This window comes from Rufibacter sp. XAAS-G3-1 (assembly GCF_013623775.1).
GTDB lineage: Bacteria > Bacteroidota > Bacteroidia > Cytophagales > Hymenobacteraceae > Nibribacter.
In genome coordinates this window covers 57672-173014 of sequence record NZ_JABFAM010000004.1, presented here as the reverse complement: position 1 = coordinate 173014, position 115343 = coordinate 57672, and the positions used below count along the sequence as shown (strand labels likewise).

Sequence of the window (115343 nt, the reverse complement as noted above, 5' to 3'; positions counted from 1 at the left end):
CACGTAGGTGGTACTGCCTCTAACATTGCGGTAGATGCGGCCATCAGAGCCAAATTCAACGGGGTGATTGAGTTCGAAGATGTTCGGACAATTGAAACCGCGAACGCAGAAGGCGAGCCGGTGAGAGTAGTGATGGGCCGTTCAGGTGAAGTGAAGGTAGTAGAACCTACTACCGGGAAACTACTCATCAGCAACCACGTGCCCTATGGTTCTTTCTTGTTAGTAAACGAAGGAGACACCGTAGCCAAAGGCGATGAGTTGTGTAACTGGGATCCATATAACGCGGTTATTCTTTCTGAGTTTGACGGTACCATTGAGTACGAATCCATTGTGGAAGGCATCACCTTCCGTGAGGAGTCAGATGAGCAGACTGGCCACCGTGAGAAAGTGATCATTGAAACGAAAGATAAGACGAAGAACCCTGCCATTATAATCAACCCAGTCAATGGTGAGCCTAAAACCTACAACATTCCGGTAGGGGCTCACTTAGCCGTGGAAGATGGACAAAGAATCAAAGCAGGTCAGATTATCTCTAAGATCCCACGTGCCATTGGGAAGACCCGTGACATCACGGGTGGTCTGCCACGCGTTACAGAGCTCTTTGAGGCCCGTAACCCGTCTAACCCGGCGGTAGTGAGTGAGATTGATGGTGTAGTGACGTACGGAGGCATAAAACGCGGTAACCGTGAGATCTACATTGAGTCTAAAGACGGTGTGAAGAAGAAGTACATGGTGCCTCTTTCCAAGCACATCCTGGTTCAGGACAATGACTTTGTGCGTGCCGGTGTTCCGCTTTCAGACGGTGCCATCACGCCAAACGACATCCTGAACATCCAAGGCCCTGGTGCCGTGCAGGAATACCTGGTGAACGAGATTCAGGAAGTATACCGTCTGCAGGGTGTGAAGATCAATGACAAACACATTGAAGTAGTGGTTCGGCAGATGATGCAGAAAGTGAACGTGATTGATCCGGGTGATACCAGCTTCCTGGAGAACCAGACGGTGGACAAAGTGACGTTCATGGAAGAGAACGACATGATCATTGACATGAAAGTAGTGGAAGATGCAGGTGATTCAACGGCCATGAAACCAGGTATGATTGTGACGGCGCGTCGTCTGCGCGATGAAAACTCCAGCTTGAAGCGTCGTGACCTTCGTTTGGTAACCGTGCGTGACGCACAGCCAGCGGTGTCAAGACCAACCTTGCAGGGTATTACGCAGGCTTCTTTGGGTACGCAAAGCTTTATCTCGGCAGCTTCCTTCCAGGAGACTACCAAGGTATTGAGCGAAGCCGCCATCAAAGGAAAAGCCGACGAATTACTGGGCTTGAAAGAGAACGTAATCGTGGGTCACTTAATCCCGGCAGGTACCGGCTTGCGCGAGTACTCGAAAATCATTGTAGGCTCCAAAGAAGAGTACGAAGCTCTTACCAGCAGCAGACAATCAGGAGTGAAAGCAGCAAAGCAGGGCGAACTGCAAGAGAAATAAGATGGCCGCCGCAGAACAACCAGGACAGATCAACATTGAGTTGACGGAGGAAATTGCCGAGGGTGAGTACGCAAATCTTGCCATGATCGCACATTCCCACAGTGAATTCGTGATTGATTTCATCAGATTGATGCCCGGGATTCCGAAGGCGAAAGTAAAGTCAAGAGTGGTGATTACTCCAGAGCATGCCAAGCGTTTTTTGGCTGCTTTGGAGGAAAACATCCTAAAGTATGAGCAAAGTTTTGGGGCCATCAAGCAGACGCCGGAAGCCCCAAGCTTTCCGCTCAATTTTGGGGGAACAATTGGCGAAGCCTAAGCCATTAATAATTAATGAATTAAAACTTTGAATTTGCAAAGGAGATTTTATACCTTTGCAAACCATTTTTTGAAGAGAGAAATCAGTTTAAAAAGTTAGTAAATGCCTACTATACAACAATTAGTAAGAAAGGGAAGAGAAGCGCTAACATCAAAGTCTAAGTCTCCAGCTCTTGACTCATGCCCACAAAGACGTGGCGTGTGCACACGCGTTTACACAACCACACCTAAGAAGCCAAACTCAGCAATGAGAAAAGTGGCGCGTGTGCGTTTGACAAACGGTAAAGAAGTCAATGCCTACATCCCAGGTGAAGGCCACAACCTCCAGGAGCACTCTATTGTGCTCATCAGAGGTGGTCGTGTAAAAGACTTGCCAGGGGTAAGATACCACATCATCCGTGGTGCGTTGGATACTGCCGGTGTAAACGGTCGTCTACAGTCCCGTTCTAAATACGGAGCAAAACGTCCTAAACCAGGTCAGCCAGCAGCTGCTGCAGGAAAAGGCGGTAAGAAAAAATAATTGAGTTAAGACAATGAGAAAAGCGAAACCAAAGAAGAGAATTCTTCTTCCTGATCCAAAATACAAAGAAACTCTGGTTACCCGTTTTGTAAACTACCTGATGGTAGACGGGAAAAAGAGTGTGGCATACAAGATTTTTTACGATGCTTGCGATTTAGTGGAGAAAAGAACTAAAGAGAGCGGGTTAGATACCTGGAAAAAAGCATTGAACAACATCATGCCAGGTGTAGAGGTGAAAAGCCGCCGTGTAGGTGGTGCTACTTTCCAGGTACCAACTGAGGTGCGTCCGGATAGAAAGATTTCTCTTGGTATCAAATGGATGATCTCTTACGCTCGCAAGAGAGGTGAGAAGACCATGATGGATAAATTGGCTGGTGAGATTATCGCCGCCGCCAAAGGAGAAGGTGCTGCTGTGAAGAAAAAAGATGATACTCACAGAATGGCGGAAGCCAACAAAGCATTCTCACATTTCAGATTCTAAGAATGGCCAGAGATTTAAAGTACACAAGAAATATTGGGATTGCCGCGCACATTGATGCCGGTAAGACTACTACTACAGAGCGTATTCTCTACTATACTGGAAAGTCACACAAGTTAGGGGAGGTGCATGATGGTGCCGCCACCACAGACTGGATGGAACAGGAGCAGGAAAGAGGGATCACCATTACTTCTGCTGCCGTTACCGTAGACTGGAAATATAGAGGTGAAGATTACCACATCAACATTATTGATACCCCAGGTCACGTTGACTTTACCGTAGAGGTAAACCGTTCCCTGCGGGTGTTGGATGGTCTGGTGTTCTTGTTTAGCGCGGTTGATGGTGTAGAGCCACAGTCTGAAACTAACTGGAGACTTGCCGATAACTACAAAGTAGCCCGTATTGGCTTCGTGAACAAAATGGACCGTTCAGGCGCTGATTTTCTTGCGGTTTGCAAGCAGGTGAAAGAAATGCTGGGCAGCAACGCCGTTGCGCTTCAGTTACCAATTGGTGCGGAAGATGACTTCAAAGGGGTGGTTGACCTGGTAAACTTCAGAGGTATTGAGTGGAATGAGCATGACAAAGGGATGACCTTTAGAGAAGTGCCCATTCCAGAAGATATGATGGAGGAAGCAACAGAGTACCGTGAGAAGTTATTGGAAGCTGTTGCTGATTATGATGAGTCTCTGATGGAGAAATACTTCGATGATCCTGAAACCATCACCGAAGAAGAAATCATGACGGCGTTGCGCAAAGCAACCATTGATTTAGCCATCGTGCCAATGCTTTGCGGTTCTTCTTTCAAAAACAAAGGAGTGCAAACCATGCTGGATTATGTAATGGCCCTTTGCCCATCACCCATGGACAAAGAAAGCATTATAGGAACCAACCCAGACACGGGCGAAGAAATCTCCCGCAAGCCTAGTGAGTCTGAGCCATTTGCAGGCCTGGCCTTCAAAATTGCCACTGACCCTTATGTAGGCCGTCTTTGCTTTGTGCGGGCTTACTCTGGTGTGCTGGAGTCTGGCTCATACGTGTACAATACCCGTTCAAATAACAAAGAGCGTATCTCCCGTATCTTCCAGATGCACGCCAACAAGCAGAACCAAATCGAAAGATTGTCTGCCGGTGACATTGGTGCGGTAGTAGGCTTCAAAGATATCAAGACCGGTGACACGCTTTGTGACCAAAACGCGAAAATCGTCTTGGAATCTATGGATTTCCCAGAACCGGTTATTGGATATGCCATTGAGCCTAAAACTCAGGCTGACTCTGATAAAATGGGTATGGCTATTGCCAAACTGATTGAAGAAGATCCAACGCTTCAGGTGAACACTGATGAGGAAACTGGTCAGACCATCTTGAGAGGAATGGGCGAGCTTCACCTGGAGATCATCATTGACCGGATGAAGCGCGAGTTCAAGGTAGAATTGAACCAGGGCGCTCCTCAGGTAGCTTACAAAGAAACCATCACCAAAGCTGTGGAGCACCGCGAGGTGTACAAGAAGCAGTCTGGTGGACGTGGTAAGTTCGCTGACATCGTGTTCAACATGGGGCCACGTGAAGATGGTAAGCAAGGCCTTGAGTTTGAGAATGGCATTGTAGGTGGTGTGATTCCAAGAGAATTCATTCCGGCTATCCAGAAAGGCTTCGAAGAAGCCATGAAAAATGGTATCCTGGCCGGGTTCCCGGTAGACTCCATGAAAGTGCGTTTATTCCACGGTTCTTTCCACGATGTTGACTCTGACGCTCTATCCTTTGAATTAGCCGCCCGTGCAGGCTTCAAAGAGGCAGGTAAACAGTGTGGGCCCAAACTTCTTGAACCCATCATGGCAGTAGACGTAGTGACTCCAGATGAGTACACAGGTCCGGTAACTGGTGACTTGAACAGAAGAAGAGGTCTCATGAAAGGGATGGATACCAAGGGTACTTCAACGGTAGTAAAAGCAGATGTACCTTTGTCTGAACTGTTTGGTTATGTAACTGACTTACGTACCATCACCTCAGGACGCGCCACTGCTTCACTTACCTTCTCTCATTATGAGCAAGTGCCGCAGAACATGGCAGATGGCATCATCGCAAAAATTAAAGGAACAGCGAAATAGTTGAAATAGAATGAATCAAAAGATCAGAATCAAACTGAAATCTTACGATCACAATCTGGTTGATAAATCATCAGAGAAAATCGTGAAAGCGGTAAAAGCGACTGGTGCGATCGTAAGTGGTCCCATTCCTTTGCCAACCGAAAAAGATATCTTCACTGTTTTACGTTCACCGCACGTGAACAAAAAAGCAAGAGAGCAATTCCAACTTTGCACCTATAAAAGATTGGTAGATATCTATTCTACTTCATCTAAAACGGTAGATGCCTTGATGAAACTTGAATTACCAAGTGGCGTTGATGTTGAAATCAAAGTTTGATAAAACAGCTTACTCAGAAAAGGGAGAGGGAAACCTCTCCCTTTTTTTATGCAGAAAGAAGGCGGTTGTTTTTGATGTTTTTTTTGCAAAAACGCACGTGAAACCGGCGGATCATGATTTTACAGAAAGAACCTGTTTAGAGTTTTTTAGCAGGTCTTTTTTGTTCCAAACATCAGCAATTCCCCTGGGCATAGCCCACAGATGCCTCCCGTTTAAGGGCTGTTTTCTGTAAAACAGGCTCTAAACAGAAATCTCCTTAAGAAGGCGAACCCATGCAAACGCTTTCGCTAGCCATGGTTCTGAGACTCTAAACAGCCTCAAAGTATAAAAGAGAAGATCTCTTTTAGAGCACGGGGCCTGTTTAGGATTTTTCATCAATGGCTTTCAGCGCAATTCCTCTGACGCCTGCGTTCACCTGAGTTGTCGTTTTTGGGCTACTTTTATAAAAACAGGCCCAGAACTCTAAGCGGTTCTTCCAGGTTTGAAATTCGTTTTTGCCGCGTATAAGCTGAATTCCAAAAAGGTTTTTAAGGCTAATTTTAGGAAAAGAGACCGAAAACAGAAAATAGAAGGGAATTATTTGTGATGATTGAAAGTTAACCACCTGCCCGTGAGTGAGCTGCTGGAGGATACAAGCATGAAAATCCATTAGTATCTGAAAACAAATAATTTAGGAGTGCTTGTAAAATAAAAATTAAATATGGAACTTTGCACTCCCGAAAAGAGCCCTAGGGCTTATAATATTAATTGTTTAAATAAAAAAGTAGAATGCCTGGAATTATCGGTAAAAAAATCGGAATGACAAGCCTCTTCACTCCTGAAGGGAAGAGCGTGGCCTGTACTTTGATTCAAGCAGGACCATGCGTAGTAACTCAGGTTAAGACGCAGGAAACAGACGGCTATACCGCCGTTCAGCTTGGGTACGGAGAGAAGAAGGTTAAAAGAACAACCAAAGCGCTTGCGGGTCACTTCGCTAAAGCCAACACCACTGCCAAGAAGAAATTGGTTGAGTTCAGATTAGATGACACCGCCTCTTATGCCTTAGGTGACGAAGTGAATGTGACATCTTTTGAAGAAGGTGAATTTGTTGATGTAGTAGGTACCTCAAAAGGGAAAGGTTTCCAAGGCGTTGTGAAGCGCTATAACTTTGCCGGTGTTGGTGGGCAGACGCACGGTCAGCACAACAGAGCAAGACACCCCGGTTCCATTGGAGCCTGCTCATGGCCATCAAGGGTATTCAAAGGAATGCGCATGGCTGGTAGAATGGGCGGTGACCGCGTGAAGGTTCAAAACCTGCGCATCCTGCGCGTTATGCCAGAGCAGAATTTACTTGTAGTTAGCGGTTCTATCCCAGGCGCTAAAAATTCATTTATTGTAGTTGAGAAATAAGATGGAGCTATCAGTTTTCAATAGTAAAGGGGAAGATACCGGAAGGAAAGTAACCCTTCCAGAGTCGGTGTTCGGCGTTGAGCCAAATGAGCACGCGATGTATCTTGATGTAAAGCAATACCTGGCAAACCAACGCCAAGGTACCCACAAATCAAAAGAGCGTGCCGAGGTAGCTGGTTCAACCAAAAAGATCAAACGTCAAAAAGGTACTGGTGGAGCGAGAGCTGGCTCTTTGAAATCACCAGTATTCGTAGGCGGAGGTCGCGTGTTTGGGCCAAGACCAAGAAACTATAGCTTTAAATTGAACAAGAAACTGAAGTCTTTAGCAAGATTATCAGCTCTTTCTCAATTAGTAAAAGATGAGCGTCTGGTGTTAGTAGATACCATTGCCATAGATACTCCAAAAACAAAGAGCTTCGCTGCCATCCTGCAAGGGTTAAAGGTAGGCACCAGAAAGACATTGATCGTAACGAAAGAGGTTGATACCAATGTGGTTCTGTCCAGCAGAAACCTGCCAAAGGTAAAAGTGTCTACTCCCGGTGCTTTGACAACGTATGATTTGTTGAACGCAGACAAAGTAGTTTGTTTAGAGGAATCTCTTTCTGTTTTTGAAGAAATTTACACATCGAAATAATGAGTATCCTGAAAAGACCATTATTAACCGAGAAGCTGACTGCTTTGAACGAAGTAGGTAAATATGCTTTCGAGGTTGATAGAAAAGCGAATAAGATTGAGATCAAGAAAGCGATCCAATCACGTTACGGTGTAACGGTAGAGAAAATCTCTACTATGAGAACCCAAGGAAAATTGAAGTCTCGCAACACCAAGTCTGGTGTGGTAACCGGACGTACAGTATCCTCTAAGAAGGCGATTGTTACTTTGAAAGCAGGGGAAGTAATCGATTTCTATAGCGGAATATAAGCAACTAATAGAATGGCATTAAGAAAACTAAGACCGACAACACCAGGTCAAAGATTTAGAGTAGCGCCTGCCTTCACTGAAATCACGAAGAGCGAGCCTGAGAAATCTTTGTTGGCATCCAAGAAAAAATCTGGTGGACGCAACGATTCAGGAAGAATGACCATGCGCTATACCGGTGGTGGTCACAAACAAAAATTCCGTATCATCGACTTCAAGAGAACGAAGTACGGGGTTCCTGCAACGGTGAAAGCAATTGAGTACGATCCAAACAGAACAGCACGCATTGCCTTGTTGTTCTACGCAGATGGTGAAAAAGCTTACATCATTGCTCCTGCAGGCTTGGCTGTAGATTCTACTGTAGTATCAGGCCCTGGTGTGGCCCCAGAAGTAGGGAACGCGTTGCCGTTAACTGATATTCCACTAGGTACAATCGTTCACAACATTGAATTAGCTCCTGGCCAAGGTGCAGTTCTGGCAAGAAGTGCAGGTTCTTATGCGCAGCTGGTAGCCCGTGAAGGCCGTTACGCTACGTTGAAATTACCTTCCGGCGAAATGAGAATGGTACTGGTAAACTGTATGGCTACCGTAGGTACTGTTTCTAACGCAGACCACATGAACGTGAAGCTTGGTAAAGCCGGACGTAGCAGATGGATGGGTATTAGACCAAGAGTAAGAGGTGTTGCCATGAACCCAGTAGATCACCCAATGGGTGGTGGTGAAGGTAAATCTTCTGGTGGTCACCCAAGATCACGCAAAGGTCTGTACGCAAAAGGTAAGAAGACCAGAAACAAAAATAAATTCTCTGAGAACCTGATTGTTAATAGAAGGAAGAAATAAGTAATGGCAAGATCATTAAAAAAAGGGCCTTATATTGACTACAGGCTCGATAGAAAAGTGCAGACGATGGATGAGTCTGGGAAAAAGGCAGTAATCAAAACCTGGTCACGCCGTTCCATGATCTCTCCAGATTTCGTAGGTCATACGTTTGCTGTACACAACGGGAATAAGTTTATTCCGGTGTATGTAACAGAAAACATGGTAGGTCACAAATTAGGCGAATTCGCTCCTACCCGAAACTTCAGAGGCCATATTGCTAAGAAAGATAAAGGTAAAAGATAATGGAAGCGGTTGCGAAATTAAATAATGTGCCAAGCTCACCGCGTAAGATGAGGCTGGTAGCGAACTTGATCCGCGGTAAAAGAGTTACCCAGGCGTTAGGTTTACTGAAATTTACTCCAAATGCTGGCGCTCCAAAACTGGAGAAACTTCTTTTATCTGCTTTATCTAACTGGCAAGCAGCAAATGAAGATGCCCGCATTGAAGATGCTAATCTATATATTAAAGAGATTAGAGTAGATGAAGGAAAGATGCTGAAGCGCTTGCGTCCTGCTCCTCAGGGCCGTGGCCACAGAATCAGAAAGAGATCTAACCACGTAACACTTGTGATTGATTCTAAAGTGGAAGTGGAGACAGTTGAAACATCTACCTCTAACGAAGCCAAATAGTTAAAATGGGACAAAAAGTTAATCCAGTAGGCCTAAGACTAGGTATTGTTAAAGGCTGGGACTCTAATTGGTTCGGAGGAAAGGATTTCGCTGATAAACTGATCGAAGACGAGAAGATCCGTAAATACATCCTTGCCCGTATTCCAAAAGGAGGTATTTCCAAAATCATCATCGAAAGAACACTTAAAAGGATCACCATCACCATTAACACTGCCCGTCCAGGCGTGGTTATTGGAAAAGGTGGTGCTGAGGTTGATAAGATCAAAGAAGAGCTGAAGAAAATCACCAACAAAGATGTTCAGATTAACATCTTCGAAATTAAACGTCCAGAACTGGACGCTAAATTGGTGGGTGAATCAGTGGCGCAACAATTGCAAGCGCGTATCTCTTTCAGAAGAGCTATGAAACAAGCAATTGCTTCTGCTTTGAGAGTTGGTGCTGAAGGTATCAAAATTCAAGTATCAGGTCGTTTAGGCGGTGCTGAGATGGCTCGTACAGAGCACTACAAAGAAGGACGTACTCCTTTGCATACTTTGAGAGCTGATATTGATTATGCTTTATCAGAAGCTCAGACCGTGTACGGTAAACTGGGTATCAAAGTGTGGATCTTCAAGGGAGAAGTATTCGGTAAGCGTGACTTATCTCCTAATGCAGGTCAACAAAGTGGTGGTCAATCTGCAGGCCCTCGCAACGAAAGAGGCGAGAGAGGTGGCAATGACCGCGGCGACCGTAGAGACAACAACCGCAACAAGCGTCCTGGTGATTCCAACCAAAAGCGCGGCGGGGGTGGACCTAACAAGCGCAAGTAGTTGTTCAACTTTTAGGAATTTAAGAAATGTTACAGCCGAAAAGAACTAAATATAGAAAGATGCAAAAAGGACGGGTAACCGGCCTGGCGCACAGAGGGAGCACCATTTCCTTTGGATCTTTCGCCATCAAATCATTAGAAGCCTCTTGGATCACCGCTCGCCAGATTGAGGCAGCTCGTATCGCGATGACGCGCGCTATGAAACGGGAAGGCCAAGTATGGATTCGTATTTTCCCTGACAAACCTATCACTAAAAAGCCTGCAGAGGTTCGGATGGGTAAGGGTAAAGGATCTCCAGAGTACTGGGTAGCCGTAGTGAAACCAGGTACCATCATGTTTGAATCTGATGGCGTGACGCTAGAAGTAGCTCAAGAGTCTTTACGACTGGCTGCTCAAAAGCTTCCAGTGAGAACTAAGTTTGTAGTACGTAGAGATTACGTTGAGAAATAGTCATGAAACAGTCAGAAATCAAAGCTCTTTCACTTAATGAAGTGAAAGAGCAACTTTCAACCGAGAGAAACAACTTAGTGAACTTGAAGTTTGCTCACGCTATCTCTCCGCTTGAGAATCCATCCAGAATTAAGATTACAAGAAAAACCATCGCCAGACTAGAAACGCAACTGCGCTCTCTAGAGCTCAATGGCTAAAATAGAAAACCATGGAGACGAGAAATCTAAGAAAAGAAAAAACTGGACGCGTGGTTAGTAACAAGATGGAGAAATCCATTACTGTTATTGTGGAAAGCAAAGTAAAACACCCTATTTACGGGAAGTTTGTTACCAAGTCCAAGAAGTTCATGGCACATGATGAGAACAACGAGTGCGGTATAGGTGATACTGTGCGCATCATGGAAACCAGACCTTTGAGCAAGAACAAGTGCTGGCGCTTAATTGAAATCGTAGAAAGAGCTAAATAAGATGATACAACAAGAATCAAGACTTACTGTTGCTGATAACAGCGGAGCAAAAGAGGTTCTGTGCATCCGGGTACTGGGTGGAACAGGAAAAAAATACGCCTCTGTTGGTGATAAAATTGTTGTTACCGTAAAATCTGCTCTTTCCTCAGGAAACGTAAAAAAGGGAACTGTTCACAAAGCTGTGATTGTTCGCACCAAGAAAGAGGTACGTCGTAAAGATGGATCTTATATTCGTTTTGATGATAACGCCGCGGTGTTATTGAACAACAACGATGAGCCACGTGGTACGCGTATCTTTGGGCCAGTTGCCCGTGAGTTGCGCGAAAGACAGTTTATGAAAATTGTTTCTTTGGCTCCTGAAGTAATATAAACACGAGAAGAGAAAACAAGATGTCAAAGCATAAACTTCATGTGAAGAAAGGCGACACTGTGAAAGTGATCGCTGGTGATGATAAAGGGAAAACTGGTACTGTAACTTCTGTGCTCACAGACAAGCAAAAGGTTGTGGTTGAAGGTTTGAACCTGGTATCTAAACACCAAAAGCCAAGCGCTAATAATCCTAACGGTGGTATCGTTAAGTTGGAAGCTCCCATTCATGCAAGCAATGTGATGTTGGTAGAACCTGCTACAAATGTTGCCACAAGAACTGGTAAGAAGCTGAACGACGATGGTAAGCTTCAACGTTATTCCAAAAAAACTGGAAACTTAATCTAACATGGCAGCTAGACTAAAAGATAAATATTCAAAGGAGATTGTGCCTGCATTGAAAGAGAAATTTCAATACAAGAGCATAATGCAAGTGCCTAAGATTACCAAAATCAGCATTAACAGAGGTATTGGTAATGCCGTGGCAGATAAGAAGCTAGTTGACATTGGAGTTGATGAACTTACTATCATTGCAGGTCAGAAAGCAGTACAAACCAAAGCTAAAAACTCTATCTCTAACTTCAAGTTGAGAGAAGGAATGCCCATTGGTGCCCGCGTGACCTTGCGTGGGGAGAAGATGTACGAGTTCCTGGATCGTTTGGTAACAATTGCACTTCCAAGGGTACGTGACTTTAAAGGTATCAGCGATAAAGGTTTTGACGGACGTGGTAACTATACCTTAGGGGTAAAAGAGCAAATCATCTTCCCTGAGATCAGCATTGACAAGATTAAGTCTATTGCTGGTATGGACATCACTTTTGTCACCACTGCTTCTACAGACGAAGAAAGCCTTGAGTTATTGAAAGGTTTTGGTTTACCATTCGCAAATTTAAAGAAATAAGAAAATGGCTAAAGAATCAGCGAAAGCAAGAGAGCTTAAGAGACAAAAGTTAGTTGCCAAGTTTGCAACTAAAAGAGCTCAGTTAAAAGCTGCTGGCGATTACGAAGCTCTAGATAAGTTGCCAAAAGATGCTTCTCCAGTTCGGTTGCACAACAGATGCAAATTAACCGGGCGTCCAAGAGGCTATATGAGAAAGTTTGGCATCTCTCGCGTTACATTCAGAGAGATGGCTTCTGCCGGCAAGATTCCTGGGGTAACGAAGGCTAGTTGGTAATTATTACTCCTATCATTATTATAGTTAGGAAAACATTAGTATCTTTGCGGCTCCTTAAAAAGAGCGGAATCTAAAATTATAGTCTAATGCATTCAGATCCGATAGCAGATTATTTAACTAGACTACGGAATGCCATCAAGGCAAATCACCGGGTAGTTGAAATTCCGGCTAGCAATATCAAAAAGGAATTAACCAAGGTTCTATACGAGAAAGGTTATATCCAGAGTTACAAGTTCGATGATAGTTCAGTTCAGGGTTCCATCAAGATTGCCTTGAAGTATGATCCAGCAACCAAGCAGTCTGCTATCGTGAAGCTTGAGAGAGTCAGTAAGCCGGGACTCCGTAAATATGTGCATCTTGATGAGATGCCACGTGTGTTGAATGGATATGGCGTAGCCATCCTGTCAACCTCCAAAGGTGTCATCACAGACAAAGAGGCCAAAGGCCTTAATGTAGGTGGTGAAGTATTGTGTTACGTGTATTAAGTAAGAAGATATGTCGCGGATAGGAAAACTGCCAATCACGCTCCCACAAGGTGTAGAGGTGTTGGTTAACCAGGATAACCTGGTTACAGTGAAAGGGCCTAAAGGATCTCTTTCTTCACAAGTTGATACGGACATAACTGTTGCTATAGAGGATGGGGTACTTACCGTAACTCGTCCAACAGAGCAAAAAAGACACAAAGCACTACATGGTTTGTATCGTTCTATCATCAACAACATGATTGTTGGGGTTAGCACAGGGTATAAGCTTTCTTTGGAATTGGTAGGGGTTGGTTTCAAAGCCACTACCGTAGGCCAGAATTTAGAGCTTGCGTTAGGTTATTCACACAACATTTACGTGGGTTTACCTCCTGAGATTTCTGCAGTAGCAGTAACCGAGAAAGGTAAAGCTCCTCTAATTACCTTAGAGGGTATCGATAAGCAGTTAATTGGTCAGGTAGCTGCCAAAATCCGGTCATTACGGAAAGTTGAGCCTTACAAAGGCAAAGGTATTCGTTTCGTGGGTGAGGTTGTTAGAAGAAAAGCTGGTAAAACTGCTTCTAAATAAGAAAGAAAATGGCATTCGATAAAGCAAAAAGAAGACTGAGAATTCGTCGCAGCATCCGTAACAAGGTGTCTGGTACAGCTCAGCGTCCCCGTCTGTCTGTCTTCAGAAGCAATAAGTTTATTTATGCGCAGCTGATTGATGATGTGAATGGTGTTACATTAGCAAGTTCTTCCTCTTCTGTAAGTGAAGGCGGAGTCACTGGAACCAAGAGTGAATCATCTTCTTCGGTAGGACGTGACATTGCAGCTAAAGCTTTGGAACAAGGTATTACCGAAGTTGTATTCGACAGAGGTGGTTATCTGTACCATGGTCGTGTTAAATCATTAGCAGAAGGGGCTCGCGAAGCGGGTCTAAAATTCTAAGAACATGTCTAAATTAAATATCAGAAGCGTAAAAGCTAGTGAAATAGAGCTGAAAGAACGCGTTGTAGCTATCAACCGTGTTGCTAAGGTGGTGAAAGGTGGTAGAAGATTCAGTTTTTCTGCCATTGTAGTAGTGGGTGATGGTAACGGGGTGGTTGGATACGGCTTAGGTAAAGCAAACGAGGTAACCGATGCTATTGCAAAGGGTATTGATGATGCTAAGAAGAACCTAGTGCGTGTTCCTTTATTCAAGCACACTGTTCCTCATTCTATGGAAGGTAAATTCTCTGGTGGGTTTGTATTGATCAAGCCTGCTGCAGCTGGTACCGGTGTTATCGCTGGTGGTGCGATGCGTGCTGTATTTGACAGTGCTGGTATCAGAGATGTACTGGCTAAATCAAAAGGTTCCTCTAACCCGCACAACGTGGTGAAAGCTACTTTTGATGCTCTGTCTAAGATGCGCGATCCATTGGTTGTTGCTCAGCAACGCGGAATCAGTTTACAACGTGTATTCAACGGGTAATTATGGCAAGTGTAGAAATCACCCAGATCAAGAGTATTATTGATCGTCCTGGAAGACAAAAGCAGACCATGAAGGCGCTTGGTCTTGGAAAAATCAATAAGACTGTAACAAAAGAGTTGACTCCTCAGATTGCAGGAATGGTTAACAGTGTGCAACATTTAGTATCTATTAAAGAGGTCTAAAATGAATTTAAGTAATTTAAAACCCGCTGAAGGTTCTGTAAAGAACCGGAAGAGAATTGGTCGGGGTACCGGTTCTGGTAGAGGTGGTACTTCTACCCGTGGGCATAAAGGAGCTAAATCCCGCTCAGGTTATTCCTCTAAAGCAGGATTTGAAGGTGGCCAGATGCCTTTGGTTCGTCGTGTGCCTAAATTTGGTTTTAAGAACATTAACCGTGTAGAGTATACTGCCGTTAACCTTGATGTTCTTCAAAACTTAGCTACCAAATCAGGATCTTCTGTTATTGATTTCGCTGTGTTGCGTGAAAACGGCTTAGCTTCTAAAAATGACAATATCAAAGTTCTTGGAAGAGGAGAATTAACTACTGCCATTGAAATTCACGCGCATGCGTTTTCTCAGACTGCAGTAGAGGCAATTGAAAAAGCAGGCGGCAAGGTTGTGACTCTGTAGCAGATGAAGAAGCTGATTACTACGATTAAGAATATCTTTGCGATTGAAGATTTGCGAGTTAGAATCCTAAATACTTTAGGATTCATCGCAATTTTCAGATTAGGTTCCTATGTTGTTTTACCTGGTATTGATCCAAATCTATTAGGAGGTAATTCAGCAGGGATCTTAGGGTTATTAGATGCCTTTTTAGGTGGAGCATTCAGCAATGCTTCCATCTTTGCATTGGGTATCATGCCCTACATTTCTGCTTCCATCGTTTTACAGCTTCTAACCATTGCAGTTCCTTATTTTCAGAAATTGCAGAAAGAAGGAGAGTCTGGTCGTAAGAAGATAAACCAATACACCAGGGTGCTTACCATTGTAATCACCTTGGCGCAATCGGTTGGTTTCCTGGCAACGATCAACGCAGATGCGATTGATCCGTCTGTAGCGGGTCCTCTTTTCACGATTTCTTCTATGATTATTCTTACCGCCGGAACAATGTTCTGTATGTGGTTGGGTGAGAAAATCACAGATAAAGGTATTGGAAACGGAATCTCCATGTTAATCATGATCGGGATTGTTTCACGTCTCCCTGGTGCACTTGTTGGGGAAGCTTTGGCTTTGGGACTCGGCCGTGCCCTTATTTTCATCATTGAATTGATTGTTCTCTTCTTTGTGGTGATGAGCGTGGTCATGTTGACACAAGCCATTAGAAGAATACCAGTTCAATACGCAAAGCAAGTTGGAGGCAGTGCTTCTTTACAGGCAGGACAGAGGCAATTTATTCCGTTAAAGGTGAATGCAGCAGGTGTAATGCCTATCATCTTTGCCCAGTCTTTGATGTTTTTACCAGGCATGATTGCCTCCTTCTGGAGAAATGAAAGTGATCTCGCCAACGAGATTGGAAACGTTTTCTCTGATTATACCTCTTGGCAGTACAACTTGTCATTTGCGGTTCTGATTATCATCTTTACCTTCTTTTACACTGCCATCAGTGTGAATCCTAACCAGATTTCTGATGACTTAAAGAGAAGTGGCGGATTTGTGCCTGGAGTCAAGCCTGGTTTGGCTACATCAGAATACATAGATGAGGTTTTAACCAGAATCACGTTACCTGGTGCTATCTTTTTAGCCATCATAGCTATTCTACCATCCATTGCTATGTTGTTTGGAATTACAAGAGAATTTGCAGCCTTCTTTGGCGGTACGTCTCTTATAATTTTGGTAGGGGTAGTTTTAGATACATTGAACCAAATTGAGAGCTATTTGTTGATGCGTCATTATGATGGCATGATGAAATCTGGTAAACTCAGAGGACGTTCAAAAAACATAGCGGTTGCTTCCTAAGGAATGATCATATATAAGACCGAAGAAGAAATCGAGCTTATTACACAAAGTGCTAACATCCTCAGTCAAGTGCATGGTGAAGTTTCCAAGCATATTGCTGAGGGTGTTACTACCTTAAAATTAGATTCTGTCGCTGAAGAATTCATCAGAGACAACGGAGGTTCTCCTTCGTTCAAGGGATATAATGGATTTAAGCATAGTTTATGCATCAGCTTGAATTCTGAAGTGGTTCATGGTATACCTAGTACCTATGCTCTACAATCAGGAGATATTGTATCTATTGATTGTGGAGTTTTTTTTAAAGGTTTCCATAGTGACAGTGCCTACACGCATCCCGTGGGCGAGGTTAGCCTAGAAGTGAAAGACTTACTTCAACGCACAAAAGAGTCTTTATACAAAGGCATTGAGTACGCGGTGATAGGTGCACGTATTGGTGATATTGGTCATGCCATTCAGTCGCATGTTGAGCAATATGGATATGGTGTGGTTAGGGAACTGGTGGGACATGGCTTAGGCCGCAGTTTACATGAAAGCCCTGAAGTTCCTAATTACGGTAAACGTGGGCAGGGAATGAAACTTCAGGACGGTTTGGTTCTTGCCATTGAGCCCATGGTGAACCTTGGCTCACGTTATGTGGTTCAGGAAAACGATGGTTGGACTATCCGTACCAGAGACAAAAAGCCTTCTGCCCATTTTGAACACACAGTTGTGGTGAGAAAAGGGAAAGCAGAGATTTTAACTACTTTTGATTACATAGATAAAGCACTAAACTAATACATGGCTAAACAGTCTTCCATCGAACAAGACGGTACCATCATTGAGGCACTATCCAATGCAATGTTTCGGGTAGAATTAGAAAATGGCCATCAAGTTATTGCCCATATTTCCGGAAAGATGCGGATGCACTACATCAAAATTCTTCCCGGCGATAGAGTGAAATTGGAAATGTCTCCTTACGACCTTAGTAAAGGCAGAATAGTTTACAGATACAAATAAACAGATGAAAGTTAAAGCGTCAGTTAAAAAGCGCAGTGAAGACTGCAAAGTGATCAGACGTAAAGGCAAACTTTACGTGATCAACAAGAAGAATCCACGTTATAAACAAAGACAAGGTTAATTTTTAAAACATGGCTAGAATAGCAGGAGTTGATATTCCAGATAACAAAAGAGGCGAAATTGCCTTGACGTACATCTTCGGTATTGGCCGCAAGTTGTCACAGTCTATTTTGGTGAAGGCTGGGGTGGATCTTGACAAGAAGGTGAAGGATTGGAGTGAAGATGAAGCCGGAGAAATCCGTAGCATCATTGCTTCTGAGCACAAAGTTGAAGGTGTTCTTCGTTCTGAAGTACAATTGCACATCAAGCGATTGATGGACATTGGTTCTTATCGGGGTCTACGTCATAGAAAAGGTTTACCAGTACGGGGGCAGAGAACTAAAAACAACTCTAGAACCAGAAAAGGTAAGCGTAAGACTATTGCAAACAAGAAGAAGGCATCTAAATAATTAAACGACAATGGCTCAGAAAAGAAAAGATAAAGCCAAGAAGCGCGTGGTTGTGGTGGAGCCTGTTGGTCAGGTACACATCAAAGCTTCTTTCAACAATATTATTATCTCTGTTACCAACATCAACGGCCAGGTGATCTCCTGGGCTTCTGCTGGTAAAATGGGATTCAAAGGGTCTAAGAAAAATACTCCTTATGCTGCCCAAATGGCTGCTGCCGATTGCGGTAAAGTAGCTTACGAAGCTGGATTGAGAAAGGCTGAAGTGTTTGTAAAAGGCCCAGGTGCTGGACGTGAGTCTGCTATCCGGACTATGCAAAATGTAGGTATTGAAGTGACTTCTATCAAAGATGTGACTCCACTTCCTCACAACGGATGTCGTCCTCCAAAGCGCAGAAGAGTTTAAGGATATTATTTAGTAGTAGAAATGGCAAGATACACAGGCCCTAAGAGCAAAATCTCTAGAAGATACAACGAACCAATTTTTGGACCAAGCAAGGCCCTAGCTAAGAAAGCTTACGGTCCAGGTATGCACGGTCGTGGTCGGAGAAAAAAGCAATCTGAATATGCCATCCAGTTGATGGAGAAGCAAAAAGCGAAGTACATCTACGGTGTATTGGAGAAACAGTTTGAGAACTTGTTTGACAAAGCAGCCCGTAAAACAGGTATCACCGGTGAAAACTTACTGGCTTTGTTAGAAGCAAGATTAGACAACACTGTATACCGCTTAGGTATTGCTCCTACCAGACGTTCTGCCCGTCAATTGGTAAACCACAACCACATCCAAGTTAACGGAAACGTGGTGAACATTGCTTCTTACACCCTGCGTCCTGGTGATGTGGTAAGTGTACGGGAGAAATCAAAATCATTAGAAGCTATTACTACCAGCCTGGCTGGACGTAATGCTCGCGCTTTCACTTGGTTAGAGTGGGATGGCGGTCAAATGGCCGGTAAATACATCTCTAATCCACAGCGTGATCAGATCCCTGAGAAAATTCAGGAACAGCTGATTGTCGAGCTTTACTCTAAGTAATATCTTCTAATCTAAGTTTCAACCCTAAACCAGCAATCATGTCAATATTAGCCTTTCAAATGCCAGAGAAAGTCGTGATGGAGAAATCCGACGACTTCAATGGACAATTTGAATTTAAGCCGCTAGAGAAGGGCTATGGTGTAACCATTGGGAATGCGCTGAGAAGAATTCTTCTCTCCTCATTGGAGGGATATGCCATCTCCAGCATCAGGGTTCCTAGTGTGCTCCATGAGTTCTCTACCATTGAAGGTGTGGTTGAAGATGTCTCTGAAATTATCCTGAACCTGAAAATGGTTCGGTTCAAGAAAATTGGTGACTTGGTTGATGATAAAATCACCGTTAGCATCAGCAAGCAAGATACCTTCACTGCCGGTGACATCAATAAGTTCTCTGGTTCTTTCCAGGTGTTGAATCCTGATTTAGTGATTTGCCACTTAGATCCTGAATCTTCTTTTGAAATTGAGTTAACCATTCAAAAGGGAAGGGGCTACGTTCCAGCAGAAGAAAACCGACCCGCAGATCAGGTTTTTGGCCAAATCGCCATTGATGCTATTTTCACTCCTGTAAAGAATGTGAAATTTAGCGTGGAGAACACGCGTGTGGAGCAGAAAACTGACTACGAGCGTCTTTTACTTGAGATCACGACGGACGGTTCTATCCATCCGGAAGATGCTTTGAAAGGTGCTGCCAATATTCTGATCCAGCATTTCATGCTTTTCTCTGACAACACCATGACTTTTGAGACCGTGAAGCCTGAAGAGGAAGAAGCGGTTGACGAAGAAATGCTGCACATGAGAAAAGTTCTTAAGACACCATTGCACGATATGGATCTTTCAGTTAGGGCGTACAACTGCTTAAAGGCAGCTGACATCAGAACACTAGGGGATTTAGTGCAACTGGATCTTTCAGACATGATGAAGTTCCGTAACTTTGGTAAGAAATCATTGACTGAGTTGGAAAACTTAGTTTCTGACAAAGGCCTTACGTTCGGAATGGATATCGCCAAGTATAAATTAGAAGAGGATTAATCATCTACGGCATAATTCCCGATCCCGACAGGTTGATCGACGGTATGCACGTGCACAATCAAATCAATGAGACACGGTAAAAAGAACAACCACTTAGGAAGAACAGCCTCTCACCGCGCTGCTTTGCTTTCTAACATGGCATCATCATTAATCCTACATAAGCGTGTAACCACAACGGTTGCCAAAGCCAAAGCGCTTCGCAAGTATGTAGAGCCTTTGCTTACTAAGTCAAAAAGCGACACTACGCACTCACGCCGTACTGTATTTGCTTACTTGCAGAACAAAGAGTCTGTAAAAGAGCTTTTTGACAACGTATCTGGTAAAATCGCGAATCGTCCGGGTGGCTATACGCGTATTATCAAAACAGGTACTCGTTTAGGTGATAATGCAGAGATGTGTATCATGGAACTAGTGGACTACAATGAGGATATGCTAAGCACAACCGGTACCGGTACTGCGGCTAAGCCTAAAACGAGACGTCGTTCTTCCGGTAAGAAAAAAGAGGATGGTCAGGCAACTACTGATGCTTCTGCTTCTACCAAAGAAGAGACTCCTTCTGCTGACTCGGCTGGCACTCCAGCCGCAGAATAGTGAGAATGTAATTAATTATGAAAAGGGATACGAGATTACTCGTATCCCTTTTTTATTTTTGTCCCATATTTACTTAGAATGAAGCTTCATACAACAACTGATGCAGTATTGGTGCTGGAAGACGGCACTGTATTCCGGGGTAAAAGCCTTGGTAAAATAGGAACCACCGGCGGTGAGGTTTGCTTTAACACCGGCATGACGGGCTATCAGGAGATCTTTACTGATCCTTCCTACTATGGTCAGATTGTGATCACCACGGTATCTCACGTGGGCAACTACGGGGTACAACCAGAAGAAGTAGAATCTGGCAACATTCAGATCAAAGGGCTGGTGTGCAAAGAGTTTTCGCATCATTTCTCCAGAAAGACCGCCGAAGGTTCTTTGCAGGAGTACTTTGAGAAAGCCGGGGTAGTGGGCATCTGTGAGATTGATACCCGTGAACTGGTGCGGTACGTGCGCGACAAAGGAGTGATGAACGCCATTATCTCTTCTGAAACTACTGATATTGCGTTCTTACAGCAGCAACTGCTGGAGGTACCGTCCATGGATGGGCTGGAACTCTCTTCTAAAGTGACTACCCTGCAGCAGTATGACCTACTTGTAACCGAAACCAGGTTTAAAGTGGCGGTTCTGGATCTGGGTGTAAAACGTAACATCCTCAACAATCTCACCCTTAGAGGCTGTGAGTGCCGGGTGTTTCCGTACGGTAGCACCTTTGAGGAAATGGAAGCTTGGGGGCCAGACGGCTACTTTATTTCCAATGGCCCCGGTGACCCAGCGGTGACCTTGGAGGCAGTAAAGAGCGTAGAGCAAATTCTGGCGGTGGAGAAACCTATGTTCGGGATCTGTATGGGACATCAGATTCTGGCGCAGGCCAACGGTATTCCTACGTACAAAATGCACAACGGGCACCGGGGCTTGAACCATCCTGTAAAGAACCTGATTACGGGTAAAAGCGAGATCACTTCCCAGAACCACGGGTTTGCGGTAGATGCCGAGGCGGTGAAAAACAACCCTAACGTGGAGATTACGCACATCAACCTGAATGATAATACCGTAGAGGGTATCAGAATTAAAAACAAACCAGCTTTCTCTGTGCAATACCACCCAGAGTCTTCTCCAGGGCCACACGATTCTGAGTACTTGTTTGACCTGTTTGTGGAAATGTTAGAGAAAGAGAAGAATTCATCAATCCAAAATAGAACTATATGAGCTTAATTGAAGACATCAAAGCCCGCCAGATTTTTGACTCCCGTGGTAATCCTACCATAGAGGTAGACGTGATCACCCAAAGTGGCATTGTAGGCCGCGCGGCGGTTCCGTCCGGCGCTTCTACCGGTAAACACGAAGCTGTTGAACTGCGCGATGATGACAAGAGCATGTTCATGGGCAAAGGGGTGCTGCAAGCGGTACAGAACGTGAACACCATTATTGCCGATGAACTGGTGGGTTTCAATGTTTTCGAGCAGAGCCTGCTGGACAAGATCATGATTGAGATTGACGGTACGCCCAACAAAGCCAAGTTGGGGGCTAACGCAATCCTTGGTGTTTCTTTGGCTGCCTCCAAAGCCGCCGCCAAAGAAGCTGGTCAGTCTCTGTACCGCTACGTGGGGGGCGTGAACGCCAACACCTTGCCGGTGCCCATGATGAACATCCTGAACGGCGGCAGCCACGCCGACAACTCCATTGACTTCCAGGAGTTCATGGTAATGCCCGTGGGCGCCTCTTCTTTCTCTGAAGCGCTACGTTGGGGAACCGAGGTGTTCCACCACCTGAAGAACGTCCTGAAGAAAAAAGGCATGTCTACCAACGTAGGCGATGAAGGCGGGTTCGCGCCAAACATTGGCTCTAACCAGGAAGCCATTGAGGTGGTATTACAGGCCATTGAGGCCGCAGGCTACCGCCCGGGCGAAGACTTCATGATTGCCATGGATGCCGCCGCTTCTGAGTTCTATGATGCCTCTACCGGTCACTACCACTTCAAAAAATCTACCGGTGACAAACTGACCTCTTCTGAGATGGTCAACTTCTGGACAGACTGGTCTAAACGCTACCCTATCATCTCTATTGAAGACGGGATGGACGAAGATGACTGGACGGGTTGGAAGTCTTTGACCGATTCTATCGGGCATACCACTCAGTTGGTTGGCGATGACCTGTTCGTGACCAACGTGACCCGTTTGCAGCAGGGTATTGACCAGAAGACAGCCAACGCCATCCTCATCAAGGTAAACCAGATTGGTACGTTGACCGAAACCATTGATGCCATTAACTTAGGCCGCAGAAACGGGTATAAGAGCATCATGAGCCACCGTTCCGGTGAGACCGAAGACAACACCATTGCTGACTTAGCCGTGGCGCTGAACACCGGTCAAATCAAAACGGGTTCGGCTTCCCGTTCAGACCGAATGGCCAAGTACAACCAGTTGCTCCGTATTGAGGAAGAACTAGGCGAAGTGGCGTACTTCCCGGGCCGGAACATGTAATCTGCCGCCTGATACAGCAGAACGGAGGAGGCGTTTTAGGTTTGTTTTTGATAAAACAGGACGAAAACGGAATTTGAAAATTTGATTCGCTTCTGGTGCAGATACCTTCTGGAAACTTTGTAAATTCATGGCGGCAAGACAGCACTTGCCGCCATTTTTCGTTTTTGCCATGTTAGCACGCGTCCCCAAATTCTTCCGCAACTTTTATTTTCTGACCGGGCTGGCTTTTCTAGCCTGGATGTTCTTCTTTGATTCAAATGACTTCATCACCCAATACCAGACCAGCCGTAAGCTGACCATTCTGGAGGAGGAGCGGGACTATTACCTGGAGAAGATTGCCGAGGTGCAGAAAGACCGCAAGGAGCTGATGAGTAACCCTGAATTGCTGGAGAAGTTTGCCCGCGAAAAGTACCTCATGAAAAAACCTACCGAGGAACTTTACCTTATTGTAGAAAAGGAGGGGGAAGAATAGAAATTGATTTCTCCTGAAGTTATAAAAGCAGAACGCGCGGCCCCATTGGAGTCGCGCGTTCTGCTTAAAAGCATTTCTGTTTTGGAACTGTTCTAGCTACTATGGCCCCAAAGCAGAAGTGTGTCTCCTATGGCGCAGATTTACTTCTGCGGCTTAAGTACTTCAAAGGAAGTCACAGCAGTAAATCCGCGCCATAGAAGGCTTTTGGCTAATCTGTTTTAAGGCTGTTTTCTTTAAAACAGCCTTAAAACAGATTATTCAATCTTTTTGCCCGTCATGGCCTTCTTGATGGAGATCTGCATCACCCGTTCCGCGAAGGGACTGGTTTGTTCTTCCAGCACATCCACCGCTTTCAAGATGGTGTCTTTATCGCCGGTAGGCAACACGTCTTTCAGATGCTGCACGTTCTGGCGGGTGAGGTTAATTTCCTCCGGGGATAAATGCTCCGCGTTTTTCTGCACGAAGCGCTCTACCTGGTAAATCATCTGCTCGGCGGTGGTGCGGGCCTCAATGACCATGCGCGTGGAAACGTCTTCGCGGGCGTGGGTGATAGAATCCATCAGCATCTGTTCTACCTGGGCATCAGTTAAGCCGTACTGCGGTTTCACTTCAACCTCCTGCCGTACGCCCGAACGCAGTTCAACGGCCTCTACCTTCAAGATGCCATCGGCGTTCAGGATGAAGTTCACGTCTACTTTGGGGAAACCGGCAGGCATGGCCGGTATGCCTTTCAGGTCGAACTCAGCCAATTTGCGGTTCTCTTTCACCAGATCGCGCTCGCCCTGGTACACCGCTATTTTCATGTTCACCTGTCCGTCTACCGAAGTGGTGTATTGCCGCCCGGCTTTGGTAGGGATTTTGGAGTTGCGCGGGATAATGGAGTCCATCAGGCCGCCCATGGTTTCAATGCCCAGCGTGAGCGGCGTCACGTCCAGCAGCAGGATGTCCTTGCGGTTTCCGGCCAGCACATCGGCCTGGATGGCGGCACCCAGGGCCACTACTTCATCGGGGTTGAGGGAGTTGTTGGCGGGTTTCCCGAAGAAGTCGCTTACGGTCTGGTACACCAGCGGCACGCGGGTAGAGCCGCCCACCATAATCACCGTGTCAATCTGCTCGGGCTGAAGCCCGGCGTCTTTCAAGGCCATCTGGCAAGAGGCCATGGTACGGTCTACAATGGGCGTGATCAAGGTCTCAAACGTGTGGCGGTCTAATTTGAGCTCAACGCCGTTCAAGTCAGATTTGAATTTATCCTGGCTGCTCAGCGCCTTCTTCGCTTCCTCGGCTTTCAGCCGAAGCGCCTGGGCGGTGTTGGGTTCTTGCAAAGCCAAGTCAGCGAGTAAACGGTTTTGCCGCGTCCAAAAGCCAATGATTTCACGGTCTAAGTCATCGCCTCCCAGAAACGTGTCGCCGTTGGTAGACAGCACCTCAAAAATGCCCTGGTGAATGCGCAGGATGGAGATGTCAAACGTACCGCCGCCCAGGTCATATACGGCAATGGTTCTCTCCTCGCTCTGGTCTAAGCCAATGCCGTAGGCCAGAGAAGCCGCGGTAGGCTCGTTCACAATGCGCAATACTTCCAGGCCCGCCAGTTTACCGGCATCGCGGGTGGCTTGGCGCTGAGAGTCGTTGAAATAGGCCGGTACGGTAATCACGGCCCGGTTCACGGGCGTTTTGAGGGCGTGCTCGGCGCGGGCGCGGAGTTCTTTCAGGATCTCGGCACTCAGCTCAATGGGGGAGTAGAATTTGTCCTGCACCCGTATCTTCACCAGCCCCTCAGAGTTATCGTCAATGATCTTATAGCCGAAGGTGTCTTTGTGTTCGCCCAGGTCTTGGTACGACTTGCCCAGCAACCGCTTGACCGAGTAAATGGTATTGGCGGGGTCAGTGATCAGAAACTCCTTGGCGGCATCGCCCACCAGTACTTCTCCGCTCCCCGCAAAGTGCACCACCGAGGGGACAATGGTGCCCAGGCCCAGGTCATTGATAGGGATGGGAACATGGTCTTCGGGGTGCATATACGCCACCAGACTGTTGGTGGTGCCCAGGTCAATACCCACAATGACCTCTTCCTTCTGGATAGAGGCCGTGGTCAGATTTATCGCTATTTTAGCCATGCTGTCAGGTTTAGTGCCGCGCGTAGGGGCGCTCTTCGGCAAAAGTACGAAGAAATAGGCTGTTAAAGGTTTACGGTTTCCTGCGGGATAGGTGGCGAAAGAGTGCTTGTTCAACTGGTAAAGGAGGAGTAGAACATGCGTTTTGACGTTGTTTTAGGAAAAGAAAGCCTAAAACCCCCTTCTGATGAAGAGGCTTCCCCAACAGTTGGCTTCAAAAACGCGTTTCTGGCCTGTTTCGCTAAAAGTAGTGCAGAAACGCATGCTGGTTCTTCTGCCGGTTTTATCATCCCCAACGCTTCCAGTAAGCTAAGCTAGACTTACTGTAAGCCATTGGACAGAATACCTCTTCTCCTCTTCCTTGACTTCCTGGAAGGATCTCCGTGGCAAACGGCAAGGGCGTTCGGGCTCTTTGATCTGAGATTGTCGAGCACGCCATCAACCAAGGAAAGGTGAGGCAGATCGTCAAAGAGAAGATCAGAAACAGAAAGCCATAGGATAATAATGATTATATGACTTTATTTGATGCTGTGCGGCATTCCAGAAGAAGCACGTGTTTTGGTGAGATTTAACAAAAAAACAGGATATTCAGCATGAGTGGATTAGAGCAATTCTCCTTAAAGGATAAAGTTATAGTCATCACCGGCGCAACCGGAATCCTAGGTGCCGCCCTTACCCTGGCGGTAGCCAAAGCCGGAGCCAAGGTAGCAGTTTTAGGCAGAAACCAACAACGAGCCAGTGAGAGGGTAAAAGCAATTGAGGAAGCAGGCGGCGAGGCCATCGCCGTTTTGGCCGATGTGCTGGACGAAGCCCAAATGGAAAAGGCCAAAGAACAGATTCTGTCAACTTGGGGCACCATTGACGGATTGGTGAATGGCGCGGGCGGAAACATGCCCGGCGCTACGGTTTCGCCTGAACAGAACGTATTTGACTTTGATGTGGAGGCCACCCGGCAAGCCGTTGACTTGAATTTGTTTGGAACCGTGATCCCCACCAAAATATTTGGGCGGGTGATGGCTGAAAACGGCAAAGGAACCATTGTGAATATCTCTTCCTTGACGGCCCAACGGCCCCTGACCCGCGTGTTGGGGTATTCCATGGCCAAGAAAGCCGTAGAGTCATTCACCCAATGGATGGCGGTGGAACTAGGTTTGCGCTACGGCGGAAAGATAAGAGTGAATGCATTAGCCCCTGGGGTGTTCCTGACCGAGCAGAATAGAACTTTACTGTTGAACGAGGACGGAAGTTTAACTGACAGAGCACAGAAATTCATTTCCAACACCCCTTACCAACGTTTTGGAGAGCCAGAGGAACTCACCGGAACGTTGATCTTTCTGCTGAGCGATGCTTCCAAGTTTATTAACGGCGAAACCGTGTTAGTAGATGGCGGCTTTAACGCCTTTTCAGGGGTGTAGTGCAAAGATGCAAGACTGCAGGCTACAAAGCTTGAACATGGCTACCGCCAGTTGCTTTTAGAGCCTGTTTACATTCCATTTTTGCGCGGCAAACAACCATCAAAAAGAACCTGCGTTCGCGGTTGCGTAGCGCTGCTACGCGGCTCAAAAAACGCTTCCTAAGAACCTTTCTCTGACCATTTTCGCCCGCAAACCTCAAATGTAAACAAGTTCTTAAGTTGTTGCCTACTCCCTACCTGACGTTACGCCATTGTGCTGGAGGTTCCCAGCGGGTCTGGAGACTCGCTTCATCCTGTGTCACGAGGCTGGAGTCTCGCACCAGTAGGCTCTAAACCTGTGAGGTCTCCCAGACCTCACAGGTTTCCGCGTTTTTGGTCTATTTTCCTTAAACCAGCCCCAAAACGCATCCGCAAAACTCCCCTCTCCGCGGGAGCTAATACCAACCAGTATTTACCTGCTCCCCTTGGTTTTCTGGCGCAAGCGGACGCTTGCGCCTGGAGGTATCTAACTAGCTATAGGAGATGCTTCAGCTGGTCTGAAAAGAACAAAAGTGGTCAAGATTTAGGAGAAAGTTCCGATTTCTTATGGGGTTAGAGGAAAGTATTTTACCTTAGTGGGCTCGAGCACATAAGGGCAAGTTGCATTTGGCGATACAACGGCTGTTGGCCGCTCATTAGGGCAACCAACTCCGGATGACGACACTAGGAGAGATATTCCCTCTTCTCGCTCGGGTATAGTTCCTCGGTTCGATTATCAGAAACTCAGCCTATTATGAAATACTCTTTTGTTTTTTTTCTACTGCTTGCGGTATTGGGTTCATCCTGTGCCGTATTAAAAGAGAAGCCCACCGCAGCAGAACAGCATATTCATCCGCAGGAAGATACGGCTAAGAAGGCCGCGCAAGAACTGATCCGGAGGGTGGTGGGCAAATACGCCGGCAACTTTGAGGTGGAGTTCATCCCACAGGAGGAAGGCAAGGATGTGTTTGAGGTGGAGAGCAGGAACGGGAAGGTTGTACTGCGCGGGAACAACGGCGTGTCCATTGCCAGTGCCCTCAACCATTACCTGAAGTACTATACCCACAGCAGCATCACCTGGAACGGCAGCAACCTGAACCTTTCCAGCCCTCTACCGGTGGTTCCGCAGAAAGTACGCACCGTGAGCCCCTATAAATACCGCTACTATCTCAACTATTGCACCTTCAGCTACACCATGCCCTGGTGGGACTGGGAGCGTTGGCAGCAGGAGATTGACTGGATGGCCATGAACGGCATCAACATGCCACTGGCGCTTACCGGGCAGAACGCCATCTACCGCAGGGTGTACCAGAGCATGGGCCTCACCGACAAAGACCTGGAGAGTTTCTTCAGCGGCCCCGCCTATTTCGCGTGGTTCTGGATGGGGAACCTGGATGCCTGGGGAGGCCCCCTTCCAGTCTCCTGGATGGACAGCCACGAGGCGCTGCAGAAGCAGATTCTGGAGAGGGAAAGAGGGCTGGGCATGACGCCCATCTTGCCCGCGTTCACCGGCCACGTGCCCCCGGCGCTTAAAAATAAGTTTCCTGATGCGAAGCTGAAGAAGACCAAATGGGATGAAATGGCCGATGATGTGTATTTGATGGATCCTGATGACCCTATGTTCATGGAGATTGGGAAGAAGTTCATTGAGGAGCAGACGAAAGCCTACGGGACTGACCACCTTTATTCTTCAGATACCTTCAATGAGAACCGTCCGCCTTCCAATGACTCCACTTTCCTGAGTAATGTGAGTAAGAAAGTGTACCAGTCCATGGCCGCCGCAGACCCAGAGGCGGTCTGGATCATGCAGGGCTGGCTGTTCCATTTCTCGGCAGATTTCTGGAAACCAGCCCAAATACAAGCCATGCTCAACGCCGTGCCAGATGATAAGATGATCATTCTGGACTTGTATAGTGAGCGTCACCCCATGTGGCAGAAAACCGAAGCCTACTACGGCAAGCCCTGGATCTGGAACATGCTGCACAACTTCGGCGGCAACGTGAGCATGTACGGTCTAATGGACAGAGTAGCCACCTGGCCCTCACAAACGCTGCGAAACCCAGAAAAAGGGAAACTCACCGGAATTGGGCTTACGCCCGAAGGCATTGAAAACAACCCTGTGATGTACGAGCTCATGATGGAGAACGCCTGGCGCGATACCCCAATTGAGCTTACCTCTTGGCTCAAAGACTACACCAAACGCCGGTATGGCAAAGAAAACGCCCACGCCAACCAGGCTTGGCAAATATTGAGGCGCACCGTGTACGCTGACAGCATTACCGCAGGGGGGCCAGAATCTATTGTGACCGGCAGGCCAACATTCAACAGAAACACAAAACGCGTCATCACAAAATTTGCTTATGAACCTCTGGCGTTGGTGCCCGCCTGGGAGAGCCTTATAACCGCTTCAGATGAATTAAAGAGCAGCCAAGGCTTTCAATATGACCTGGTAGACGTTACGCGCCAGGTACTGGGTAATTACGCCACCCAACTTCAGGAGCAATTTGCGAGAGACTACAAGAACAAAGATTTGCCTGCTTTCAAAAAGCATAGCACCGAGTTCATTGCCTTGATAGGAGACATGGATAAGTTGCTGGCTACGCAGGAAGGTTTGCTGTTAGGCAGGTGGTTGCATTCGGCAAAGGATTGGGGCACCACCCCGGCAGAGAAAAAGCTCTATGAGAAGAATGCCCGCAACCTCATCACGCTCTGGGGCGACAAAAACAGCAACCTCATGGACTATGCTAACCGCCAGTGGGCCGGATTGTTGAACGGTTTCTACAAACCACGCTGGCAGCAGTATTTTGCCCATGTGGCTGGCCAAATGGAGAAAGGCCAAGATATGAACCAACGCGCCTTTGACGAGAAGATAAAAACCTGGGAGTGGCAGTGGGTCAACAGCAATGAGCCTTATCCTACAAAACCAGCGGGTAATTCTGTTACCATTGCCAAGGAGATGTTCCAAAAGTACCACAAAAAGATAAAGAACGGTTATCTGTAGCAAGGGCAGGGTTGAATGTCCTTTTGGGAGCTAAGGCAGCGGGGAGTATCAAGGGTAGAGGGATAGGCCACGTAAAGATCAAATCCCCCAGAGCAATACCTTTGCCCTGGGGAGATTTGATCTTTACGCCTCTTTCTTGTCTGAATGCTATTCCTAGCCTTAACTTACCTTATGCAATCTGCTGGTGGTTTCCGGCGAGACTGGAGACTCGCGCCAGTACTTTCTAACCGGCTGCTTCCGCGATGTCGCCAGTTCCAAAGACCTCGTAGCGTCTTTAAACCTGCGAGCGTCTGCGCCAATGCCGTTTCCGCCTTGTTTTCCGCAAAACAGCCCTAAAACGCTGGGGCGAAGGGAGGATGTCTGCCCCCGCAGAGAAAACCAACCGTAGAAATCAACGAGTGCCCGAGAAAAGGCAGTGCCGGGTCTCTACCGAAATCTGATTTACCCAGATAACTTCTCCCTGATGGGAAATCAACAGCGCCCCTGCCGTTTTTGCCCTGTTTTTCGGAAAACAGCCCCAAAACGTATCCCAGGAGCTGGGGGAGTCTCCTGCGGAAGTCAGATTACCCTGCCGCAAGTTCGCAAATGCCCTGCACACGTATCATTCTTTTAGGAGAATGGAAGGAAGGCAGAATGTACCCTCAAACCGAAGACTACATCAGATGCACTATTCCCAACCTAAGCATCTGCCATAGGTTGCTCTCTGCGTGAGATGCCACTTGTTTTCCTTGTCTTAAAAAGGACTGATTTTATAAGAGTAGCTATACTTCTGGAAAGGCAATAAGTAAGGAGGCAGAGCCAGATCACGCCAGGAATTTATCCCGGCCACGCCCATCTGTTTGTAGTCAATATTGAGCTGAGTCTCCTTACGCGGCTTTAACTCCCCAGAGTGGCGTTGGTCTTTGGCGTCACCGTCGTCTAGGTCACCGTCAAAGAAGTGGAGCGCGCTCATGCTCAGAAGTTGGTCTGACTGCACCTGAATCCCCCGGCCTGAGCCGTTCGTGATTCTGAACCACCTAATGTCGGTTTTGTTGCCCGTTTCCTGCGGTCGCACGTAGGGGTGAAACTGTTGCCCTACCGATTGATGATAAATACCCACATGAGCGCTGTAATTTCTATCCTGGTAATTTTCGTGGGGGCCGCGGCCATAGTATTCCAACGCCTCAAACCCCTGCGGTAAAACGAGCTTCATGCCAAACTTAGGCAATAATTCGGCTTTGCTGTTGGGGCTAGGCTGCAGTTCTTGTTTCACGAGCAATTCTCCGGCGGCATTCACAGAATATACCACTTGTAAGATGGCGGGCACCTCTTGCAGATGGTAGGAAGCTGATACCGTTGCCACGTCTTTTTCTACTTTGGCCAAGAAAGTAGGGGTGCCGGGGTTCTCGGTTACCTTTTTCCAGCTCTTGTGCTTCAGGTGCGCCTGGGCGCCCATGTCATTATCGGTGGGGGCGCGCCAGAAGTTGGGCCGAAGGGCGTGGCCTTCCTGCAGTAAGTCCAAGTCGCCCATTTGGTATTGTTCCAGAAATCCAGTCTTTTTGTTGAAGCGAAGGCTAACGGCAGGGGAGGTAACGCTGTAGGTGTGGGCGGTCTCTTTAACCGTCAGTTTGCCGTTTCCGGCAAGGAAAAGGGGGTTCTTGAAGCTTCCGGAAACGGCTACTTGTTCTTCTGCCACCACCTGGTTGGCGGGCAGTAAAGGCGTTGCGTTTTTCTGCACATAGGTAAGGTTCAGGAAAACCTCCCCCTCGGCCGGAATGGTCAGGGGCAAGGCTAAGGAAGTTGTTTTGTGCGCTGCCACCTCAATGGTTTCAACCTCGCCTTTCTGGATTGATTCACCATTGCTCACCAGTTCCCAGGCAAGTTTTACGTCAGATAAATCCGTGAAGAACCGCTCGTTGAAGATGTTGATGGCGTTGTTGCCTTTCCAGGAGGTGTGAATGTCTTGGTACACCTTCTTCATTTCCCAGGCGTGCGGGTTGGGCGTTTTGTTCGCGTAGAAAATACCGTTGTTCAGGAAATTATTGTCGCTGGGCACGTTCTTGGGGCCAAAGTCTCCGCCGTAGGCATAGATGGTATCTCCTTTGGGGGTAACATGCCGTAACGCCTGATCCATGAAATCCCAGATAAACCCACCCTGGAAAGCGTGGGGGTTGTTTCTGATGATGTCCCAGTAGTCTTTGAAGTTCCCCAAAGAATTGCCCATGGCGTGGGCATACTCGCACAGGATAAAGGGCCTGGAAGGATTTTTATGGTTCTTGGCGTAATTAATCATGTTTTGGGGGGTACCGTACATGGGGGCAATAATGTCTGAGTTCCACTGCGCCGCAAAGTTGCCGTTATTCAGAATGGCCTGCTCGTATTGCACCGGCCTGGTTTTGTCGCGTTCCTTCAGCCACAGGTAGCATTCATAAAAGTTGTAGCCATTGCCTGCCTCGTTGCCCAGGCTCCAGGTAATGACCGAGGTGATGTTCTTGTCCCGCTCATACATGCGCTGCACCCGCTGCAGGTGCGCGTCTTTCCAGGAAGGCACGTTGGCCAGGGTTCTGGTGATGTCATAGCCTATGCCGTGCGACTCTATATTGGCCTCGTCCACCACGTAAAGCCCGTACTCATCGCAGAGTTGGTACCAGTACTCGTCATTGGGGTAATGGGCGGTTCGCACGGCGTTGATGTTGTACTGCTTCATCAATTTGATGTCTTGCAGCATCTGCTCTTTGGAAACGGTCTGGCCCGTCACCGCGTCGGCTTCATGGCGGTTCACCCCCTTGATCAGGATGGGCTGGCCGTTGACCAGAAATTTCCCGTTCTGAATCTCCACTTTTCTAAAGCCAATCCTTTGCGGGATCACCTCCTGAATTCGGCCTTTCTTGTCCAGCAGTTTGATGGTCACGTGGTACAACGCGGGGCTTTCCGCGGACCATAACTTGGGCCTGGTCACCGGAAGGGCTATTTCCTGAGTGGCACCGGTCTTAAAATCAACTTTGCCTTCGGCGATGAGGGACGGGCCTTCGGTCACTTGCACCAGCGCGGTAAGTTTGGCGGGAGCGGGTTTGTTCAACTTGATTTTAGTATGCAGAACGGCATTCTCAAACTTGCCGTCCAGTTCTGGGGTGAGCTGGAAGTCAGCGATGTGCACGGGGTTGCGGGCCAGCAGGTAACAGTCTCGGGTGATGCCGCTCACACGCCAGTAATCCTGCCCTTCCAGATAGGTGCCGTCGCTCCAGCGCATCACCTTGAGGGCAAGCACGTTTTTGCCGGTTTTCAGGAAAGGGCCCACGTTGAACTCAGAGGGCAGTTTGCTGTCTTCGCCGTAGCCCACGTATTGGCCGTTCACCCACACCTGCACGTTAGACTTGACGGCCCCCAGGTGCAAGATGATTTCTTTGCCTTTCCAGCGCCCGTCTATCACTACTTCTTTGCGGTAAAGGCCGGTAGGGTTCACCTCCATGGGCACCACGGGCGGATTGGGCTTCATCTTGTCCTGGAACTCGTAGCCCACGTTCACATAGATGGGGTAGCCGTACCCGTTCACTTCCCAGGTTGCCGGTACTTTGATAGAGTTCCAGCTTTGGTCATTGAACGAACCCCCCTGGAAGTTCTCCGGCAACTCGGCAGGTTTCTCGGCCCACTTGAATTTCCAGTCGCCGTTGAGGCTTTGGTAGTTGCCTGATTTCTGCCAGTCGTTCTGGTGGGCCAGGGCTTCGTTCTCATAAACGTAGTAGGAAGCCCGCATGGGGAGGCGGTTTTCCTCGCTTACCTTTTCGTTCAGCCACATGGGCTGTTGGGCGCGCGACGCGGAAGAAATGCCTGCCAGAAGCAGCAAAAGTAGAAAGACTCTCATGTTAAGATTTTTTGTTCCGCAGCAAGGCTTCCAGGAAGTAATAATCAGCGTAGACCAGGGGAACGTCTATTTCTACCCCGTGCGGCATGCTGCCCACTGAATGCTTTAACAGAAAATTGTTGTTGGTGCCGGGTTTGGCTAAATAGGCTTCGCTGGAAAGGGACGTTAAAATATGCTGCGCCGCCCGGCGGTACTTGCCCCCTTTTGAACCCAAATGCTGGCTTAGTTCTACCAGGGCAGAACTCACCACGGCCGCCGCCGAGGCATCTCTGGGAATGTAGGACAGTTTGGCGGCATCATACTTCCACTTAGGCGTGAAGCCCGGCTGGTTTACGTTGAAATCCCAGTAAGGGACTTTGTCATCCGGCAGGTTTTTGTTGTCCAGGTAGTAATCGGCCATTTTCCGGGCGGCTTGCAGGTACTTGTTGTCTTTGGTTTCGCGGTACATCACGGTGAACCCGTAAATGGCCCAGCCTTGGCCCCGGGCCCAGGTAGAGTTGTCGGCGAAGCCCTGGTTGGTTTCCTGGTGCAGCACTTTGCCTGTGGCGGCGTCATAGTTGACCACGTGGTAGGAGCTGTAATCTGGCCGGAAATGGTTTTTGAGGGTGTTGTCTGCGTGCTGAAGGGCAATATTCCGGTAAACGGGGTCGCCGGTTTCCTTGGAGGCGAAAAAGAGCAGTTCCAGGTTAATCATGTTGTCAATGATGACCGGGTACTTGAACATGGTTTTGCCGTCCCAGGATAATTTCTGATCCCAGGACTTGATGCAGCCTACCGTAGGGTTGAAACGGGTAATAAGGGTTTTGGCGGACTGCAGCAGGACGTCTCTGTATTTGGGGTCACCGGTTAACCTATAGCCATTGCCATAGCTGCAATACATCATGAAGCCAATGTCATGGTGGGTATTGTTGAACTGGTTTTTTTCCAAAGATTCTGTCCAGCGCTTTGCGGCTTCCAGCCATTGGGGGTCTTTGGTGTATTCGTACAGGTACCAAAGGGAGCCCGGCCAGAACCCACCTGTCCAGTCATGGATGTCGGTGTATTTGAGGGAGCCGTTGGGGGCCGAGGTGCGGGGGTATTTGGTAAGGTCTTTTGACACCCGCAACATGTTCTGGTAATGCTGCTGGGCAGAGTCAAAGACGTGCCCAGTAGCCTTTTCTAGTTTCCCTTTGTCTTTGGAAAGGAAAGCCGTATAGAAAAAGAGGATAAAGGTTAAAATCGCGATTTTCATAAGCATTGATTAGTCTTAAATTCTATAACTTACCTTTGGAGGAAGGGAGGAGCAAGAGGAACCAATTGGGGAATAGCTACTTACATCCTGTCCTTCTGTTAGAATGCTCTAATGCATTTTCCTGACCTCACACCCTCCTGCTGGTGGTTCCCGGCGAGTCTGGAGACTCGCTTCATCCCCAGTCACGAGACTTCAGTCTCGCGCCAGTACTTTCTGTCTGCCCCCCTTCCGCGATGCCGCCTGCTCCCAAGACCTCGTAGTGTGCGCAGTTCCTACGAGTGTCTACACTAATGCCGTTTCCGGCCTGTTTCCCCTAAAACAGCCGCGAAACGCTGGGGCGAAGGGAGGATGTCTGCCCCCGCAGAAAGAGCCAACCGCAGAAAGCAATGCGTGCCCAAGACAAGGCAGTGCCTGGTCTCTACGTTTCGGTTTCTGCGTTTCTAGCCTATTTTCCGCAAAACAGCCCCCAAACGCATTAGTGGGGCTGGGGGGAGGCCTCTCTGCTTTCCTTGGCTTGTCCCCCTGGCAAGCTTAAACGTTTTTCTTCCGGCCTGGCGGGGGACAGGCCGGGGAAGCATTTTAAACGTTTTAGGCCTTTTTTCAGCAAAATAGCCTTAAAACGCGTCCTATCCAAAGGTGCCTGTGGCAGGTTTGCACGAGAACGACACACCCATTCTTCTTACTTATAGGAGAATGGGAGTAGTTCTGTTTTAGGGCTGTATTTCATGAAACAGCCCTAAAACAGAACAGGGTGTTTACTTGGTGATGGCGGCCCTGGTATCTGTGCCTGTAATCAAGAACCGGCCTTTCTGCTTGATGCTCTCAGAAGAGGAGCCTACCATTACTGCGAATTCACCGGGTTCCACTACATGCTTCATCTCTCGGTTCCACAACTTAAGGTCGTCTGGCACCAGGGTGAACGATACTTTTTTGCTTTCGCCAGGCTTTAAATGTATGCGTTCAAAGCCCCTCAGGTTCTTCTCATAAGTGGTCACTGAGCTCAGCACATCCCTGGTGTACAACTGAACCACCTCGTCGCCGGCAACACTGCCCGTGTTGGTGACCGTTAAGGAGATGGTGATGTTACCGGTAGCGGTTTGTTTGTCTGGGGTTATTTGCAGGGGAAAATACTCAAATTTGGTGTAGCTTAAGCCATGGCCAAACGGGTACAGAAGCCCTTTGGCTTTCGCCTGTTCCCCTTCGTCTGTCTGCGCGTTCGGCTTGGTAGGGAAGTTGAAGGGAAGCTGCCCTACCGACCGTGGAAAGGTTAAGGTCAGTTTTCCGCCGGGATTGTAGTCGCCAAAGAGCACATCGGCTACGGCTATCCCGCCTTTTACCCCTGGGTAACCGGCATAGATGATGCCGTCTACGTTTTTGTCAATCCAGTTAATGGTCATGGGTTGCGCTCCTATCAAAACGACTACCACCGGTTTGCCGGTTTGCTTTACGGCTTTCACCAACGCTAACTGGTGGCCCGGCAGGTCAAGGCTAATGCGGCTCTTGTTTTCCCCGGCGGTTCTGGTATTGCCGCCCAGCACCACAACCGCCAGGTCAGCGCGCGAAGCAGCGGCTACCGCCTCATCAATCAGCTTCTGCTCTTCAGGGTTAGGAGCCTCAGGTAGCAGTTCGCTTTCGGGCCATCTTTTGTCTACCAGTTCGCTTCCTTTGCTATGGATCACTTTGTCTACCCCTACTTTGCTCTGGATGCCTTCTAAAACGCTCACGCTCTTAGAAGCCAGTGGGCCGTAGTGCGTATGGGCGTAGTCCACATTGGTGGCGTTGGGGCCAATGACGGCTACTGTGCCTTTGTTTTTAGCCAAGGGAAGAACGTTGTTTTTGTTTTTAAGCAAAACAATGCTTTCCCTGGACGCCTGCAGGGCTATTGCCTGGTGGGCAGAATTATTGACTAATTTCTCGGTTGCTTTCGCATTGCTGATGTAGGGGGTGTCAAAAAGGCCTACCGAGAACTTCACCCGCAGCACGTCACCCACCCGGCTGTCAATGACTTCCATTGGAATGCGGCCTTCTTTCACCAATTGTCTCACATAGATGATAATGCTGTCTGGCCGGGCGAAGGTGGTTCTCACGTTCAGGCCGGCCATAAAAGCCTGGTAAACGGCTTCTTTGAGGTTGCCTGCCACATGGTGCTTGTTGGCCAGGTACTCCAGCGCGTCGCTGTCGCTCACTACATAGCCTTTAAACCCGAAGTCGGTTCTCAGGCGGTCAGTGAGCCAGTACTTGCTTCCCGTCACCGGTATGCCGTCATAGTCATTGTAAGAGCTCATGACGCCTTTAAGGTTGGCTTCCTCAATCACTTTTCTGAAGGGGTAGAGCAATACGTCTTCCACTTCCCTGGGTGCTATTTGAGGGTCGGTTCGGGAAAGTCCTTCGCGCGCGCCTTTGTTAGCGCTATACACGGCGAAATGTTTTGCCGTAGCGGCCACCTGGTTGTTTTCCTGCAGGCCCAGGGTCATAGCCACACCCAACCGGGCGGTCAGGTAAGGATCTTCTCCATAGACTTCCTCCAGACGGCCCCAGCGTTGGTCGCGGGCCACGTCCAGAATGGGGGCGTAGACGTTGGTGTACCCTAAGGCACGGGCTTCCTGGCCGGTAATGCGGCCCATCTGCTGCACCAGCCCCTTGTTCCAGGTCATGCCCATGTTCAGCTGGGTGGGAAAGCCGGTGGCCTCATACGCCTCAATGCCCCTAATGCCCTCATTGGTGAAATCAACCGGAATGCCCAGCCTGGTTTCCTCAATGAAGAAACGCTGGGTCGCATTCATGCCCTCTACGTGCTGCTTTATATCTGTGGAGTATTTTGACTTGTCTATGTTGCCCCACTGGATAAATCCGTTCAGGTGCTCATCAATGTTGGCAATGCCGTCTTTCCAGATCTCATTTTTCCACTGCGGGGTAGGAACTGGGTCTTTCAAGATGCGCTGCCACCCGTACAGCGTAGCCATCTGGCAAGATTTTTCCTCCAGATTCATCTGACTTAGCAAATCTTTCACCCGTGCATCAACCGCTTGGGTTGGGTCTTCGTAGATGTCCTTCTTGCCGTTTTTGTTCAGGTCAATCCACCCTTTGCGGTAGATGTTCTTCTTAGGCGGAGCGGGTTTGGGCTGGAAAGAGGAGACCAGAACCAAAACGCACAGTAAAGCCAGGGAATTTACTTTAGTCATGATGGGCTATCTTATATAAGGAGTGGTTAGTGTCAAAACTTCTCAAAGAACGAAGGAGGAGGAAAACGAGGTGCTAGAGTCCTTCACTGGTGGCGTGTCATGTTAAAGATAAGAGCATGTTTACATTTCATCTTTGTGCGGCAAACAACCCTAAAAAGAACCTGCGTTCGTCTTTCTCTTGCCCCGTAGCACTGCTACGCGGCTCAAAAAACGCTTCCGCAGAACCTTTCTCTGACTAGTTGAGCCAGCAAACCTGAAATTTAAACAAGCTCTAAGGTAACCTAAGGGTTGTGCAGAATTAAAGTAAGAAGCAATCCATTCAGCCGCGCTGACAGTTTTGGTTGGTTTTCAGTGTAAAAGCGGCCTATCTGCTTGCGTAAATGCAATTATAATAAACTTTTCATCATCATAATAGAGATAGGGTCTTAAATCTTAGTGTTCGAGCACAAATTGGTAAAAAGCGGGAGTGTTCGAGCACATTTTAGTGATTTTAGTTGCTTTCAATTGGAATAGAATCTATTTTTAGATCGGAAATATATAATTGATTGCTTGTAGGGCAGGCGCTTAGGAAGAAGTAAGTTTCAATCTCTTCTCTATGTCAGGCTTGCGGGGTATGCTATCCTGTGCTGGCCTTAAGCCGTTATAAGAGTAGGCGATTGTCTTGGCAAGGTAAAGGCATGACGGGAGCTAGCTTCGCTTGGGGCACAGAGTGTAAACGAAAGGGATGGGGCTAGAAATAGTGGGTTATGCTCTTTTGTAGGATGCCTGCAAGAGTCTGTGCTTAAAAGTGATTGAGGTGCCTTTTGGTGCCTAAGAGCTTGTTTGGCTCTTAGCTTCGTAAGCTCAACTGGCAAAAGTAAGGTTTGCGGCAATGGTTTTTGCACTTCGTAGCAGCGCTGGGAAGACATGAAAGCGCGAACGCAGGTTCTTGCTAGGGCCGTTTGCAGCGCAAAAGCCAAAGTTTAAACAAGCTTTTAGATGCGGTAATTAATTCTAGGAACTTATACAGTGATGCAGATAAAACCAACCTTATTGGTACTGGCGGCGGGCATGGCCAGTAGGTATGGGAGCCTTAAGCAAATAGACGCTTTTGGGCCCAATGGAGAAACTATCATTGACTATTCCATTTATGACGCCATACGGGCTGGGTTCGGGAAAGTAGTCTTTGTGATCCGGAAGTCTATTGAAAACGAATTCAAGGCCATTATGCTGAATAAGTTCAGCGGGCAGATTGAAGTGGACTATGTTCTGCAGGAACTGGATAAACTGCCGGCAGGGCTGCAGGCGCCTGCTGATAGGGTAAAGCCTTGGGGAACCGCGCACGCCATCTGGGTAGCCGGGGCTAAAATAAAAGAACCGTTCGCCGTCATTAACGGCGATGATTTTTATGGCTTCCGTTCGTTTAAGGCCATCTGTGATTTTCTTACCCATAACCAGGCCCAGGAGATTGGTTTGGTAGGGTACCGGTTGGCCAACACCTTGTCAGAGCATGGGGCCGTCTCCAGAGGCATCTGTGCTATTGATGCTAACGGCTATCTGCGGAGCGTAACAGAGCAAACCCACATTGCTACAACAGGCCGCGGAATTGTGGCCCAAGGCCAGGATGAGGAGGTGCGCCTTACCGGGGAAGAGGTGGTTTCCATGAATTTGATGGGGTTCCCGCCTACGGTGTTCCCGTATTTTGAGGAACATCTCACCGGCTTCATCCGGCAACAAGCTGAACAGCCAGATCCTAAAGCCGAATTCTTTTTGCCGGGAGTGGTAGATGCCCTGGTCAAAGCGGGGCGCGCTCAGGTGAAAGTGCTTTCCTCTCCTGAAAAATGGTTTGGGGTTACTTATCCGGCAGATAAGCCGTTGGCCGTCAAAACCCTGCGCAGCTTGATTGAGGCAGGTGTTTACCCAGAAAATTTGTGGAAAAAGAACTTACAGGAGGCTTAAAGACGATGATGGAAGTAGAAAAGGCCAAGGCCAGCTTAAATAAGATCCTCTCTAAGTTTGCTACCCGTGGAGAAATAGGGAACGTCACGCCTTTCGGGACTGGGCACATCCATGACACCTATCATGTGCAGAACCTGCCCCCCGGAGACCCTCATTATATACTGCAGCGCATAAACCACCATGTGTTCAAGAATATTCCCGCTCTCATGGAGAATATACAAGTGGTGACCGCGCATCTGCGCGCGAAGTTGCAGCAAGACCCGCAAGCCAATCCAGCGCAAGAAGTACTGACCTTGGTGCCCACGCAGGAACGGGAGTGGTACTACAAAGACAGCGATGGCTCCTACTGGCGGGTGTATTATTTTATACCAGATACCGTGAGCTATGACGTGGTAGAATCGCAGGCTTTGGCCTACCAGGGCGGAAAGGCTTTTGGGCGGTTTCAGGCCTTGTTGGCTGACTTGCCCGTGAGCCAGCTCCATGATACTATCCCAGATTTCCATAATGTGGTGAACCGCTTGCGGCTGTTTAGGGAAGTGCTGCAAAAAGATCCTGTAGAACGGGCGTCAGGCGTAGAGGCTGAAATTGCTTTTGTTGAAGAGCGTGCCGTGGCCATGAGCACCATTTATCACCTGGGACAGGCCGGAAAACTACCGCTGCGCATTACCCACAATGACACCAAGTTTAACAACGTATTGCTTAACAAGTCTAATAAAGCCCAGTGCGTGGTAGATTTGGACACGGTCATGCCTGGCTTTGTGGCCTATGACTTTGGCGATGCCATTCGCACGACCATTAACAAAGCGCCGGAAGACGAGGCTGATGTAGGGAAGATCCGGGTAGATATGGACTTGTTCAGAGGCTTTACGGAGGGCTTTTTAGAGGAAACCGCCCATGCCCTTACCCCCAACGAAATTGAGTCTCTGGCGCACGGCGTATTGCTGTTGCCTTTCCTGATGGGCTTGCGGTTCCTCACCGATTACCTGGACGGCGACCACTACTATAAAATCCATTTCCCTGAACATAATCTGCAGCGGGCCCGGGCTCAATTTCAGTTAGTCCGAAAGCTGGAAGAACAATTTGGGGTACTGCAAGGGATTATTCTGGAAGTAGCCCAGAAGAATGAGTTGGTGACCAGAGACAGCCGTAACTAGCCTCTTATGCAAAAGATAGCAGTGCCGTACATAGCCACCCTACATGAGGATAGTGCCATTCACCAGGTTTCTGACGCATTGAATGCCCTGGACAAAATCTCCATCAGCGTTACTCCCTGGCATGAGTTTAAAGATAAGCCCTCTGTGAAATTCGCCGTGGCCCATAACCACGATTGCCTTTTTATTAAATTCTATGTGCTGGAAAAATCAGTGAGGGCGGTATACCGCCGGGACACTGACCCGGTGTACAAAGACAGTTGCGTAGAGTTTTTCATCTCCTTTAACCAAGACAAGTCATATTACAACCTGGAATTTAATTGTTTGGGCACCTGTACCATTGGGTACGGCTCCAATAGGGAGGGGCGGGTGACTTTGCCAGAAGAAGTAACCAAAAAGATTAAGCGGTTTGCCTCCCTAAGGGTAGTGCAAACGCCAGGGAGGGAGCCCGAAGTGAAATGGGAGTTAACGCTCATTATTCCCATATCCACCTTCTGCTTTAATAGTTTTAACACCTTGAAAGAGCAATGGTGCCGGGTGAATTTCTATAAATGCGGTGATGATTTGCCTACTCCGCATTACCTAAGCTGGAGTTACATTGAGGCAGAGGAACCCAACTTTCATCTGCCAGAATTCTTCGGGGAATTGCAACTGCTGTAGAAGCGGCTTTACAACCTGGGCTGACTGTACTGAAGAGGTCTGGGCTTTCTCCACCTGGGGGCTGGCCCGTTGGTGAAATCCGCAGCAAACCTGCTAGCCTGGCTCACCGCCTGTTTTAGGCCTGTTTTTGTTAAATCTGGCCCAAAACAAAGGTGGTAATGGCGAAGGATGAAGTAGTGGCGACCGGTGTGGCAAGGCTGCAAACGGGAGAAAGCCAGTTTGATAAAAGAAAATGTATTTTTCGCATTGATATTGAATAGCGGCATGATTGGAAACATTTCGTCTTATAAGTCTGAACGACAGAGGCCAGCAGGTGTCTCAATACTGGTGCTGTTAGCCTTATGGCTGGCGGTGCATGCGCAGGGCGTGGCCCAGGTCGTAAGCGCCCCAAAAGCGAGGCAGATGCCGTCGCACCCTCGGCTTCTGTTGTTGAAGGGCGGGGAAAAGGCCATTCAAAACACCATCAAGGCAGACAAAGCCTGGAAGAAGGTGCATGAGAGCATTCTGGAAGAAAGTGCTGCAATGATTGGGAAGAAGCCGCTTCGGCGGGAATTGACGGGTATCCGGCTGCTTTCCGTCTCGCGCGAAGGCATAAAAAGGATTTTATTTCTCTCTTACGCTTACCGCCTGACCCAAGAAGAGAAATACCTGAAAAGAGCAGAAACAGAGCTTCTGGCCCTAGCCAACTTCCCGGATTGGAATCCGGGTCACTTTCTGGATGTAGCGGAGATGACCCTGGCCGTTGCCATTGGGTATGACTGGCTGCACCATCACCTTTCGCCCCAAACCAAAGCGTCTGTGAAGAACGCCCTGCTCACCAAAGGGCTGGAGCCTTCCCTAAAGCCAGGAAACAACTCTTGGTTGCAACGCAGCAGCAACTGGAACCAGGTGTGCAACGCCGGCATGGTGTTCGGGGCTTTGGCGGTATATGAAGACCAGCCAGACCTGGCTGAAAAGATTATCCAACGGGCAGTAAAATCGCTTCCTTTGGCCATGCAGAGCTATGCGCCCTCCGGGGCTTACCCAGAAGGGTACTCCTATTGGGGCTATGGCACCACCTTCAATGTGTTGCTCATAGATGCCCTGGAAAAAGCATATGGAACAGATTTCCAGCTTTCGGCTTTGCCCGGCTTCCTAAGCACCGGTGACTTTCTTCAGCACATGGTGGGCCCCACCGGCAAAAGCTTTAACTTTTCTGACGGAACAGAGAGTACCGAGTTAAGCCCGGCCATGTTTTGGCTGGCAAAACGCCAGAACAACCTGTCATTGCTGTTCACCGAGAAGCAATACCTGGAGAGTGGTGTGTCATTGACAAAGAACAGGATGCTACCCCTGGCCATGGTTTGGGGCGCCGGTGCTACCACCAGAAAAGTGCAGGAGCCCAAGGAATTCATTTGGGTGGGGCACGGTGTGATGCCCGTGGCGCTCATGCGCAGTTCCTGGACAGATAAAAACGCCATTTACGTGGGCTTTAAAGGAGGAAGCCCCTCTGCCAGCCATGCCCAGATGGATGTGGGTTCGTTTGTGATGGATGCCAACAATGAACGGTGGGCCATGGACTTGGGCATGCAGGATTATACCTCCTTGGAAGCAAAGGGAGTAGCCCTGTGGGACTATAAACAGAATGGGCAGCGGTGGAAGGTGTTGCGGCACAACAACCTTTTCCATAACACCCTTGCCGTGAACAATAGCCTACAGCAGGTGAAAGGCTTTGCCCCCATTGTCCAATACTCAGACAAGCCCTCTTTTTTAAGCGCCGTTACCAACCTGACAGAGATCTACAAAGATAGTGTCTCCTCGGCAAGCAGAGGAGTGGCCATCTTAGAGGGGAAGTATGTGGTGGTGCGGGACGAAATTGCCACCGGCCAGAAAAAAACGAAAATACGTTGGTCTATGGTGACTCCTGCGCAAGTGAAAATCCTGGCAGACGGCACGGCTGAACTTACCCAGAACGGGAAGAAGCTCACGCTAACTGCCTTCGGCCCCGCCAAGATTAACTTTAAGACATGGTCTACAGCGCCAATACAAGACTATGACGCCGCAAACCCCGGCACGGTGGTGGTTGGTTTTGAAACTGATTTGCCCCCTAGCGCCACCTCAGCCCTTACAGTGCTGCTGGTTCCTGAAAATGCTTCCATCTCAGCCGGAATAGAGCAACTTGCCCTCAAGAACTGGCCTATAAAATAAGCACGGGGCTTCTGCCAAAGCTGGTGGTATCAGATTGAATGAGTAAGTTAGGCCTGCCTTTGGAATTTTGGGCTGGCGTGGTTTGCAGAGGGGTGCAGCCTCCCGTTAAGATTGCTGCGCGAGCCCTCAAGGAAAACAGAAGAAGGCGTTTTGGGCTTGTTTTTTCATAAATAGCCTTAAAACAGACTCCGGCGGATGAGAACGCCAGTTATACTTTCAATAGCCATTATACAACATAAAACGAAAGAGCAGATGAAATTCAACCCCATGCTTCCCCTCCGGATTTTCTTTTTTATTTCCGTCTTCATCTTCCAGGCAGGTGGTGTTCTTGCGCTGCCTACGGCCAAGGTAGGGTTTGGAGAGCAAAAGACGAAAAGCAAAAAAGTCAGGTTGTTTATCATTGGGAACAGCTTCTCGCAGAACGCCTCAAAGTTCTTGCCGCAGCTGGCCAAAGAAAAAGGCCATGATCTACTCATCGGCCGGGCCGAATTGGGCGGCTGCTCCCTGCAACGGCATTGGGAGATTGTGGAAGCGTATGAGGCAAACCCCCAGGATCCCAAAGGCAGGCAGTACGCGGGCAAGTCATTGAAAATGCTGCTGTCTGAAGGCGAATGGGATGTGGTGACCATTCAGCAGAATTCCCTCAACACCACCTTTCTGGAAACCTTCCAGCCCTATGCCACCAACCTGTACAACTACATAAAAAAGCTGCAGCCAAACGCCGAGGTGATTTTACACCAAACCTGGGCCTACAGAACAGATGCCAAAGGCTTCGGGTTCGTGAACAAAACTGACCGGGCAAAAACCGAAAAAGAGATGTGGGAAAAGTCACGCGCCAATTACCACACCATAGCCCAGGAGCTGGGCGTGCGGTTGTTTCCCGTGGGCGATGCCTTCTGGCAGGTAAGTTCCAGCGGGAAATGGGCCTATAGGCCAGAAAACCTGGCCTATGACTTCGCGAAGCCTGTGAAGCCCAACTTGCCTAACCAAAAGAACTCTTTGCATGTGGGTTACCTGTGGCAAGGCAAAAACCTGAATTTCGACCCCAACCACGCCAATCAGGCGGGTGAGTATCTAGGTTCTTTGATCTGGTATTCAGTCCTGTTCAACGAATCACCTTCCTCCCTTGATTTCGTTCCCCAGGAAGTTCCTGCTGATTTTGCGAAATATTTAAGAAAGGTTGCCAAAAAGGAAGTTCAGAAAAGTAAAAATTACAGCTATAAACCGAACACAGCCGCATAGCATAGGTTGACTTGCATGTATCTCTATGCAAGAGCCTGTTCAGGGCTTTTCATTAACAAGCTTTAAAGCAGTTCCTCTGGCGCAAGCGTCCGCCTGGGCCGTCGTTTTGGGGCTACTTTTATGAAAATAGGCCAGAAACAAGGAGTTTAGGTTTATTTGTACACTGCCGCAAGGCTCGCTTGTGCCTCGTTTTTAGGCTGCTTTTATGAAAACAGGCCTAAAATCTAGCTGTTTGGGAGTTCTACTCCCGAACCTGTCTGCTGCGGAGTTCTACTCCGCCGGGAACCACAGGCAGGTGTTGCAGGAGAAGGGGAGTAGAACTCCCCGGCAGCCAGCTTCCGGAGTGGAACTCCGAAAGAGCGGTTGAAGCGTTTTGGGGCCATTTTGCGGAAAACGACCCCAAAACGCTTCAGCGAAAGCATTTCTTGTTTTTCCCTACAGGGTGAGCCTGGGAGGGGTGGGTTTACGCATGTAGCAGGATAGTTCGTCTAAAACGCATAAATCAGGTGATTCTTGCCAATTTCGCTTTCCAGTCAAAAATTCAACTCAACTCTTAGCAAAGTCCCTGTTGTTGCTTGAAAGCTTATATTCCTGCCCCTGCAAACATAAAAATAAGTGAATTGAGTGCTCGAGCACAAAAGTTTTAAGAATTTGTGTTTTCGAGCACACATTTTTTTGTTTTTATAAAATCTAAAATTTACCTTTAAATCAAATCCGGAAAATATAATATTTTATTCCAATAGACCCTGGTTTTACTAGTTTTTCACTAAGTCCTATTTTCTTCAAAGAGAACAGCAAAGATTGTAAATGTACCAGTGAGCATGCCTGAAAACTCCCCTTTGTAAGTTGGTCATTGATACATGCTTTAGTTGGTGACAAGCTGGTAAAGCCCTTAAAAGATAGGCTGGCAACAGGGCGGTGAAATTTTGGAGATTGTGTAAGGTTCAGAAAAGGAATGCTGCCCCAAACCAAGCCTTTGGTCATGTGAAAGTGAGGCAAAGAGAATCATTTAAGAAATACCCTTCGGGTATTCATGCGGTGAATACAACCAAACCAATAATAAGTTTCTGTATGAAGTATACATCTACAAACTATGACAACGCCCATGGTTGCCGGGGCACCTCATTCACCGGTCTGTCCTGCCGGGTGAAGCTACTTGAGTTTTCACTCAGGTGCATGGGCTTAGTACTACTAACCATTTGCTTGTCCTCATCTGATGCCCTGGCGCAACATGTGCTAAGGGGAACGGTATTAGATGAGCGAAATTCCCCTTTGCCGGGTGCCACGGTCATCCTGAAGGGGACTACCAATGGTTCCTCCACTGACGTGGATGGTAAATTCGTGCTGGAAGTGCCCACCCCGCAGACGGTACTGGTGATCAGTTACCTGGGGTACGAGCCTATGGAGGTAGCCGCCGGAACGGAACGCGACAGAACTTTCTCTTTGAAGCCTGACAAGGCAGCCAACATTGATGAGGTGGTAGTGGTTGGTTTCGGTACGCAGAAGAAAGAAAGCATGGTGTCATCAGTGGCGACCGTTACAGGCGAGCAGCTGCGCATGCCCAACCGAAACCTTACCAATAACCTGGCAGGACAAATAGCTGGGGTTATTGCGGTTTCGCGTAACGGGGAACCGGGCTATGATAACGCCGAGTTTTACATTAGGGGCTTGTCTACCTTTAGCGGGAGCAACGGTGCCTTGATTTTGGTTGACGGCGTTCCCAGGAACATAAGTGACATAGAGCCAGATGAGATTGAAACCCTTACCATTCTGAAAGACGCCTCTGCCACGGCCATCTATGGTGCAGAGGGTGCCAACGGCGTAGTCCTGATTACCTCCAAGCGAGGAAAGGTGCAGAAAACCAGAGTCACCTACCGTGGTGAAACAAGTATCCAGACCCCAACGCGTGTTCCCCAATACGCAAACTCTTATGATTACCTGCGGCTTTACAACGAGGCGCTGGTAAATGAGGGCGGCAGCCCAGCGTATAGCGAAGACATCCTGGAGAAATACAGATCTGGGGAAGATCCGGATCTCTACCCCAACAGCAACTGGTGGGACATTGTCATGCGTGACCATACCTGGAACACCAGGCATACCTTAAACTTTAGGGGAGGCAGTGAGCGTTTCCGTTTCTTCACTTCAGGGGCCTATTTCCAGGAGTCTGGTTATTACCAGGTAAACCCCGAGTTCAGCAAAGACGCCGGGCTGAAGCGTTATAATCTAAGAAGCAACGTTGATATTGACGTAACTAAATCAACGCTTTTGAGGGTTGACTTGGCCGGGCAGTATGTCATGACCTCTTATCCAGGGTTTAGTTCCGGTAACATCTTTGAGAGGATTTCCAGAATACCCCCGCACCTTTTCCCGGCCCGGTACTCTACCGGTGAGTTAGGCCAGCACCCCCAGTGGAACGGAAACAAAACCAGCCCTTATGTTGCGGTGGTTGAGTCTGGCTATGCCAAGGAATGGCGCAGTATGATTCAAAGCAGAATAGATTTAGAACAAAAGCTTGATTTCCTGACCAGTGGGTTGAAAATAAGGGGGGCTGTGTCTTATGATTCAGACGCACAGTTTAGAAGCACTAGGTACAGAACTCCAGATACTTTCAATGCCACCGGCAGAGACAAAGATGGAAACCTGATTCTTACCCCAATTCAAAGGGGAACAAAATTTGGGGAGCCTGGCGAAAGCAACACCGGTACCAGAAGAATCTATTTAGAGTCTGCCTTGGATTACAAAAGACAGTTTGGCCGTCATGATGTGAACGGGTTGTTGCTTTATTACCAAAAAGACAGACAAGAGCATAATCAGGCATTAGCCTTCAAGGTGCAAGGTTTTACGGGTAGGGCTATCTATGCCTATGACAACCGGTATTCAATTGAGGCGAGCTTTGGGTCTACGGGAAGTGAGAACTTTGCAGCCGGATATCGCTTCGGGTTCTTCCCCGCAGTTGGGGTAGCCTGGAATGTAGCCAATGAGGCTTTCTTCCCAGAGGCGCTGAAAGCAACCGTTCAGATGCTTAAAATCCGTGGATCCATAGGCCGCACCGGTAATGACGATGTGTTTGGGGGTGATGCGAACAGATTTCCGTACCGTCCTACCTTCGGAGACGGTGGCGCCTACAGTTTTGGAATAGGAAGCACCGGGGCCTTGAACAGCATTGTTGGGTTGAATGAAGGCCGGTTTGCTTCTCCTTTCCTTTCTTGGGAAATAGAAATGAAGCGGAACGTAGGGATAGATGTAAGCCTCTGGAACGGAAGGGTGAACCTGGTGGCCGATTACTTCAATAATCACAGAACAGACATTCTCTTAACTCGGCAGACTATTTCGGGCGTGGCCGGTTTCAGACAATCACCTTGGCTGAATTATGGGGAGGTGACCAACAAGGGTTTTGACGGCAGTATTGATCTGCGGCATGACATAGGGAATTGGTCTTTCTCTGGAAGAGGAACCTTCACCTTTGCCCGCAACAAGCAGATTGAGATGGATGAAGTGCCCAAGGCGCACGATTGGATGAATAGAACCGGTACCCGGCTAGGCGCTGTGGAAGGAATGCTCATTGCAGAACGCCTATTTGAAGAAAACGACTTTGACGTGACTACGGGTTCTAACGGTAATAAGCAATATGCTTTAAAGGAGGGTGTTGCGCAGCAACGGTTTATAGCGCAGGTAATGCCTGGCGACATAAAGTATGTTGACTTAAACAATGATGGCATCATTGATGATTTTGACAGAACCAATGACTGGTTTCATCCTTACCTGCCAGAAATAGTGTATGGCTTTGGGGCTACCGTGGGGTATAAAGGTTTCTACGGGAGCGTATTTTTCCAAGGGGTAGATAATGTTACCGTAAACCTTAATAATGCCTCCAATATGTTCATGCCTTTCCACTGGGGTCTAACGGAAAGCAACGTGCGGCAAGAGATTGTTGAATCCAGGTGGACAGCAGAGAACCCGTCACAGGATGTCTTCTTCCCCCGCCTGCATTATGCCAACATGGGGAACACCAACACCCAAAGCTCTTGGTGGCTGAGAGACGGCGCCTTCCTAAGGCTGAAGAACGTTGAAGTTGGCTATAATTTTGAAGACAACCTTCTGAAACTGGGTAAGATGCAAGCAGCCAGGGTTTACATCATGGGCCAGAACGTGGCGGTTTGGGATAAGGTGAAGATCTATGACCCAGAAATGGGAAGTAGTGGCGGCGGTACCAGGTATCCATTGCCAAGAATGTGGACGGCTGGTTTAGAGGTTACATTTTAATTGAAGTCACAATGAAAAAGATATTCACAATTATTGGCTTATTAACGTCCTTCTTGTATCTGAGTTCCTGCGAAGACTATCTTGATGTGGCAGATGAATTAGCGGAAGAACGCACCATGGAAAGTATCTTTTCCAATCCGGAAGAGGTTAGAAGATTCCATAGAAGCATCTACAATGCTATTCCAAACTCAGGAAACATGTGGTTTAACACCGCTAACGGACAAGACAATCCCTGGACCTGGATGGCAGATGAAATTGAATTTAGAAATGTGGCGGAATTTAACACCGTTCCTTATAACTCAGCCCATGCTAATTTCTCCAGGTGGGGGTTTTACCGGGAAATAAGGCAGGCGAACATGTTCCTTGAAAATGCAAGGGTAATCCCCCAGACGGGTACTTTGGTGTCTTTCCTTGATGAGGCAGAACTGAATGACCTTAAAGCCCAAGCCAGGTTTTTAAGGGCCTACTATCACTACCTGCTGTTTGAACTGTATGGGCCTATTCCCATCATGACTACTTTAGCTAATCCAGTTGATCCTAACATAGACTTCCCTAGAAACTCTGTAGATGAGGTAGTTAATTTTATCTATAATGAATTAACCGCTGTGGCGAATGAGTTAAAGGATCCTAACCTGTCTGACCAGACCCGCCTGGCCGTTCCAACCAAAGGCACCGCCTTGGCGGTGCGGGCAAAGTTAATGGTGTATGCCGCCAGCCCGCTTTTTAACGGGGGGTACACAGAGGCCTTGGCCCTTAGAAACCCAGATGGCAAGCAGTTGTTCCCGGCCCGGGATCAAAACAAATGGAACAAGGCCTTAATGGCCACGCAGGAGTTCATTGACTATGCTGAGCAAGGGCATTACAGACTGTACAAGGCCTACACCAACAATGTGTATGACCCACACAAGAGCGTTTATGAGGTGTTCCAGAAATACAATGAAGAAGTCATCTTTGCCCGCTCAGACGTAGGGGATGCCTGGGGCAACGTCTCCAACTCTGCCAAAGTAGGGATTGATGCCCGCTCGCTTCCCAGAGGCACTCTGGGCGGTACTTCTGGTACTGGTGTCATTGGTTTGGTGCAGGAGTATGTAGATGATTACTTTATGATGGATGGTTTGCCCATTGAGGAGTCTCCGTTATACAGAGAAGACGGTTTATCTACCGCCACTGAAGACCTTACAAAGCAAAACGGGGCGGGCATTTCCCGTATGTACATAAACCGTGAGCCCAGGTTCTACAACAGTGTGTTTTACAATGGCCGTAAATGGCACGTAGGCAATCAGCAAATCTGGTTCTATAAAGGCGGTAATAGTGACAAAGGCGAAAACATTGATATCCGGACGGGTTATATCAATTACAAACGCCTGAACCGGCAAGTCTATAATTCTGGCACTAGCCCCAGATCTGTTTACAGACCGGCTATTCTCTTCCGCTTAGCGGAGTTCTACCTGCTCTATGCAGAGGCCCTGAACGAAGTGAATCCCGCAGATCCCCGCGTTCTAGAGTATGTGGACAGAGTGAGAGAAAGAGGCGGCATCCCGAAGCTGGCGACCATAAAACCGCAGATGGCTGGAAACCAGGCCCTGCAACGGGAAGCCATCAGAAAGGAGAGCCGGGTTGAACTAGCCACAGAAGGGCAACGCTACTTTGATGCCAGAAGATGGATGATTGCCGAGAATAAGCCAGGCGAGGGCGGGCAAGGTGGCCTCTTCCACGGCATGAATCTAGACGCTGGCAGTGCCGGGTTCCATGTGCGCACCCCCTTGGAGAACCGGGCCTTTGAAAAGAGAATGTACTTGTACCCTATTCCGTTGATAGAGACGCAGAACAGCCGGGAAATCATTCAGAACCCGGGGTATTAAGCGCTCCGTTTACTGTCTTCTACTCCCTGCCGGGGTGGTGTCTTCCTGAAAGATACTGCCTCGGCAAAAGGAGTTTTTCAGCCACTACTCCTTCACGCGCCTACCCTTCAGGATAAAGATGTAAGTGGAGTTTCTGGCGTGGTTTGATTCGGGAGGAAAGATGGGTTTGCAACCACTAGGCTGCGTCAAGGGTAAGATGGAGTAACCCTTAGTAAGCTTTTTTACTTGCTAAGAATCAGGTAATGGTAGCTGTTTTAGGGGCACTGGCTGTTTTAGGCCTGTTTTAAGGAAAACGGCCCTGAAACGCATGTTGAGGAATACTAAGAATAGTTATGGGGTAGTGTCTGGGCTGGGAAACACGCGCTGGTTTTCCATACTCAGGTTTTCAACCTGACAACCTGCCTTGTTGTTTCGTTTTATTATTGAAGTAGCTAGGAAATGCGTCACAAGTTAAATCGTCTGTTCTTCTTGGTAGCCCTTTGTACCGTAGCTGGCTGTGCCGGGCAAAGAAGCCTCACCAATCCGGTCTTGAATGCCAACTTTCCTGACCCTACCGTCATAAGGGTACAGGATTCCTATTACGCGTACGCCACTAATGGGGCAATCAATGGCAAAAGCTACAACCTGCCGGTGGCGGTTTCCCAAGATTTGCAGAACTGGCAGATAGTGGGTGATGCCCTCCCCGCAAAACCAAACTGGGCCACCAAAGACTTCTGGGCCCCCCACGTGTTGTTTGACAGCACCCTGCAGAAGTATGTTCTATTCTATTCCGGCGAAAAGGGAAGAGATACGGGCAAATGCCTGGGCGTGGCTTTCTCTGATAAACCGGAAGGCCCTTTCATAGACAAAGGCGCACCGCTCATCTGCGGCGGGGGCTTCGTGAACATTGATCCGTTTGCCTTTGTAGACCCTAAGACCGGCAAGAAATTGCTTTACTGGGGGTCGGCGCACCAACCCATAAAAGTGCAGGAACTCACTAATGATTGGCAGTCTTTTTTACCTGGTTCCAGTCCTGGAACCGTGATGCTGCCTTACCAGGAACCACAGTATGATAAACTCATTGAGGGTGCCTGGGTAGATTACCACCAGGGTACGTACTATCTGTATTATTCCGGTGACAATTGCTGCGGGCCGCAAGCCAGTTATGCGGTTTTGGTGGCCAAATCAGACAACGCGCTGGGGCCATTTGAAAGATTAGCCACCGCGAAGGGTACCGGTAATAGTGTTATTCTTGAAAAGGATAAAGAATGGCTTGCCCCCGGCCACAACTCCATCTTCAAAGATAAGAAGGGGAATACCTACATCGCCTATCATGCCATCCCCATCACCAAAGATGCCACGAAACAGCAGTATGACAGCCGCGTCTTCCTGATTAAGAAGATTTCCTATAAAAATGGTTGGCCCGTGGTAGAGGAGTGATTTTCCAAAGTTTCTAATCTCTGGTCTCTTCCTAAAAACCATTGGGCAACCGGTGTTTTAAGCCTTCTTTTTGAAAAAGAGGCCTAAAACGGGAAAGCGGCCCGGGTTTGATTTCATTACCGGTGCAAACGTCCACTTGCGCCTTAGTGGGGCAGGAAGCTTCTTTTTCCGGGTTGTTTCTCAAAAAAGAGCCTGTAAACCCTGTGCTCGCCCACGCACATTTCCGAAGCAGCTTCATGTGAGGCGGCTTGCGCTTCACAATACACCATTTCAATGAAACCATTCCCTCTCAAAACGATTACGGTAGCTGTTTCGCTGGGTCTGCTGGTGAACTGCAAACCAACAGAGCCGGTTGCTGAAAAGCAGGGTACCCCAACCAGTTTCCAGCATTTCCACGAGAGCACCCTTGCTGCGGTCAAGCCCCAAGGGTGGATTCTTGAGTTCTTAGAAAGGCAGCGGTCGGGGCTTACCGGCAATCCGGAGGTATTGTCATACCCGTTCAACTCGGTTCTATGGGCCGGGGTAATCGCCAGGGAGAACCAGAAGCACGGCGAGAACTGGTGGCGGTATGAGCAGACGGCCTATTACACAGACGGGGTGCTGCGGCTGGGCTATTTGCTGGATGACAAAGCGTTGGTTGAAAAGGGGCAGAAAGGCGTAAACTACACCTTGTCCAATAAACAAAGCAACGGAAGATTGGGCCCCGGCTTCTTTGAAAGCCAATGGCCCATTGCCGTTTTTTTCAGGGCCTTGCAGGCCGAGTATCTGGCCACCGGCAATGCCCAAATCATTGAGGCCCTGCACCAGCATTACCTCAGCTATACCCCAGAGGAAATAGGCAAGGCCAACCGGGCCATTGTGAACGTGGAAGGCATGTTATGGACGTACGGGAAAACCGGTGACTCCCGGTTGCTAGACTTGGCAGAGAAGGCATACGCCTTAGGCGGCTTCCAAGTCAACCTGAAAGTCAATCTATCAAATGAAAAGCCTGTCTTCCACGGCGTGACCTACATGGAGATGGCCAAACTGCCGGCAATCCTGCACATGTACACCGGCAAGAAGCAGTACCTGCAGGCCGCCGTGAACGCCATGCGGAAGCTGGATGAGTTCCATATGCTGCCAGACGGGGTGCCTAGTTCCAATGAATACCTGGACGGGAAGAACCCGCTGCAAAGCCATGAAACCTGTGACATCTCAGATTATTCCTGGGCCCTGGGGTATCTGCTAATGGCTACCGGAGACACCCAGTGGGCCGATAAAATTGAAAAAGCGGTCTTCAATGCCGGCCCGGGGGCAGTCTCCAAGGACTTTAAAAACCTGCAGTATTTCTCCAGTGTGAACCAGGTAATCGCCACCGGCAACTCCAACCACAACCAATTCGTGCACGGCTCTACCTGGATGGCCTTCTGGCCCTGCCATGAAACCGAATGCTGCGCGGGAAACGTGCACCGGTTTATGCCCAACTACGTGGCCAGAATGTGGATGCGCAACAAAGAGGGCGGGCCCGTAGCCGCGTTGTATGGGCCGTCAGAAGAAACCGTCATCCTGGGCAATAAAATCAAGTGCACCATCTCCCAGAAAACCAATTATCCTTTCTCTGATAAGATACGCTTTGAGTTCAAACCCGAAAAAGCGGTCAAAATGCCCTTTACCTTCAGGGTTCCGGCCTGGTGTGAAACCCCTTCCTTAACCATAAACGGCCAGCGGTATGAAGGCGAACTCACCCCGGGCACGTATGTAACCATCAACCGCAAATTCAAGAAAAAGGATGTTTTGGAACTGCACCTGCCCATGAAGGCCAAGCTGGTTGCCTATGAAGGAGTAGGGGCCACCGTAGAGCGCGGCCCCTTGCTGTATGCATTTGCGGTGCCTGAAAAAGTTACCATAGACACGAAGGTCTATAAGAATTTGGCGGGTAAGAAATCAAACAACCCCAATTTCCCGGCCCTGGACATACGCCCGGCCGGGGCCTGGAACTATGCGTTGGCGGTTACCCAGCAAGACTTCGCAGACAAGGCCAGGGTAGAGGTGAAGGAGCCAACGGGCTACCCGCTGGAGCCTCGCCACGTGCCGGTTACCATTCATGTGCCGGCCAGGAAAGTAGTGGGCTGGAAATTGGTGGACGGTAGGTTTACGCCAGATCTTCCTGCGCCGGCAAAATTCACGTGTGAAGAGCGGGTGGAAACCATTCCCTTGGTTCCTTACGGAAGCACCAGGCTCAGGCTTTCTGTTTTCCCGGTTGCTATCCCCTGAGAAAAATTTAAGCACAAAGACAGAAATAATGGGAAAAACAAGAAGTGCTTCCGCTGATGCGTTTTGGGGTCGTTTTGCGGGAAACGGGCCAGAAACGCTTCAACCGCTCTTTCGGAGTTCCACTCCGGAAGCTGGCTGCCGGGGAGTTCTGCTCCCCTTCTTCTGCAACACCTGCCCGTGGTTCCCGGCGGAGTAGAACTCCGCAGCAGGCAGGTTGGGGAGTTCTACTCCCCAACCGCAAAGAAAGGTTTTTCCCTGCAAGATCAGCTCCAGGAGGGTTGGGTTGCCACGGATGGACGGCAACCACCGCAACTTGGGTTACTACGCCGTTTTTCCAGCTTGCCCACAAGGTTGTTTCAGAAAAACAAAATGTGTATTCATAATTATCCAACTACTTACCATAAATGGCAGCGGTAAGGCCAAGGAACTGTAATGAACGGTTGCGTTTCTGGCCTCTTTTTCAAAAAGTAGCCCCAAAACAGATCCATGAAGTCTACCAGATATTACGCCACCTCACCCCCAGCCCCTCTCCCGCGGAGAGGGGAGCCCGGCTACTGCGTTTCGGGGCTGTTTTAGGGAAAACAGGCCCGAAACGCGGAAACCTGTGAGGTCTCCAAGACCTCACAGGTTTAGAATCGTTTTGCGGAAAACGGGCCAGAAACGGCATCGGCAGAGACACTCGTAGGAGCTGCGCACACTACGGGGTCTTTGGAGCAGACAGCAGCGCGGAAGCAGACAGTTTAAAAATCACTGGCGCGAGACTCCAGTCTCGTGACAAGGGATGAAGCGAGTCTACAGCGGCGCCGGGAACCACCGGCAGGAGGGCGTAACAGCGGTAACTCAATCGTAAGGGCAGCAGTAGCTCTTTCTTTCAAGCAAATTTCAATTTAACAGACATAAATTCTCCCTATGTTAGTATCAGTACCATTACTTAAAGTAAGGAAGCGGCTTTGTTCTTTTCTGCTTCTTGCGGCTTTGTGCACCGTTCAACTGGTTGCTGTTGCTCAGAATGTGAAAGGCGTTGCAGACTACTACCGCGTGAACATTTCCAAAGACCAGTACAAGGCGTATACCGGGCACCTGAAAATGGGAACTCCCTGGTCGCCTTCCGGCGATACCCTTTCTTATACCAACGTGTATCTGACTAAGAACGGCAAGCCTTGGTTCCCGGTCATGGGGGAAATGAACTTCACCAAGGTGCCAAAAGCCCAGTGGGAAGACGGAATCCTGAAAATGAAAGCCGCCGGTATTCAGGTAGTGGCCACGTACGTGGTCTGGATTTACCATGAAGAAACCGAAGGCCAGTTTGACTGGGCCGGGAACAAAGACCTTTCAGCCTTTCTGGAGTTATGCAAAAAGCATCACATGTACACGTGGCTCAGGATAGGCCCCTGGACTCACTTTGAGGTGAGAAACGGCAGCTTCCCAGATTGGGTGCAGAACCTACCCAACCGGCTGCGCAGCAATGACCCGGTTTACCTGAAGTATGCTAACCGTTGGTTTCAGCAGATTGCCCAGGAAGCCTCGCCTTTCTATTTTAAGAAGGGCGGCCCGGTCATAGGTATCCAAATTGAGAACGAGCTGGAGTACAGAGGCAATGCCAACAATTACCAGCACATGCTCACCCTCAAAGACATGGCCCTCAAACAGGGGATGGACGTGCCGTACTATTCTTCGTTTGCGCCAGACAAAGAGGGCCAGACCGACTTCCTGCATACCATTGGCGGTTACGGTGACTCGCCGTGGGCGCAGCATACAGATAAACTCTACAAAGAGCCTTACTACATCAGGCGTTTGGCCGGCGACCCAGACATTGGGTCAGACCTTTTCGGGATGTCAGACACCCGGGTGTTTCCCCAATATCCGGGGCTATCGGCAGAGATTGGGAGTGGGATGCAGGTAACCTACCACCGGCGCAATATTTTCAACGTGCCAGATGCCCTGGGGCCGGGCTTTACCCGTCTGGCCTCGGGCATCAACGGCCTGGGGTATTTCATGTTCCACGGCGGCATTAACCCGGTAGGTAAAATCACCCCGTTCCATGAGACCAGGGCCACCGGTTACCCCAATGATGTGACTATCCTGAACTATGATTTCACCGCGCCCATTGGCGCCATGGGCGAGTTAAAGAAGTCTTACTATGAGTTCAGGATGCTGAACGCCTTTTTAAAGGACTACGGAAGCGAGGTGGCCACCAAACCTACCTTCTTCGCCGAAAAAGAAGTGAAGTCTCCCTTTTCTAAGGACACCGTGCGCCTCTCTGTGCGTTCCCACCACAACGCCGGGTTCATCTTCGCCAGTAACTACGCCAGAAATGTGAAGCTGCCAGACGCGCAGAACTTCCAGGTGGCGCTCCTCTACAAGGGCAAAACCATGCTGGTGCCCGAAAAGCCCACCGTTTATCCTTCGGGTAAAATGTCTATCTGGCCGTTCAACCTGAAAATGCAATCGGCTACGTTGGTCTATGCCACCGCGCAACCCTTGTTCAGGCTTGCCAATGCCGGAAAGCAGACGCACGTGTTCTTTGCAGACGGTACGGCAGAATTGGTGTTTGAGGCGGCAGGCATCAAGAGCATAACGCTGGCCGAAGGGCTGGAAATGCAGAACCGGGACGGTAAACGGTATATCCAGGCCAGCCAGCCCGGTAAGCACTGCCTGATTTCAGTGGTGCCAGACTCCGGCGTTCCCTTTGAGGTGCTGGTGCTGAGCAAGGAAGAAGGGTTGAAAAGCAGCAAATATACCGCTGGCCAGTCTGAGCATTTGTTCATCAGCAATGCCCTGGTGATGGAAGACGGCGGAAGCCTTAGGGTGCAGAAGTATGATACCCCCTCCATTGAGATGTACGCTTACCCGGCGTTGCACCTGAACCTGCCCTCAGAATGGAAAGCAGAGAAAACCCCGGGGGCGCTTGCTTACACCCGGTATTTCACCGCCGGTGAGCCCGTTAAACTCACAGAGGTGAAAGTGAAAGAGCTTTCTTTCAAGAAAGAAGATTTCTGGTTTACAGATTCAGTCCTGATGAAGAGACTGCAGGCAAAATATGAGTTTCCGTTACAAGGGGCCGCCCAGTTGTTCCCGGCTAAGAACGCAACCAACGTTTATTACCGCAAGCACCTCAGCATAGACAACCCCAAGCAGAAAACCGTGGTGCTCGCCTTCAATGCCGATGACGAAGCCCAGGTTTGGATAAACGGAAAGCAGCTGAACTACTACAATGACTCCAGAAACGTCTATTTCCTACAGCTGGACAAGTACCTGGCCAAGGGAGACAACGTGCTCAGCTTTAAAGTCACCAACCATAACCGGGGAGGCGGGTTATCGGCCAAAATCTATGCTGTGGAGGGAGAGAACATCCAGACCATAGAGACAGATGGCACCTGGCTGAGCAGCCTTACCCCGGCGAAAGACTGGAGCAAGAAGAACTTTGACGACCGCAAGTGGGAAAAAGCGGCCGTAAGAAACGCCAATTTCAGGAAGATTGCCTGGAAAGAAACCCAGCCGGGCCCGCAGTACGGGTTGGATTTTATCCCGCACCCTAACCAGAAACTGTTTTCAGTGAGTTTGCCAAATGGAGACGCGCCGGGGTTGAAAGACGTGTTGCTGAACGTAGACTACAGCGGAGACGTGGTGGGGGTTTACCAGAAAGATAAACTGGTGTACGATGATTTCAACAATGACGCCGGCATCTGGCTCATGAGAAGGAGTATGTTCAACCCCGCAGAAAAAAACGCGCTGTTCCAGGTTTTTCCGGTGCAGCCGCATTATAAATTCTATTTGGAAGACGAGGTGAAAACTCAGTTTCGGCAAGGGAAAAACCCTCAAATTGAAGACGTAAGATTGATTCCTGTGTATGAGTATACCTTACCCGTGGCAAGCAAAAGCTAGGGTTCCGTTTCTCCGTTTAGGTGTACTTGCCGCCCGCTTTTAGTAGAGGTAATGTAACAAGCTTTTCCTAGCCCGAGCGGCACCCCAACACGTCTGTTTCTGGCCTGTTTTTTAAAAAGCAGGCCAGAAACAGACGTTTCTTTTTGTCACTACCTATCTTTCAGAAACTGACCACCCGCAGGAAACCCCGAAGAGCCGAAAGAGACCTCACCCCCAGCCCCTCTCCCGCGGAGAGGGGAGTTTTGTGGATGCGTTTAGAGGCTGCTTTACGGAAAATGGGTCGGAAACGGCATTGGCGTAGACACTCGCAGGAGCTACGCACACTACCAGGTCTTAGGAACGGGCGGCATTGCGGAAGGAGACCCAAAACGCGAAAACCTGTGAGGTCTCTAAGACCTCACAGGTTTAGAAATTTACTGGCGCGAGACTTTAGTCTCGTGCCTGGGGATGAAGCGAGTCTCCAGAGGCGCCGGGAACCACCGGCAGGATTGCGTAAGGCTAGGGCTAAGTTCTCTGTCAGATAAGTTGCAGGTTTACTACCACTCCAAAGAAGTCTGTTTTTGCCGCGTTTTCAGAAAATCAGCCTTAAATCAGCAAGCATTCCAGGAAAGACCCCAGAGTTCTACAGGCCCTGTTTAAAGATAGGCGCCTAGTTAAGAAACTTATCCACCTGCCGCTACTGCATGGTTTTATCAACTTCTTTTTTATTCCTCTTGCGTGCCAGCGCCAATGCCTCCAAGCCAAATGCCCCTGAGCAGGTGCATGATTAGAAAAATGAATCCAGAGGACTCCTTTTTCAACAGCTATGGAAATTTTGTAATAAACGATTGCTGATTTTACCGATATGACATTTTTTTTAGAGCTAAGTTTTTTTTCTAAGCTTATATATGTATTATTGTGCACGTACACGCAGGGCGTTTGTGTAGGCACAGCACAATCATTTTTAGCAAGAGAATTGCTAGAAGATGAATGTGAAATAGAATGCTCCAGGCAAGGACTTGCTAGAGCAATTAAAGCGGACAGGCGCAAGAGTAAGAATTCAGCTTTCATGAATTTCGCCCGTCTCCAGTTCTTAGGGTTCATTGGGAAGGCCCATCAGGTAGAATCTTCAAAATCAAAAAAATACTATAAATGAGAAAATTTAGCGGGCTTTTACTGGTATGGATGGTCACTTTGGGGGCTATGTCACACGGGTACGCACAAAAAGGAAACCAAAACCAGCAGCGAGAGATCTCCATCATTCCCCTGCCGTTAAGCTTACAACAGCAAGCAGGTAGTTTTCAGCTTACTCCTAAGACTACCATTTATGTAGATCCCCATGATGCAGAGCTTAAGTTATTGGCGGGTATGCTGGTAGACCAGCTCAATAGTGTGGCTGGCTATAAAGTGCCGGTAGAGGAGAAAGCTGGTGCGCACAAGAAGAAAAACGCCATTGTGCTAACCAAAAAACAGGGGGTAGATTCTCTGGGCAAAGAGGGGTATTCTTTGGTGGTGAAGCCTGAGAATATTGTGCTGCAGGCCCCTGAAGGCGGCGGTATATTCTATGGCTTGCAATCCATCTACCAACTGTTGCCCACCCAGGCAGAAGGTTCCGGGTCAAAAGGGAGCATTTCCATTCCGGCGGTGACCATCCTAGACAAACCCCGCTATTCCTGGCGAGGCATGATGCTGGACGTGGGGCGCTATTTCTACCCGGTAGACTTCATCAAGAAGTTCATTGACTACATGGCCATGCACAAGCTCAACACCTTTCACTGGCACTTAACCGAAGACCATGGCTGGCGCATGGAAGTCAAAAAGCACCCACGGCTTACCCAAATTGGCGCGTTCAGAAAAGGCACCCAGGTAAACGGGCCAAACCAGATAGATTACCGTCCGCACGGCGGCTTTTATACCCATGAGCAAATAAGAGATGTGGTGGCCTACGCCGCCGCGCGCTATGTAAACGTGGTGCCTGAAATAGATATGCCGGGCCATACCCTGGCCGTTTTGGTGGCTTATCCTGAGTTATCCTGTACCGGTGGCCCATTTGAAATGCCGCTGCAATGGGGTATCCAAGATGAAATACTATGTGCCGGTAATGAGAAAACCTATACCGTCATGACAGATGTCTTGTCTGAGGTGGCCGACCTTTTCCCTAGCCCCATCGTGCACATTGGCGGCGACGAAGCGCCCAAGAAAAGATGGAAAGCGTGTGGAAAGTGCCAGGCCCGCATCAAGAGCGAAAACCTGAAAGACGAACACGAACTGCAGAGCTACTTCATTACCCGTATGGAGAACTTCCTCCTGACTAAAAACAAGAAAATCATTGGTTGGGATGAAATCATGGAAGGTGGTTTGGCGCCAAACGCCTCCGTAATGTCATGGCGCGGAATAAGGGGAGGAATAGCCGCCGCCAAGCAAGGCCACGATGTGGTCATGAGCCCCACCGATTTCCTGTACCTGGATTACTACCAGAATTATGCGCCCCTGGAGCCAAAAGCCATCGGCGGCTTGCTGACCTTGGAACGCGTGTACAAGTATGAGCCTACCCCCGCAGAATTAACTCCGCAGGAAGCCAAACACATTATTGGCACCCAGGGCAACGTGTGGGCCGAGTACATTCACTCCCCAGAGAAAGTAGAATACTTTGCCTACCCGCGCGGGGCTGCTTTGGCAGAAGTAGCCTGGACGAAACCCACCCTTAAGAATTGGGACAATTTCAAAAAAAGGCTGGAGAAACAGTATGAGCGCTATGAAGACATGGGTATCAATTACTCAAGAAGCGCCTACAATGTATTGCCAAGGGTAGCCGTGAATGAAAAGGAGAAACAAGCCACCGTTACCTTGGAGACCTTCTACCATGAACCGGTCATCTATTACACGGTAGACGGTTCAGAACCTACTTTAGAATCTCTGAAATACACTGTGCCTTTCCTTGTCAAAGACCCGTCGGTCATCAAGGCGGCTGGCTTCAGAGACGGGAAACGCATTGGGGAAGTTACGGTCCGGCACATTTCTGACAAAGATTTAAAGAAGTAAGAAACCGGTTTTCGGCTTACTTTTTTGAAAAAAAGACTAAACTGAAGTAGGGCAAAGTTGAGGGTAACAGCACAGCGGGTTTTTTGTAAAGCAAGCAGTATGGGTAAAGCTAAAATATATCTTTTGCTTTGCTGGCTAACCAGCCAGACCCTGGCAGGGTATGCCCAGAAGTTTAATTACAAAGAAGAACTGGTGCCGGTGTACACCCTGCCAGAAGTGCTGAAAATGCAGAACGGGAAACCCGTCAAAACAAAGAAAGACTGGGAAACCAAGCGTAGGCCAGAGATCATGTCCTTGTTTCAGGAACACGTGTTTGGCCAGACCATGCACGTTCCTAAAAAGCTGCGCCACCAGGTAACCTCTGTAGATAAAGCAGCGCTGGGCGGATTGGCCACCCGGAAAGAAATAACCATTTTCCTGACCGATGATTCTGCCCAAAAGTTGAACCTGCTGGTGTATGTGCCTAACCGCCGGAAAGAGCCGGTGCCCATGTTCATGGGGCTGAACTTCGGCGGTAACCAAACGGTACACCCTGACCCCGATATCAGCATAAACAAGAACTGGACTCGTTTTTCGAACAAGCCAGGGTTTAACAAAGATGGTACCGCCCATGAAGGCAGCCGAGGGGTTTACGCGTCCAGATGGCAACTGAAGGCTATTTTGTCAAAAGGCTACGGGCTAGCCACCGCCTACCACGGCGATTTGCAGCTAGACAGAAGAGATGCCACCAATCTGCCGCAGAACTTTTATTCCTGGTATAACCAGAGCCGGCAAATTGAGCCCGGTAAAAACCAATGGGGAACCATTGGTATCTGGGCCTGGGGTTTGAGCCGAATGCTGGATTACCTGGAGCAAGACGCAGACGTTGATGCCAGGCGCGTGGCCGTCATAGGGCATTCCCGCTTAGGCAAGGCCGCGGTTTGGGCCGGGGCGCAAGATCAACGGTTCGCCTTGGTGGTTTCTAACAACTCAGGCGAAGGCGGTGCCGCCATTGCCCGCCGTAAATTTGGCGAAACGGTACAGGAGATCACGCAGGCGGCCCCGCACTGGTTTGGCCCTAATTTCAGAAAATACGCCAATAAAGAAGACGAATTGCCCGTTGATTTCCATCAATTGTTCGCCTTGGTGGCCCCGCGGCCCCTGTATGTAGCCAGCAGTTCAGAAGATTTATGGGCCGACCCTAAAGGTGAATACTTGGCCGCCTACCATGCCGGGGATGCCTACAAGTTGTATAAACTGGAAACGCTCTGTAGCAGTGCTCCCCCGGCAATAGGGGAGCCCGTAGAAGCAGGGGTAATAGGCTATCATAACCGCCCGGGCCAGCATGAGATCACCCGGTATGACTGGGATCTATATTTGAAATTCGCCGATCAACATCTAAAGCCTACTCAGGTAGCCAAGAGGTAAAAGTAGAAGTGGGGCATTCCTCCTTTATGGTTAGTATTGCCGGAAGTTTAAAGATTAGTCAAACAATAAATAATCTATGAAAAAGTTTAGTGTACTTCTTTTTTCCCTTTGTTATGTTTTTCTGCAAAGTTGTTCTTCTCCCCGCAGTGAAGGCGAGACTGCCGCTGCTGAAGAGGTAAAACCGCGTGAAATCTGGTCTAAGGAGCAAGCCAATAAGTGGTACGCAGGACAGGAGTGGCTGGTAGGAAGCAACTTCATTCCTAGTACCGCTATCAACCAACTAGAAATGTGGCAGGCCGCAACCTTTGACACTACCACCATCAACCGTGAGTTAGGGCTGGCCCAGTCTATTGGCATGAACACCGCCCGCGTTTACTTGCATGACCTGCTATGGGAGCAGGATTCTACCGGTTTCCTGAAAAGAATGGATACGTTCCTGAACATTGCCCAGCGCAATGGCATCAAGCCCATGTTTGTGTTCTTTGACTCCTGCTGGGATCCATTTCCAAAGGTAGGAACCCAGAGAGCGCCTAAACCGCACGTCCACAATTCTGGTTGGGTGCAGAGCCCGGGCCAGAATGCGCTGAAAGATTCTACCCAATACCCGCGCCTGGAGCGCTATGTAAAAGGTGTTTTGAAAAGATTTGCCCATGATGGACGAATTCTGGCCTGGGATGTTTGGAATGAGCCAGACAACATGACCGGCCCTTCTTACCAGAAAGTAGAATTACCAAACAAAGTGGACTATGTTCTTCCGTTGCTGGAGAAAACCTTCACGTGGGCTAGATCTGCTAATCCAGCACAGCCGCTTACCTCGGGGGTTTGGGTAGGCGACTGGTCTTCACATGAGGCAATGAAGCCAATTGAGAGATTGCAAGTAGAGCAGTCAGACGTGATCTCTTTCCACAACTATGACAAGCCAGAGGAGTTTGAGAAGCGCATTACCTGGTTGAAACGCTACGACAGGCCAATCCTTTGCACAGAGTACATGGCCCGGCCAAACGGAAGCACTTTCCAGGGCTTTCTGCCACTAGCCAAGCAGCACAATGTGGCCATGTATAACTGGGGCCTTGTAGATGGCAAAACCCAAACGAAATACGCCTGGGACAGCTGGGAAAAACAATACACCGCAGAACCAAAAGAGTGGTTCCATGATGTGTTCAGAAAAGATGGCACCCCTTACAGAGAAGAAGAAACGGAGTTGATTGGTGAGTTGACAGGTGCCCTTCAGCCTGTTGCTAACTAAGATACTAAGCCTGCTACGGGTAGGTTCTAGTACAACATAAACGATTACTTGTTGGCTGACCCTCTAGCCGTTGCCGTGTGTTTTCACCGGCAACCACTATCCGGGAGGTAATCAAGACGACCCTTTATTCCTTATGAAGCACTGGATGTAGTAGTTTTTTACCTTAGGAGCTTGTGCATAGGCGCAAGCTCTTAAAGTAAAAAACTACTATCTCTAAGCGAAGATGGTTTTCTCCTTGTTCCATTCTATCCATCCATCTGCGAGTGCAACATTCGCCGTCTTAGAACTCCTTGCACAGGAGAGAAAACGGGTAAAGTAACAATGCCTCTTGTTTTTGGCCTCTTTCTCAAAAAACAGCGCTAAAACAGATGTGCCAAGTTCTTCTGCCTTAGCCTAAAGAAAGTGTAAAGGAGGTAAACGTATTGAGCTGCCGTTTCAAAAAAGAGGTTCTACAGTACAGCAAACAGTGCTTAATAGGGTAGAGGAGCTGGTTTACGAATAGATTACCATGGTAAAGTTTACAAAGATTTTCGCTATCCTTTCATGCATTTTTAGCTGCGTAAGTTGCAGCCACGGCACTGTTTCACAGAACTCAGCAAGTGAAGGGATGGCAAACACCAATGAACCAATTGGTGGCAGCAGAATAGCGTGGGACTTTAGCACTATGCGCAAAGTGTCTTCTTCTGAAACTGGCGCCCGTTACAATGGCTATGCCCGGGTAACACAACTTCAAGACAAATCCCTTATTTGCGTGTATGAGGCCAGTGGGAGTGTGGTGGCCGTCAAGAGCCAGGATTTGGGCCATTCCTGGTCAAGCCCCGTAGTAGTGGCGGCAAAACCCACCAACTACAGTAACGCCAACCCAGATATTCTGGAGTTGCAGGACAAGTCTATTTTGGTTTGCTACAACCCCCGTCCTGGCAATACGGATCCTTCCCGCAAATTTGAAATCAGGACTAAGAAAAGCTCTGATGGGGGCATGACCTGGAAAGATGAACGCTTACTTTATCAGGCAGGGCATCAATTTGAGAACGGCTGCTGGGAGCCTGCCGCTATTCAGCTACCCAGTGGTGAGGTACAACTGTACTTTGCCAATGAGGGCCCTTACACTTCCTCAGAAGAGCAAAACATCTCTATGCTCCGCTCTGCTGATAATGGGCTCACCTGGACTAGCAAACCCGAGCTTGTGAGCTTCAGGGCGGGAAGGCGGGATGGCATGCCTTCGCCATTGCTGCTGCAAAACGGCAAAGAGATAGTGGTAGCCATTGAAGATAACGCGGTGGGACAGTTTAAACCCTACCTGGTACGTACCACCCTGGCAGATAACTGGGGAACCACCGTTACCGGCAAAAGCCCCCACCGCAAGTATGCCTTGGCAGAAAAGCTGGGCGATTCCATCTATGCGGGGGCACCCTACATTCGGCAGCTTAAGAACGGCGAGACCATTCTGTCTTACCAGGGCACCGAAGGAAGGGGAACCCACATGAACACGTCAGAAATGAAGGTGGTGATAGGCAATGACCAGGCTCGCGATTTCACTAGAAAGACATCTCCTTTCCCCATCCCTAAAAACACCTCTGGGCTCTGGAACAGCCTCTGTGTATTAGAAGACAACACGGTGGTGGCCCTTACCACCACCAGAGGTTTCTCTAAAAACGGTACTACCGAAGTCTGGATGATCAAAGGCCACGTCATTCCTGAGCTTTCCGCAGAAAGGGAAACCATCACCATTGATGGTCTGCAAAACGAGACCGCCTGGGCAGAGCCGTTCCCGGTGTTTGTAGGCCACAAAAGTGCCACCCAACTCACCAGTCAGCTTACCTATGATGATAAATTCCTGTACGTGCTGCACAAAGTGAAAGACGCCAAGGTGATCACTAACTCCCAGAATCCAGAGGAAAGTGACGGCGTGACGGTGCAGCTAGACCCTGCCAACCACGCTTACGCGAGTCCAGGCAAAGGTGTGGTTAGTTTTTACCTGTCTGCCGAAGGTAAGCTGGTGATGGAAGTGGGCGAAGGAGGAAAATGGGTTCCTGTCAGTGCTAAAAGCAAGGTAAAGGTAGCCAGCAAAACCACAGATACTGGTTACGTGCAGGAGATAGCCATTCCCTGGTCAGTACTGGGTGAGAAACCGGCAGCAGGTGCCAGGGTGGGGCTCAATGTCCAGCTTAGTGAATGTGCAGACAAGGGAGGCATAGAATATCGGGAAAACATCTCGGCCAATCAGGCAGATCAGCCCTATACGTGGCTAACCCTTCGGCTTAAATAGAAAGGAAAGCTTTTTCCACACTTGCAAAAGGAAAGGGCTTCCGTTTTACACCTGTTTTTGCAGAATCGGCTTAAAAACGGCTCATAAGCAGGCACTCGCATTATTGTCTACTAATAGTTTAACCTTCTGAACGTGTTATCATGGGAAAATATTCAAGGCTATGCGTACTCTTTTTGTGTATGGGCACCTGGGCGGGTTGCGGAGATGATAAAGATACGGCAGTAGAGCCCACCGTAGAGGAGAAAACCAAAAGCAGAACTGCAATCTCGGGTAGCCGAATTGCCTGGGACTTCAGCACGTTGAAGCGGGTATCTGCGGCCGAAACGGGCTACAATGCGTATGCCCGGGTCATCCAGTTGCAAGACAAGTCCTTGCTCTGTGTGTATGAGTCTAACGGCAGAATTGTCACCGTTAAGAGCAATGACCTGGGAGCTTCTTGGGCTGCCCCAGTCATGGTAGCGCCCAAGCCCGCCGGATTCAACAACACCGTGCCAGATATCTTACAACTGAAAGATAACTCCATTTTGGTGAGCTATAACCCCAGGCCCCATGATCCGCTGGAGCCTTCTAAAAAGTTTGGTATCAGAACCAAGAAGAGCTATGACGGTGGCCTTACCTGGCGAGACGAGCGTCTGTTGTATGAAGCTGGCTACCAGTTTGAAAACGGGTGCTGGGAGCCGGCTCCCATCCAATTGCCCAGTGGTGAAGTCCAAGTCTACTTCGCCAACGAAGGGCCCTACACCAGCTCTTCTGAGCAGGACATCTCCATGGTGCGCTCTACTGACCAGGGCCTTACCTGGTCAAGCCAGCCTGTGACGGTCAGCTTTAGAGCAGGAAGACGAGACGGAATGCCCTCGCCCCTGCTTTTGCAGAATGGCAGAGACCTTGTAGTGGCCATTGAAGACAACGCCATAGGAGAGTTCAAGCCTTACACCGTCAGAACCACCGTAGCCAACAATTGGAAAACCCCGGTAAGCGGCACCAGCCCAGACCGCAACTCCTCCTTGGCTGAACCTCTGGCAAGTAACATTTACGCGGGCGCTCCCTACATAAGGCAACTGAGAAATGGAGAGACGATCATGTCTTACCAAGGAACTGAAAATAGAACCAACAGCATCAATAACGCAGAAATGAAGGTGGTCCTAGGGAATGACCAGGCCAAGGATTTCAACCGGAAAACAGTTCCTTTTGTGCTCCCGGGCAACGTTAACGGACTTTGGAACAGCGTTAGCGTACTAGAAGACAATACGGTGATTGCCCTAACCGGCACCAAGGCCTACTCCTCTAACAATTCCACCGAAGTCTGGATGATAAAAGGCCGCGTCATTCCTGAGCTTTCCGCCGAAAAGAAAACCATCACCGTTGACGGCCTGCCCAACGAGGCTGCCTGGGCAGAGCCGTTCCCGGTGTTTGTGGGCCACAGAACGGCCACCCAACTCACCGGCCAACTTACCTATGATGACGAATTCCTGTACGTGCTGCACAAAGTGAAAGACAGCAAGGTTGTCTCTGACTCCCAAGACCCGGAAGAAAACGATGGCGTGGTGGTGCAACTTGATCCCGCAAACAAATCCTATGAAGCCCCCGGCAGGGGCGTGTACACCTTCTTCCTGTCTGCTAACGGGAAACTAGTGGCCCGGGAAGGACAAAATGGGAAATGGGTGCCCTTAGGAAAAACGGAGGGCGTAAAGTTTTCCAGCCAGGCCGCTGACGGGGGCTATGTGCAGGAAATAGCAATTCCGTGGCTTCTTTTGGGTGGAAAACCGTTAGCGGGTGCCCGCATGGGGTATAACACCAGGCTTGTGGAAGATACGGGGAAAGGGCCAGCAGACTACCGGGAGAGCATTTCTGCCAATGGCCCAGACCAGCCTTATACTTGGTTAACGCTTACGCTGAAGTAAGGTGCCGCCTGAAAGCCGCTGCCCTGCGGCAAATCGGCTGCTGAGGGGGCCAACTGGGCATCGGCACCCCTCAGCAGCCTTTACTAAAATAATAATTTGCATTCTCAATTTGGGTTTTGCATTTTTAGGAAATAAGTTAATACCTAAAGTTCCTTAACTTTGTAATTCTTGTGATCCACTTTTAGCTCATATGAAAAAAAAAGTATAGTTCGAATAAAAGACATAGCGGAAAAAGCCCAGGTTTCCAGGGGTACAGTTGATAGAGTATTACATAAGCGTGGGCGCGTAGCAGAGGACGTCAGGAAGCATGTTCTTCAAATAGTGGAAGAAATGAATTACGAGCCAAATTTGATTGCTCGTACCTTAAAGTCCAATCGAACATATACCTTAGTGGCCCTTATCCCAGATCCGCAGGTGGATAGGTATTGGCAAGCGCCAAAATCAGGAATAGAAAAGGCAGAGGCAGAATTAAGCCAATATGGCGTTGTGGTGGAGCAACTTATCTTTGATCCTTATTCAGTTGACTCTTTCCTGGCCAAAGCCGCTGAGGTCAGCAGTTTGCATCCAGACGGAATAATCCTAGCTCCTATTTTCCATAAAGAGGTTTTGTCTTTTTTCAAGGAATGGCAAGATCAGCAAATTCCTTATGTCTTGTTCAATACCCAGATACCAGAGGCACCTTCCCTAAGTTATATAGGACAAGACTCCTACCGAAGCGGCTTATTAGCTGCCAAACTGTTGCATTACGGGATAGCACAGCCAGCCACGGTGTTGGTGGCGCACGTGGGGGAAGACATCTCCAATTCTGCCCACCTGATTGAAAAGGAAAAAGGATTCAGAGATTACTTTGTACATAACAATGCCGCCGACGGATATGAAGTGATTCAGCAGACCTTTGATGATCCCAAAAACGCCTCTTTTGTCCATCAGATTTTTGAGGTCAAGGAGAAGTCGCCTAATCTAAAAGGGATATTTGTAACCAACTCCAAGGCATTTGAACTGGCTTTTTACTTGGAGAAATTTGGTTGGGAGCACGTGCGGCTAATTGGCTATGATTTGTTGCCCCAGAATCTGGATTACCTTGGAAAAGGAATAATAAACTTTTTAATAAACCAGAACCCTTTTGGGCAAGGCTACTGGGGTATCCAGCAATTGTCTGACTTTCTTATATTCAAAAAAGACGCTTCCCCCATCAAGTACCTTCCCTTAGATATTATCACCAAGGAAAACCTTGAGTTTTATTTAGATGTGTAAGCAAATAAAAAGCTGCGGCACACAGGCCGTTCCAAGCACTGTTTAGGTAAGTAGGAGGACAAATGAAGCTATCTAGTGGCCGACTGGAAAAGCGGTAAATAGACGCCGTTGCCGTTCGCCACCAAGATCCTTTCAGGAGGACAAGGAAAGGAGATAGTTACTCCTGTCCAATCACTTAAAGCCGTTCCGCCAAAAGTGGCCAGACCTTTTAGCCGCTCTCCAGGAGAAAGGGGGGAGCCCCGCTGATGCGTTTTAAGGCTGTTTTACGGAAAATAGGCCCGAAACCAAGACCCGCTTCCCCACCCTGTTCCCCGACAGGACGGAAGAAAAGCGCCTCAGCCTACTATTCATGGATTTTGGCTTGTCAGGAGACAGACCAGGGAAAGGATTTCCACTCTCCTTACAAGATGGCCCCTGTTGATGCGTTTAGGGGCTGTTTTGCGGAAAACAGGCCGGAAACACCTAAACCTGTGAGGTCTTCAAGACCTCACAGGTTTAAAACCAACTGGCGCGCGACTGCCGTCTCGTGACAAAAGATGAAGCGAGTCTCCAGAGTCGCCGGGCACCACCGGCAGGATGCCGGAACAGCAGTGAATAACTCTAAGGCAGGTTCATGCTCTAAGTTGGATGCTAAAACACAAAGCCAATCGTACTCAACAGGCAACACATACGAGCTTAGATCATCAAATTTAAAAGACTCATACGTAAAAGGTCATGAAGAACAACCGCCGAGATTTTTTGAAGCTTTCCGGTCTGGCCGGCTTGGGTATTGCCAGTACAGGCCTGCTGGGGAGCTGCGCCACGGCAGAACCGCAAGCACAACTGGCCCAGATAGAAAGGCAGGCCAAACGGAAGTACACGCAGCGCTTCAACATGAGCGGCTACCGCGCCCCCAAGCTGGACAAAGTCCGGATAGGGTTTGTGGGCCTGGGCATGCGGGGGCCGGGGGCCGTGCACCGCATCAGCCTCATGGAGGGCGTGGAGATCAAAGCCCTCTGCGACCTGATTCCGGAGCGGGCCGAGAAGGTGAAGAAAACCCTCCAAGACCAAGGCTTCGGCCATGACCCGGTGCTCTACTCCGGCCAGCCGGACTCCTGGAAGGCCATGTGTGAGCGAGAGGATCTTGACCTCATCTACATTGCCACCCCCTGGAACCTGCACACGCCCCAGGCGGTCTATGCCATGGAGCACGGCAAGCACGCAGCCGTAGAGGTACCGGCCGCCACCACCCTTGACGAATGCTGGCAACTGGTGGAGACTTCTGAGCGCACCAAAAAACACTGCATGATGCTGGAAAACTGCTGCTATGACTTCTTTGAGATCCTGACCCTGAACATGGCCCGCCAAGGGTATTTCGGCGAGATCATCCACGGGGAAGGAGCCTACATCCACCAGTTGCTGGATCTGAACTTCGACAAAAAAGGCTATCAAGACATGTGGCGCCTAAAGGAGAACATGACCCGCAACGGCAATCTCTACCCCACCCACGGCCTGGGCCCCATCTGCCAGATCATGAACATAAACCGGGGCGATGTGATGGACTACCTGACCTCTGTGCAGAGCGCCGACTTCCAGATGTTTGAGGAGGCGAAGAAACGCGCCACCTCAGACCCCTTCTACAGCCAGTTCGCGCAGGACACCTTCCGCGGGAACATGAACACCACCACCATCCGCACCAAGAAGGGCAAGACCATGATGCTCCAGCATGACGTGACCTCGCCCCGGCCGTATTCCCGCATCCACCTGGTGAGCGGCACCAAAGGAATTGCCCAGAAGTGGCCGGAGCAAAAAATAGCCAACAGCCATCACTGGCTTTCAAAAGGCGAGATGAAGGCGCTGGAGAATCAGTACACCCCAGAGATTGTGAAGCACATTGGCGAAATAGCCAAAAAGGTAGGCGGCCACGGCGGAATGGACTTTATGATGGACTGGCGTTTAATAGACTGCCTGCGCAACGGTCTGCCCCTGGATCAGGACGTGTACGACGCAGCCTCCTGGACGGCGGTGGGCCTGCTGAGCGAGTGGTCGGTGGCCAACCGTTCCAACTCCATTGACGTCCCAGATTTCACCGTTGGCTCCTGGCGGGCCAATGCGCCCGTTGACCTGTCGCTGGCCGGTGGCGGCACCACCAACGTCATCGCCAAGTAAAGCCGCCGGGTACCAGAGCGGGCATCTTCCTTAACGTGATTCTCGGGAATGCAAGAGCTATACAATCAGGTACGCATCTTTTCTGCCTTTGAAGGCTTAGGATGATTTCTCCTGCAGATCAGGCATTCCCGAAAATCACTTTTTAATCGTTTTACAGCAGGCGCGGCACAGGCATCCCTGTAAAGAACTGAGGGTTGCGTAGGTCTTTGGATTCCTAAGGGGAAGCCCGTTTACAGAACCTCTATGCCGGTGACTTCTTTTATCTTATAGTAGTTCTTAGCCGAGGGAATGTAGACCTCTATTTCCTGCCAGTTGATCTTCAGCTTTTTGCCCGTGAATTTAGCGGCGTTGGCGGTGAAGTCTTCAGACCCGGGGAACTGCCTTAGCCAAATGAAAGACTTCTCCTGGTTGCTATTGTCTGCCAGAACAAAGTAGTTGAAGTCTTTGGTGTCAATGCGCTTCAGCTTGCCTTCCTGGGTGCCGGACAGGGTGCCGTTTTCGGGCTCTTTTACCATGGCGATAGACAATTTGATGAAGCCTTGGCAATTGTCTTTCATCAGGTTCTTGCCTACGTCTACGCCTAGTTGGCGCATTGCCACCTGGTCGGTGACATCTATCTTTTTCTCCTCTGCTAGCTGAATAAGTAAATTAGTCTCCTTGGAGAAACACTCCACAAATAATCTCTCAGCGGTTTGTTTATCGGTTATTTTCTCAAAATCAAGCGCAGAAATGCAGCCGCAGATGTTCTCTGTGATTTTCTTTTCCACCGAGGCAGGCGTGGTCTGGGCAAGTGTGGCCGAGAGGAAGAAAAGGTAAAAGGTAGATAGGAGTAAAGCGTGTTTCATAAAGGATAAATTGTTTTGGATAAGAGCTTGTTTAAATTTGAGGTTTGCTGGCGAAAATGACCAGAGAAAGGTTCTGCGGAAGCGTTTTTTGAGCAGCGTAGCAGCGCTACGGTGCGAGAAAAAGGTGAACGCAGGTTCTTTTTATGGTCGTTTGTAGCGCAAAGATGAAATTTAAACATGCTCTAAGAGGTTGTATAGAGAAGGATTTGAAAATTTTAGAAATATACTGAAAAGAGAGATTCCGTGAAATTGTAGGAACCGTGTTTTGAGCCTGTTTTCCAAAAAGCAGGCTCAAAACACGGTTCCTACAACGTTACCCCAAACTTCTCGCCCAAGCCTTCCAGATCCTTCACCACCGGTGGCAACAACGGAATGCCTTCTTTCAGCCGATGCTCAGTAGAAAGGCGTTCCGGGTCGCCGGGGATGAGCACCTGGTGGCCTTCTTTGGCTTTGGAGTTCCGGAAGCGGGTAATCCAGTTGTCCATGTGGTGTTTGAAGTCCTCGGCCGGGCGGAAAGCGTCTACCCGCATGGCCCCGAAGAAGTGCCCGATTCCCTCACCCACCGGATCAGCGGGCGGCGCCAGGAAACTCACGAACGGCGGCACCCACGGGCCGTAGTTGGCGCCAGATAGAACTGCCGAAAAGATGTCTACCACGGCACCCAGCGCATAGCCTTTGTGGCTGCCAGTGTCGCCGCCCAACGGGAGCAAGGCACCGCCGTCTTTCAGTTCATTGGGGTTAATAGAGGGAGAACCGTCTGCCGCCTGAATCCAGCCGTACGGGGCTTCCAGGTGCTTGCGCTGCAGCATCTCCAATTTCCCGTTGGCGGCGGTAGTGGTCGCTAAATCGGCCACAAACGGCGGTTGCTCGTTGGCCGGAATAGCCACGGCAATAGGGTTGGTGCCCAGCAAACGTTCCAGGGAATACGTAGGGGCCACGAGCGGACTGGCGTTGGTCATGGCCAGGCCAATCATGTCATGTTCCAGGGCTTTCATGGCGTGGTACCCGGCAATGCCGTAGTGGTTGGAATTCTTCACGCTCACCCAGCCGCTTCCGGCTATCTTGGCTTTTTCCAACGCAATCTGCATGGCTTTAGGCGCGACTACCAAACCTAAACCTCCGTCGCCGTCTACGGTGGCGGTGCTGGGTGTTTCGTGCACAATGCGCACGTTGGGCGTGGCATTAATGCGGCCGGCTTCCCAAAGGCGCACATAGCCAATCAGGCGGGCCACGCCGTGTGAATCCACGCCGCGAAGGTCGGCGGAGAGGAGGGTTTCAGTCGCAGTTTGGGCATCTTCGGGCGGGCAACCGATGGAAAGAAAGATCTGAAGGGAGAAATCGAAAAGGCGTTGGTACGAGTACATGCTTGCATCAATTGGAGACGCCCAAAGGTAAGCGAAACTGCCGAAATGAGTAAAGCAGAAAAATCGCGGAAGCGAATTCTTCCTTTTACAAGATAGGGGTGAGGCGAAGGGTAATGGCCTCAAGTTTTGGGTTTTAGGCCTACTTTTCAGAAATCAGCCTTAAAACGGGTTATTCTTATTCTCTCTTAGAAGCAACCCCGCCGCCAAGTGGTGCATCTTCTAGCTAAAGAAGCTCCTCTGTCTCTTTTCTGGAACGGATTTTGCCTTCGGTTGAATATAAGAAACGGCTAATATTATGAAAGCACACCTACTCTCCCTCATCTTCGTTTCACTGCTCTTCTGGAGCGGGCAGGCCGGGGCGCAGTCTAAGGTTTTGTACGAGCAAAACCGGCAGGAAACGTTCTCTATCTCCAGCTTCACCAATGCAGATTTGAATGCGTTGGCGCAGCAATTGGGGAGAGACAACCATCATCGGTCGGGCAAATTGGTGCTGCCCGTGGAGTTTGAACAGCGCGAGAAAATTACCCGTTCCGGAGACCAGGTGGAAATCAGTGCCTCGGTAAAGAACGTGCGGGTGCGGGAACAGGTGCTCTTCCGCGAGTTTGATTTCGCCGATGCGCTCACCCCCACCGTTATCTACGCCAAAGTGCAGTTAATAGGGCGGGAGGACAAGGTGCTGCAAACCTTTGATATCTCCAACAAGAATCTGAACCAGGAGGGGGCGGCCGTGCTGGTGCAGACTTCCCTCAAAGACACCTCAGACTTCTCGGGTTATAAACTGCGGGTAGTGGAGACAAAACTGGGCTTTTCGGCCGGGAACCATGGGGCGGTACAGGAGCGGCTTACCTGGGTGAAACGGTATTATGACTCTGATGCCCGTCTGGCCCAGCTCTCCCGTGATTTGCAGACCATTAACCCCAATGACATTGATTACCTCACGGCGCACAATGACCGGGTGAAAGACCTGGAACGGGAGTTAGACCGTTTGTATGATAGCCGCCTAGAGCGTGAGTTACAGCTGAACCACCATGACCCTATCCAGCTTCGGCGGCGGGTGAAAGACCTGGACATCCGGTTCAAAGAGCGCCGCGTGGCTTTAGACCAGATGTGGGCCCGTTTACCTGAAATCTATTACAACCGAGGCTTGGAGCTGGCCCTGAACGGCAACAGCCGTGCCGGGCGGGAGTTTTTTGAGCGTTCTTTGCAGGCAAATCCGGCCTTCGCGCCTTCGCACCTGCAACTGGCCCGCCTTGATTTCAAGGAAGGTTACCTGAAAGAAGCCGCATTACGCACCCGCGACTTGTTGAACCGCATGCAGGTAGACCCAGAGACGTACCGGTTTGGACAGGAACTAGCTTTTGATATCCAGAACGCCTACGTGCGCCAGGGCGAGCAACTCAACAACCAAGGCAAATACCGCCAGGCCATGGAGCAATTTGAGGAAGCCAAGGAGTTCTGCCGGGCCATTGCCAGGCTGCAGTGCCGGTCTGAGTTATGGGAAGAAGGCATTGCCTTTGCCAAAAGCGGTATCTACGATAACCTATTGCAGGACGGACGCCAGGCCTTGAACCAGAAGAACCTACCTCTGGCCGAGAAGCTGGCCAAAGAAGCGCAGCAGTACGCCCGCATCAACAAAACTGCTATTGATTCAGATGCGGCCGCTGCCACGTTGCTGCGCGATGTACAACAACAGGTGTACCTTGGCCTAATGGCCGATGGTCGCAAGGCGCTGCAGTTAAAGCATTACAGCACCGCCTTGCAGGCCTTTGAGAAAGGGAAAACCTTGGTTGGCGGCTACAGCTTAACTTCTGCCGCCGATGCTGATAAATTGCTCCGCCAAGCTGCCCGGCCCATACTCCTGGAGAAAATCGCCGAAGGCCAGTTACAGGCCAACGCGAACAAGTTGCCCCAAGCCCGTTCCCTGGCAGCAGAGATAACGAACCTGCAAATCCGCTACGGATTGGTGAACGACAAAGAACTGGACGGTAAATTCAGAGCCTTGAACCAAGGCATTTTCTCTCAGGAGTGCGCCAACGCCCAAGCGGCCTATGACCAGCACTATCAGCGTTCTTTGCAGTACAGCCGTGAGCACAAGTTCGCCCAAGCCGCCGCTGAGTTAGACAAAGCCCTTGCCGCCGTGAAAGAGAACGGCGGTTGCGCCATCCCCTCGGCTACCGCCGAAGTGGAACTTGCCCGCATTGATGCCCCGGCCCATTACCAGGAACTTCTGCAGAAAACCAGCGACCTCATCAATCAAAACAAAATGGCCGAAGCCGTGAAGGTGTACCAGGAAGCCAGCCAACACTATGCCTCCGCAGATGTGGCCCGTTATGGATTGGAAAATGCGCCTTTGCTCGCGTACGCCCTGACCCATGAAAACAAAGCCTTCGTGGCCGAAGTAGCCCGCCATGCCGCTGTCCAAGGTGATGCTTCCGGTTCACTGGATCTGGTAAAACGCCTGGTTTCTCTAAAATACACCAAATACAACCTGAACCAACTACAGGAGCAAATCGGCCAACTGCTCGCCGCCCGTGATGCCCAGGCCAACCCCAACGGTGACTACAAGCAACTGGCCAACACCTACACCGGCGGCAGCAAAGACCTGAAAAAACTGAATAAGGCCTACCAGAAGCAGTTTAAGAAGCTGACGTAGGATTTATAAAACAAAAGCGCCTCTCCTACATCAGGAAAGGCGCTTTTGTTTTGGGCATAAGTATGCGGGCAAAATTAGTTTGACGTACTTTTCTTGTTGTCCTCCTCCTGGAAGGATCTTGGTTTCGAACGGCAATTGCGAATGCTATGCTAGTTCGCCCACAAGATCCTTCCAGGGTAACAAATAGAGTATAAAGTAATGCTGTCTCCGTACTTAGTTTTAAAATGAAGGTTTCAAACGAGGTTGGCACAGACACTCGCAGGTCTTTTGAGTGAATGCGTGGATATGCAGGTGTAAGCATAAGGGCTCCGCATCAACCAGCCCCACGCCAGCAACGGCAAACTGCAGGCACAACAGCCTCTACAACTTACCCTTGCAGCAACTCCGCCAACATTCCTTCTTTCAACGCATACGCAGACACCCTGATCTTCTCCAGGTTATACTTCTCCAGTACCCAGTCAATTACCACGCAGGCAACCACAATCATATCTACGCGCATCTCCAGCATGCCGGGGATGACCAGACGCTCGGCGCGGGTCTTCTGAAGGAGTTCTTTGTATTGCCGGTGAAACGTAGCCAGGGATAATGCCAGGTCGGGGGAGCCGTTGGGGTCACGGATGATGCCTTGGGGAGCCAGATCCATGTCTACCAGCGTGTCGAAGGTGCCGGAAGAGCCAATCAGGACTTCGGGTTGGTGCTGGAGCACGGCGGCGGTGAGCTTTTGCAGATGGTCTTGCAGGTAGTGACGCAGGGCCTTGACTTGGTCGGGTTTAATGGCTTGTTCCGGCTCTGGGTAAAACTTGTCTAAAAGGCGTTGGGCACCAATCTCGAAGCTTTTCTTCCACAGAATTCCCTTGTCCGTCCCGATGATGAATTCAATGCTGCCGCCGCCAATGTCCATTACCAGCACTGGTTTGGGGCCTACTTCCATGGCGAGCTGCACGCCTTTGAAAATCAGTTCGGCCTCGCGGGCACCCGAGATCACCTCCACGGCAATGCCGGTCTGCTCTTTGATGGCTTGCACCACCTCTGGGCCGTTGCTGGCGTTGCGGAGGGCGCTGGTGGCAGTAGCTTTCACCTCTTCCACGCCGTGTTGGTTCATGATGTCTCTAAACCCGGACAAGGTCTTCAAGCCCCGTTCGCGGGCCTCAGGGGTGATTTCTCCTTTGCTGATGCCGCCCAGCCCCAGCTTGACCGGAACTTTGGTTTTGTACAGCGTTTGCTGCACGCCCTCGGCATCCAGTTCAACTATGAGCAGGTGGAAAGTATTGGTTCCAAGGTCTATAAGCGCGAAACGACGAGACATGTGTTTAAGTAGGAATTGAGAATTAGGAATCAAGAATTAAAAAGGAAAGCAGCAATCAATTTCAGGAAGCCTTTTCTATTTCTGTTGCACTCATTTACAAAGGCAGTACGGGAAAATCTTCGGCTGCGCCGATATGATGTTGCTGGAAAACACAGAATTTGTTTTGAGGCTGTTTTTAGGAAAACGGGCCAAAAACAGTTTTAGACAAATAGGTAGTACCAGTTAACAAATCTACCCGAACACCTTTTGCTTTCAAGCAGAGCTTGTTTAAATTTCAGGTTTGCTGGCTCAACTAGTCAGGGAAAGATTCTGCGGAAGCGTTTTATGAGTTGCCTGCCAGCACTACGGTGCGACGCAACCGCGAGCGCAGGTTCTTTTTATGGCAATTTGCAGCGCAAAGATGAAATTTGAACATGCTCTCAAGGGAAAAAGCCTGTAGACAAGCAGTTGTTGCGTGTATGACAGCGCTTTTCTAGTTGGCCCACAAGATCCTTCCAGGATGACAAAAGAAGAGTAGCGAAGGTAAATACCTAAAATTACGCTGCTTGACAGAGAAAGCTACTTCACAGAACTGAACCGGAAGAACGTGCCCAGCGGCAACTTGCGTTTGGCCTGGTCTTCCAGATACAGTTCGCCCAATTCTTGATTCTGGACAGTGTGGCCGAAAGAGGCTTTGATCAGGTTATCCAGAATCAAGGCCGAAAACCCAAGGGAGTACAGGTTGATCACGAAGAAGTTGTTCTCCGGATCCAGCAACTCAGCGCAGAGTTTGATGAGTTCATTGATCTGTTCTTCCAGAAGCCATTTCTCACCATCGGGGCCGCGGCCGTAGGCGGGCGGATCCAGGATGATGCCCTGGTATTTGTTTCCGCGTTTCACCTCGCGGCGGGCGTATTTCATGGCGTCTTCCACCAGCCACCGGATGTTGTCCAGGTTGCTGGCTTCCATGTTCTGGCGGGCCCAGAAGTTGACCTGCTTCACGGAGTCCAGGTGGGTGACATCGGCCCCGGCGGCGTTGGCGGCCAGCGACGCCCCGCCGGTGTACGCGAACATGTTCAAGACCTTCGGCTTGCCGGGCAGGGCGCGGGTGCGGTCAAAGATGAACTGCCAGTTGGGGTCTTGCTCGGGGAACAGGCCCACGTGTTTGAAGGAAGACAAACCCAGCCGGAACCGCAATTTCAGGTCATGGTAGCGGTAGTTGATGAACCACTGCTCGGCCATGCCTTTCTTCAGTTGCCACTGTCCTTTCTCCTGGTTGCCTTTCTCGCGCCGGAAGGTCGCCTGCGCCCTGGTTTCCCACTCATGGTCTGAGAGGTGCTTGTCCCAGGCGGCCTGCGGTTCGGGGCGGGCCAGCACGTAGTCCCCAAAGCGCTCCAGTTTCTCAAAGTTGCCGCAGTCAATCAGTTCATAATCGGCCCAGGCGCTGGTGGTCAGGAAAGAGTACATAGGTTTTGGTTGGTGGTGAAGGGGCAAAGGTACGGTTTTGTGGCGTGCGGTGCTGTCCTTCTTCCAGGAGCCGTCTCAAGTAGCTGAGAAGGGATACGTTTCTGGCCTGTTTTTGGTAAAAAGCATCCTAAACGCCTTGCTGCGTTTTACCCTTAAGGTTCTTGATGAACCAGTGTGCGGCCTACTGCCGGTGGTTCCCGGCGAGTCTGGAGACGCGCTTCCTCCTAAGTCAAGAGACTAAAGTCTCGCGCCAGTACCCTCTAAACCTGTGAGGTCTTGGAGACCTCACAGGTTTTCGCGTTTCCAGCTTGTTTTCCGCAGTGCCGCCTGCTCCAAAGACCTGGTAGCGCGCGCAGCTCCTACGCGTGTCTGCGCCAAGGTCGTTTCCGGTCTGTTTTCCGCAAAACAGTCCTAAAACGCCTCAGCATGGTTCTGCGGGTGAGGGGCTGAGGTGTTTTTAATTCAGCGGGCGTCTGTAGCATGGCATCACTTTTTTGAGTAATTTTCAAGGTTTTTACAAAGAAAAGATGCTCCGCCCCGGCGGAAAACAGGCGTATACGTTTAACATGGAGGTAACTTTCTATAAATACCAGGGCACCGGCAATGATTTTGTGGTGCTGGATAACCGGACGCAGGCCATCCAGCTCAGCCAGGAGCAGGTGGCTTTTCTCTGCGACCGCCGCAAAGGGGTAGGGGCCGATGGCCTCATGCTGTTGCAGCCCAGAGAAGGCTACGATTTTGAGATGGTCTACTACAACGCCGACGGTAGGCCCAGTTCTATGTGCGGGAACGGCGGACGCTGTCTGGTGGCCTTCGCGCAGCATCTGGGCGTGGTGGAAGACCAGGCCTACTTCATTGCCGCCGATGGCCCGCACCAAGCCTTCCTGAAAGACGGATTGGTGCACCTGCAGATGAAGGACGTAGACGCGGTAGAAGACCTGGCGGAGGCCGTTTTCCTGGATACCGGCTCGCCGCATTACGTGAAACAAGTCAATGCGCTGGCAAATGTAGACGTGTTCTCTGAAGGCCGGGCCGTCCGCTACTCAGACCGTTTCAAGGCCGAGGGAACCAACGTGAACTTTGTGGAGCATCTGCCCGAGAACAAGCTGTTTGTGCGTACCTATGAGCGTGGCGTGGAAGACGAGACATTTTCCTGCGGCACGGGCGTGACCGCCTGCGCTTTGGCCGCCAGCCGCGCCGGGTATGAAAGCCCGGTGCACATCAAAGTGTTGGGGGGCGAACTGCAGGTAAGCTTTGAGAGAGAGGGCAGCGGCTTCAGAAACGTGTTCCTCATCGGCCCCGCCGTGCAGGTGTTCAAAGGGGAAATCAGCCTGTAGCCCAGGCTCTTTTCGCGTCAGTTTTTCAAAAACAGCCTCAAAACCTAAACCGCTTCTGCTCAATGGCCCCGCTCATGTGTTCGCTCATTATCTCTACCTACAACTGGCCCCAAGCCCTACATCTCTGCCTGCAGAGTGTGGCCCGGCAAACGGTGCTGCCCCAGGAAGTCTTGCTTGCCGATGATGGTTCTGGCGAGGAAACGAAGGCCTTGATTATGCGTTTCCAGGAGGATTTCCCGGTGCCGCTTATCCATGTGTGGCACCCAGACAATGGCTTTCAGAGAGCCAAAATACTGAACCGGGCCATTGCCCAGGCCCAGCACCCCTATGTTGTCCAGATAGACGGAGACATCATTGTGCACCCTAAGTTTGTGCAGGATCATCTTTCCATGGCTACTACCGGCCGTTTTTTGGCGGGTGGCAGAATCAACCTTTCGCCGGAGCTTTCCCAGGAAGTGCTGGCAAAGGGAATCACCCACTTCGGCTTCGCCGATATTGCCAAGACCAGTAATTTGTTTAACGGTTTGCGGATGGGGCTTCTGCGCCGCCTTCTGGCTAACCGTTACAAACTGACCGGGAAAAACAAATATTACGTGAAAGGCTGCAACATGTCTTTCTGGCGAGATGATCTTCTGCGCGTGAACGGGTACAATGAAAACTATGTGGGCTGGGGGCCGGAGGACAGTGAATTGGCGGCCCGCCTCATGAACGCGGGTATCAGAAAAATGTCCCTGAAAATGGGAGGGGTGCAGTACCATTTGCACCACACCTATGTAGATACCAGCCGCAAAGCCATCAATGAGGAACTGCTGCGCACCACCATCCAGACCAACATCACTTACTGCCAGAAAGGCGTAGACCAGTATCTGCAGAAGTAGCGGAAGCCGCGGGCGTATGCTGCGGAGGAAAGTCTTTTAAGCAGGAAGTCTTGAAAATCTGTAAAACGATGACGAGGTGGTTTTTAGCCTCGTTTATAAAAATAACACAAAAAACAAGCAGGGCTGGGGAAGTGACAAGTAAGAAATGAATCTGGTTTAATTACCTTTAGGTGTTGCCAGAGGCAAGGGGCGCCTTTCTCCGGTAGAAAAGCAGAAGAAGTCTTTCAGTACAAGATCTACCGTTTATGCTGCACACAGACCGCATCTCTCTTCGGGCACCAGAGCCCTCAGATTTGGATTTTCTCTACACCTTGGAGAATGATACCACCCTGTGGCCGGTGAGTTTGTCCGTAGCCCCGTACTCACGGGAAGCGCTCAAGCTGTACCTTGAAAACGCCGCCCTGGACATCTTCGCGGCCCGCCAGCTTAGGCTCATGATTTGCCTGCGGCAGGAAAACACCGTCATAGGCACCGTAGACCTGTTTGATTTTGAGCCGCTTCACCAACGGGCGGGGGTAGGCATCGCCCTGGTTTCGGGCCAGCGGGGGCAGGGCTACGGCAAAGAGACGCTGCAGGTGCTGGAAAATTACGCCATCCACATTCTGCAGCTGCACCAACTCTATTGCTCCGTGGCCCAGGAGAATACCACCAGTCTAAAGATTTTCCGGCAGGCCGGATTTCAGGAAGTGGGCTTGCGGAAGGATTGGCTCAGAACCTCTACAGGCTGGCAGCATGTGGTAGAATTCCAGAAGGTGCTGACCGTTTCTTGAAATTGGGCAATTGGGGGTTTTAGGGGAATAGCAGAAGACCAGGAAAGATTAATCTCATTCTAAATTCGCGGATTTATACTGAATTTTGTATAGTTCTACAGGTTAATCAAGGGTAAATCCTATTGGAATGTAGCCTTTTTCCAAAATCTACGTAAGCTAGGGAAAAATGGAAAAGATACCGTTTCGCGTTCTTTTCACGGATCCACACTCCTTAACTAGCTTTTGTATGCTTGACCTAGACCTAGATTTTGTCCCCGGAGGGGGGAGTAGTTCCCTTACGCCAGAACCAGAAGTATCATCATCCAATACTTATGCAGCATCTGTAAATAATACTGCTAAAGCCTCTTCAAAACTCACCAATGACAGTAGTTTGGAGGCGTACCTCAGCTCTGTCTCGGCCATCATTTGCTTGTCGCACCTACGGTGGGATTTCGTTTACCAGCGTCCGCAGCACCTGCTGTCCCGTTTTGCCAAGCACACGCGTCTGTTCTTCTTTGAAGAACCCTATTTCTATGAGAATGCGCAGCCCCGGCTAGAGATGGAAGAGCGGGAAAATGGCCAGGTGACCAAAGTAATAGCCCATTTACCTAACGGACTTACCCCGGCAGAGTCAGACGCGAAGCAAATAGAGCTGCTCAATGCTTTCATGGCAGACCATGACCTGGAGAAGACTGTTTTCTGGTACTATACGCCTATGGCGCTGGAGATTTCCCGCCAGTTTACGCCTGCCTTAACCGTGTTTGACGTAATGGATGAACTCTCTGCCTTCAAGTTTGCGCCGCCGCGGCTACTGGAACTGGAAGCCGAGTTGTTGGCGAAGGCCGATGTGGTGTTTACCGGAGGCCAAAGCCTGTATGAAGCCAAAAGAGACCGCCACCAACAGGTATATGCGTTTCCTAGCAGCATAGATAAAGTGCATTTCGGGCAGGCCCGCCAAAACCAGGAAGATCCTGCTGACCAGGCCGGTATCCCGCACCCCCGCATGGGCTTCTATGGGGTAGTGGACGAACGTTTTGACATTGAACTGCTCCGCGAAGTGGCGACTGCCCGCCCAGAATGGCAATTCGTGATTATTGGGCCAGTGGTGAAGATAGATCCGGCGGTGCTGCCTGCCAGTTCCAACATCCATTACCTGGGCGGAAAATCTTATCAGGAGTTGCCTTCCTATTTGGCGGGTTGGGACGTAGCCTTGTTGCTGTTCGCCCATAATGAGTCAACCAAGTACATCAGCCCCACCAAAACGCCAGAGTATCTGGCCGCCGGTAAACCGGTGGTGTCTACTTCCATCAGAGACGTGGTGCGCCCCTACGGCGATCTGAACCTGGTGCAAATTGCCGATGGTGCCCAAGCGTTTGAAACAGCCATTGTGAAGGCGCTGACGCAGAAGGAAGACAAGGAATGGTCGCGCCGGGTAGATGACTTTTTGGCCGGGTTCTCCTGGGACAAAACCTGGCAAGGCATGGTACGCCTCATGCAGGGGGTAAGCACTGAAAAGAAAGCGAAAAAGAATTCTGCCACTACCTAAATTTTGCTTCAACCAGGAGGCAACCGGCAAGAGGGAAGCAGCTTACTTTCTAAAAATCAGCCCCAAAACGAAGGAAGCAGGATCTTCTCTCCCGCGGGAGAGAGCGGAGAGATGCTATGTAGGCATAGCAGCAAATCAATATAAAATGAAAATAACTTTAGCCCAATAAATATATGTTCGACTATCTGATTGTAGGGGCAGGATTTGCCGGGAGCGTACTAGCCGAGCGCTTAGCCACGTATTCCAACAAAAAAGTATTAATCATAGACAAACGTCCGCACATTGCCGGTAACGCCTATGACCATTATAACGAAGACGGGATTCTGGTGCACAAGTACGGGCCGCACATTTTCCACACCAACTCCAAAGAAGTATTTGAGTACCTGGGTCAGTTCACAGAGTGGCGCCCGTATGAGCACCGCGTACTGGCCAGCGTAGACGGGCAGCAGGTGCCTATGCCTATTAACCTGGACACCATCAACAAACTGTACGGGCTTAACCTCACGTCTTTTGAGCTGGACAAGTTCTTTGAATCTGTCGCCGAGAGGGTAGACAACATCCGCACGTCAGAAGACGTGGTGGTAAGCAAAGTGGGCCGCGAGTTGTACGAGAAGTTCTTCAAGAACTACACCCGCAAGCAGTGGGGCATGGATCCGTCTGAGCTGGACAAATCGGTGACCTCACGGGTGCCTACCCGCACCAACCGCGATGACCGGTATTTCACAGATACCTATCAGGCCATGCCGTTGCACGGATTCACCAAAATGTTTGAGAAGATGCTGGATCATCCCAACATCAAGATCATGCTCAACACAGACTACCACGAGATCATTGACATGATTCCGTTCAAGGAGATGATCTACACCGGCCCGGTAGACGAGTATTTCGATTTCAAATACGGAAAACTGCCGTACCGCTCCCTGGAGTTCAAGCACGAGACCGTGAACAAAGAAGTATTCCAGCCGGTGGCCGTGGTGAACTACCCTAATGAGCAGTTGTACACCCGCGTAACGGAGTTCAAATATTTGACTGGTCAGCAGCATGCCAAAACCAGCCTGGTGTATGAATTCCCCCGGGCCGAGGGAGACCCGTACTATCCGGTACCTAAGCCAGAGAACGCTGAGCTATACAACAAATACAAGAAGCTAGCCGATGCGACGCCTAATGTGCATTTTGTGGGCCGTCTGGCCACTTACAAGTACTACAACATGGACCAAGTAGTGGCCCAGGCGCTTACCGTACACAAAAAGCTGACCGAAAAAGACAAAGTAGGCAAGCCATTGGTAGACGGAGTGGATGTATTACCCAAAGTGGTGCGTGAGGCTTTGAACGGCGGTGCTGCCACCCTAAACGGAAGTTCCACCAAATTGAGTCCGAATGGCAAACATTGAGCTTTGGGGAGGCGTTGAGTGTACCGTCAACCGCGTAGGTGACCAGTACTTTGACCAGCTTGCACAGAGCGGGCATGCGCAACGGATTACTGACTTAGACCTTTTTGCTGAGTTAGGGATCAAGAAACTGCGGTACCCGGTTCTGTGGGAAAGTGTAGCCCCAGAGCATCCGGAGCAACAAGATTGGAGCTGGGCAACTGCACGGCTGAACAGGCTTCGGGAAGTAAACATAGACCCTATCGTGGGGCTGCTGCATCATGGCAGCGGCCCCCGGTATACCAACTTACTGGACGACAATTTTCCCCAGAAATTTGCGCAGTACGCGCGCTCCGTCGCGCAGCAATTTCCGTGGGTAAATTACTACACCCCCGTCAATGAACCACTAACCACCGCCCGGTTCAGCGCATTATACGGTTTCTGGTATCCGCACACCAAAGACGACGCCTCCTTTGCCAAAGCGTTACTAAACCAAATCAACGGTACCAAGCTGGCCATGCAGGCCATCAGGGAAGTGAACCCTCATGCCCAATTGGTGCAGACCGATGACCTTGGCTATTCTCACAGTACGCCTGCCTTGCAGTACCAGGCAGATTTTGAGAACCATCGGCGGTGGCTTTCCTGGGATTTGCTCTGCGGGAAAGTAGACCAGCAACATCCTTTGTGGCCGTATCTGCGCTTACACCAAGTGCCCGAAGCAGCCCTGCTGGAACTGGTACAGCATCCTTGCCCGCCCAACGTGATTGGGGTAAACTACTACGTCACCAGTGAGCGGTACTTAGACGAGCGCATCATTGACTACCCCTGGCACACCCACGGCAGTAACGGGAAACACCGCTACGCGGATGTGGAAGCCGTGCGGGTACAGGCTGCTTCGCCGTTAGGGGTGCAGCAGATTCTGGAACAAGTGTGTGCCCGCTATGACATTCCGGTGGCCATCACCGAAGCCCACTTATGCTGCACCCGCGAAGAACAGATGCGCTGGTTTGCCGAGGTATGGGATTCTGCCTCGTTTTTGAGAAATCAGGGCAAAAACATACGGGGGGTCACCGCCTGGACGTTGCTGGGAGCCTATGATTGGAACAGCCTGCTCACGCAAAACAGCGGACATTATGAGATGGGGGTATTTGACCTCCGCAGCGGTGTTCCTGCCCAAACTGCCGTGTCCAAATTCCTGCGCGGCGTGTCTGCCGGAGAAGAGCGACACCCCTTGCTGGGAATTGACGGCTGGTGGAAACGTGCCTGCCGCAGCATGTATCCGCCGCTGTCAGAGTGCCCTGAGGTGTGGGACGTATCTTCCAATGAGCAGAAGCAGAAAGAGACCATCGGCGTGCAGCCAATGTTGATCACCGGAGCCACCGGTACGTTAGGCCGGGCGTTTGCCCGTCTCTGCGATGTACGGGGCATTCCGTACGTGCTACTGTCCCGGCAGGACATGGATATTACGGATGAGTCTTCGGTTGAGCAGACTATCTTGAAGTATCGCCCTTGGGCCTTGGTGAATACCGCCGGTTACGTGCGCGTAGACGACGCTGAAAATGAGCCGGAAGCCTGCTCCCGCGAAAACACGCTGGGGCCAGCCGTGCTGGCGAAGGTCTGCCAGGCGCAGAACATTGGGTTGGTCACCTTTTCTTCAGATTTGGTTTTTGACGGCGAGAAGCAAACGCTTTATACCGAAGAAGATAAAACCAATCCGCTGAATGTGTACGGCTCCAGCAAAGCATTGGCTGAGGAGCAGGTACTAGCCGCCATGCCGGGTGCGTTGGTTATTAGAACCAGTGCCTTCTTCGGGCCCTGGGACGAACATAACTTTGTGTACCACGCCCTGCGGGCCATTGCGCACCAAGAAACGTTCAAAGCCGCGGAGGACAGCTTTATCACGCCCACGTACGTGCCAGATTTGGTGAACACCACCTTAGATTTACTTATTGACGGGGAAAACGGCATCTGGCATCTGGCCAACCAAGGCACCTATAGCTGGGCCCAGTTAGCGGAGTTGGCAGCCAAACTGGCGGGCCTTGAGGCAGACCCTTGGCTACACCCTGTTGCACAGGCCAGTTTCAACTTGCCAGCCGCCCGGCCAGCTTCGTCAGCACTGGGAACAAGTAAAAGAGGTCTCTTGCCAACCGTAGAAGATGCTTTGCGGCGGTTTATCAGGGCCAGCGAAGTCAATTTCCGGCCAATAAACCAACCAGAAGACGAAATGAGGTTTGCCGCTCAGGCGTAAGCGCGTTCTCTATACTTAAAGCCTGTTTTTAGCCTGTTTTTCCGAAATCAGGCTAAAAACAGGCTTTTCTGTTGTGCTGGCTTTGCTTTCAGATAAGAAGGTTACGCCATTTTCCTGTAAAAACGCTACCCCTAACCCTAAACTTCCGCAACACTGCCCGTGGCTCCCGGCAAGTCTGGAGACGCGCACCAGTAGATGCTACACCGGTGGTCTCCAAGACCCCAAAGGTTTCCGGCGTTTTCCGCCCGTTTTCATAAAAACAGCCCATAAACGCAGCATCGGGGCTCCCCTCTCCCTGGGAGGCTGGGGGTGAGGTGCCTGCCGCAAAGGTGGCGGGCATGCTGCTGTACCCGTGCCTACGCGGAAGAAAGCTGTTTTAAGGCCGCTTTTCTAAAAGAAGCTTCAAAACAGCTATCCGGCTCTTTATCCGTTACTAGCCATTTTTACCAGATTTTGACTTTCTCTGCCATCCCGTCAGGGTTGGGGCACTAATGTGTAAGTGGTATTGTTTTAGCTAGATAGAAAATTGTCGGAAAAACCGCGTATTTTTGAGATTGATTCAAGTAAATTTTAACTAGTTCTATATGTTTGACTTTGTTGGGAAGACGGTCGCTAAGATTTTCGGAACCAAATCGGAGCGGGATATCAAGATCGTACTGCCGTACGTAACGCTCATCAACCAGGAGTTCGCCAAACTCACTTCCCTTTCTGATGACCAACTGCGGGCCCGTACCCAGGAGGTGCAAGCCGTTATCGCGGAGCGTCTCAAGCCCATTGATGATAAAGTAACGGTTCTTTACCAACGCATAGAGAACGAGCCGGAGTTGGATATCGCCCAGAAGGAAGAAATCTTCACCGAGATTGACGGCCTGGAGAAAGATCGTAACAGAGACCTGGAAGTAGTGCTCATGGAAGTGCTGCCGCAGGCCTTTGCCATTGTAAAAGAAACCGCCCGCCGCTTCAAGGAAAACGGCCAGTTAACCGTAACCGCCACAGACCTTGACCGCACCTTCGCGTCGCGCAAACCTAACGTGCAGATTAACGGCGACCAGGCCGTTTGGGCCAACCGTTGGCTAGCCGCCGGTACTGAGGTGATCTGGGACATGCTGCACTATGACGTGCAGCTGATTGGCGGCATTGTCTTGCACCAAGGTAAAATTGCCGAGATGGCCACCGGTGAAGGGAAAACTCTGGTGGCCACCCTGCCGGCCTTCCTGAACGCCCTGGCCAAACGCGGCGTGCACGTGGTAACCGTGAACGACTACCTGGCCAAGCGTGACTCTGAGTGGATGGCCCCGCTGTTTGAGTTCCACGGCATCACCATTGACTGTATTGACAAGCACCAACCCAACACAGATGCCCGCCGCAACGCGTATTTAGCCGATATTACCTACGGTACCAACAACGAGTTCGGGTTTGACTACCTGCGCGACAACATGTCCCGCGAGCCCGGTGAACTGGTGCAGCGCAAGCACCACTACGCCATGGTAGATGAGGTAGACTCCGTGTTGATTGACGATGCCCGTACCCCGCTGATTATCTCTGGCCCGGTGCCGCGCGGCGATGAGCACGAATTCTATGTGTTACGCCCACGGGTAGCCATGCTGGTGGAAGCGCAGCGGAAATTGGTGAGTAATTACCTGGTAGAAGCCAAACGCCTCATCAAAGAAGGCAACGACAAAGAAGGTGGTCTGGCCTTGTTCAGAGCCTACCGTGGTTTGCCCAAGAACAAGCCCTTGATCAAATTCCTGAGTGAGACCGGCGTGCGCCAGATTTTGCTGAAGACCGAGGCCTTCTACCTGCAAGACCATTCGCGCCAGATGCCAGAGGCAGACAAGCCTTTGTACTTCACCATTGACGAGAAACACAACCAGATTGAATTAACGGAAAAAGGCATTGACTTGATCACAGGCCAGGGCGAAGATCCAGCTTTGTTCATCTTGCCAGACATCGGGACGGAACTGGCCAACATTGAGAACCATAAAGAACTCTCTGCCGACGATAAACTGCACCAGAAAGAAAAACTGATCCAAGACTACCAGGAGAAGTCACAGCGGGTGCACACCATCAACCAGTTGCTCAAGGCCTACACGCTGTTTGAGAAAGACACCGAGTACATTGTAACCGATGACCACAAGGTGAAAATTGTGGACGAGCAGACGGGTCGGGTAATGGAAGGCCGTCGGTACTCAGACGGCTTGCACCAGGCCATTGAGGCGAAAGAGAACGTGCGCGTGGAAGATGCCACGCAAACCTACGCCACGGTGACCTTGCAGAACTACTTCAGAATGTACCACAAGCTGGCCGGTATGACCGGTACGGCCGAGACGGAGGCCGGGGAGTTCTGGGAAATCTACAAGCTGGACGTAGTCGTAATTCCTACCAACCGCGTCGCCCAGCGCAAAGACGAGCACGACAAGGTCTACAAAACCACCCGTGAGAAGTACAACGCCGTAGCCGAGGAAATCCAGGAGTTAACCAAACTGGGCCGGCCGGTGCTGGTGGGTACCACTTCCGTAGAAATTTCTGAATTGGTAAGCCGAATGCTTAAAATGCGCGGCATCACGCACCAAGTTCTAAACGCGAAGCATCACCAACGGGAAGCAGAGATTGTGGCCGAAGCTGGTAAGCCGAGCGCCGTGACCATTGCCACCAACATGGCGGGCCGTGGTACAGATATAAAATTGGCCCCTGAATCTAAAGCTGCAGGCGGGTTAGCCATTATTGGTACTGAGCGCCATGAGTCGCGCCGGGTAGACCGTCAGTTGCGGGGTCGTTCTGGTCGTCAGGGAGACCCGGGATCTTCCCAGTTCTTCGTGTCGCTGGAAGACAGCTTGATGCGGTTATTCGGTTCTGACCGTATTGCCAAATTGATGGACAGAATGGGGCTGGAAGAGGGCGAAGTGATTCAACACTCCATGATCACCAACTCCATTGAGAGAGCCCAGAAGAAGGTAGAGGAAAACAACTTCGGTACCCGGAAGCGCCTACTAGAGTACGATGACGTGATGAACGCCCAGCGCGAGGTGGTGTACAAGCGCCGCCGCAACGCCCTGTACGGCGAGCGCCTGGAGCTGGACATCTGGAACATGATCTATGACGTGGCTGAGGACATTGTGCAGACGTACAAAGCCACCGGCAACCATGAAGACTTCCTGTTGCACATCATTAGAGTGTACGGTTTCAACTCCGCGATCTCCGCGGCAGAACTGACCGGACAATCCGTAGATGTGTTGATGGATCGTCTGTACAACGAGGCGTTGGATTTCTACCTGGCCAAGAACCAGCAGATTATGGAGCAATCTGCCCCTATTATGGCGGATATCTATGCCAACCGTGGGCCGATGATTGAGAACATAGCCGTGCCTTTCTCTGATGGACGTAAGCAGATCACCGCCGTAGCCAATCTGGAGAAAGTGGTGAATACCCACGGCCGTGAGTTGATCAAGACCGTGGAGAAAGTGATCACGCTGGCTACCATTGATCAAGCCTGGACGCAGCACCTCCGCGAGATGGACGACCTGAAGCAAAGTGTGCAGAATGCGGTGTATGAGCAGAAAGACCCGTTGTTGATCTACAAATTTGAATCATTTGAGCTGTTCAAGCGCATGATCAGCAAGGTGAACGAAGAAACCGTTTCCTTCCTGTTCAAAGCAGATCTTCCGGTTCAGGAGCAGCAACCGGCTCCGGTACAGGAGGCACGTCTGTCGCAAGCGCCAAGACCGCCAAGATTGCACGAGCAGAAAGAAGAGGTGCATTCCACGCTGGAAGAAACCGTCCCTTCCATGCCTAACATGCCTGCTATGCCCCAGGCGCCTGCCCCCAAGCAGGTGCCGTTCAGAGCCGAGAAGGTGATAGGCCGCAATGACAAGGTAAGTGTGCAATACGCCGATGGCCGCGTGATGAAGGACGTGAAGTTCAAAAACGTGGAAAACGATTTGCTCAACAACCGTTGTGTTCTCATTGAAGACTAAAACCCTTATTTCTCCGGAACAGAGCTTGGCACCGTATATAGACCATACGGTGCTCAAGCCTGAAACCACCAAAGCCATGGTGGCACAACTCTGCCAGGAAGCGATCCAATATCGGTTCGCGGCGGTGTGCGTGCCACCTTGCTTTGTGCGGCAGGCAGTGGCGGCTTTGCAGGATACCGGCGTACAGGTAGCCACCGTGGTGGGCTTCCCCTTCGGGTATCAACTGGCCAAGGTAAAGTTTTTTGAGGCGCACCAGGCCTTGTCTGAGGGTGCCAATGAGATTGACGTGGTCATGAACATTGCGGCGTTTAAATCTGGGAAGTTGGACGAGGTCATGTCTGAGCTGCAGGAACTGAGTACGCTGTGCCACTTCAAGAATTCTATTCTGAAGGTGATCATAGAAACCGCGTTGCTTTCTCCGGAGGAAATTGTGCAGGTCTGCAAATTATGCGTGGAGGCCGAAGCGGATTACGTGAAAACCTCTACGGGGTATGCCGCTTCGGGGGCTCAGACTGAAGACGTCCTGCTAATGCGGGCCAACTTGCCGAAGCACATCAAAATCAAAGCCTCTGGCGGTATTAAAACAAAGGAAGCCGCCCTTGCGTTGGTAAACGCAGGAGCAGACCGGATTGGAACATCCTCCGGCGTTTCATTGCTATGACTTGGAGAAACATGACATCCAGATTTTTTGCCTTCCTCTGCCTGGGCGCAATGATGAGCTGTGCCGCCACCGGCAGTACCTCCAGTTCCTCCAACGCCGGAGACAGTTCCGCTGCTTCCCATAGTCGCTCCGCTGACAAAAGAGGTGGAGAGAAAAAAGGGGAAGGTACGGCTGCCCTGGTAGACACCAAAAAATACCGGCCTACGTTTCCGGCAGCCCCCAAAGGTGGGGCCGAACCAGTAGCTCCGGCCGTTCCCACCAACCATGTAGGCCCGCAGGTAAGCCTGCTCCTGGACAGCGTGGCGCAGGTGAACAAGAACATCAAATATGCCGCAGGCTACCGTATTCTGGCGTACACCGGCATTGAGCGCAAAACGGCCATGGATCTTCGGAACAGCATTGTGGCGCGGTTACCAGAGGAGAAAGATTACCTCACCTACAAACAACCCACCTACCAACTCAAGATTGGCGACTTCTTTACCAGGGTAGAGGCTCAAACGGCCTTAAACAAGATTCAGGATTTGTTGCCCAATGCGTTGTTGGTGCAGGAAACCATCAATATTCCCAAGTAAGCCGTAGCGTCTGCTCGTACTCATCTGCCGTTTCTGGCCTGTTTTACCTAAAGCAGCCCAGAAACGGCAGATTTTTTTAGGGCCTGTTTGCTTCCTTTTCCTTACACCATTATTCAATTGATTGGTGCACCTTTGAAGGAGATGGTGAGCGTTAGAACCTCCCCCATATCCCTCCGAGGCTCATCTTGTAAGGAAACTTTTGCTGCTGTCGCTGTTTGGAAGTTCTACTCCCGAACCTGTCTGCTGCGGAGTTCCACTCCGCCGGAAACCACGGGCAAAAGAAGGGGAGTGGAACTCCCCGGCAGGTTGCTTCCGGAGTGGAACTCCGGAAGAGCGGTACAGCGGTTTGATTCTCTGGAAGTTTCAGAAACTAAATAGCCGCTCATCTTTCCTTACACAATGAACTCTGAGGAGGGGAATTAGCCTTTGCAGGAGAAAGGAGTGCATAGTAGAGACAAGGCATGCCTGGTCTCTACGGGTTCTATCATCACCGCTTCTGCTACTTTCCCAGTTCCAGTCTTTCCCGAGCGCGCCTCGCTTTTGGCCATAGATAGGCCGAGGCTAAGCGAGACAGACTTCCCGGGCCGAAAGGGCAGTGCGAGAGGGGAAGACGGGGCCCCGCGGCCGTGAGCGCTTACCGCCAGAGATGAAACAATGCAGCACTTGCACCCACGCGAAAAGCAGCCCAGCCAAGGCAACAGCAAACTGCGTGCCCTTCCCAATCTCGCTAAAGAAGCGGACAAGCCAAGGCAACAGCATATTCCGTGCACCAGCCAATCCCTCCAAAGAAGCCAGTTCCAGGCAGAGGCCAAAGCGCAGAAAGGAACCCAATAGGGTATTATCTAATCAGGAACCGGAACAAAGGGTATTTGCCTTGGCAGCCAGCCGCAAATTCAAGCCAAACCGGTGTGCTCGCCTTTCCTGAGGCCGGAATTCCGTATCTGCCAGGAGCAGCAGTCCTGAAAATAAACGTATTTTACCTCTAGTATTTTCCGCGGGGGGGGGGGGGAGGTTATCTACTGAAAATGATGTGGTAACTACCCATTTAGCTCATAGGGAATAGATTTAGAAAAGAGCGCTGCGTATTTTCAAGGTATGAACCTGTTTAGAAAAGGACAAACCAGAGAAGGCTCGCCTTTGCCGGGTGTTTTCACCAGCAAGCGGAAAGGCGCCTGCATCTGGCTTGTTGGGGATAACGCCAACTTTTACCTTGCGAAACAGCTTCTATGTTACAATCTAAAGCGGAGGGTTATGGATAAACAGGATTTATTATTATCACATCTATTTGCCAGAGTAAAAAGGCATGTAGAGCCCGAAGACCATCCTGCTTCCTCCTCTGAATTGGCGCAGGACACCAATCTGTCAGTGGAATATACGGTAGCGCTCTGCGAAGAGCTTGCCCGGGAAGGATTCGTGGTGATGAGCACCTTGAACATCCCTCCCTTGGTCTACATCACGCTTCCAGGCATTGCCCGGGCCAGAAGAATGGATACAGCCTTTTCTGCTCTGGATAGAAAATCAGCTTAAGCACAACCGCCCTAACCGCCTTTCTTGGGGCAGTCCCCAAGGAATTCCCAAAATCAAGAGCCCATCCCTCCAGGGCCGAACGAGCACCACCTCCCCCAATTTCCGGCACTTACCTTCTGTTACAAGTACGCCAATTCCGTACGGGTATATTCCATGGGCAATCCTGGGTTGCTTTTCTGCCATGCCCAGGGAATTGAACAAAGGCTGTTTTTGACCTGTTTTCCTGAAAATAGGCCAGAAACAGCATTTCCGTTTTATAGCGTTACCTTTGCATTCTTACCCCCTTACTTCTTTGCCCATGCAAGATTTAGCTACCCGCGTTCAGGAACTCGCCCAAAAATATGCGTCAGACACGGTATTAACCCGGCAGCACCTGCACCAACACCCAGAGCTTTCTTTCCAGGAATTTGAAACCTCAGCCTATGTGTTCAGGAAACTGCAGGAGTATGGCCTGGAGCCGGAGCGCGTCACAGAGACCGGGGTTGTCGCGTTAATCAAAGGCCAGAATCCAGGGAAAGCCACCACCGCCCTCCGCGCCGATTTAGATGCGTTGCCCATCCTGGAAACAAACGAGGTAGCCTATAAATCTAAGAACGAAGGGGTGATGCACGCCTGCGGCCATGACGTGCATACATCCTCGTTGCTGACCACCGCCCGCATCTTGCAGGAAGTGCGGCTTGAGTTTGAAGGCACGGTGAAGCTCATTTTCCAGCCCGGCGAAGAGAAGTTTCCTGGTGGGGCCTCGCTCATGATCAAAGAAGGCGTGCTGGAGAACCCGGCCCCCCAAAGCATTATGGGGCAGCACGTGTTCCCGTTTCTGCCCGCCGGAAAAGTAGGCTTCCGGTCTGGTATGTACATGGCCTCGGCCGATGAAATCTACATCACCGTGAAAGGCAAAGGCGGCCACGGTGGCCTGCCCGAGCAGTTGGTAGACCCGGTCTTGATTTCGGCGCACCTGTTAGTAGCCCTGCAACAGATTGTCAGCCGCCGGGCCAATCCCAAGATTCCTTCGGTGTTGTCGTTTGGGAAAGTAATTGCCAACGGAGCCACCAACGTGATTCCGGGCGAAGTGAAAATAGAAGGAACCTTCCGCACCATGGACGAAGCGTGGCGTGCCGAAGCCAAACAGAAAATCAAGAAACTGGCCGAAGGGCTGTGCGAAAGCATGGGCGGTTCCTGCGAGATCAACATCATGGACGGCTACCCGTTCCTCAAGAATGACCCTGAACTGGTGGCCCGCGCCAGTGCCGCCGCGCAAGCCTATTTAGGAGCAGAAAATGTAGTAGAACTGGACATGTGGATGGCCGCCGAGGACTTCGCCTATTACTCCCAGCAAACCGATGCCTGTTTCTACCGGCTGGGCACCCGCAACGAGGCCCAAGGCATTACTTCCGGCGTACACACCCCCACCTTTAACATTGATGAAGCAGCCCTGGAAGTAGGAAGCGGCCTCATGGCATGGCTAGCGATCAGTGAGCTACAGGCACTGGGAGAGAAGAACGCATGATCTGGCGACACACTTAGGTTTATGGCCTGTTTTCCTAAAATTAGCCCGAAAACCTAAAGACTACTTAGAACCTGTTTATTTGCTTTTCCCCTGCAAGGTAAGCCCACAGAGAAGGAAACTCCTGTGAGGCGTTTTGGAGCTTTTTTGCGAAAAACGGCCCCAAAACGCAAAAACCTGTGAGGTCTTGGAGATCTCACAGGTTTAGGATCACCAGCAGGAGACGGTAGTCAATAACTCTAAACAGGTTTAGTGCCAGAGATGCTTAGCAGTATACCGGGCTGGTAATTTGGTTTAGATACCCAATTCCAACTGAAGGCGCAGGATCCAGTTGTCCTGGGTGGCGTTGGCTGACAGGTCTTCCTGGGTTTGGTAAGTGAGGTCTGACTGTAGCTTAATGCGGTGCCAGCGAATGTAGTAGTTGGCGGCCAACGTGTATTGCTTGGTCTGGCGGGTAAGACGTTGAATTTCCTGTTCTGGGGTAATGACGGAATAGCGGCCGGCCAGTTCAAAGTGGTTCGGGAATTGGTAGCTTAGCTGCCCGTTGTAGCCTTGCCCCGCATAGACATACTGGAAATCATCACCCTCGGCCGGAAACACCAGATTGTTTGCCTTCCGCTGAATCCACTCATGATAGGTGGCCCAGCCATTGTATTTGAAAATAAGATCGGCCATGGAAGATTGGATGTCAGTGAAGCCAAGGATGTTCTGGCCAATCTGCCCGCCGGTGCGGTAGGCGTTGTCGTTCTCAGAGAAGCTAACGCCCACTGAGAGCTTAGGCGTTTTTTCACGCGCCCAATCTCCCTCAAAGTAGTCTCCGTCCATGGCAAACTCACCCAGCGGGAGCGCCTCTACCCGAGCCGTATAAGCTACCCCGGAGCCCTCGCGGGGCGAAGCGTTTCGGCCATCGCCGTTAGAGAGGGCGGCCTGCACATGTATGGGCATAGAACCCAGTTGGTTCTGGTAAAAAGCAAAAAGGCCAAAGTCGCGGTCAATGGTGAAGGTGGCGTTCACAATAGACCGGTCTACAAACTGCTGCTCTCCCGAGGAGATGACCCGCTGCCGGTTGCCCGGCAACTTGGTCTGGCCAAAGCCAATCTTGAGCCGGGGGGTGAACTGGTAGAACACCACGGCGTCTCTGATGAGTTGGGGGTGCTCAGAATTCTCCACGTCCATATCGCCGGGCGAGAAACCCAACTGAAAGGAATAGGTCAGTTTCTTGCTGTACAGAAAGCCGGAAGACCGCAAACGTAAGCGCTTGATATACCCACCTTTGGAGGCAAGCGACAGATCATTGCCTGCTTTTGTGGTAAAATCTGCCCGGTTCTGGATTCTGAAGCGGAGGTTGATGCCCACCGAAGAGTCGCGGGCCAGAAACCGGATGCCTTCCATTTGGTCTACTACCACATCTGCGTAGTTTACCTGATGGTTCTGGGAAACTGCCGGGAAATGGACGGCCAATAAGATACCTGTAAGCCAATAGTAAATTTCTTTTTTCATAGATAGTGTTTAAGTCTCTGTGCGTCAGAGGCTGCTTACTTCCGGTGTAGGGTATGGTTCTCCTGCACAGGTATTGACGCAACCCCTCCCTGAATGTTACACACCCAGATAGGGTACCGCAGCAATGTTCTCAGAATTCCTTTCTAAGATAACCTAAATAGCAAATAAGCCCGAAAAACTGGAAAGAATTGGGAATTTCTTCTGTTACTAGATTTTCTACAGCTCTCTGCTGACACCATTATTGCATGTTTGGTGCGCCTTAGAAGGAGGGTGAGAAAAGCCAGACACCCCTCTGAGGAGGGGAATAAACCTATACAGGAGAAAGGAATGCGTGGTAGAGACAAGGCCGTGGCTGGTCTCTACAGGTACAATCATCACCGCTTTCGCTACTTTCCCCAGTTCCAGTCTTCCCCGAGCGCGCCTCGCTTTTGGCCCTGGACAGGCATCTACTAAGAGAAACAGCCTTCTCAGGCCGAAAGGGCAGTGCGAGAGGGGAAGACGGGGCCCCGCGGCCGTGAGCGCATACCGCCAAAGATGAAACAGCAAAGTATTTGCACCCACGCAACAAACAGACAAGCCAAGGGAACAGCGTATTCCGTGCACCCGCCAATCTCTCAATAGAAGCCAGTTAAAGCACAGAGACCAAAGCACAGAAACGAACCAATAAGGATATAAGTACTGCAATAAATATAAAAAGAGACACAATGGCTTGTTTGTTTATGCTAATATCTATGTTTTATGACGTTATGTCTTATTTTAAGCGATTTTCCCAATTGGTACAAAATTTACTAATAGGTAAGTATCCAAATGAGAAACTAACCTAAAAGCTATAAAGACCATGACAACTGTAAAACAACATCCGGTATTGCAAGGTAGAGCACCACAGACGTTCAGCAACCTATTAGACAGCTTTTTCCAAGACTCGGTGAACAACCGCCGTGTGCAAGGCTTTACCCCGGCCGTAGACCTTTGGGAAACCGAGAAAAGCTATGAAGTGGAACTGGCGCTGCCAGGTCTGAAGAAAGAGAACATTACCGTTGAGTTTGAAGAAGGTGTGCTTACGGTAAGCGGAGAGCGTACGTTCAACAAAGGAAATGAAGGGCAGAAATACCACCGCGTAGAGAACCTGTACGGCAAATTCAGACGCGCTTTCCAACTGCCAGAGCACGTAGATGCCGCTGCCATTGAGGCCCAGTTTGAGAATGGCGTGCTACACATCTCCGTGCCTAAAGTAGAGGAGAAGGTAGTGAAGCACCAGATTTCAGTAAAATAATTAAAAGTTAAGAATCTGTTAAAAAGGCGCTCCCGGGCGCCTTTTTGGCTTAGTCTTTGTTTAGTAATAATACTAGTTTTGCTATTTTAGCGTTTCCCACGTACAAAAGAAACAGAACTTAAGCTCTCTCTAAAAAAGAGATACCTAAACTATTTATTAACCTATATAGCTGACTAATAAGATTATGAAAACGAAACAGCTTATGTTGGGGCTAATGCTCTCCGCTATGGTAGGTGGGGGCGTAGCCGTTGGAAGTTATAAACTGCTGGACGATGATTTGCCTGCCAGCGGGCAACAATTGCCGAATACGAATGTGCGGTATACCAGTGCCATGCGCTCTTCTGATGTAGTGGTACCCGAAGGCTTGAACTTCGTGACTTCGGCGGAGCTGGTGACCCCGGCCGTAGTACACGTAACCACTGAGTACAAAGTGCAGGCCCGGCGTGGGCCCAGTGCCAGTGAGATGCACCCTTTCTTCCGTGATTTCTTCGGAGATGACTTTGAGGGGTATCAGCGCCAGCCACAAGGCCCGGCCATGGGCTCTGGTTCTGGGGTAATCATTGCCTCCAACGGATACATTGTCACCAATAACCACGTGATTGACCGCGCCGATAAAATTCAGGTGATCCTGGATGACAAGCGTACGTTTGATGCCACGTTGGTAGGTACTGACCCAAACACAGACATCGCGTTGCTGAAAATCAACTCTGACAATTTGCCTGCCCTGCGGTACGGGAACTCTGACAATGTAAGAGTGGGCGAGTGGGTATTGGCCGTAGGTAACCCCTTCAACCTGAACTCTACCGTAACCGCTGGTATTGTGAGTGCGAAAGGCCGTAACGTAGGTATTCTGCAAGGTGCCGGTAACATGAGCGTAGAGTCTTTCATCCAGACAGACGCCGCCGTGAACCCAGGTAACAGCGGGGGAGCTTTGGTAAACCTGAACGGCGATTTGATTGGCATCAACACCGCCATTGCCTCGCAGACTGGTTCTTTTGCCGGTTACTCTTTTGCCGTGCCTTCTTCCATCGTGAGCAAAGTAGTGGACGACCTTCTGAAATATGGAGAAGTACAACGTGCGTTGCTAGGCGTGCAGATGCAGGAAGTGGATGCCGAACTAGCCAAAGAGAAAAGCCTGAAAACCCTGAACGGGGTGTACGTGGCCGGTTTCTCTGAAAGCAGCGCCGCCAAAACCGCCGGTATTCAGGAAGGTGACGTGATTACTGAGATCAACGGCGTGAAAGTGAGCACCGGAGCGCAGTTACAAGAGCAGGTAACCCGTTACCGGCCAGGCGATAAGATCAAAGTGTCTTACATGAGAGGGGGAAGCACCAAAACCACCAATGTAACGCTGCGCAACGCCAGCGGTAGCACCGAGATTGTGAAACGCGATCCTAACGCCACTAAGTCCATGACCATTGATGGCGCTAAGTTTGAGGCGGCCACCAAGCAGGAACTGAACAAACTGGACATTACCGGTGGCGTGAAAGTCAGTGGGGTAGAGAAAAGTGCCTTTGCCGAGACCGGTATGAAAGATGGCTTTATCATCACCAGTATTGACAGAACCCCTACCAATACCCCGCAGGACGTAGACAAAATATTGAAAAGTACTCGCCGCGGCGGAATCTTGATTGAAGGGGTTTACCCAGATGGCCGCAGGGCGTACTATGCCTTGGGCCGCTAGTTTAGATCACTTCTGAGAAATATAGGCCTTAAACGGCTTTTAAAAGCTCCTGCCCTTTGGCAGGAGCTTTTTTGTTTTTTATGTTGGCAGAAAGGCCTATACTAGGGTCTTCAATCTTTATTGCTTAACCACAACAGATATGCAGACCAACATCACAGACATACTTTCCCAGCTAGGAATCAAGGATGCCAACCCCGCTTACAGTACCGGATTAACCTGGGGCGGAGAAAACAACCCAGAAACCCGCACCATCCATTCCCCCACCAATGGCAAGCCAATTGCCACGGTGAACATGGCTTCTGAGGCAGATTATGAGCAGGTGGTAACGGTGGCGCAGCAGGCCTTTCTGGAGTGGCGTACCTGGCCCTCGCCCAAGCGGGGAGAGATTGTGCGCCAGATTGGGCAGAAACTGCGCGAGAACAAAGAAGCGCTGGGCAAGTTGGTGAGCTATGAGATGGGCAAGATCTTGCAGGAAGGCATGGGCGAAGTGCAGGAGATGATTGACATCTGCGATTTCGCGGTAGGTTTGTCCAGGCAATTGCACGGCTACACCATGCACTCAGAACGCCCCACACACCGCATGTATGAGCAATACCACCCGCTGGGCGTGGTGGGCGTGATCTCGGCCTTCAACTTTCCGGTGGCCGTCTGGAGCTGGAACGCCATGCTGGCCGCCATCTGCGGCGATGTGGTGGTCTGGAAACCCTCAGAGAAAACCCCTTTGACGGCGGTGGCCTGCCAGCAGATTATAAGGGAAGTACTGGAGCAGAACCAGGTGCCCGAGGGCGTCTTCAACATCATCATCGGCGACGCCGTGATTGGCAGCAAAATGGCGCATGATGAGCGCATTCCGTTAGTATCCGCAACCGGTTCTACGCGCATGGGCAAGAAAGTAGGCGAGGCGGTAGGAGCCCGTTTAGGCAAGTCTTTGCTGGAACTGGGCGGAAACAACGCCATCATCCTCACGCCCCACGCAGACCTGGAAATGGCCATCAGGGCGGTGGTGTTTGGCGCGGTAGGCACCTGCGGACAACGCTGTACCTCCACCCGCCGTCTAATCATCCATGACAGCATCTATGACGAGGTGCGAGAGCGCCTGCTGAAGGTGTATCCTAAGCTGCCCATCGGTGATCCGTTGAAAGACGGAATTCTGGTGGGGCCGCTCATTGACAAAGACGCCACCACCGCTTTTCTGAACGCCCTGGAAAGGGTACAGCAGGAAGGCGGCCAACTCCTGACGGGCGGTACCGTGCTGGAAGGCGAAGAGTACGCCACCGGCACCTACGTAACGCCGGCCATTGTGGAAGCCCAGCACCACTACCACACCGTGCAGGAAGAGACCTTCGCGCCTATTCTGTACCTGATCAAGTACAGCGGTGACGTGAACAAGGCCATTGACATCCAGAACGGGGTGCGGCAGGGACTTTCCTCGTCTATCTTCTCTTCCAACCTGCTAGAGACCGAAGCGTTCCTGAGCCACTGGGGTTCTGACTGCGGCATTGCCAACGTAAACATCGGCACCTCCGGGGCCGAGATTGGGGGGGCGTTCGGGGGGGAGAAAGACACCGGCGGCGGACGTGAGTCTGGTTCAGACGCGTGGCGGTTCTACATGCGCCGGCAAACCAACACCATCAACTTCGGGCGTGAGTTGCCGTTGGCGCAGGGAATTAAGTTCGACTTTTAAGACGGCTTTTCGGCATCTGAAATGACCAAACCAAATGTATTTCTAGTGGCTGCGGGTACGGCCCTTGTCCTGCTATTGCCCGCCCTGCTTTCGGCACAAATCACTGACAAGAACTCTATTGTAGCCAAGGGCGCCAAGGTGGAGAAGTTGGGTGATGGCTACGCCTTTACAGAAGGCCCCGCAGTTGACCGGGAAGGGAACGTGTACTTCACAGACCAGCCTAATAACAAGATCTTCAGATGGTTGGCCAGTACGGGTGAGATCAGGCTGTTCACAGAGCAGGCCGGGCGTTCCAATGGGCTGTATTTTGACCGGAAGGGCAACCTCATTGCCGCGGCAGACATGGACAACCAGCTTTGGGCCTTTGACCAGGGCGGGCGCCACACGGTACTTGTCTCCGGCTATGAAGGCAAGCTGCTCAACGGGCCCAACGATCTCTGGATTGCCCCCACGGGTGCCATCTACCTTACTGACCCCTTGTACAAGAGAAATTACTGGACTAGAAACCCTGAAAAGCAGCAAGACGGGGAGCACGTGTATTACCTGAGCCCTGATAGGTCGCGTTTTTACCGGGTAGACGAAAGCCTGGTGAAACCGAACGGAATTGTGGGTACGCCAGACGGGAAGAAGCTGTACGTGGCAGATGCCGAAGCGGGCAAAACCTTTGTGTACACCATCAAGGCAGACGGCTCGCTCTCAAACAAAAAGCTGTTCGTTTCCATGGGCTCTGACGGAATGACGATAGATAACCAGGGAAATGTCTACCTCACCGGAAAAGGGGTAACCGTGTTCGACAAGGAAGGCAGGCAAATTGCGCACATCCCCATCAAAGAGAAGCATACCGCCAATGTGGTGTTCGGCGGGAAAGACCGCTCTACGCTTTTTATTACGGCTATGGGGGCGGTTTATGGGGTAAAGATGAAGGTGAAAGGCGTGTAGCATCCAAAGCCAATGGCTGTTTTTGGCCTGTTTTTGCAAAAATAGCCTCAAAACATCGGCACAGCCGGATGCTTGCGCCATATAGACCACAAGACAGCCAAACCTTAGTCAGTTTTACAGCAAGGGCCAGACCGTTTCAAACGGTTTGGCCCTTGCTGTTTTAAGCCTGTTTTCTGAGAAACAGCCTTAAAACAACAAAGGAATGCGCTTCAGGGTTTCCATACCTCGGGTAGAATGGCTATCTTTTCTGAGTATCAATTTGGGCGTATGACAACTGCTTCCACCGCTGCTTTCAGGCAGGTAATCACCAACCCGCTGAAGCTGAAATTATTTCTGCTCAAAAGCCTGCCCATGGCGTATTTGGCGGGCATCAGGATCAAAGAACTGTCAGACCAGGAGGCGCAGGTGATCATCAAATACAGGTACCTCACCAAAAACCCGTTCCGGTCTATTTACTTTGCCTGTCTGGCCATGGCGGCAGAAATGGCCTCGGGGGTGCTGAGCATGATGTACCTGCACCAGGCGCAGCCCTCAGTGTCTATGCTGGTGGTGGGCCTGGAGGCCGAGTTCAGCAAGAAAGCCGTAGGAACCATCACCTTCACCTGTTCTGACGGCGAGGCGATTGCCGCTGCCGTCCGGGTGGCCCAACGCACGGGGCAGGGCAGTACGCTTCAAACCCTGAGCGTTGGCCGCGACGAGAAAGGAGAGGAAGTAGCCCGTTTCCGGATTACCTGGTCATACAAAGCCCGAGTTAAGAAAGCTTAGCTCTGGCGGCTGGCGGAAGTAAATGATACCAACATCTTGGTTCTTGCGCCATAGCATCTAGGGCACAGGCTATTTATAATCCTGCCGGTGGTTCCCGGCGAGTCTGGAGACTCGCTTCATCCTTCGTCACGAGACTGGAGTCTCGCGCCAGTTGGTCTAAAACCTGTGAGGTCTTGGAGACCTCACAGGTTTTCGCGTTTTAAGCCTGTTTTGCGCAAAACAGCCCCAAAACGCATCAGCAAGGCGCTCCTCTCTACAGGAGAGGGAGGCTCCTGCGGAAGGGCGGGGGGGAAGTACAGTTGAAAAATTTTGGGAACGCCGTGCAACCATAGGCTTTTTCGCTAGTCTTTAGAGTAGAAGTTTGGAACAAGAGGGAGTCAGGAGACTCTGCGAAAAGGGTTGGTGTGTTCCGGGTTGCTGTTACTAGATTACCATCATGATGAGCACTAAAGGGTAACAATTTGGAAACGCTGGAATACACCGACGTGAACGCGCACGTGGTGGCCCGCTGCAAGGAGGGCGACCGGAAGGCGCAGTATGAGCTGTACAAACTTTACAGTAAGTCCATGTTCAACGTGAGCATGCGCATTACCAATGACTATACAGAGGCCGAGGATGTCTTGCAGGAATCGTTCCTGAGCGCGTTCAGAGAGCTGCATACCTTCAAGGGAGATTCCACCTTTGGCAGTTGGCTAAAGCGCATTGTCATCAACAAGTCCATCACCAAGGTGCGCAGCCGGCGGCTACAGGTGGTGCCCATGGAAGATCATCTGGATGTGCCAGAGGAAACGCCTGAGCTTGACCAGGAAGACATGGAGTACAAAGTGGAAAGCATCAAAAAAGCCATTCAGGCTTTGCCAGACGGTTACCGGGTAGTGCTCACCCTGTACCTGCTGGAAGGCTATGACCATGCTGAGATTGCCGACATTTTAAGTATCAGTGAAGCGACGTCCAAATCACAGTACAGCCGGGCCCGCAAGAAATTGCTGGGCCTCCTGCAGGAACAGTCGTTTTAACGCTGAAATAGTAAAAACAACCCAAAAACGAGTACAAAGAGCCAACGCCATGAAAGATAGATTAAAAGATTTTGTACAGGCCCACCGAGACGAGTTTGACTCTTTCGCCCCCCGACCGGATCTGTGGCAGGACATTGCCGCAGAGCTTCAGACCGAGGAGAAAAACGTGATTTCCCCCCTGGAGACCCAAAAAGAGGCCAACGTGATTTCCCTTACCTGGCACCGCGCCTGGAAATACGCCGCCGCCATTGCCCTGCTGGTGATGGTTGCGTTTTCGGCCCGCTACTATATGGCCTCACCGCCCGCGGGCACGCTGGCCGCCGCTAAGCCCGTGCCGCTGGAGAAAATAGCCCCCGAGGTACGCCAGATTGAAACCAGGTATGTGCAGGTGATTGAGCAGAAAGAGTCTGAACTAAAAGCCCTGGGTGCCGGAAACGTGCAGTTCGCGGAACTGGACTCGGCCTACAACGCCCTCAAAAAAGAACTCTACACCACCCCCAACAAAGAAGTGCTTCTGCAGGCCATGAGCGATAACCTTAAAATGAGGATCGCGCTGTTAAACCAGCAGTTAGAAGTACTGGAAAATAGAAGCCACGTTAAAATCCCTGCGCGCCATGAGACAACCAATATCTAAATTCCTCGCTTTTCTTTGCTTCACGTTCATGTGGTCAGCCACGCACGGGCAACCTGTCCCGGCCTGTAAAGAAGCGTTGAAGGAAGAGATAAGAACCCAGATGGAAGGACAGATAGCCCAGTCTCTGTCTTCTTTGCAAAACCTTGAATCTCTGGAAGGAATGGCCTCTCTGGCCGCTTTGGCCCGCCTGGAAAACCTGGATCTGCCTTCCCTGGCCCAGGTAGACTTGGCTCTGAATATGGCTTTGAACCTACAGCCAGACCCTGGCGTGACAGATGTGCAGGGCGTTCCCCTAGCCCATACCAAGGTGAAGAAAATCAACCGCTCCTTTAAAGTAGACCGTTCAGATAAACTCAGCGTTGAAAACCAGTTTGGCCGGGTAGAAGTGCAGACCTGGAGTAAAAACGAGATAGCCGTAGAGGTAACCGTGATAACCCGTGCCATCTCAGAGGCCAAAGCCCAGGAGATCCTGGATAAAATCAACATCAGAATCAACGAAGACCGGGCCAACAACCTGCTCTCCTTCGTGACCGAGCGTGAGCCCATGCAGATCAGAAGCAGCAGCGAGAAAGCGTTTGAGATCAATTACCTGGTGAGAATGCCCAAGGGAAATCCGCTGCGGGTGAGCAATAAATACGGCACAGTCCAGATACCAGACTTTGACGGCCCCACCGATTTGGAGGTGAAATACGGGGTACTTACCACCGGAAGCCTGAACAATGCGAGTAACCGGGTGGCCGTTAGCTACAGCGGTGGCGAGTGCCGGTTAAGCTACGTGAAAGCCGGAGACCTCCTGTTCAAGTACTCTAACCTGCACCTGGCGGCCGCCGATGACATCAATACCGTAACCGGCTACAGCAACATTGTCATTGATAAAGTAGGGCTGCTGACCATAGCCAGCAGGTATGACTCCAAGTTCCACATCGGCAGCGCCGGACAGATCTCCGGCACCGGAAGTTACTCCGGCATTAAAATAGGAAGCCTGCGCGAATCGGCGAGCCTCACCATGAAATACTGCTCTGGGTTTGAGATCAACAATGTGTCCTCCAACTTCCGGAAGCTGGAGCTCACGGGCGGCTATACCGGCATGGCGGTGAGCTTCGCCGATAATTCGGCCTTCAACTTTGAGGTAGACACCCAATACGGCAATTTCAAACTAGACCAGGATCTCGCCAATTTCAGCTTTAAAGAAGTAAGGAACACCTCCAGCACCTACAAAGGAAAATACGGGAAAGCATCGCCCAAAGCCACGGTCAACGTGACCAGCAGATACGGCAGCATCGCGTTCAGGTAAAAGGCGTACCTGTGTTAGATATTGAAAAGGAGCGGGTCTTGGTAGGCCCGCTCCTTTTTTATACAAGGGTTTTTACCTTATTTTTAGCAAAACAGAGGTAAAACACCGCATAGCATGGACAAGACACCGCCAGAAGTAGTACACGCCTCCCAGGCCCCCGACCCCGTGGGCTTGTACCCGCACACCCGCCGCGTAGGAAACCTGTTGTTCCTCTCGGGGGTGGGGCCCCGGGAAAAAGGCGCAAAGCAGATACCGGGCGTGACGCTAAACGAAGCCGGGGAAATAGTCTCGTATGACATAGAAGCCCAGTGCCACTCGGTCTTCAGAAACGTACGCACCATCTTGGAAGAGGCAGGTTCCAGTTGGCAGAACCTGGTAGATGTGACCGTTTTCCTCACCAACATGCAAGCCGATTTCCAGGCCTATAACCGCCTTTACGCCCAGTACTTCCAAGACTGCCAACCCTGCCGCACCACGGTAGAGGTAAACGCCCTGCCCACGCCCATCGCTATTGAGTTAAAATGCATCGCCACCATCTGAGCCAGGTGGTATTTGGGCTGTTTTTCTAAAAGCAGGCCTTAAACAGAAACGCTTTTGAACACAAACCAGCCAGACAGGGCCAGAAGGAATTAGGAGTTTTGTTTTTAGAGTTGGTAATTGCAGGTGCCCTGGGGCAGAACCTGTTTTTGGAAGGGGAGGGCAGCGGTTTTTTCAGCCGGCAAGCCGATTCCCTCCAGAAACCTATACTTTTGACGTCCGCTTTTTAATGATACAAACTTCTCCAGAAGCGTTGTTCGCCGAACGGGAACAGCGCTTTTTCGCCGCCGAGGAGCGGCAGGCCACCAAGTACCGCTGGGTTGGCTGGTTACGACTGTCTTTTTTTGTGGCCTCGGTGCTGGGCTGCGTGGTGCTGTTCTACTACGGCCACAACGGCGCAGGCTTAGGTTTGCTAATAGGCGGTTACTTTATTTTCGCGGCACTCATCTACTGGCACAACAAGATTGAATACGCCCGCAAGCACCAGCTCTACCTGGGCCTGATTAATAGGAAAGAGGGGGAGCGCCTGCGCGGAGAATTGAAAGAGTTCCCCAACGGCGAAGAGTTTCAGGAGCCCCACCATTACTACACCGCAGACCTGGACGTTTTCGGGCCGAATTCCCTTTTTCAGCTCCTAAACCGGGGCGTGACGCGACTGGGGCAACAGCGCCTGGCCGAATGGCTGAAAGCACCCGCCCTGGCCGAAGAGATCATAGCCCGCCAAGAAACCGTGGCCGAGCTTCTGCCCGACCTGGAGTGGCGGCAGAACCTGGAGGCCCGCGCCATGCACCACCACCGCAAAACCCAGGCCTTGCCGCAGCCGTTTTTGCTCTGGCTCAAAAGCCCCAACTTCTTTACCGGCAAAAGCTGGCTGGTGGCTTTGACGTTCCTGTTGCCTTTGCTCACCATTGCCGCCGGTGTTTCCTGGGCCCAGGGCAATTCGCATTATCCTTTCATCGGGCTGGTAGTGGCGCAGTTCCTGATCGCTTACAAATTTCAGCGCCAGCGCGATGAGTATTATGAGGAAAGCACCGGCATGTACGAGACTTTGCGCAGCTACACAGATTTGCTGGTGCACATTGAAGGCCGAACATTCCAAAGCAAAAAAGCCCAGACCCTGCAGCAGCAGCTCAAGATTGATGAGCGGCTGGCCTCTGAACACGTGCGTAAACTGGCTTCCATTATCCAGTTCCTTTCGGCGCGGCTCAATACGTACCTCAACTTCATCCTGAACCACGTGCTCATGTGGGATTTCATCTGGATGTGGCGCCTGGAGCGTTGGAAGAAAACCATGTCGGGCAACATTGGGCAGGTGCTCAACGCCGCCGCCGAGTTTGAGGCGCTGTCTAGCCTGGCCGCCTTCCAGTACGCCAACCCAAGCTACGCCGTGCCGCAGATCAGCGCCAAGCCGTTTGAGTTTGACGCCGAAGCACTGAGCCACCCGCTTATCTTTAGTTCCACCCGTACCGCCAACAGCATTTCTTTTCAGGGGGCCGGGCACACGGTGCTCATCACGGGTTCCAACATGTCGGGCAAGAGTACGTTTCTGCGGGCCGTTGGCGTGAACATGGTGCTGGCGTTCACTGGCACCGTCATGTGCGCCAAGCGGGCCACTGTTTTCCCGGGACAGGTGTACACCAGCATGCGCACCGAAGACAACCTGGCCGAGAATACCTCCTCATTCTACGCAGAACTGAAACGCCTCAAGATCCTGCTGGATCTAACGCAGACCGGCCAGCCGGTGTACTTCTTCCTGGACGAGATCCTGAAAGGCACCAACTCGCATGACCGCCACCAGGGCGCTATGGCCTTGATCAGGCAGTTGCACCAGCGGCAGGCGGCAGGCTTTGTGTCTACCCATGACCTGGAACTGGGCAACATGGAGCAGGAATTGCCGGGCTCAGTGCAGAACTTCAGCTTCAACAGCTATTTTGAGGACGGAAAGCTGCGCTTTGACTACACCCTGCGGCCCGGCATCTGCCAGAGCTTCAACGCTAGCCAGCTCATGCGGCAGATGGGCATTGAGCTGTAGTTTTGTGTAATTCTGGGAAAATGAGCCCTACAACAGGTCTTTCCCGTATCTTCTGAAAAGTACCATCGCCTACGTAACTCTTCTGCCTAAATCTGTGAAAGAAGTAAGAATTCTTAAACTATGGGTAACAATGGAGAAGTCCTGACGGTTACCTTTGCGTACGGTACTTTAGTCTTGAATGTAGAATTCTTTTTCTTTTAGCCCATGCGCGTTGTTGCCGATATCCCTCACCCCGAGATCAAAATCACCTTACTGGCCTGGAATGGGAAGTACCTGCTTAAGTTAGAGTTAGGCCCATTTGAGCAAACCTATAAAGTGAACGAAATGGACGTGACCGGTGGCGATGCGGAAGTGAAAAGCTGGCTAGACGCGCAATTTTTGCAAAACAGCATAGAACTATTTCTCTCTATGCGCAAAAACCTGCACGAAGCCCGTATGCGACACGAGTAGTAGGAATATTCCTCGTATTTCTACTTGATTTTTGCAGAATTCAGGCAGAATGTTATAGAAGGCTTGCAATTGCCAAATGCTTCTCTTATATTCAATTCAAGACAGACGACAATTGAGTAACGGATGAATTAGTTTAACACCAAGCGCCACAAAATAGCGTGTAAGTCCCCCTTGCGCCATGAAGATAGGATTTAGCAAACATATTAAGATCTCCTATCGGGCGGACATGCAAACGGTTATTATTCGTTGGCAGCAGCCTGTTACTTTTACCGAGTTCAAGATAAACTGCCTGGCTATTCTCTCCACGGCCAAGGAAAACGCCGCCGCGTCCTGGCTTATTGACTGTCGTTCTAAAGGCGAACTGACCCAGCACGAGAGCGACTGGCTCAGCAATGAGTTCTATCCTAAGGTTCTGGAACAAGTCTCTGCGCACGTGTTGGTGGCCTGGTTGCTGGCTCCCCGGCAAATGCAGCGGCTTCAGGAAGGAGCAACCCTCTCCGCCATCTCCTCAGATTGCTCAGACGTGCAAAGGAAAGCATTCCTTACCGAACATGAGGCCGTGAAATGGCTGGAAGCAGCGGTGGCGCAGGTAGAGCACCGCAACAATAACCAGTAGTAAATTCTCTGGCTTTCCTTAGCCATCAGCGAAAGAAGGGTCAGGGGCATGCTATCGGTTTTTATGGGTTGGGCCGATAATGTAATAACTGACTTTGCGCCGGAGAGAGGCCTCACCCTCTAGCCCCCTCTTTACTGGAGAGAGGGAACCCCGCTGATGCGTTTTGGGGCTGTTTTGCGGAAAATAGGCCCAAAACGGCAGGGGCGCTGTTATTAGATTTCGGGAGAGACCAGGCACCTTGTCTCCGGCACGCATTGCTTTCTATGGTTGGTTTCTTCTGCGGAGGCAGGCATCCTCCTTCGGCCCAGTGTTTTAGGCTTGTTTTGCGGAAAACAGGCCGGAAACGGCATTGGCGCAGACGCTCGCAGGAGCTGCGCACACTACGAGGTCTTGGGAGCGGGCGGCATCGCGAAAACAGGCTTTAGAAAACACTGGCGCGAAACTAAAGTCTCGTGCCACGGGATGAGGCGAGTCTCCAGACTCGCCGGGAACCTCCAGCCGGAGGGCGTAACATTAGCTAACAAATCTTGTCAGAAATCACCCATCAATGTCATCTGACTCGCTGCTCCAGCCGTACAGTAGCCGGGATAGCATCTTTTCTGCATCTTCCGTGGTTTTCCGTTTCTCTTGGTTGTGCCGGTTTTGTTTGCGCCCGATGGGAGACTTTCTCTCACGCTGTGATTCTATCTCAACTTTAACCCCTGCTTGCCTCTGGCTATGAAACCAATCATCTGCGTAGAATACTGTCCTAAATGCGGCTGGATGCTTCGGGCTGCCTACATGGCCCAGGAACTGCTCACCACCTTCCCAGATGACGTAAAAGGCGTGCTTCTGGAGCCCAGCCAAACCAGCGGCAGCTATATCATCAGGGTCAACGAACAGGTGATATTTGACCGCAAGCAGATGGGCCGTTTCCCAGAGATAAAAGAGCTCAAGCAACTCGTCCGAGACCGGGTAAACCCCGGGAAAAGCCTCGGCCATTCAGACAAAAAGTAATTGATAGTTCTGAAGAAGCAATGATAAACTAAAACAGAATAAGGGCACTCGCTCGCGGGACGCGAGCGAGGGAAATCATTACTTTGAAGGCCTATCCAATAACCTTAGAACCGTACTGTCCATGGCCGCGTAGTTGCTGGAATTTATTAGAGAAGAGTTACCCCTGGGAAGAGTTGGGGCAGAGTTGCCAGCGGCGGTAAGTTCTTGCCAGAGACAAGCCATCTTTTTCAGTTGGTAAAGGTCTTTTCGCAGTTCAGGTGGTTTTTGGGGCCTATTGCTTGTTTTTACATGAAAATAGAGGAGAATCGGCAGAAAGATACTATACTTGGCGCATGCAAACTCCGGCTACTCCTGCCAGAAAGGTCACTTACAAGATGAAACGCCCCATGCGCAAACTTTTCCTCTCGCTTTTCCTGCTTCTTTCATGGCAGGCCATGGCTCAGCAAGGTACGTTAAGAGAAAGCCTGAAAACCAAAAGCAAAATTCTTGGGCAGGACGTGAAGTACTCTGTGTACCTGCCCTCAGACTACGAGAAATCTAACCGCCGCTACCCGGTGCTGTATCTGCTGCACGGCTACACCGATGATGAAACCGGCTGGACGCAGTTTGGGGAGGCCCATCTCATTGCTGACCGGCTGATGCAGGCCGGGCAGATTCCGCCTATGCTCATTGTGATGCCAGACGCAGGCGTGACCTGGTACGTGAACAGCGCAGACGGCAAAGTGAAGTTTGAGGACTTCTTCGTGAGAGAATTCATCCCCTACATTGACAAAGAGTACCGCACGCGCAGCAGCAGAGAATCCAGGGCCGTGGCCGGGCTTTCCATGGGCGGCTACGGCACGCTCATCATGGCCATGAAACACCCCGGGTTGTTTTCGGCCGCCGCTCCCCTGAGCTCTGCCGTCTTCACCGATGAAGAATTCAGGAACATGCCGGAAGACAATTACAACAGAACCTTTGCGGGTATCTACGGGCCGTACCCCAAGGGACAAGAACGCCTGAGCACGCACTGGTACCAGAACTCCATTCTAAAGATGGTGGAGACCACTCCCGCAGACTCACTCAAGAAAGTGAAGTACTACCTTGACTGCGGTGACGACGATTTCCTGATCAAAGGCAACATGGCCTTGCACGCCGCCATGATAGACCGCCGGATTCCGCATGAATTCAGGGTTAGGGACGGCGGACATACCTGGTCTTACTGGCGTACCGCTCTGCCAGAAGTCTTGAAGTTTGTGGGTGATAGCTTCCACAGATAAGGCTAGGCGCAACGTACCCCTCAGTTTTGTACCCAGGGCGTTTTGGGGCTGTTTTACCTAAAACAGCCCCAAAACGCCTTTTTGCTTTAGGGAATTTACGGAAAAGGCCTTTAAGTTAAACTTCTCAATAAATAGAATATCTTATATACTGGAAAGTCAGTATAAGTCTATTGATAATACAGAGTCCCAAGCGCAGACAAGGCTCTAAGTAAACCTCTAGCTAACTGAATATGCTTCATTTAAAAGAGCTTTCTTTAAATATACCAGACACCAGAAAACCGCGGGTGGTAATCATTGGCGGTGGTTTTGGGGGAGTGAACCTGGCTAAGAAATTACCCGGAAAAGAGTTTCAGGTGGTGTTGTTTGACCGGCAGAATTACCACGGTTTCTGGCCTCTTCTATACCAGGTAGCCACCGCTGGTCTGGAGCCGGATGCCATTGCTGAGCCGCTCCGCAAAATGTTTGACGAAGAGTACGAAGACTTCCACTTCCGGCAGGTGAAAGTGACGGGCGTCAATCCGGCCACTAAGACCGTCTCTACGCTGGTAGGCGATCTGGCGTATGATTTTGTGGTCATTGCCACCGGAACCAAGTCCAATTACTTCGGGAATGAGCAGATCAAACAGTATGCGTTCCCGCTCAAGCAGGTGCCCGACGCGCTTAACCTCCGCAGCCAGCTTTTGCAGTCGTTTGAGCAGGCCAACATGATCAAAGACCCGCTCGTGCGGCAAAGCCTGCTCAACATTGTGATTGTGGGCGGTGGCCCAACCGGGGTGGAACTGGCCGGTGCCCTGGCCGAAATGCGGAAGCACGTGCTGCCAGGCGATTACCCGGGCATGGACTTCAGCCTGATGAACATCTACCTGGTAGAAGGGCTAGACCGCGTCTTGCCCCCTATGTCTCCTGAGTCAAGTGCCACCACCAAGCGCTACCTGGAGGAAATGGGCATCAACATCAAGTTAAACACGTTGGTGGAGTCTTATGATGGCCAGGTGGTGACTTTCAAAGGAGGGGAGCAGATCAGAACCCAAACCTTAATCTGGGCGGCGGGCGTTGCTGGCGCTCAGATTGCGGGGCTGCCGCCCGAGGTGAGTGACAGAGGGCGCTATCTGGTGAACACCTTTAACCAGGTGAATGGCTTCTCAGATGTTTTTGCCCTTGGGGATATTGCGTTCATGAAGACCGAAAAATACCCAAGGGGGCACCCGGGCGTGGCCCAGCCCGCTATTCAGCAAGGGAAACACCTGGCCAAGAACCTACAGCGCATTCTCCGGAACGAGCCGCTGGTGCCCTTTGAGTATCTTGACAAAGGGTCACTGGCCATTATAGGTAGAAACAGGGCGGTAGCTGATCTGCCCAAGAACATGCACCTGAAAGGCTTCATCGCCTGGATGGCTTGGCTCTTTGTGCACGTTTACTACCTCATCGGGTTCAGGAATAAGTTGATTGTGCTGGCCAACTGGGTGTATAGGTTCTTTACCTATGAGAACGGAACACGCTTAATCATTCGGCCTTTCCTCCGGAAAGATGATATTGCCGGACAGGAGTTTGTGAGACAACAAGCCGATTTGGATTGACTCTTCTAAAAAAGCCCTGTTGCCTTTTGGAGGCCTGCTACCAAGCAGGCCTCTTTTGTTTTCTAAGAGGCTGTTTAGAGTTTCAGGCCTGTTTCTGTAAAAATAGCCTAAAAACAAAAGTATAAACGGATGCTTGCCCAGAGGAATTGTATTAACTGCCGGTGAATGGAAACTCTAAACAGGTTCTACGCCTGCTATTCCTCAGAAGAAACAGTTTCAGCAGGGAATTCTCAGGAACTGCTGAGTTGGTTTGCTGGTAGGTGAGCTTCCTTTTAAGAATATCAAGTGAATGTACAAGACGAATTAGGGCGTAGATTTTACCTGTAGACTTCTTCCTATTCTTTAAGATTGATCCCCTTCTTGGTTTCTTTGTGCGCTTTGGCCTCTACCTGGAACTTGCTTCCTTAGGGAGATTGGTGGGTGCACGCCTTTTGCTGTTCCCTTGGCTTGGCTGCTTTTAGTGTGGGTGCAGGTGCAGTATTGTTTCATCTCTGGCGGTAAGCGCTCACGGCCGCGGGGCCCCGCCTTCCCCTCCCGCACTGCCCTTTCGGCCTGGGAAATTCTCTTCTCTTAGCTGACGTCTGTGCAGGGCCAAAAGCGAGGCGCGCTCGGGGAAGACTGGAACTGGGGAAAGTAAGTAAGACCCTTTTTCTATGGCGCGGTTATTGGTTGCAATGCCTCTTATCCCCTGCAAAGGCGTATTCCCCTCCTCGGAGGGGAAGGGGTGGGTTCTGGCTTTCCACTAATTTCCTGCTAAGGCGCACCTATCATTCAATTGCGGTATTGGCTTCCTTTTTTGAAAACAAGTCAAAAATCAAGACTTCAGTGAAAAAGAGAATAGTCTTCTGTATTTACGCTTGTTGAACACACCTCATAAAATGAAAGCCCCGCCGATACA

Annotated in this window: 95 protein-coding genes (1 of these 95 only partly in view); 85 read left to right on the top strand and 10 right to left on the bottom strand. The window is 50.3% G+C overall.

Annotation, left to right across the window (positions count from 1 at the left end):
• The 6 genes from rpoC to rpsJ all read left to right on the top strand — a co-directional run.
• Window positions 1–1488, top strand: the 3' portion of a protein-coding gene (gene rpoC, locus HHO50_RS03310; RefSeq protein ID WP_181304578.1) for a DNA-directed RNA polymerase subunit beta'. The gene continues 2832 nt to the left of window position 1, outside the view; the window shows 1488 of its 4320 coding nt (coding positions 2833–4320); its start codon lies off the left edge, out of view; it ends in the stop codon at window positions 1486–1488.
• Between the two features lies 1 nt (window position 1489).
• Window positions 1490–1804: a DUF3467 domain-containing protein gene (locus HHO50_RS03305; RefSeq protein ID WP_181304577.1), complete on the top strand. Its 315-nt coding sequence runs from the start codon at window positions 1490–1492 to the stop codon at window positions 1802–1804.
• A 102-nt stretch (window positions 1805–1906) separates the two neighbouring features.
• A complete protein-coding gene (gene rpsL / locus HHO50_RS03300) occupies window positions 1907–2323 on the top strand; it encodes a 30S ribosomal protein S12 (RefSeq protein WP_048919295.1) in 417 nt (138 codons plus the stop codon).
• A gap of 13 nt (window positions 2324–2336) precedes the next feature.
• Complete coding sequence (gene rpsG / locus HHO50_RS03295; RefSeq protein WP_066832334.1) at window positions 2337–2804, top strand: 30S ribosomal protein S7; 468 nt, start codon at window positions 2337–2339, stop codon at window positions 2802–2804.
• A gap of 2 nt (window positions 2805–2806) precedes the next feature.
• On the top strand, window positions 2807–4906 hold the full coding sequence (gene fusA, locus HHO50_RS03290; RefSeq protein ID WP_181304576.1) for an elongation factor G: 2100 nt from the start codon (window positions 2807–2809) through the stop codon (window positions 4904–4906).
• Between the two features lie 10 nt (window positions 4907–4916).
• The gene (rpsJ, locus tag HHO50_RS03285; protein ID WP_048919298.1) at window positions 4917–5222 is read left to right on the top strand and encodes a 30S ribosomal protein S10; all 306 of its coding nucleotides are present in this window, start codon (window positions 4917–4919) and stop codon (window positions 5220–5222) included.
• Window positions 5223–5583: 361 nt separating this feature from the next.
• On the opposite strand, the gene HHO50_RS03280 is transcribed toward rpsJ, so the two are convergent.
• Entirely contained in the window at window positions 5584–5871 is a 288-nt protein-coding gene (locus HHO50_RS03280; RefSeq protein ID WP_181304575.1) for a hypothetical protein, read from the bottom strand.
• 119 nt (window positions 5872–5990) lie between these two features.
• Here HHO50_RS03280 and rplC point away from each other — a divergent pair, with 119 nt between their 5' ends.
• From rplC to HHO50_RS03120, 32 genes are all read left to right on the top strand, one after another.
• Entirely contained in the window at window positions 5991–6611 is a 621-nt protein-coding gene (rplC, locus tag HHO50_RS03275; RefSeq protein ID WP_181304574.1) for a 50S ribosomal protein L3, read from the top strand.
• A 1-nt stretch (window position 6612) separates the two neighbouring features.
• Window positions 6613–7245: a 50S ribosomal protein L4 gene (rplD, locus tag HHO50_RS03270; RefSeq protein ID WP_181304573.1), complete on the top strand. Its 633-nt coding sequence runs from the start codon at window positions 6613–6615 to the stop codon at window positions 7243–7245.
• Window positions 7245–7532 carry a 50S ribosomal protein L23 gene (gene rplW, locus HHO50_RS03265; protein WP_123127728.1) on the top strand — a complete coding sequence of 96 codons (288 nt, stop codon included), beginning with the start codon at window positions 7245–7247 and terminating at the stop codon, window positions 7530–7532. The genes rplD and rplW overlap by 1 nt, the downstream gene beginning before the upstream one ends.
• A 12-nt stretch (window positions 7533–7544) precedes the next feature.
• On the top strand, window positions 7545–8369 hold the full coding sequence (gene rplB / locus HHO50_RS03260; protein WP_181304572.1) for a 50S ribosomal protein L2: 825 nt from the start codon (window positions 7545–7547) through the stop codon (window positions 8367–8369).
• A gap of 3 nt (window positions 8370–8372) precedes the next feature.
• Window positions 8373–8651, top strand: a complete 279-nt coding sequence (rpsS, locus tag HHO50_RS03255; protein ID WP_048919303.1) for a 30S ribosomal protein S19 — start codon at window positions 8373–8375, stop codon at window positions 8649–8651.
• Window positions 8651–9037 carry a 50S ribosomal protein L22 gene (gene rplV / locus HHO50_RS03250; RefSeq protein ID WP_062543983.1) on the top strand — a complete coding sequence of 129 codons (387 nt, stop codon included), beginning with the start codon at window positions 8651–8653 and terminating at the stop codon, window positions 9035–9037. Before rpsS ends, rplV begins: the two co-directional genes overlap by 1 nt.
• 5 nt (window positions 9038–9042) lie before the next feature.
• A complete protein-coding gene (gene rpsC, locus HHO50_RS03245) occupies window positions 9043–9846 on the top strand; it encodes a 30S ribosomal protein S3 (RefSeq protein WP_181304571.1) in 804 nt (267 codons plus the stop codon).
• 26 nt (window positions 9847–9872) lie between these two features.
• Window positions 9873–10295, top strand: a complete 423-nt coding sequence (gene rplP, locus HHO50_RS03240; RefSeq protein ID WP_181304570.1) for a 50S ribosomal protein L16 — start codon at window positions 9873–9875, stop codon at window positions 10293–10295.
• A gap of 2 nt (window positions 10296–10297) precedes the next feature.
• Window positions 10298–10492 (top strand): 50S ribosomal protein L29, encoded by a 195-nt coding sequence (rpmC, locus tag HHO50_RS03235; RefSeq protein ID WP_181304569.1) that lies wholly within the window; start codon window positions 10298–10300, stop codon window positions 10490–10492.
• An 11-nt stretch (window positions 10493–10503) separates the two neighbouring features.
• Window positions 10504–10761: a 30S ribosomal protein S17 gene (gene rpsQ / locus HHO50_RS03230; protein WP_123127723.1), complete on the top strand. Its 258-nt coding sequence runs from the start codon at window positions 10504–10506 to the stop codon at window positions 10759–10761.
• A 1-nt stretch (window position 10762) separates the two neighbouring features.
• Window positions 10763–11131, top strand: a complete 369-nt coding sequence (gene rplN, locus HHO50_RS03225) for a 50S ribosomal protein L14 (protein ID WP_123127722.1) — start codon at window positions 10763–10765, stop codon at window positions 11129–11131.
• Window positions 11132–11151: 20 nt separating this feature from the next.
• Window positions 11152–11475 carry a 50S ribosomal protein L24 gene (gene rplX, locus HHO50_RS03220; RefSeq protein ID WP_181304568.1) on the top strand — a complete coding sequence of 108 codons (324 nt, stop codon included), beginning with the start codon at window positions 11152–11154 and terminating at the stop codon, window positions 11473–11475.
• Window position 11476: 1 nt separating this feature from the next.
• On the top strand, window positions 11477–12028 hold the full coding sequence (gene rplE / locus HHO50_RS03215; protein ID WP_181304567.1) for a 50S ribosomal protein L5: 552 nt from the start codon (window positions 11477–11479) through the stop codon (window positions 12026–12028).
• A 4-nt stretch (window positions 12029–12032) separates the two neighbouring features.
• On the top strand, window positions 12033–12302 hold the full coding sequence (gene rpsN / locus HHO50_RS03210; RefSeq protein WP_181304566.1) for a 30S ribosomal protein S14: 270 nt from the start codon (window positions 12033–12035) through the stop codon (window positions 12300–12302).
• 86 nt (window positions 12303–12388) lie between these two features.
• Entirely contained in the window at window positions 12389–12787 is a 399-nt protein-coding gene (gene rpsH / locus HHO50_RS03205) for a 30S ribosomal protein S8 (protein WP_062543992.1), read from the top strand.
• A 10-nt stretch (window positions 12788–12797) separates the two neighbouring features.
• The gene (rplF, locus tag HHO50_RS03200) at window positions 12798–13352 is read left to right on the top strand and encodes a 50S ribosomal protein L6 (protein WP_181304565.1); all 555 of its coding nucleotides are present in this window, start codon (window positions 12798–12800) and stop codon (window positions 13350–13352) included.
• Window positions 13353–13360: 8 nt separating this feature from the next.
• A complete protein-coding gene (rplR, locus tag HHO50_RS03195; RefSeq protein ID WP_181304564.1) occupies window positions 13361–13714 on the top strand; it encodes a 50S ribosomal protein L18 in 354 nt (117 codons plus the stop codon).
• A 4-nt stretch (window positions 13715–13718) separates the two neighbouring features.
• A complete protein-coding gene (gene rpsE, locus HHO50_RS03190; protein ID WP_181304563.1) occupies window positions 13719–14237 on the top strand; it encodes a 30S ribosomal protein S5 in 519 nt (172 codons plus the stop codon).
• Between the two features lie 2 nt (window positions 14238–14239).
• Window positions 14240–14419 carry a 50S ribosomal protein L30 gene (gene rpmD / locus HHO50_RS03185; protein ID WP_219921427.1) on the top strand — a complete coding sequence of 60 codons (180 nt, stop codon included), beginning with the start codon at window positions 14240–14242 and terminating at the stop codon, window positions 14417–14419.
• Window position 14420: 1 nt separating this feature from the next.
• Entirely contained in the window at window positions 14421–14867 is a 447-nt protein-coding gene (gene rplO / locus HHO50_RS03180) for a 50S ribosomal protein L15 (RefSeq protein ID WP_181304562.1), read from the top strand.
• Between the two features lie 3 nt (window positions 14868–14870).
• On the top strand, window positions 14871–16196 hold the full coding sequence (gene secY / locus HHO50_RS03175; RefSeq protein WP_181304561.1) for a preprotein translocase subunit SecY: 1326 nt from the start codon (window positions 14871–14873) through the stop codon (window positions 16194–16196).
• Window positions 16197–16199: 3 nt separating this feature from the next.
• A complete protein-coding gene (map, locus tag HHO50_RS03170; RefSeq protein WP_181304560.1) occupies window positions 16200–16970 on the top strand; it encodes a type I methionyl aminopeptidase in 771 nt (256 codons plus the stop codon).
• A gap of 3 nt (window positions 16971–16973) precedes the next feature.
• Window positions 16974–17192, top strand: a complete 219-nt coding sequence (gene infA, locus HHO50_RS03165; RefSeq protein ID WP_048919321.1) for a translation initiation factor IF-1 — start codon at window positions 16974–16976, stop codon at window positions 17190–17192.
• A gap of 4 nt (window positions 17193–17196) precedes the next feature.
• Window positions 17197–17313, top strand: a complete 117-nt coding sequence (ykgO, locus tag HHO50_RS03160) for a type B 50S ribosomal protein L36 (protein WP_071885446.1) — start codon at window positions 17197–17199, stop codon at window positions 17311–17313.
• A gap of 10 nt (window positions 17314–17323) precedes the next feature.
• Complete coding sequence (gene rpsM, locus HHO50_RS03155; RefSeq protein ID WP_181304559.1) at window positions 17324–17701, top strand: 30S ribosomal protein S13; 378 nt, start codon at window positions 17324–17326, stop codon at window positions 17699–17701.
• A gap of 10 nt (window positions 17702–17711) precedes the next feature.
• Window positions 17712–18104: a 30S ribosomal protein S11 gene (rpsK, locus tag HHO50_RS03150; RefSeq protein WP_062544001.1), complete on the top strand. Its 393-nt coding sequence runs from the start codon at window positions 17712–17714 to the stop codon at window positions 18102–18104.
• A 21-nt stretch (window positions 18105–18125) separates the two neighbouring features.
• Window positions 18126–18731: a 30S ribosomal protein S4 gene (rpsD, locus tag HHO50_RS03145; RefSeq protein ID WP_181304558.1), complete on the top strand. Its 606-nt coding sequence runs from the start codon at window positions 18126–18128 to the stop codon at window positions 18729–18731.
• 38 nt (window positions 18732–18769) lie between these two features.
• Window positions 18770–19759, top strand: a complete 990-nt coding sequence (locus tag HHO50_RS03140) for a DNA-directed RNA polymerase subunit alpha (protein WP_181304557.1) — start codon at window positions 18770–18772, stop codon at window positions 19757–19759.
• A 66-nt stretch (window positions 19760–19825) separates the two neighbouring features.
• Window positions 19826–20350: a 50S ribosomal protein L17 gene (gene rplQ / locus HHO50_RS03135; RefSeq protein ID WP_181304556.1), complete on the top strand. Its 525-nt coding sequence runs from the start codon at window positions 19826–19828 to the stop codon at window positions 20348–20350.
• Window positions 20351–20428: 78 nt separating this feature from the next.
• Window positions 20429–21562: a glutamine-hydrolyzing carbamoyl-phosphate synthase small subunit gene (gene carA / locus HHO50_RS03130; protein WP_181304555.1), complete on the top strand. Its 1134-nt coding sequence runs from the start codon at window positions 20429–20431 to the stop codon at window positions 21560–21562.
• A complete protein-coding gene (gene eno, locus HHO50_RS03125) occupies window positions 21559–22836 on the top strand; it encodes a phosphopyruvate hydratase (RefSeq protein WP_181304554.1) in 1278 nt (425 codons plus the stop codon). The genes carA and eno overlap by 4 nt, the downstream gene beginning before the upstream one ends.
• Window positions 22837–23005: 169 nt before the next feature.
• Complete coding sequence (locus tag HHO50_RS03120) at window positions 23006–23308, top strand: septum formation initiator family protein (RefSeq protein ID WP_181304553.1); 303 nt, start codon at window positions 23006–23008, stop codon at window positions 23306–23308.
• Between the two features lie 254 nt (window positions 23309–23562).
• Here HHO50_RS03120 and dnaK read toward each other — a convergent pair whose 3' ends face one another.
• Window positions 23563–25422 carry a molecular chaperone DnaK gene (gene dnaK, locus HHO50_RS03115; RefSeq protein ID WP_181304552.1) on the bottom strand — a complete coding sequence of 620 codons (1860 nt, stop codon included), beginning with the start codon at window positions 25420–25422 and terminating at the stop codon, window positions 23563–23565.
• Window positions 25423–25557: 135 nt separating this feature from the next.
• Between dnaK and HHO50_RS03110 the strand changes: the two genes are divergently transcribed.
• The 3 genes from HHO50_RS03110 to HHO50_RS03100 all read left to right on the top strand — a co-directional run bounded on the left by HHO50_RS03110 (window position 25558) and on the right by HHO50_RS03100 (window position 29852).
• Complete coding sequence (locus HHO50_RS03110) at window positions 25558–25737, top strand: hypothetical protein (RefSeq protein WP_181304551.1); 180 nt, start codon at window positions 25558–25560, stop codon at window positions 25735–25737.
• A gap of 275 nt (window positions 25738–26012) precedes the next feature.
• Entirely contained in the window at window positions 26013–26834 is an 822-nt protein-coding gene (locus HHO50_RS03105; protein ID WP_181304550.1) for an SDR family oxidoreductase, read from the top strand.
• Between the two features lie 771 nt (window positions 26835–27605).
• Window positions 27606–29852, top strand: coding sequence for an alpha-N-acetylglucosaminidase (locus tag HHO50_RS03100; protein ID WP_181304549.1), 2247 nt, complete (start codon window positions 27606–27608; stop codon window positions 29850–29852).
• A 733-nt stretch (window positions 29853–30585) separates the two neighbouring features.
• On the opposite strand, the gene HHO50_RS03095 is transcribed toward HHO50_RS03100, so the two are convergent.
• From HHO50_RS03095 to HHO50_RS03085, 3 genes are all read right to left on the bottom strand, one after another.
• Window positions 30586–33693, bottom strand: coding sequence for a glycoside hydrolase family 2 TIM barrel-domain containing protein (locus HHO50_RS03095; RefSeq protein WP_181304548.1), 3108 nt, complete (start codon window positions 33691–33693; stop codon window positions 30586–30588).
• Window position 33694: 1 nt separating this feature from the next.
• On the bottom strand, window positions 33695–34924 hold the full coding sequence (locus HHO50_RS03090) for a glycoside hydrolase family 88 protein (protein ID WP_181304547.1): 1230 nt from the start codon (window positions 34922–34924) through the stop codon (window positions 33695–33697).
• Between the two features lie 755 nt (window positions 34925–35679).
• Window positions 35680–38106, bottom strand: coding sequence for a glycoside hydrolase family 3 N-terminal domain-containing protein (locus HHO50_RS03085; protein ID WP_181304546.1), 2427 nt, complete (start codon window positions 38104–38106; stop codon window positions 35680–35682).
• A 1011-nt stretch (window positions 38107–39117) separates the two neighbouring features.
• Between HHO50_RS03085 and HHO50_RS03080 the strand changes: the two genes are divergently transcribed.
• From HHO50_RS03080 to HHO50_RS03000, 17 genes are all read left to right on the top strand, one after another.
• Window positions 39118–40044 (top strand): sugar phosphate nucleotidyltransferase, encoded by a 927-nt coding sequence (locus HHO50_RS03080; protein ID WP_181304545.1) that lies wholly within the window; start codon window positions 39118–39120, stop codon window positions 40042–40044.
• Window positions 40045–40049: 5 nt separating this feature from the next.
• Window positions 40050–41198 carry a phosphotransferase enzyme family protein gene (locus HHO50_RS03075; protein ID WP_181304544.1) on the top strand — a complete coding sequence of 383 codons (1149 nt, stop codon included), beginning with the start codon at window positions 40050–40052 and terminating at the stop codon, window positions 41196–41198.
• Between the two features lie 6 nt (window positions 41199–41204).
• Complete coding sequence (locus tag HHO50_RS03070) at window positions 41205–41855, top strand: carbohydrate-binding family 9-like protein (RefSeq protein ID WP_181304543.1); 651 nt, start codon at window positions 41205–41207, stop codon at window positions 41853–41855.
• Window positions 41856–42119: 264 nt separating this feature from the next.
• On the top strand, window positions 42120–44042 hold the full coding sequence (locus tag HHO50_RS03065; RefSeq protein WP_181304542.1) for a heparinase II/III family protein: 1923 nt from the start codon (window positions 42120–42122) through the stop codon (window positions 44040–44042).
• Between the two features lie 252 nt (window positions 44043–44294).
• Complete coding sequence (locus HHO50_RS03060; RefSeq protein WP_255478573.1) at window positions 44295–45284, top strand: DUF4886 domain-containing protein; 990 nt, start codon at window positions 44295–44297, stop codon at window positions 45282–45284.
• A gap of 1071 nt (window positions 45285–46355) precedes the next feature.
• Window positions 46356–49547, top strand: coding sequence for a TonB-dependent receptor (locus HHO50_RS03055; RefSeq protein WP_181304541.1), 3192 nt, complete (start codon window positions 46356–46358; stop codon window positions 49545–49547).
• A gap of 11 nt (window positions 49548–49558) precedes the next feature.
• Entirely contained in the window at window positions 49559–51409 is a 1851-nt protein-coding gene (locus HHO50_RS03050) for a RagB/SusD family nutrient uptake outer membrane protein (RefSeq protein ID WP_181304540.1), read from the top strand.
• Window positions 51410–51847: 438 nt separating this feature from the next.
• Window positions 51848–52828, top strand: coding sequence for a glycoside hydrolase family 43 protein (locus tag HHO50_RS03045; RefSeq protein ID WP_181304539.1), 981 nt, complete (start codon window positions 51848–51850; stop codon window positions 52826–52828).
• Between the two features lie 273 nt (window positions 52829–53101).
• Window positions 53102–55081, top strand: coding sequence for a beta-L-arabinofuranosidase domain-containing protein (locus HHO50_RS03040; RefSeq protein WP_181304538.1), 1980 nt, complete (start codon window positions 53102–53104; stop codon window positions 55079–55081).
• Between the two features lie 909 nt (window positions 55082–55990).
• Window positions 55991–58966, top strand: a complete 2976-nt coding sequence (locus HHO50_RS03035) for a beta-galactosidase (RefSeq protein WP_181304537.1) — start codon at window positions 55991–55993, stop codon at window positions 58964–58966.
• Between the two features lie 1131 nt (window positions 58967–60097).
• On the top strand, window positions 60098–61987 hold the full coding sequence (locus HHO50_RS03030) for a beta-N-acetylhexosaminidase (protein WP_219921426.1): 1890 nt from the start codon (window positions 60098–60100) through the stop codon (window positions 61985–61987).
• A 99-nt stretch (window positions 61988–62086) separates the two neighbouring features.
• A complete protein-coding gene (locus tag HHO50_RS03025; protein ID WP_181304536.1) occupies window positions 62087–63394 on the top strand; it encodes an acetylxylan esterase in 1308 nt (435 codons plus the stop codon).
• 76 nt (window positions 63395–63470) lie between these two features.
• On the top strand, window positions 63471–64640 hold the full coding sequence (locus HHO50_RS03020; protein ID WP_181304535.1) for an endo-1,4-beta-xylanase: 1170 nt from the start codon (window positions 63471–63473) through the stop codon (window positions 64638–64640).
• A 607-nt stretch (window positions 64641–65247) separates the two neighbouring features.
• Entirely contained in the window at window positions 65248–66909 is a 1662-nt protein-coding gene (locus tag HHO50_RS03015; RefSeq protein ID WP_181304534.1) for a sugar-binding protein, read from the top strand.
• Window positions 66910–67088: 179 nt separating this feature from the next.
• Window positions 67089–68810 (top strand): sugar-binding protein, encoded by a 1722-nt coding sequence (locus tag HHO50_RS03010; RefSeq protein WP_181304533.1) that lies wholly within the window; start codon window positions 67089–67091, stop codon window positions 68808–68810.
• A 204-nt stretch (window positions 68811–69014) separates the two neighbouring features.
• Window positions 69015–70064, top strand: coding sequence for a substrate-binding domain-containing protein (locus HHO50_RS03005; protein ID WP_181304774.1), 1050 nt, complete (start codon window positions 69015–69017; stop codon window positions 70062–70064).
• A 714-nt stretch (window positions 70065–70778) separates the two neighbouring features.
• On the top strand, window positions 70779–72212 hold the full coding sequence (locus HHO50_RS03000) for a Gfo/Idh/MocA family oxidoreductase (protein WP_181304532.1): 1434 nt from the start codon (window positions 70779–70781) through the stop codon (window positions 72210–72212).
• Between the two features lie 230 nt (window positions 72213–72442).
• On the opposite strand, the gene HHO50_RS02995 is transcribed toward HHO50_RS03000, so the two are convergent.
• Both HHO50_RS02995 and HHO50_RS02990 read right to left on the bottom strand, forming a co-directional pair.
• On the bottom strand, window positions 72443–73057 hold the full coding sequence (locus HHO50_RS02995; RefSeq protein WP_181304531.1) for a hypothetical protein: 615 nt from the start codon (window positions 73055–73057) through the stop codon (window positions 72443–72445).
• A gap of 305 nt (window positions 73058–73362) precedes the next feature.
• Entirely contained in the window at window positions 73363–74421 is a 1059-nt protein-coding gene (locus tag HHO50_RS02990) for an Ldh family oxidoreductase (RefSeq protein ID WP_181304530.1), read from the bottom strand.
• A 295-nt stretch (window positions 74422–74716) separates the two neighbouring features.
• On the opposite strand from HHO50_RS02990, the gene HHO50_RS02985 reads away from it, so the two are divergent.
• Window positions 74717–77074, top strand: a complete 2358-nt coding sequence (locus HHO50_RS02985; protein WP_181304529.1) for a hypothetical protein — start codon at window positions 74717–74719, stop codon at window positions 77072–77074.
• A gap of 367 nt (window positions 77075–77441) precedes the next feature.
• Here the strand turns inward: HHO50_RS02985 and HHO50_RS02980 are convergent, their stop codons facing one another.
• Together HHO50_RS02980 and HHO50_RS02975 are read right to left on the bottom strand one after the other, a co-directional pair.
• Window positions 77442–78380, bottom strand: a complete 939-nt coding sequence (locus HHO50_RS02980; protein WP_181304528.1) for a Ppx/GppA phosphatase family protein — start codon at window positions 78378–78380, stop codon at window positions 77442–77444.
• Window positions 78381–78938: 558 nt separating this feature from the next.
• Window positions 78939–79826, bottom strand: coding sequence for a class I SAM-dependent methyltransferase (locus tag HHO50_RS02975; protein ID WP_181304527.1), 888 nt, complete (start codon window positions 79824–79826; stop codon window positions 78939–78941).
• Window positions 79827–80392: 566 nt separating this feature from the next.
• On the opposite strand from HHO50_RS02975, the gene HHO50_RS02970 reads away from it, so the two are divergent.
• From HHO50_RS02970 to HHO50_RS02920, 11 genes are all read left to right on the top strand, one after another.
• On the top strand, window positions 80393–81163 hold the full coding sequence (locus tag HHO50_RS02970; protein ID WP_181304526.1) for a diaminopimelate epimerase: 771 nt from the start codon (window positions 80393–80395) through the stop codon (window positions 81161–81163).
• A 62-nt stretch (window positions 81164–81225) separates the two neighbouring features.
• Entirely contained in the window at window positions 81226–82041 is an 816-nt protein-coding gene (locus HHO50_RS02965) for a glycosyltransferase family 2 protein (protein WP_181304525.1), read from the top strand.
• 245 nt (window positions 82042–82286) lie between these two features.
• Window positions 82287–82811, top strand: coding sequence for a GNAT family N-acetyltransferase (locus tag HHO50_RS02960; RefSeq protein ID WP_181304524.1), 525 nt, complete (start codon window positions 82287–82289; stop codon window positions 82809–82811).
• A 226-nt stretch (window positions 82812–83037) separates the two neighbouring features.
• The gene (locus tag HHO50_RS02955; RefSeq protein ID WP_181304523.1) at window positions 83038–84336 is read left to right on the top strand and encodes a glycosyltransferase family 1 protein; all 1299 of its coding nucleotides are present in this window, start codon (window positions 83038–83040) and stop codon (window positions 84334–84336) included.
• Between the two features lie 173 nt (window positions 84337–84509).
• Window positions 84510–85727 carry a UDP-galactopyranose mutase gene (glf, locus tag HHO50_RS02950; RefSeq protein WP_181304522.1) on the top strand — a complete coding sequence of 406 codons (1218 nt, stop codon included), beginning with the start codon at window positions 84510–84512 and terminating at the stop codon, window positions 85725–85727.
• On the top strand, window positions 85714–87951 hold the full coding sequence (locus HHO50_RS02945) for a family 1 glycosylhydrolase (RefSeq protein WP_181304521.1): 2238 nt from the start codon (window positions 85714–85716) through the stop codon (window positions 87949–87951). Before glf ends, HHO50_RS02945 begins: the two co-directional genes overlap by 14 nt.
• 584 nt (window positions 87952–88535) lie before the next feature.
• Window positions 88536–91925, top strand: a complete 3390-nt coding sequence (gene secA / locus HHO50_RS02940; RefSeq protein WP_181304520.1) for a preprotein translocase subunit SecA — start codon at window positions 88536–88538, stop codon at window positions 91923–91925.
• Between the two features lie 25 nt (window positions 91926–91950).
• Window positions 91951–92586, top strand: coding sequence for a deoxyribose-phosphate aldolase (gene deoC / locus HHO50_RS02935; protein WP_255478571.1), 636 nt, complete (start codon window positions 91951–91953; stop codon window positions 92584–92586).
• Between the two features lie 11 nt (window positions 92587–92597).
• Window positions 92598–93158, top strand: a complete 561-nt coding sequence (locus HHO50_RS02930; protein ID WP_181304519.1) for a sporulation protein — start codon at window positions 92598–92600, stop codon at window positions 93156–93158.
• A gap of 1251 nt (window positions 93159–94409) precedes the next feature.
• Window positions 94410–94685 (top strand): hypothetical protein, encoded by a 276-nt coding sequence (locus HHO50_RS02925; RefSeq protein WP_181304518.1) that lies wholly within the window; start codon window positions 94410–94412, stop codon window positions 94683–94685.
• Between the two features lie 298 nt (window positions 94686–94983).
• Window positions 94984–96192: a M20 family metallopeptidase gene (locus tag HHO50_RS02920; RefSeq protein ID WP_181304517.1), complete on the top strand. Its 1209-nt coding sequence runs from the start codon at window positions 94984–94986 to the stop codon at window positions 96190–96192.
• Between the two features lie 291 nt (window positions 96193–96483).
• On the opposite strand, the gene HHO50_RS02915 is transcribed toward HHO50_RS02920, so the two are convergent.
• The gene (locus HHO50_RS02915; RefSeq protein WP_181304516.1) at window positions 96484–97689 is read right to left on the bottom strand and encodes a porin; all 1206 of its coding nucleotides are present in this window, start codon (window positions 97687–97689) and stop codon (window positions 96484–96486) included.
• A gap of 838 nt (window positions 97690–98527) precedes the next feature.
• On the opposite strand from HHO50_RS02915, the gene HHO50_RS02910 reads away from it, so the two are divergent.
• The 15 genes from HHO50_RS02910 to HHO50_RS02840 all read left to right on the top strand — a co-directional run bounded on the left by HHO50_RS02910 (window position 98528) and on the right by HHO50_RS02840 (window position 114445).
• Window positions 98528–98962, top strand: a complete 435-nt coding sequence (locus tag HHO50_RS02910; protein ID WP_181304515.1) for an Hsp20/alpha crystallin family protein — start codon at window positions 98528–98530, stop codon at window positions 98960–98962.
• Window positions 98963–99146: 184 nt separating this feature from the next.
• The gene (locus HHO50_RS02905; RefSeq protein ID WP_181304514.1) at window positions 99147–100646 is read left to right on the top strand and encodes a Do family serine endopeptidase; all 1500 of its coding nucleotides are present in this window, start codon (window positions 99147–99149) and stop codon (window positions 100644–100646) included.
• A 139-nt stretch (window positions 100647–100785) separates the two neighbouring features.
• Window positions 100786–102330, top strand: a complete 1545-nt coding sequence (locus HHO50_RS02900; RefSeq protein WP_181304513.1) for an aldehyde dehydrogenase family protein — start codon at window positions 100786–100788, stop codon at window positions 102328–102330.
• A gap of 21 nt (window positions 102331–102351) precedes the next feature.
• Entirely contained in the window at window positions 102352–103269 is a 918-nt protein-coding gene (locus HHO50_RS02895; RefSeq protein ID WP_181304512.1) for an SMP-30/gluconolactonase/LRE family protein, read from the top strand.
• Window positions 103270–103536: 267 nt separating this feature from the next.
• Complete coding sequence (locus tag HHO50_RS02890) at window positions 103537–104034, top strand: DUF4442 domain-containing protein (RefSeq protein ID WP_181304511.1); 498 nt, start codon at window positions 103537–103539, stop codon at window positions 104032–104034.
• A gap of 461 nt (window positions 104035–104495) precedes the next feature.
• Window positions 104496–105050 carry an RNA polymerase sigma factor gene (locus HHO50_RS02885; protein WP_181304510.1) on the top strand — a complete coding sequence of 185 codons (555 nt, stop codon included), beginning with the start codon at window positions 104496–104498 and terminating at the stop codon, window positions 105048–105050.
• Window positions 105051–105099: 49 nt separating this feature from the next.
• Window positions 105100–105684 carry a hypothetical protein gene (locus tag HHO50_RS02880; protein WP_181304509.1) on the top strand — a complete coding sequence of 195 codons (585 nt, stop codon included), beginning with the start codon at window positions 105100–105102 and terminating at the stop codon, window positions 105682–105684.
• The gene (locus HHO50_RS02875; RefSeq protein ID WP_181304508.1) at window positions 105665–106978 is read left to right on the top strand and encodes a hypothetical protein; all 1314 of its coding nucleotides are present in this window, start codon (window positions 105665–105667) and stop codon (window positions 106976–106978) included. The genes HHO50_RS02880 and HHO50_RS02875 overlap by 20 nt, the downstream gene beginning before the upstream one ends.
• Before the next feature lie 114 nt (window positions 106979–107092).
• Complete coding sequence (locus tag HHO50_RS02870) at window positions 107093–107518, top strand: RidA family protein (protein WP_181304507.1); 426 nt, start codon at window positions 107093–107095, stop codon at window positions 107516–107518.
• A gap of 226 nt (window positions 107519–107744) precedes the next feature.
• Window positions 107745–109547, top strand: coding sequence for a DNA mismatch repair protein MutS (locus tag HHO50_RS02865; protein WP_181304506.1), 1803 nt, complete (start codon window positions 107745–107747; stop codon window positions 109545–109547).
• 204 nt (window positions 109548–109751) lie between these two features.
• Window positions 109752–109997 (top strand): hypothetical protein, encoded by a 246-nt coding sequence (locus tag HHO50_RS02860; RefSeq protein WP_181304505.1) that lies wholly within the window; start codon window positions 109752–109754, stop codon window positions 109995–109997.
• A gap of 178 nt (window positions 109998–110175) precedes the next feature.
• Window positions 110176–110613, top strand: coding sequence for a hypothetical protein (locus tag HHO50_RS02855; RefSeq protein WP_181304504.1), 438 nt, complete (start codon window positions 110176–110178; stop codon window positions 110611–110613).
• 717 nt (window positions 110614–111330) lie between these two features.
• The gene (locus HHO50_RS02850; protein ID WP_181304503.1) at window positions 111331–111609 is read left to right on the top strand and encodes a SelT/SelW/SelH family protein; all 279 of its coding nucleotides are present in this window, start codon (window positions 111331–111333) and stop codon (window positions 111607–111609) included.
• A 386-nt stretch (window positions 111610–111995) separates the two neighbouring features.
• On the top strand, window positions 111996–112868 hold the full coding sequence (locus HHO50_RS02845; RefSeq protein ID WP_255478570.1) for an esterase family protein: 873 nt from the start codon (window positions 111996–111998) through the stop codon (window positions 112866–112868).
• Between the two features lie 230 nt (window positions 112869–113098).
• A complete protein-coding gene (locus tag HHO50_RS02840) occupies window positions 113099–114445 on the top strand; it encodes an NAD(P)/FAD-dependent oxidoreductase (protein WP_181304502.1) in 1347 nt (448 codons plus the stop codon).
• Window positions 114446–115343 lie beyond the last annotated feature (898 nt).

What these genes read in the sequence shown, in the direction of transcription:
- HHO50_RS02960 (WP_181304524.1), top strand. Translation starts at nt 82,287, where the DNA reads ATGCTGCACACAGACCGCATCTCTCTTCGGGCACCAGAGCCCTCAGAT.
- HHO50_RS02965 (WP_181304525.1), top strand. Translation starts at nt 81,226, where the DNA reads ATGGCCCCGCTCATGTGTTCGCTCATTATCTCTACCTACAACTGGCCC.
- rpsL (WP_048919295.1), top strand. Translation starts at nt 1,907, where the DNA reads ATGCCTACTATACAACAATTAGTAAGAAAGGGAAGAGAAGCGCTAACA.
- eno (WP_181304554.1), top strand. Translation starts at nt 21,559, where the DNA reads ATGAGCTTAATTGAAGACATCAAAGCCCGCCAGATTTTTGACTCCCGT.
- HHO50_RS02870 (WP_181304507.1), top strand. Translation starts at nt 107,093, where the DNA reads ATGGACAAGACACCGCCAGAAGTAGTACACGCCTCCCAGGCCCCCGAC.
- HHO50_RS02925 (WP_181304518.1), top strand. Translation starts at nt 94,410, where the DNA reads ATGGATAAACAGGATTTATTATTATCACATCTATTTGCCAGAGTAAAA.
- HHO50_RS02900 (WP_181304513.1), top strand. Translation starts at nt 100,786, where the DNA reads ATGCAGACCAACATCACAGACATACTTTCCCAGCTAGGAATCAAGGAT.
- rpsH (WP_062543992.1), top strand. Translation starts at nt 12,389, where the DNA reads ATGCATTCAGATCCGATAGCAGATTATTTAACTAGACTACGGAATGCC.
- HHO50_RS03030 (WP_219921426.1), top strand. Translation starts at nt 60,098, where the DNA reads ATGAGAAAATTTAGCGGGCTTTTACTGGTATGGATGGTCACTTTGGGG.
- carA (WP_181304555.1), top strand. Translation starts at nt 20,429, where the DNA reads ATGAAGCTTCATACAACAACTGATGCAGTATTGGTGCTGGAAGACGGC.
- rplF (WP_181304565.1), top strand. Translation starts at nt 12,798, where the DNA reads ATGTCGCGGATAGGAAAACTGCCAATCACGCTCCCACAAGGTGTAGAG.
- dnaK (WP_181304552.1), bottom strand. Translation starts at nt 25,422, where the DNA reads ATGGCTAAAATAGCGATAAATCTGACCACGGCCTCTATCCAGAAGGAA.
- rplX (WP_181304568.1), top strand. Translation starts at nt 11,152, where the DNA reads ATGTCAAAGCATAAACTTCATGTGAAGAAAGGCGACACTGTGAAAGTG.
- HHO50_RS03105 (WP_181304550.1), top strand. Translation starts at nt 26,013, where the DNA reads ATGAGTGGATTAGAGCAATTCTCCTTAAAGGATAAAGTTATAGTCATC.
- HHO50_RS03305 (WP_181304577.1), top strand. Translation starts at nt 1,490, where the DNA reads ATGGCCGCCGCAGAACAACCAGGACAGATCAACATTGAGTTGACGGAG.
- rplB (WP_181304572.1), top strand. Translation starts at nt 7,545, where the DNA reads ATGGCATTAAGAAAACTAAGACCGACAACACCAGGTCAAAGATTTAGA.
- rplP (WP_181304570.1), top strand. Translation starts at nt 9,873, where the DNA reads ATGTTACAGCCGAAAAGAACTAAATATAGAAAGATGCAAAAAGGACGG.
- rpmC (WP_181304569.1), top strand. Translation starts at nt 10,298, where the DNA reads ATGAAACAGTCAGAAATCAAAGCTCTTTCACTTAATGAAGTGAAAGAG.
- rpsC (WP_181304571.1), top strand. Translation starts at nt 9,043, where the DNA reads ATGGGACAAAAAGTTAATCCAGTAGGCCTAAGACTAGGTATTGTTAAA.
- HHO50_RS03040 (WP_181304538.1), top strand. Translation starts at nt 53,102, where the DNA reads ATGAAACCATTCCCTCTCAAAACGATTACGGTAGCTGTTTCGCTGGGT.
- rpsE (WP_181304563.1), top strand. Translation starts at nt 13,719, where the DNA reads ATGTCTAAATTAAATATCAGAAGCGTAAAAGCTAGTGAAATAGAGCTG.
- rpsN (WP_181304566.1), top strand. Translation starts at nt 12,033, where the DNA reads ATGGCTAAAGAATCAGCGAAAGCAAGAGAGCTTAAGAGACAAAAGTTA.
- rplW (WP_123127728.1), top strand. Translation starts at nt 7,245, where the DNA reads ATGAGTATCCTGAAAAGACCATTATTAACCGAGAAGCTGACTGCTTTG.
- HHO50_RS02970 (WP_181304526.1), top strand. Translation starts at nt 80,393, where the DNA reads ATGGAGGTAACTTTCTATAAATACCAGGGCACCGGCAATGATTTTGTG.
- rplD (WP_181304573.1), top strand. Translation starts at nt 6,613, where the DNA reads ATGGAGCTATCAGTTTTCAATAGTAAAGGGGAAGATACCGGAAGGAAA.
- HHO50_RS03020 (WP_181304535.1), top strand. Translation starts at nt 63,471, where the DNA reads ATGAAAAAGTTTAGTGTACTTCTTTTTTCCCTTTGTTATGTTTTTCTG.
- HHO50_RS03010 (WP_181304533.1), top strand. Translation starts at nt 67,089, where the DNA reads ATGGGCACCTGGGCGGGTTGCGGAGATGATAAAGATACGGCAGTAGAG.
- HHO50_RS03085 (WP_181304546.1), bottom strand. Translation starts at nt 38,106, where the DNA reads ATGACTAAAGTAAATTCCCTGGCTTTACTGTGCGTTTTGGTTCTGGTC.
- HHO50_RS02915 (WP_181304516.1), bottom strand. Translation starts at nt 97,689, where the DNA reads ATGAAAAAAGAAATTTACTATTGGCTTACAGGTATCTTATTGGCCGTC.
- HHO50_RS02880 (WP_181304509.1), top strand. Translation starts at nt 105,100, where the DNA reads ATGAAAGATAGATTAAAAGATTTTGTACAGGCCCACCGAGACGAGTTT.
- rpsM (WP_181304559.1), top strand. Translation starts at nt 17,324, where the DNA reads ATGGCTAGAATAGCAGGAGTTGATATTCCAGATAACAAAAGAGGCGAA.
- HHO50_RS02910 (WP_181304515.1), top strand. Translation starts at nt 98,528, where the DNA reads ATGACAACTGTAAAACAACATCCGGTATTGCAAGGTAGAGCACCACAG.
- HHO50_RS03090 (WP_181304547.1), bottom strand. Translation starts at nt 34,924, where the DNA reads ATGAAAATCGCGATTTTAACCTTTATCCTCTTTTTCTATACGGCTTTC.
- HHO50_RS02990 (WP_181304530.1), bottom strand. Translation starts at nt 74,421, where the DNA reads ATGTACTCGTACCAACGCCTTTTCGATTTCTCCCTTCAGATCTTTCTT.
- HHO50_RS03110 (WP_181304551.1), top strand. Translation starts at nt 25,558, where the DNA reads ATGCGTTTTGACGTTGTTTTAGGAAAAGAAAGCCTAAAACCCCCTTCT.
- HHO50_RS02945 (WP_181304521.1), top strand. Translation starts at nt 85,714, where the DNA reads ATGGCAAACATTGAGCTTTGGGGAGGCGTTGAGTGTACCGTCAACCGC.
- HHO50_RS02895 (WP_181304512.1), top strand. Translation starts at nt 102,352, where the DNA reads ATGACCAAACCAAATGTATTTCTAGTGGCTGCGGGTACGGCCCTTGTC.
- HHO50_RS02865 (WP_181304506.1), top strand. Translation starts at nt 107,745, where the DNA reads ATGATACAAACTTCTCCAGAAGCGTTGTTCGCCGAACGGGAACAGCGC.
- rpsD (WP_181304558.1), top strand. Translation starts at nt 18,126, where the DNA reads ATGGCAAGATACACAGGCCCTAAGAGCAAAATCTCTAGAAGATACAAC.
- HHO50_RS03280 (WP_181304575.1), bottom strand. Translation starts at nt 5,871, where the DNA reads ATGGATTTTCATGCTTGTATCCTCCAGCAGCTCACTCACGGGCAGGTG.
- HHO50_RS02890 (WP_181304511.1), top strand. Translation starts at nt 103,537, where the DNA reads ATGACAACTGCTTCCACCGCTGCTTTCAGGCAGGTAATCACCAACCCG.
- rplO (WP_181304562.1), top strand. Translation starts at nt 14,421, where the DNA reads ATGAATTTAAGTAATTTAAAACCCGCTGAAGGTTCTGTAAAGAACCGG.
- glf (WP_181304522.1), top strand. Translation starts at nt 84,510, where the DNA reads ATGTTCGACTATCTGATTGTAGGGGCAGGATTTGCCGGGAGCGTACTA.
- HHO50_RS03025 (WP_181304536.1), top strand. Translation starts at nt 62,087, where the DNA reads ATGGGTAAAGCTAAAATATATCTTTTGCTTTGCTGGCTAACCAGCCAG.
- infA (WP_048919321.1), top strand. Translation starts at nt 16,974, where the DNA reads ATGGCTAAACAGTCTTCCATCGAACAAGACGGTACCATCATTGAGGCA.
- HHO50_RS02920 (WP_181304517.1), top strand. Translation starts at nt 94,984, where the DNA reads ATGCAAGATTTAGCTACCCGCGTTCAGGAACTCGCCCAAAAATATGCG.
- HHO50_RS03095 (WP_181304548.1), bottom strand. Translation starts at nt 33,693, where the DNA reads ATGAGAGTCTTTCTACTTTTGCTGCTTCTGGCAGGCATTTCTTCCGCG.
- HHO50_RS03070 (WP_181304543.1), top strand. Translation starts at nt 41,205, where the DNA reads ATGCAAAAGATAGCAGTGCCGTACATAGCCACCCTACATGAGGATAGT.
- HHO50_RS02850 (WP_181304503.1), top strand. Translation starts at nt 111,331, where the DNA reads ATGAAACCAATCATCTGCGTAGAATACTGTCCTAAATGCGGCTGGATG.
- HHO50_RS02980 (WP_181304528.1), bottom strand. Translation starts at nt 78,380, where the DNA reads ATGTCTCGTCGTTTCGCGCTTATAGACCTTGGAACCAATACTTTCCAC.
- HHO50_RS02930 (WP_181304519.1), top strand. Translation starts at nt 92,598, where the DNA reads ATGACATCCAGATTTTTTGCCTTCCTCTGCCTGGGCGCAATGATGAGC.
- fusA (WP_181304576.1), top strand. Translation starts at nt 2,807, where the DNA reads ATGGCCAGAGATTTAAAGTACACAAGAAATATTGGGATTGCCGCGCAC.
- map (WP_181304560.1), top strand. Translation starts at nt 16,200, where the DNA reads ATGATCATATATAAGACCGAAGAAGAAATCGAGCTTATTACACAAAGT.
- HHO50_RS02975 (WP_181304527.1), bottom strand. Translation starts at nt 79,826, where the DNA reads ATGTACTCTTTCCTGACCACCAGCGCCTGGGCCGATTATGAACTGATT.
- rpsS (WP_048919303.1), top strand. Translation starts at nt 8,373, where the DNA reads ATGGCAAGATCATTAAAAAAAGGGCCTTATATTGACTACAGGCTCGAT.
- HHO50_RS02905 (WP_181304514.1), top strand. Translation starts at nt 99,147, where the DNA reads ATGAAAACGAAACAGCTTATGTTGGGGCTAATGCTCTCCGCTATGGTA.
- HHO50_RS02845 (WP_255478570.1), top strand. Translation starts at nt 111,996, where the DNA reads ATGCGCAAACTTTTCCTCTCGCTTTTCCTGCTTCTTTCATGGCAGGCC.
- ykgO (WP_071885446.1), top strand. Translation starts at nt 17,197, where the DNA reads ATGAAAGTTAAAGCGTCAGTTAAAAAGCGCAGTGAAGACTGCAAAGTG.
- secA (WP_181304520.1), top strand. Translation starts at nt 88,536, where the DNA reads ATGTTTGACTTTGTTGGGAAGACGGTCGCTAAGATTTTCGGAACCAAA.
- rplC (WP_181304574.1), top strand. Translation starts at nt 5,991, where the DNA reads ATGCCTGGAATTATCGGTAAAAAAATCGGAATGACAAGCCTCTTCACT.
- HHO50_RS02875 (WP_181304508.1), top strand. Translation starts at nt 105,665, where the DNA reads ATGAGACAACCAATATCTAAATTCCTCGCTTTTCTTTGCTTCACGTTC.
- HHO50_RS02995 (WP_181304531.1), bottom strand. Translation starts at nt 73,057, where the DNA reads ATGAAACACGCTTTACTCCTATCTACCTTTTACCTTTTCTTCCTCTCG.
- rplN (WP_123127722.1), top strand. Translation starts at nt 10,763, where the DNA reads ATGATACAACAAGAATCAAGACTTACTGTTGCTGATAACAGCGGAGCA.
- HHO50_RS03035 (WP_181304537.1), top strand. Translation starts at nt 55,991, where the DNA reads ATGTTAGTATCAGTACCATTACTTAAAGTAAGGAAGCGGCTTTGTTCT.
- HHO50_RS03055 (WP_181304541.1), top strand. Translation starts at nt 46,356, where the DNA reads ATGAAGTATACATCTACAAACTATGACAACGCCCATGGTTGCCGGGGC.
- HHO50_RS02955 (WP_181304523.1), top strand. Translation starts at nt 83,038, where the DNA reads ATGCTTGACCTAGACCTAGATTTTGTCCCCGGAGGGGGGAGTAGTTCC.
- HHO50_RS03000 (WP_181304532.1), top strand. Translation starts at nt 70,779, where the DNA reads ATGAAGAACAACCGCCGAGATTTTTTGAAGCTTTCCGGTCTGGCCGGC.
- HHO50_RS03080 (WP_181304545.1), top strand. Translation starts at nt 39,118, where the DNA reads ATGCAGATAAAACCAACCTTATTGGTACTGGCGGCGGGCATGGCCAGT.
- HHO50_RS03060 (WP_255478573.1), top strand. Translation starts at nt 44,295, where the DNA reads ATGAAATTCAACCCCATGCTTCCCCTCCGGATTTTCTTTTTTATTTCC.
- rpsQ (WP_123127723.1), top strand. Translation starts at nt 10,504, where the DNA reads ATGGAGACGAGAAATCTAAGAAAAGAAAAAACTGGACGCGTGGTTAGT.
- rplE (WP_181304567.1), top strand. Translation starts at nt 11,477, where the DNA reads ATGGCAGCTAGACTAAAAGATAAATATTCAAAGGAGATTGTGCCTGCA.
- rplQ (WP_181304556.1), top strand. Translation starts at nt 19,826, where the DNA reads ATGAGACACGGTAAAAAGAACAACCACTTAGGAAGAACAGCCTCTCAC.
- HHO50_RS03100 (WP_181304549.1), top strand. Translation starts at nt 27,606, where the DNA reads ATGAAATACTCTTTTGTTTTTTTTCTACTGCTTGCGGTATTGGGTTCA.
- rpsG (WP_066832334.1), top strand. Translation starts at nt 2,337, where the DNA reads ATGAGAAAAGCGAAACCAAAGAAGAGAATTCTTCTTCCTGATCCAAAA.
- rplV (WP_062543983.1), top strand. Translation starts at nt 8,651, where the DNA reads ATGGAAGCGGTTGCGAAATTAAATAATGTGCCAAGCTCACCGCGTAAG.
- HHO50_RS03120 (WP_181304553.1), top strand. Translation starts at nt 23,006, where the DNA reads ATGTTAGCACGCGTCCCCAAATTCTTCCGCAACTTTTATTTTCTGACC.
- HHO50_RS02840 (WP_181304502.1), top strand. Translation starts at nt 113,099, where the DNA reads ATGCTTCATTTAAAAGAGCTTTCTTTAAATATACCAGACACCAGAAAA.
- rpsJ (WP_048919298.1), top strand. Translation starts at nt 4,917, where the DNA reads ATGAATCAAAAGATCAGAATCAAACTGAAATCTTACGATCACAATCTG.
- rpsK (WP_062544001.1), top strand. Translation starts at nt 17,712, where the DNA reads ATGGCTCAGAAAAGAAAAGATAAAGCCAAGAAGCGCGTGGTTGTGGTG.
- HHO50_RS03050 (WP_181304540.1), top strand. Translation starts at nt 49,559, where the DNA reads ATGAAAAAGATATTCACAATTATTGGCTTATTAACGTCCTTCTTGTAT.
- HHO50_RS02985 (WP_181304529.1), top strand. Translation starts at nt 74,717, where the DNA reads ATGAAAGCACACCTACTCTCCCTCATCTTCGTTTCACTGCTCTTCTGG.
- HHO50_RS02860 (WP_181304505.1), top strand. Translation starts at nt 109,752, where the DNA reads ATGCGCGTTGTTGCCGATATCCCTCACCCCGAGATCAAAATCACCTTA.
- secY (WP_181304561.1), top strand. Translation starts at nt 14,871, where the DNA reads ATGAAGAAGCTGATTACTACGATTAAGAATATCTTTGCGATTGAAGAT.
- HHO50_RS03075 (WP_181304544.1), top strand. Translation starts at nt 40,050, where the DNA reads ATGATGGAAGTAGAAAAGGCCAAGGCCAGCTTAAATAAGATCCTCTCT.
- HHO50_RS03015 (WP_181304534.1), top strand. Translation starts at nt 65,248, where the DNA reads ATGGCAAACACCAATGAACCAATTGGTGGCAGCAGAATAGCGTGGGAC.
- HHO50_RS02855 (WP_181304504.1), top strand. Translation starts at nt 110,176, where the DNA reads ATGAAGATAGGATTTAGCAAACATATTAAGATCTCCTATCGGGCGGAC.
- rpmD (WP_219921427.1), top strand. Translation starts at nt 14,240, where the DNA reads ATGGCAAGTGTAGAAATCACCCAGATCAAGAGTATTATTGATCGTCCT.
- rplR (WP_181304564.1), top strand. Translation starts at nt 13,361, where the DNA reads ATGGCATTCGATAAAGCAAAAAGAAGACTGAGAATTCGTCGCAGCATC.
- HHO50_RS03065 (WP_181304542.1), top strand. Translation starts at nt 42,120, where the DNA reads ATGATTGGAAACATTTCGTCTTATAAGTCTGAACGACAGAGGCCAGCA.
- HHO50_RS03140 (WP_181304557.1), top strand. Translation starts at nt 18,770, where the DNA reads ATGTCAATATTAGCCTTTCAAATGCCAGAGAAAGTCGTGATGGAGAAA.
- HHO50_RS03045 (WP_181304539.1), top strand. Translation starts at nt 51,848, where the DNA reads ATGCGTCACAAGTTAAATCGTCTGTTCTTCTTGGTAGCCCTTTGTACC.